We start from the raw sequence: 115,343 nt of genomic DNA, 5'->3' as shown, positions 1-115,343 counted from the left end.
AGCGGTATTTTTATCAATTTCCGTAATCATAATTTTTTGCTTTAAATGGCTGAGGCCGATAATGTTGATAATGATGATTTACCATTTTCCTGTTGCAGCCAATTTTTTCAACAATATTTCAAAAATTGGCTCTCATCTAATTCCTTATTTTTCTACCATTTTTATGCCATTTATTATGATGAAGCAATAATTTAACATTCGTTATTGCGGGGAAATAAGGTTTTTATCGATGATGTTTCAATTTTAGGTATCTGTGAAGCTATGTTATAAAATGCCCATTTAGCTTGAACGTATATTCGTGCCGATGTAATCAGAAAAAAACTGCTTGTAGAATTTAATGTCTTTCGATTAATCTATTTCTGACTACCTGGTGATGATGAATTTTAAATAACAACCAGAAATACAAATTATTATTAATGATAATATTTGATCCAACATATTTATATCGTAGGATAAATTGTGCAAATAAAATGCTTAATTTGTAAAATTAATTCTATTCACAATTAGGTATTTCAGCTGAAAAGTTAAATCTTGCCAACCTGACATCAAATAGAAAAATTAGTCCAGGAGTTATTTAATTGCCGTATTTTCTTTCAAAAATTCTTGTAGTATAACCTGGATTGATAAAACTTTTTAAATTGAGAATTATTAAATTTTCAATTTACTGATCACGACTCAACGTTATAAATAGTGACTATTTGATTATTCATGAAACAACTTCTCCTCCTAGCAATTATTGGGTTTTTTGTCATCAATAAACCTTGTTTTTCCCAAGCCCCAATGCCCAGGTTCCGGCGTTTAACAACAAATCAGGGACTTTCACAAAGCCATATCAGCACAATACTGAAAGACAAAAAAGGGTTTATGTGGCTTGGCAGCGAAGATGGCCTCAACAAATTTGACGGCTTCAAATTTACCCATTTCAAACATGATGCTAATAATAAAAACAGTATAACGGACAGTTATATTCAGGATCTTCTGGAAGATAAAGCAGGCAATTTATGGGTCGCAACATCAGGTGGTCTTGACAGATATGACCGTGAGAAAAACATTTTTGTTCATTACAGAAACGGAGATGCCAGTTATGACATCAACGATATTTTTCAGGATAGCAAGGGCAGAATCTGGCTTGGGACCAGCCAGGGATTATTTTTATTCAACGCTGCTACCGGCGTTTTTAAAACCTGGCATCTGGGCGAGCAAAAATTAAAAAGCGGCGGGAGCGCGTTTGTAACGCAGGTCATTGAAGATAATGACGGAAGCCTTTGGCTGGGAACAGAGCACGGTCTTTTCAGGTTTAATCCGGAATCAGGAATTTCCAGGGGATATTTTAAGAACTCTGATCCAAAAAACGGACTGGTTTCTGACTGGATCATGGCTTTGTGTAAAGACCTGAAAGGTGATATCTGGGTGGGTACGCGTGGTGGCGGTTTGTCGCTGTATAACGAGAACAACGATACTTTCAGAACATTCCTGCACGACAAAACAAAAAACAGTATTGCCCACAATGATATTCTTTCCCTCATGGAAGCGAACGATGGAAAAATGTGGATTGGTACTGAAAATGGTGGAATCAGCGTGTATGATATTTTCAGGAATAAATTTGTCACCTACCAATATGATGCTGCTGATTATACAACACTAAGCAACAATTCCGTCTACTGCATTTATCGCGACGATGCAGAAAATATCTGGATCGGTACTTATGCCGGCGGTGTCAATTTTATATCAAAATATGAAGACAAATTTTTCAGTTACAGGCAGATCGTAACGAATAAAAACAGTCTGAGCAATAATAATGTCTTATCCATTTGTGTGGATAGCAGCGGAAATAAAATCTGGCTTGGTACAGATGGCGGCGGTCTGGATTTGCTGGATCGAAACACCAATTCCTTTAAACACTTCCGGCACACAAATAGTAAAAATTCTATTAGTACAGATTATGTGATATCCGTTATTCAGGTTTCCAAAGATGTGCTGGGATTAGGTTATCACAACGGAGGTTTCGACCTGTATAATACCAAAACCGGTATCTTCATACACCACGTGCCGATTCCGGGTAATCCAAATAGTTTGTCAATTTTGGATGTGAACAATTTGCTTCGGGATGCGAGCGGAAATCTATGGATAGGCACATGGAAAGGCGGACTGGATTTCTACGATATTGCCAACAAGAAATTCACACATTACCGGAATGATCCTGCGGATGACAAAAGTTTGAGCGGTGACATTGTTACCACCGTTTTTCAGGATAGAAAAGGAGGAATCTGGGTAGGAACGCAAACGGGTTTGAATTATCTGGATGCGGATCGGAAACATTTCAAAAGATATCAGCACAAGGCAAATGACAAGTTCAGCTTATCAAACAATAAGGTCCAGACAATTTTTGAAGTTGCAAATGGTGATTTATGGATCGGTACAAGGGGTGGTGGCCTGAATTATTTTGATAGAAAAAAGCAAACTTTTAAATCTTATACAGAAAAGGATGGATTGGCAAGTAATGTGGTATTTGCTATTTTGAAAGACAGAAAAAATAATCTGTGGTTAAGCACGAATAAAGGAATTTCCTGTTTCAATCTGCAAAAAGAAAAATTCAGGAATTATGATATTTCTGACGGTCTGCAGGGAAATGAATTCAGATATAACTCACGTTTTCAAACTTCCGACGGGCAAATGTTTTTCGGTGGGGTAAATGGCTTTAGCAGTTTTTATCCGGAACAGTTGAGAGACAACAAGTTTGTTCCGCCCGTATATATTACGGATCTGTTGATTTTTAACAAGGAAATAATTCCCGGAGATAGCAACGACATCCTTCCAAAACACATTAGCGAAACCAAAGTTATCACGCTGTCGCATAAACATTCAGTCTTTACACTGGAATTTGCAGCGCTCAATTATACTTTGGCCAGGAAAAATCAATATGCCTATAAACTTGAAGGTTTTGATACGGATTGGAATTATGTGGGTACAAAACGGACGGCCACTTACACCAATCTGGATCCGGGTACTTATGTTTTTCGGGTACGTGCATCAAATAACGACGGTGTCTGGAATAACAAAGGTACGTCTCTGAAAATTATTATTGAACCGCCTTTCTGGCTTACATGGTGGTTTAAAGCCGCAAGTATTCTGCTATTTATCGGACTGGCAATTGCCTTTTACCGGGTCAGGACTTACCGCATTTTAAAAAGACAAAAAACACTGGAACGCCAGATTAAAGAGCGTACAATCCAGCTCGAACATTCGATTGAAGAAGAAAGAAAAGCGGTACAAAAAGCGGAAATGGCCAGTCGGGCAAAAAGTTCTTTTCTGGCAACGATGAGCCATGAAATTAGAACTCCTATGAATGGCGTACTTGGCCTGGCTTCTCTGCTTGCGGAAACTCCTTTAAATGAAGAGCAACGAAATTTCACAAAATCGATACAGGCCTGCGGAGAAAACCTGCTTACGGTTATCAACGATATTCTTGATTTTTCAAAAATCGAGTCGGGGAATATGGAGCTGGAAGAAGGAGATTTCAGCCTTCGAACCTGCATTGAAGAGGTCATGGATTTGTTTTCGCCAAAAGCCGCCGAGATGCATCTCGACCTGATATACCAGATCGATCCTGATGTGCCTTCCCAAATTATAGGAGACAGCCTGAGACTGCGGCAGATCCTGATCAATCTGGTAAACAACGCGATAAAATTTACCAGGGAGGGAGAAATTTTTTTAAGAGTCAGTGTGATTAATATCTTCGATGACGATTCTGTGGAATTGGGTTTTGATGTCAAAGACACCGGAATTGGTATAGCAGAAGACAAAATGGATCGTCTGTTTAAATCTTTTTCACAGGTTGACTCATCAACCACGCGCCGGTATGGAGGAACAGGTCTTGGACTTGTGATCTGTGAAAAACTGGTTGCGCTGATGGGTGGATCCATTTCTGTGAAAAGCGTGGTTGGAGAAGGAAGTACTTTTCATTTTTCAATAAAAACCAAAAGAAGCAGACAATCCCTTCAGACCTATGTTACCTATAACATGGATGGCCTGGAAAATAGTAAAATCCTGATTGTGGACGACAACGAAACAAACTGGGAAATTTTGAAAGGCCAGCTGGAAGATTGGAAATTGATCCCATATGTCGCCAGTTCGGGCAAGCAGGCATTGGAGATATTGGAACAAAAGATAAATTTCAGTCTGGTAATTACAGATATGGAAATGCCGTTGATGGATGGTATACAACTCGCTTCGTTGATCAAAGAACGTTATCCGATTTTACCGGTCATGCTTTTAAGTTCAAAAGGGAATGAAATACAAAAGCACAACCCGGGACTTTTTTGTTCGATTTTGACAAAACCAGTGAAACAGCACGTGCTGTCAAGACATATTTTTACAGAATTAAGCAAGTTTAAAAAAGCTGCAATCAACCAAGTTCAGGAGCCGGATATTCCAAAGAAAAAATTAAGATCTGATTTTTCAATCAAATATCCTTTGAATATTCTTGTTGCCGAGGATAACAAGATCAACCAGATCGTCATTATGAATATCCTCAAAAAACTCGGATATACTGCGGATTTAGCCACCGATGGATTTGAAGCCCTGAAAATGGCTACCCAGAAAAAATTTGATGTCATTCTGATGGATATTCAAATGCCGCTGATGGATGGCCTGGAAGCAACACAGCTCATAAAAAAACGATATCCTGTTCAGCCATTCATCATTGCAATGACAGCCAATGCTTTGCCGGAAGACAGAGAAATGTGTATGAGATCCGGAATGGATGATTACATCAGCAAACCGGTAAACCTGGACGAGCTAATGCTGATGCTTGAAAAATGGGCAGCTCAATCACAAGCTACGCTGGCTTCCTGATCTGATGGTTTGCGCTTTTTTCTTCATAATTGTTTGTGTGTCTTTCTGTGGAAACCGGTGACATTCTGTTGTGGTCAATTTCCCGTTTTGAGATCAAAAAATTCATTCTGAGCAATTATTGAATGTGGTATGATTATTTATCTGATTTGGCAGAATTAGATTTATCAAGAGTAATCATTTTATTAACAAACTTATTATGAAAAAGATATTGATTTTTATGGCCATGGTTGCCGCTTCAACTATGGCATATGCTCAGGATTCAACTAAAACGAAGGTTGGAAGAGCAGCAGATAAAACAAAAACAGAAGTAAAAAAGGATGCGAAAGCAGTAGGGAACGGTGTTAAAAAAGGGGCTAATGCAGTAGGTGAAACCGCTGAAAAAGGTTACGATGCTACGAAAAAAGGTGTTAAAAAAGGTGCTGACGCAGTAGGAGAAACCGCTGAAAAAGGCTATGATGCTACTAAAAAAGGCGTAAAAAAAGCTGAAAAGAAAATTAAAGACGATAAGTAGTTCAAACGATAAGCAAAGAGAGCCTGCCGAAAAGCAGGCTTTTTTATGCTTTTATTTTTCATTAATCATATCTTGATAAACTTTTGCGGCGGCATCATAGGCTGCTTCCGCATCTTTTTTTTCTTCCTTACGAATATTCGGTTCCTTCATTTTCCAGCATTGCTTTAAAGCAGCTAAACACCATTCTGCACTTTTCTTTTCTAAAACCGGCTTTTTGTCAATATAAATGAAAACCGGATTTGAATGTGAACTTGGATAAATACGCGTAGCTACCCAGCTGGACTTTTGTATAGGTAATGAAAACTCAACATCATTAATATCGCCATTCGCAGGAATTTCCTTGGCATCCACGGCTTCCCCATTCACAATCAATTCCACCTTCACTTTTCTTGACTGTCCGATTCGAGCCCTTTCAATATCCCAGTAAGGCATTTTGTATATCGGTGTAGCGGCGGTTTTCTTTCCCGTTTCATCCTGTTCCAAAGGAACATAAGCAGCGACTTTGGCTGTAATTTTTACGGTTTGTTTTCCGGAAAATGACAATTCACTTTCATTACTACCCGCTTGCTGCCCATTAACGGCAAAATCCATAATGTGTGATTTTCCGTCGGAAACGTAACTTTTCCCTTTTTTCAGCGCTTCTGCATATTGATCGTAACTAAGCACACCGTCAGTTTTGAAATAACTTCTTGCCTGACCAACACGTGCATCCGTGATACATGGAAAATCTGTTTCGCCGCTTAGTCTTATTTTAAACCCACAATTTAGCGTGTGGTAATACATGTTCAGCTCCCAGGGCGCTGGCGTATCACCCAAACTGTAAAAATCAACCAGGTTATTCGTAACGGTAACAACGTATTCATTAGCTCCGATACCATCCATTTTTGGGATTACATAATTTGGCAATTTCGTTACCATTTCCTGAGGTTCCAGTCCCCAGCCCGAATGCGCGTAACCGACCACGCCACCCTGATTTTTGGCCCAGGAAAGTACCGGGGCGGTCCAGCTTGGCCATTGCTCAATCAGTGTTGTTCCCGGATAATCATCTTCCTTAATTCTTAAAAGGACAATATGACCGGCATGTGAAGATGGAAAACCTGAAACCTCCACATCATTTCGCATAATATTTTTCTTGTTGGAATAGGGCTCATCCTTACCTGTAAAAAATGTTTTTTGATGATACCAGCTTGGTCCCCAGGCAAGGTTGGCGGCCATATTAAGATCTTCACCAAGTACCTGCCGCCACATATCTTTTGGATCTACACCTTCGGTGGGACTATCATAATGACTGCATCCGGCGGCATGAATATGATGGTCGGCGCTGAACCAGCCAAGTTTCGACATTTTTATCCATCGTTTGAGCTGAAAAGACAGATCCAACTCTTTCACATTTTCGGGAATGATCACCTGTCTGGTTTCCTTTATATATTCGGGGCCTCTGGTAAAAGTTATCGAATATTTTCCCGGCGGCAGCTGCACGTCTTCTCCATCGCTTCGGTATATCTGAGGCTGAAAGAAAAAATCAGGATATTTGTCTGTGGAAGCTACACGTCTGGATGGGAGCGGATATATTCCGGTGAATTTTCCACCTGCATGCTCCTGCGAATCCGTGATTAAAAACGAGGCCATTACAGGTGATCCGTCATCATCCCTGACATGAAATTTCACTTTGACCGAAGGTTTAACCTTAAACAAAATGGGTGTAGTATTTCTATAACCAATATCTTGTGAACCGTGCCCGATACTATATCCTATTTCAATTTCCCGCGAACCTGCATCTTTCGAATAAATCTGAACAACCGCATATTCCAGTTTTAAACCACTCAGATTTGGTTGTAAAGGACGATTGGTATACATCTGAATTTCAGCAAAACGATTTGCAACCTGGCCTGGAGTCACCACATTTTCCTTTTTAACATTTGGTTCAAAAGATGGTGAATGGTAAGGTTTAGCTGCGTTCGGGCTCTCGGCTTCCAGTTTGGCAGTTATGCCGGCGTCATTATTTATTTTGACTAAAAAGCTTGTCCAGCCGCCTTGTATTAACACTGCTTTTGCTAATCCGCGGTCAACCTTAACGCGGCCTTCCGGATTGATACCGATGATATTCAGACAATACGGATCCAGAATTTCCTGAATCGCTCTGACAGATTCCGGGCCGGTAGAATTGTTATTTAAAGCTTTCAAACGTTTAAGGTCCGGAGCAGACAATGCATTTCCTGAAAAATTGAGTGCCTCACTTAGCCGAAGAGCCTGAGCAAGCAAAGGTTGCGGTTCAACAGTTTGATTTATGCCGGATGAAGTTTGATGATGTTCATGCTGGGCGGAAAGCAAAAATGGTGTCAGAAGATAAATGAACAGCAAAAGGAGTTTTTTCTTCATATCAGGATTATACTATAATTCGCTGCAAAACCGCACCGCTTTTTTTAAATCTTCCTCATTGTTGTAATCAATATTTTGTTTGTCAAGATATTTTTCAATGACGTTTTTATTTTTTGAAAATATCTTCAACAGACTGGTTTTGTTAGCCTTGCTAAACCGGTGATTGATATCCATCAAAAGATAGGTAGTCGCTGGTTTTAATAAAATTGTATTGCTGGCCGGCAGAATTGTCGTTCTTCCATTTATATCTGTAAAAGTCGATGCATTGTAAACAGATCCTATTTCGCTGCTATTTTGATAAGCTCCTTTTTTCTCAATCCCATCTCTTTGATACTGAACCTTTTTTGTTAGAAGCATCAAGCCGCAATCTTCAATAACTTCCACAAAACCATTTTCAGGAAAAGGATAAAAACGGCTATTGCCAATATCAGCATAGCCGACTTGGTTGTTGTCGGCAATGGCCAGCGTATCTCCCTTGGCATTTATAAACATTACTTCACCCAAAAGATAGCAGTAATTCAGCTTGCTTACCGCATAATTTCCATTGGTATAATTTAAGCGGCCAAACTGGAAATCGGGATATTCAAACCTGTCTTTTGCCGGAATAAATTTAGTGGCATCCTGTCCGTTTTTCACCCTGAGTACTTTGGTTGGCTGAGCAAAAATTTTGGAAAGAGGGAAAAAAATAAAAGCAGCGACTCCGCAAGTTTTTATTAAATTTTTTAACAAATTCATATTTTTGTTAAGCTAAAAAGTTAAAGGGAACTGCAAAAATCAAGTATCTTCATTAAGTCCGGTTGTTTGGAAAAGTCGATGTTTTCTTCTTTTATATAGGTGATAATTTCTTTGTTATTATCCCGATATAATTTCAGCAGAATTGCCTTGGTAGGAATATAAAATCGTTGGTTTTTATCGATAAAAAAATAATCAGATTTTCTTTTGAAAACGACTTTATCAGTAGGTTTCATCCACTGATATCCGTTTTGATTACTAAATGTCTTGTAATTGGAAATCGCAGAAGTAGCAGAATAGTGATTGAAAGCGGATTCTCTTTCGTTATCCAGAACGGTCAATACCAGTTTTTCTCCAAGCCTTATTTTGCCATAATTTTTTATTTCCTGAACATGTCCTTGTTTTGGTAAAAAATAAAAGATTTCTGAGCCAACGGCTATGCTATCCATAAAATTTTGGTCAGTCAGTAATAGCGTATCTTTTTGTGGACCAATAAATTCTATTTCTCCGTAAAACAGATTGTAATTAAGCAAGGCATTTGCAATACGGCCATTTCGGAAATAAACCTTCCCAGGTTTAAATTGGTCGAACTGGTATTGTTCCTGATAAGGAATGTTTTTTGAGATATTGGAACCGTTTTTTGCCCTATATACCTTTGGCGTGTTCTGCGCAAAAGTAAATGCAGCACAATGCAGGAAAAGTATTGTTAGTAAACAGCTTTTCATTACCGGTTTCTCAGGAAAGAAATTTTCATTAATTAACAAAAAATCAACGTTAATTACAATTATTTAAGAGGTAAATAATATTTGAATTCACTAAGCAAGTCAGGATTAATTTATTTAAAACCTGGTGCAGATTTTATGATAAGTAAGTAGCGCATTTAAAATATGGAAAATTTGTATTTTCTGGCAATTACGCCGCCGGAAGAAATCAGCAAAGAGATTATCGAAATACAAGAAGATATTGCGGCTCGTTTTGATAGCAGGGCTTCGCTTAAAGTGATGCCGCATATCACTTTAAAAGCTCCGTTCAAATTTCCCATGGCGGCGCATATTATTGTTTTGGAATGGTTTGAAAATCTCCAAATTAATCAATCCGCATTCAATTTGGAATTGAAAGATTACGGAGCTTTTCACAATAAAAACAAACCTGTAATTTTTATAAAACCCGAGAAAAATGCTTCGCTAGCGACATTGCAAAAACAGATTTTATCTGAATTTGAAAATGCATTTCCCGGGGTGGCGATAATGGATCTCGAATTAGATTTTCACCCGCACTTAACGATTGCATACCGGGATTTGAAAGTAAATTTATTTCAGGAAGCGTGGCGGGAGTTTCAGGCCAGGGAATTTCTCAAAATATTCGAAGTCAATGATTTTCACTTGTTACAACATGACGGTAAGAAGTGGAACATCATCCGTACTTTTCCATTAAAATTTTTTCAAAATAATTAGGGTCAACTTATTGGTCTCCTGGGATTTTCGGGGAGATATTTTTGTAGATTTTTTGGGACAAATTGAGATAACTTATTATGAATCAGTATATATATTAGATTTTGTAAATCTAATTATTTCTAATAATTCAAGAAACTAATCAGGTAAATGTAATAGAATGGGCTCACCGGACTTTTCTGGTATCATTTTCCCTTGCAGGTTATTACCAATCAGAAAAGTTCTTTGCTTGAATTTAAAAAGTTTGACTTTGGGAATACGTTTTGTATGACTGTTTTATAATTGAATATGAAATAATTCATACAAACTTAAAGTCAATAAAATGAAAACGATAAAACTCGCAATCGTAGCAATACTTACAATGGCATCTGCTGTAAGTTACGCTCAAAATCCATCTTCACAGCCTGTACCTTTGCAAGATTCGTCCAGAATGGATCAGGGCAAAAAACTGAACTCAACTCCGACACCGATGCCGCGGACAGGAGCACCTTCGGATGATACATTGATCAGGGATCAGAGAACATCAAACATGAATATGGATACCACTAAATGGAATGGTAAAAAAATGGATGGGATGAAAAAGGGTAGAAGAAAAGGCGGATCCGGAGAGCTTGATACCACCGGAACAAGAAGAAAAAATAACTAGAATTTTTTTACTTAGTAACATTAAAATGCCTCCGGTATAAGTTTACCGGAGGCATTTTTTGTGATTAATCCTTGTCGCCCAAATATGCTTTATTTTTCAATATTCGCATCGCCAGAGAGCCTAATCTTATTTTTTGACTTAATAACGAAAACATATTTTTACCAACTTTCAATGCATTGATATTTTCGCCATTATAACTTTGTTTTACTTTTTCTCCTGTCCTCATATTTACGAGTTCATCCCTCAGATACAGTTGTTTAGTAACCATATTGGAAAGCATCGGAGTGTAGTAATAACAGTCTTTGAAGAAGTAATGCGTCACTTGCGACCAGCGTGTTGAACCTTGTTTGGTAACTGGTGAACCGCCATGAATAATATTGGAAGACCAAATCAGCAAATCACCTTTTTTTGCAAGGAATTTCTTCTTTTCAAACTGGTGCGCGTCTACAATTTTTTCTATAAAATCTTCATACTGAATGTAGTCTTTGTATGACGGTGTTTGTGCGTCGGTCCGGATGTATGAAAAGTCGTATTCCAAAAGTTTTTGTGAGCCTGGATAGTAAAAAACGGGTCCGTTTTCTTCGGTAATATCTTCCAGTGCCACCCATACGCCGCACATAAATTTGGAAGGCAGCGAACTGAAATGGATTGTATCCGAATGTGCTCTCTGCTGCGAACCGAATTTGAAATTGAGTGTTTGAAACGGAATCGGTTCTCGGCCGTAAAAAATTTCGAGAATTTCGAGCAGGGCAGGATAGCAGGCCAGTTCTTTTGAAGCTTCGGAAACCATCCATAAGTCCTGGATTCTTCGTTCATCGCGTTGGGTTTTAATGGGAAAATCAGGATTAAATCCTTTGTTTTCAGCATCCTCCTTCGTTTTGTCGATCAGTGAATGCGGCAAAAGTCCGGGAATTACAACGAAACCATTTTTTTGATAATCCAGCACATATTTGAGCTGCTGGTCAGTTAGTTTCTTAGTTTTTAAAATCTCTTCAAAAAAAGGCGATTCGATCCAGGGTAAATTAGCAGTAGGCATATGTGAGGTTTTACTATATGATCAGAATTTTTATGGCGTTTTGACTTAATATTTGCTCTAAAATCATGACTCTTACTTCCCCGGAATAGTTGGAACAGGTTTCAGCAAAAGGTAAAAGTAGACTTAAATCAAACCCAAATAATTGTTCCAAGACGTTGAGAACGCGTTTGATGCAAGTGCTATCTATAATAAAGGATTAACTGCACAATTTATTGCTTTACGCTTCCAAGTTTTAAAGTATTCCTCAAAAGTGTTTGATTATCAGATATTTAGTTTTGGGTTGGTATGGTTATTATGTAGCCTATCGCCAAACCAAACTGTTAAGTTATACTTCATCAACATTTAATTTTTATGAAACACAAATCCAGCAACCTGATTAGCCTGACTAAAAAACTGACTTACTTTATTTCGGCGAGTGTCTTTTTCAGTCTGATTGCCTGCACCGACCACAATACCGAACCGATTGTGAGTGTAAAACCAAAAACGGCAAAACCGGCATGGGCTCCGGAAATTAAGGATGAAATGTGGGCGGTAATAGAAAAATTACTAAGCTACGGCGACAAACCTATTCCCACTGAAACGCCAGAGGAGGCTCGTAAAAACCATACGGTAAAAGATGCTGTAATGGATCTTTTGAAAGAAAATAACGTGACAGTACCGGCGCCAATGGTTGATACAATGGGCAAAGAAATCCCGGTTGCGGGAGGTACTATTCATGCCCGGGTATATACTCCGAAAACAGGCACAAAACCATTTCCAGTTATTGTTTATTTTCATGGCGGTGGCTGGGTAATTGCTACCATCGATGTTTATGATGCTTCGGCACAGGGACTTGCGGAAAAATCGGGAGCCATCGTGATTTCTGTTGAATACCGAAAAGGACCGGAATTCAGATTCCCAACGGCCCATAATGATGCTTATGCTTCCTATTTGTGGGCGATTGATAATGCAGCATCTATGAACGGAGATTCGAAAAAAATCGCAGTTGCAGGAGAAAGTGCCGGTGGAAATCTGGCAGCAAACGTAAGTATTATGGCTCGTGACAACGGGAAACAAATGCCTGTGCATCAGCTTTTGGTTTATCCGGTTGCAGGTTCGGATATGACGACGCCTTCCTACGTTAAATTTGCCGACGCCAAACCGCTTGACAAACCTTCAGTTGTCTGGTTTTTGGATCATTTCCTTAATGACGTTCCTACGGAATCTAAGGATACACGAATTGATCTGGTACACGCAAATCTGGCCGGACTTCCTTCAACGACGATTATTTCAGCTGAAATTGATCCTTTGGAATCTGAGGGCGGGATTTTGCAAACCAAACTTTCGGATGCAGGCGTTGCAGTGACGCGTAAATTGTATGTGGGCACAACGCACGAATTTTTCGGAACGGCAATATTGGTTCCGGATGCTAAAGATGCGCAGGATTATGCCGCATCGGAATTAAAGAAGGCTTTTGGGATGTAATCTTTGATTGATAAGATATATGATCAATATGCTAAACAGAAAAACCGCTCTCGAAATGAGGCGGTTTTTCTGTTTAGATTCACATTAGAGTATTAATTAAGTTTGCAGCGCTTTTATAATCATCAGGAAAACAGTTAGAAAACCGGTGCTACTTTAAAGAGCGGCTGAAATTATGAAAAGAAAATATACTGATTTAGTGCCACAAAGAAGCACTGTTAATTTTAGCTGTGTTCTGAAAAATGTATCATTTAAGACCGTGTTGAAAATATCTTTTCTAGTTATATTATCTGTTATTTCAATCAAAACAAACGCGCAAAAAGCAAAAGGAACAGCAAATATTTACAGTCGGGATAATTTGATTGCCTGGTGTATTGTACCTTTTGATTCAAAAAACCGTGGCCCGGTTGAACGTTCGGAAATGCTGAACAAATTGGGAATTAACAAACTCGCATATGATTGGCGGGAAAAACATATTCCCACTTTTGATGCCGAAATTGAGGCATTAAAAACACATCATATTACATTACAGGCATTTTGGCTCCATTCCGGACCTGAGCCTGAAAAAGATAAAAATCTGGCGACGATTCTGGAAGTGCTAAAACGAAATAATGTGAGGACACAGCTTTGGCTGATGGTTACCGGAATCAAAGACCTGGATACTATGACGCAGGAAGAAAAGATAAAAGCTTACGCAAAACCTATTGCTTACATTGCCAAAAAAGCTGCCGAAATTGGTTGTACCGTCGGGCTCTATAATCACGGCGGCTGGTATGGTGAACCGGAAAATCAGCTTGAAATTATTAATTATTTTAAGAAACCAAACATCGGTATTGTTTACAATTTTCATCACGCCGAAGAGCAGCTTGACAGTTTTCCAAAGTTTTTTCCAAAAATACTTCCATATTTACTAGCTGTTAATTTATCAGGATTGAAAAAAGGAAATCCGGTTAAGGTGGTACCGATAGGACAGGGTGATGCGGAAAAAGAAATGATTCGTTTGGTAAAAAACAGTAAATACAGCGGTCCAATCGGGATTATTAATGAAGAAACTGCGCCGGATGCGGAGGTTGGATTAACCATGAATATTGATGGCTTAAAGAAAATCCTGAAAGAGCTGGGCGACTCCGCTGCCTTGAAAACCTATAACTAAAAGCGTACACCATGATCGATCAGATCCTGTAAAGCGATTTTTTCATGTTGAATAAGTAAATTTAAAGTTTCAGGATCAACATTTTCAGAGGAAGCCAGTGAAAATGAAAAATCCATAAAAGGTGCGTAAACGGCGTCAAATACCATTTTTGCTCTTTCAAAATGGTAATCCGACGTAATAATGATAATTTCCTCAGGCTGGTATTTTGTAATAATCCATTTGGAAAGTGTAGCGTCCTCCACCGAATGACGGGATTCTACTAGTGCAAGAATATCTTCCTCTTTTACATTTTGGGAAATTAGAGCTTGTTGTAAATAGTAAGCATGTGGCTTGTCCGTCGTATTGAAATGTGGACCATAACCGCCCGTTAAAACAATTTTATACGTTCCTGATCTATACAAGTTTTGGCAAAATTTTAACCTGCTTTTTGCCATTTCACTAAGCGTACCATCAGGCTCGTTGGGCGAACCGAGAACAAGGATAATTTTCATTTAGGTTTGCGAAGTCTGCCATCAGATCTGTTTACCGACAAGATATTGAAAAAGGAATTTTTAAACCAGCTTATCAATTTCTTCTGGACCATACTTTGCTTCGCATCAGTATTTTCCTTTTGGTTTTTTGCGGGTTTGAGTCTGTGGTTTTACGCGTTTCTTGGTGTAAGTTTTTTATCTGGCTTAGTGCCATCCCGATTTTTCAGGCTAAGTAATAATCCTCAATTTTATGAAAAACTGGGAGCCCGGTGGATCAGGAAATTTGTTCAAAATGGCGATCTGGTTAATCTTTTAACTAAAAACCAGGAAGTATCTACAAGATCTATCACTGATAAAAATGATGTAGCGAAGTACCTGAAAACAATTTCAATGTATGAAAAGTATCATTTCATCTGTTTCATATTTTTCTCTCTTTCCGGGATTTTTGCGGTGTTTCAGCAGTCATTTTTTTATTTCATTTTGATCCTGGCGAGTAATATTCTTTATAATGTTGGTCCTGTTATTTTGCAGCAATACAACAGAGCCAGAATTTTTAAATTGAAAAGATAATGTTCTAAGCTTTTTCAACGAGAATACAAATCTCTGTAACCCATTTTTCCGGATCGGGCTCTGCTTCCGGATCCGAAACATAAAACTCAACCCGGCAGCCAACCAATTCTCCACTATCTACGATGCCCCGGTCCTTATAACCATTATCTTTTTTCCATTCATCCAGTGTAGTATGAGCCTGACGCAGGTTTTTATAATCGCCGGTATAAGTCAGGGCGGCGTAATCTCCTTCTGGGAATATTCTGGAAATAATTTTTCCGCTGCCTTCCGCCTTGATTTTTGTCGGTATACCCACATCTACGGTCATATTTCCCTGCTCATCCATGGATAGATATCTGAAAAATGGGGCACCGTTTCCTTCAACTTTATTCTGTCCCATCCAAATAAAAACCTCTGAAATAAGCGGAGGAAGTACTGTCGGGATTTCGACCATACCTACTTTTTGCCTGATCGCCACATAAGGTTCAGCTTCAAAAAATTCGATTTTTGGTTCAGTTGTCATGGTATTTTGGTTTGAGAAGTAAGATTGATTTGGGCAATTTTACAATAGCTAAATTACAACATCAGCGGGATTTTTAGACATGTAAAATGTGACAATCTCAGGGGTAATCCGCGACAGTTTTTGTAAAGACAATCCGTTATTTTTTCAACATTTCTTTGCTGATTTTTTTGAAATCATCTTCTTCAATTTCAAAAAATCCAGTACGAAAGGGGAAACCCCAGGATTTTTTATTTTTAATAAAATCCAGACTTTCAATAAGCGGTAAGATCGAAACTTGATGAGATTTTAGAAAATTCACATTGCGCCGGTAAGGAGCAAAATCCTCAGACATTTTAAACTGATAAATTTCTTCATCCAGTGCCTGTCCGATCGCCGTAAAGGACTGACATTTCTGATCGCCATCCATGGTTTCTTTTGGGGAATAAAATATTACCCAGTCGTCTGGTTTTATGCGTTTTAACGGAGCAAGTTTTCCATGTCCAGCCTGCATGAAACCGCCTTTTACACCACGCAAGATATGGTCTCTGGACGCGACCGTGATCCAGTATCTGGGTTTATCTGCCATATTTGGAAAGAATTGATAGTTGATAAAATTACAGTAATATATAGAATAAAACTGTTTGGAATTATGAGAGGCTCAGGACTTCCTTCTATAATTTTAGGGGAATCTAAATCATTTAAACCCTGGTTAAAGTGGCGCAGTTTGTTGTAGTTTCAAAAAGGGTGAATTTGTATTTTTGTAAAGTAATAAAAGCAATTATGTACGAAAATCTTATCCGGCATATACAAAGATTTGTTTCTTTAAATGAAGAAGAACAGATCATTCTTAAATCTTATCTCAAATTTGAAACGGTAAAAAAGAAACAATTTCTTTTGGAAGAAGGACAGGTTTGTCATGCCAACTGGTTTATTGTAAAGGGTTGTCTGAGATCTTACACACTTAAAGAAAACGGGAATAAGCAGATGGTCCAGTTTGCGATTGAGAATTGGTGGCTTACCGATTATTTTAGTTTTGAACAAAAAAAGGCGTCAAATCTTTTTATCCAAACTGTCGAGGATTGCGAACTTATAAGTATCGATGACCGGATTCAGGATGAAGTATTTGCAAAGATTCCACAGCTGGAACGTTATTTCAGGTTGATTCTCCAAAAGTCATTTGCTGCTTCGCTGATGCGTTTACAGTACATGTTCAATCTTTCACCGGAAGAACGCTTTCATCATTTCAATAACAATTTCCCTTCTTTTATCCAGCGCGTTCCGCAATATATGCTGGCGTCCTACCTTGGATTTACACCGGAATTTTTAAGTAAAATCAGAGCAAAAATTGCAGATTCCTGATTTTCTTGATCACGGTTAAGTTTTTAAAGATGATGAAGTCAGAAATTTGTGACATCATAAATCTAAAAAAAAGTAATCATGGAAAAGAGAATCACAATCCCCGTCACAGAACCAGCAGGATACAAAGCAATTTTGGGTCTTGAAAAATATATTGAAAGTACCAGCCTAACGCCAGTTCATAAAAATCTGATCAAAATCCGGGCTTCCCAAATCAATGGATGTGCATTTTGTATTGATATGCATACCAAAGAAGCACGTGCAATCGGGGAGACGGAACAGAGAATTTATGCGCTAAATGCATGGAGAGAAACTCCGTTTTTTACAGATGAAGAACGTGCTGTTTTGGCCATTGCGGAGGAAGTTACTTTAATTCAGAATCACGTTTCTGATAAGACTTATAATAACGCAATTACACTTTTGGGTGATCAATATGTGGCTCAGGTTATTATGGCTGCGATTACGATAAATGCCTGGAACAGAATCGGAATTGCTACAAATTTGTCGCCTGCTTTGGGTTGAATATGAATTTTGCCGAAAGGGGATTTTTGTTTTTTGGGATTTGGCTTAGGGATAGTTTTTATTACCCGTCCGACGGCAGAAAAAGCCGTCGGACGGGTGGCGGAGAAAAACCTTTTACTCTCCGGGATGCTACCCGTCGGATGGCTTTTTCTGCCATCCGACGGGTATTAAAACTTTGAATTATTCAAATATTGAAAACCGGCTAAATCAGACGGTATTAAAACTTTGAACGATCTAAAATCTTAAAGATCAAGAATCAATGAACAATCCCAACCCTCAAAGCCTTCAACCCTGAAATTCCCTGCAAATCTTCAACCTCCATTTTTTCAATGGTTTTGTCCAGAATATTTTCCTGTTGCAGAATTTGTAAGTACCCGACGTACTCTTTTTCTTCCGTTTCGTTCAGGTAAACGATGGTAATAAATCCGGTTTTCGTGATCCGTTCCGTTGTTCCCTGAATATATGCTTTATCAATCCGTTTTTTCACGATTTCATAACGGGCGTTATAACTTCCGTCAATATCAAACCGCTTTTCATCCATCCGGAAACGAATATCAATTGTTGCGTGATATACCAAAACCAAAGTTGTAACTTCCAATTGGTAAGGCAATTCCGGCTTTAAATAATAATGCGCCGCTTCCATTTTACACAAAGTCCTGAGCTGCCAAAGTCGGAGCTGATACAATTTCAACAGATCAAATTCCAGTTTTGGTACAATAGAAGAGCCGACATATAAATTATGTTCGATGCCGTCCGTTTTAAATCTTTCATAATAATGCGGAAAAATTGCTTGCGCCTTGATCTGGCTTTCATCCAGTACGCTCGCAATTTTCTCATTGATCATCTGAATCGTAGTCTCATATTTCTTACGATACTTATGAAATTCTCCCGTGTTTTTATCAGTTTGTAAAAAATAATCCTGAATCTCCTTAACCAGATCCGGATCTTTAATTTTTCTTAACTGCACATGAATTGTATTGTCGAGATATTGGCTGATATAATGTTCCGTCCCGGCTTTTAACGGCTTGTAAATATCAATCAGATACTGGCTGATCTGCTGCTCTTCTTTTTCGAGAGAATTCTGGGTTTCCTTGTTAACATCTTCCAAAATGGGCAAAAGCCATTTTAGCTGTTTTTTCAGATCTTTCTGTACACTTTCATTTCTTGCGTCGGATGATCCTTTGATATCAATTTGTCCATACAGCGGATGAACCGTTGGAAATACAATTTCCTGCAAATTATATTCTTCTCCAATCTGGTGCGCCAGAATCAGTTTCTGAGCCTCTGCATAAAATTTCCAATATACACTTTTGTGAATCGTAGTGAATTGATTTTGAATTACAGCCTGTATCTGGTTTTCAAATTCGCCTTCAATTCTTTCAATCGTATCGATCAAAAATGGCATAACAATATCCAGCAGATTGGCATTGATACTGTTAAGTACTCTGGTTCTTGGTGAAACAATTTCCAGAATACCATATATACGCTTGTTTTTAATAAGCGGTGCCAGAATAAAACTACCGATATTTTTATTTGTAAAATGATTGGCCAGATAACTTTCCGGATTTGAAACCAGATATTCTGCCGTATTATTTATGGAAAAACTCGTGTTTACTTCGATCAGGTTAAAGTAGGATTTAGCACAAAGCAGATTTCTTGCAGCTTCACTTTTACCCTCTGGCAATATATAGCTGGGCAGTTGCTGTCCATATCTGTCCAGACTAAACGTGTCATCCTCTTGATCAAATGAAGTAAAACCAACACCAAGATCTGCAACCCGGAAAATGGATCGAAAAATGGATTCGATACTATCCCGGAATCCAAAAGAATGATAACTGAGTAGTTTTTCTTTGAGTATGGATACTACATTTTCAACCGTTGCATCGTACAAGGAAATGATGGCAAAACCTTTTAGCAGAAATGTTCCCGGTGGAATTTTCTGTTTCCATAAATCCAGATTTTCATAATTGTTGACGAGATTGTCGACTTCCTCCTGTGTCAGATCCGGTGATTTTTCAGTTCGAAGAATTTCCATGAAATCTGCATTGTACAATATGCGGTAGTACTTTTTGATACCGCTGGCGGTCGGGATTTCATAAAATAACGGCTGACTGAAATCCAGCGCCGTTCCATAAAATTCATTCAATATTAAACAGCAGCTGAAAATGTAAAATTGCTGTTGGTTAAAATCGCGGATATTCAAATTCAGACTAATTCCGGCTGCCTTGATTATGTTTTTAAACCTCTCGGAGTGATTAAAAAAGACGCTGGAATAGGGGAATGTAACTGCTTTTATTTCATTCAGAGTAAGATTTTCCGGGAAATAATCTGCGAGCAAACGTTTTAGCAATTCCTTATTTTTTTCAATCTGGGAAATATCTGTGATGCCATTTCTCAGTTCGGGAAAAGGACGGGCATCGTGAAGTAAGGTAGTAGCCCGTGCTGCATTTTCATTCTCAGGATCGGCAGCAACTTTTTCCAGATTCTCAAAAATGTGGTAAAAAGAAAGTTGTACCTCAAAAGGGCTAATAAATGACGAAAGCAAATCCATAATTGTATTTTATCTTACAATTATAAAAGTAGCGATTTAAGAGATAAGTAATAAGCTAAACTGCCTTTTCCCATTAAAAACGGTCGGTTGACAGGCATTTACATGGGATTTGCTGTGTAATATATTCGCATAAATGCGCAACAGCTTATCTTCCAAAACATAATAAAGCCTGGGAACAGTTTTTTACTAATTGAGCGTCAACGTAGCCAGGCTGCTTTTAGCCTTCAATCTGAAATTCATCAGATCATATCCATCGTTCATTATGGTGGTTTTTCATTTTGTCAACAAAAACGATATTAATTAACCTATGAAAAATGAAACAGCAGTATTGGAGCAAAACGGCGAAATCGCTTCGTGGATGCCTGGTGTTACAGAAGTCAGTTTACAAATAAACGGCCAGTCGCATCAATTGAAATTGCAGCCCTGGGTAACTCTTCTGGATGCCTTAAGAGAAAATGCAGATTTGACCGGAACCAAAAAAGGTTGCGATCACGGACAATGTGGTGCCTGTACCGTTTTATGTGACGGCGACCGGATTTTAAGTTGTCTGACCCTCGCAGTAATGAAGGATGGTTCTGAAATCACAACCATTGAAGGTATCGCGAAGGATGGAGAGTTACATCCGCTACAAAAGGCATTTATTGAGCATGATGCATTTCAATGCGGTTATTGCACACCGGGACAGATTTGCAGCGCAATTGGTATGTTGAATGAAAATAAAGCAAAATCAAGAGATGAGGTAAAAGAGCTTATGAGCGGAAATCTTTGCCGCTGCGGAGCAAATACCAATATTATTGACGCGATCATGGAAGTTAAGGAAGGAGGAAATCATGAATAATTTCAGTTATACAAGAGCCAGCAATATCAGTGAAGCCATTCAGAAAGTAAGCGCTGACGCGGATACAAAATTTGTGGCGGGCGGTACCAATCTGATTGATTTATGGAAATACAACCTGACGAATTTTAATGCGCTGGTTGATATAAATTCTATACAAGACCATCACAATATTGAAGAAAAAGCGGATGGGGGCGTTCGGCTTGGCGCTTTTGCCAAAAATGCACAGACTGCATACCATCCTATTATAGAAGAGCGGTATCCATTACTATCAAGAGCAATCCTGGCCGGGGCTTCAGGACAAATCCGGAATATGGCAACCAACGGTGGCAATCTTTTGCAAAGAACGCGGTGTTATTATTTTTACGATCCGGCTGTTCCCTGCAATAAACGTGAGCCTGGCAGCGGGTGTTCTGCAATTAAGGGTTATAATCGTATTATGGCCATTTTCGGTACAAGTGAAAACTGTATCGCCGTTTTTCCGTCAGACATGTGTATTGCTTTGGCAGCGCTGGATGCGGTTGTAAATGTGAGCGGCCCGGGAGGCGAGCGCAGCTTACCATTTGCCGATTTTCACCGTCTGCCTGGCGATACACCACATTTGGACAACAATCTGAATCCGGATGAAATAATCACCAGCATTGATCTTCCCGAAAAAGGTTTTTCAAAGAATTACTCTTATCTAAAACTGCGCGACAGAAATTCCTACGCTTTTGCACTGGTTTCAGTAGCAACTGCTTTTGAGTTGGAAGGCGATAAAATAAAAGACGCGCGGATTGCATTAGGTGGTGTGGCACATAAGCCATGGCGTGTAAAACAGGCAGAAGAATTTCTCCAAAATAATACTGCATCCCGGGAAAATTTTGTGGCCGCTGCGGACATTATTGTAAAAGATGCAGTGGCTTACGAGTACAACAGTTTTAAAATTGAATTGACAAAAAGAGCGATTATTCGTAATTGTATGATGGCTCTCAATCCCGAAACGCAATTGCCGGGAGCTCAGCCATCAGCCTAACTAACCAGGAAATTTATGTCAAACAGACCATCGATAGGACAACCAATCAGCCGGTTGGAAGGCCAAATGAAAGTAACAGGTTCGGCAAAATATTCAGGGGAATATAATACGCCCGGATTGCTTTACGGATATGTTGTCAACAGTACCATTGTCAGAGGAGAAATAGTTAGTATCAATACAGTAGACGCCAGGGCTTTACCTGGCGTAATTGAAATATTTACACACGACAACCGTCCTTCACTGGCCTGGTTTAATATGCAGTACGCCGATATGGATGCGCCTCCTGGTTCACCTTTTCGCCCGTTGCATGATAATGAGATCAAATATTATGGTCAGCCCATCGCCTTAGTGGTTGCCGAGACTTTTGAACTTGCCCGTTTTGCGGCTTCCCTAGTCACCGTGGAATATGAAGAAGAGACATTTTCTACTGATATTCATGTCAATCTTGGTAAGGCGCGGGCTCCAAAAGCAGGTTTAGCAACAGCATTAAAACCGCCACCACCAAAGCCAAAAGGTGATTTTGAAGAGGCTTATGCCAATTCCCCGGTACAGGCTTCCGGAGAATTTTTCCACGGGACAGAACATCATAATCCTTTGGAATTGTTTACAACAACCACAATTTATGAAGGTGAAGGGAAACTGACGATTTACGATAAAACGCAGGGGACGGTGAATTGCCAGTTATATGTAGGAAACGTTTTCGGACTTCATTTTAAGGATGTCAGAGTGATTTCGCCTTATGTGGGTGGTGCGTTTGGAGCTGGTTTGCGGCCGCAGTATCAGCTATTTATGTCTGTAATGGCCGCTTTGGAATTGAAAAGAAATGTGCGGGTAACGCTGGACAGAAGCCAGATGTTCACGTTTGGATATCGACCGCCAACAATACAAACAACGCAATTTGGAGCAAATACTGATGGAACCGTAACAGCGCTTAACCATGAGGCATTTGGGCAAACTTCGCATTTTGAAGATTATACGGAAGTTGTCGTGAACTGGGCAAATATGCTTTATCCGGCTCAGAACACACTTTTCAAATATAACATGGTTCCGCTGGATGTTTTCAGTCCGTTGGATATGCGTGCGCCGGGTGGAAGTACGGGTGTGCATGCCATTGAAAGTACAATGGATGATTTGTCCTACAAACTTAAAATTGATCCGCTGCAACTTCGTCTGATAAATTATTCTGTTGACGATGTCAGTATGGATCGCCCGTATTCCAGTAAGGAATTGAGGCAATGTTATTTGCAGGGTGCGGAAAAGTTCGGTTGGTCAAACCGTAATCCTGAACCCCGGAGTATGCGCAAAGGGAATAAACTTGTGGGATATGGTATGGCCACAGGAATCTGGGAAGCGATGACCGTTCCCGCGCGTGCGGAAGCGATTATTACAAAAGAAGGCAAGTTGCTAGTGAGCAGTGCGGTTACGGATATTGGAACCGGTACCTTGACGGTCATGACGCAAATTGCTGCGGATGAACTTGGACTGAAAATGGATGATGTAACATTTTCCTATGGAGATAGTAAAATGCCCTTTGCACCAATTCAGGGAGGATCTTTTACGGTATCAACCATTGGTTCCGCGATCAAAGCAGCCGGGAAAGCGTTAAGGAAAAAGTTGTTTAAAAAAGCAGCTGATATTGATAATTCTCCCTTCAAAAATGTTGCAATAGAGGATGTGGATTTTGATAATGGAAATATTATTCTAAAACAAAATCCGTCTGTTTCTCTTTCTTTTCAGGAGATAGTTGCAGCCAATAAAGGGAAGCAAATCCGGACCATTAATTTCTCCGTTCCTAATGTTCTCAAACTGAAAAAATATTCCCGAGCTGCGCATAGCGCTGCTTTTGTGGAAGTTGAGGTTGATGAAGAATTAGGAATTGTAAACGTAACAAGAGCTGTAACCGCCGTGGCTGCCGGAAACATCATTAATCCTAAAACGGCAAGAAGTCAGATTTTAGGCGGAATGATTTGGGGGATCAGCAAGGCGCTTCGCGAAGAAACCATCACAGATCATCATTTTGGAAAATATATGAATACCAATCTCGGTGAATATCACATTCCTGTTCACGCCGATATTCATGAGCTGGATGTGATTTTTGTTGATGAAAAAGATGAGATTGTTAACGAGCTTGGTAGTAAAGGAATCGGTGAAATTGGTCTGGTAGCCATGCCTCCCGCCATTGCCAATGCTATTTTTCATGCAACCGGAAAAAGAATCAACCAGTTTCCCATTCACTTTGATTCTTTGCTTTAACTGATAACGAGTACTATACTGAGTTTAATTCTGACAGCCAGCAGTGATGCTGGCTGTTTTTTGTTTTAAAAAGGCCTGCATGTTGAAGAAGATAGGATTTAGGGAATTTGTTATAAATAGAAGATTCTATATAATGACAGCCGGGAACGTAACCGTTATTTAAAACTTCATTTGGTTAAGAAGGCATTATGTGTTAAACTCGTCCCGCCATTTGTGATAAAGGCAAAAACAATGACCTGTGAAAAATTTAAATACGAAATATTATACTTTATTTTCGTTATAGATTTACAAATCATTGCCAACTGTCCGAATTTAAGCTCAAAACACCTATAAATTAATTTAGTAATTCGCCAAAATTCCTAAAAAACTTATTTATTTCAAATGAATCGCAGAGACGCAATTAAAGATCTATCCATGATTCCGCTGGCCGGAAGTATAATGCTTCCCAAAACTTCTGCTCCTGAAAAGGCGGTAAGTCAGGCGCAGGTGGCAGCCAGCAAAGAAATCTATCAGGCAATCGGTGTTGAGCCGATTATCAATTGCCGCGGAACTTTCACCATTATCGGTGGTTCCATCGAAAGACCCGAAGTAAGAACTGCAATGGACGCAGCAGCGCAGGTTTTTGTACAGTATGATGAACTGGCTTTCGGAGCCGGAAAACGTCTTGCAGAACTGACTGGTGCGGAGTGGGGTATGGTATCGGCCGGTTGTGCGGCGGGTATGAAACATGTCACAGTGGCCTGTGTTACAGGAGGTAATCCTGAGAAATTGATTCGTGTTCCAAATCTAGCAGGATTTGATAAAACAGAAGTGATCATTCCAAGATATTCCCGTAACGTATACGATCACGCACTAAGAAATGTCGGCGTTACTTTAATAACTGTTGATTCTATCGAGGAATTGACTAACGCCATCAGCTCTCGTACTGCGATGATCTACCTGATGGCTGGCGATGAATCCATGAAAGGGCCGATGTCTTTGGAAGCAATTTCTAAAATTGCAAAACCGAAAAATATACCGGTTATGGTGGATGCTGCTGCTGAGGATCTTACTATCCCTAACGTGCATTTGAAAATGGGTGCAACGGTTGTGATTTATAGTGGAGGAAAAGCACTTTGTGGACCACAATGCGCGGGACTTGTTTTAGGTCAAAAAGATTTATTGATGTCGGCATGGCAGGCGAGTGCGCCGCACCATGGTCCTGGACGTGATAATAAAGTAGGTCGCGAGGAAACCATGGGTATGATTGCCGCGGTGGAAGCCTGGACAAAACGTGATCATGCGGGTGAGTGGAAAAGATGGCTTTCATGGCTTGACAATATTTCCAAGACTGTAACATCAATTGACGGTGTAAAAACCACAGTAATTGAGCCAAAAGACCAGCTTTCCAACAGAACTCCGCAGTTAAGGATTTCGTGGGATCCCGCTAAATTTAATATAACAGGTGAGGAAATCGCTGAACTTTTTGGCAGAACAAAACCACGGATAGCACTAGGCGGCGGAAGCAGAGAAGGTTCAACTTTTATTTCAATCACAACAGGACAAATGCAGCCTGGCGACGACAAAGTGGTTGCAGACCGTTTTGTTTCAGTTTTGTCTGAAAAACGTACGCCGCAGAAAACGGATTTGAAACCGGCGACAGTAACTCTTAAAGGTCACTGGGATCTGGATGTTCAGTTTTTCTCTTCGGTCAGCAAACAGTCACTAATCATTGAACAGGACGGAAACTGGCTTGAAGGTTCGCATAAAGGCGAATTCTCGGTTAGGGAATTGCAGGGAACGGTAGAAGGAAATGAAGTAAAAATGAGAAGTTCAGATCGTCAGATTGCAGATAACATTACTTTTTCATTTTCCGGTACAGCAAAAGATGATACGATGACTGGCTCAATTTACATGGGAGAATACATGACGGCCACTTTCACGGCAAAACGTCATAAGTTCAAAGCAAAACGAGAAAAAATATTCATTCCTTCCGGACCACCTTTGGCAACCTAGGATTTTAAAATATATATTTTTCATATGAAAGTGAGATACCTCGTATCTCACTTTTTTTGTTTTAGAACCTCAACTTTACAAAAACTTTCAAGGAATAAATATCTGATTTACAGATATTTTGCGCTCTGGTATGCGATTTGCATTGTATTGATTTTCAAATGGTATAGAAATTTATTAGCGTGTGTTTAGACGGTTACAATCACTTAAAATGCTAAATAAATTAAATCATGGAAGAGTTAAAGGTGGTCAATATTTTCCGTTTTAAATCACACGAAGAAGTCAATAATTCCGCCATAAAAATGCGGGATAATGAGATCAAGGAAACCATCAAACAGATGGAAAAACTGGCTTCTACTTACAACTTTTACCAGAAACCAGTTACGCTGCATTTTTTTGGAGATACAAAATCCGACGTTCGTTTCAGGGTAGAATGTAATGATGCCGATACTAGAATACGAATTGAGAATGCACTTAAACTTTATCAGAAAAACCAGTAAGTTATTTTTTTTACTTGAAAAATAATTTACTGTGTGTAGCAAAGTCACCATAATACTATAATAAAACAGGCTGTTAATCAGCCTGTTTTATTATAGCGTCAGTCAGGCTTTTCCACTGTATTCTTGAAAAACTGATAATGCCACTCATACCTACAATTGCATTTCTAAGCTGGTCAGAAAGTTGATTGGTATCCTGGTTTGTTTTGGTATTCCGGTCGTAAACTGCGGCTGTTATTTTTGTCAATTCTCTTGTCACAGTGAAAGTGCTCGTAGCCTCCTGGGAATAAAAATGAGCAACGTTTTCGTTCGATGATGATGGGTTCGCAGCTGGTCTCACTCTTATGCCTATACTCTCAATATTCTCCGAACGGTAAAAATCAATTTTTTCAACTTTTACCCAGTCATAACCGTCACCAGCTTTTGAGCCGGGACCGGGAATATCAATTCTGAAATACATTCCTTCCTGAACTGGAGAGTCTGTTGGATTTCCAGACGAATCTGTTAATTGAAAAGCCGCCAGAAATTTTCCGGCCAGATTTTGCCAGTTATTTACATCAATCAAACGGCTTTTAGCTATATCAAAAATTGATTTAGCCAATTCCACATCTTTCAAATCAATATTACTTTCAACGTTGATTTTACTCCCATCTTCCTGATCAGGTATAGTGCCTGAATAATTTTTCTCGCCCATCATTTATTCAATTTATTGTGAAGAGTATAATTCAATGATCATGGTTCCAGTACTTTGTCATATTCAGCAGCGGAAGATTCTTTGCCAAATTCAGTGGTGTATATTTTTAGCAGTAATAAAAAATAACTGATCAGCAACGGACCGAATATAAAACCCAGGAAACCAAAAAGTTTCAATCCCACGATCAGTCCCAGGATAGTAATCACAGGATGTACGTCGCCAACTTTTTTCAGAAAAGAAATTCTGGCCAGATAATCTATATTCCCAGTTACCACAGCACTGTAAATGGCAAGTCCGATCGCTTTTCCATTTTCACCAGAAGAAAAGAGAAAAATGGCAGAAGGTATCCAAATTGCAGCCGTGCCGATTACGGGGAAAAAGGCGAAGATTCCAGTTAAAAATCCTAACAATACGAAATCCTTCATACCAAAAATCCAGTAGCCGATCATGGCGACAAGTCCTTGAACGATAGAAATAATTGGAATTCCCAAAGCGTTTGCTTTTACCATCATTTTGGTTTCCTGGGCCAGCATATCAATGTTTTCATTTCTTAAAGGCAGAAATTTGGAAACTGCTCTTTCGAGTTGCGGTCCGTTGGTAAACATGAAAAATGACAGGAAAAGAATCATTAGCAAATTGCCGATAAGTGTAGCGGAACTGTTCAATAACATAGGTACAAATCCTGCCACCCGTTTTGGAAGTTCTTTGACAAAATCGCTTTGTGAAATATCCTGTCCGGTCCAGTCCTTTATCTGGTTTGAAACAGCGTTTAGTGCAGAATAAATTTGATCCGGATTTTTTAGAAAATGCTCAATTTTGGAATAAACTAACTGTACAGAAAAGTAGATTGGAACTACTATACAAGTGACAAAGGCGAACATAAAAAGAAGCGCGGTAGCACTCTTATTCCATTTTTTGCTGAATGTTAATTTGAAATACCATTTCCGGCTGAGAATGTATAAGGTCAGAGCTCCCAGGAAACCTGGAAAAAAGGTATAAAGCTGAGAAAAAAGCAATGCTCCAAGTGCAAGAATAAGCACGAAAAAAAAGACTTGTCTTAATTTATTATTAAAACCTGACATAGAATATAATTATGGATAGGTGAGTTTATCGTCTTGTAGTCAGTGAAATAGGAATTTTACTCCTATAAGCTCTAATGTAGAATGTATAAAATCATGCCTATGAAAGCACTGGTTATTTAGTTAACCAGATTGTACAGAAATTAGCCAGAAAACAGGCAATTTCTGTTGAAAAGGCCTGGTACAATATTTATATATTATATAGCAGAATCAATTAATGAATATCATGAAACAATCACAAAGTTCCAATGGTATGCATCAAAGCCAAAGCAAGACGCATACGGAAAATAAAGATAACCTTGATAGCAGACATAAAGAAGAGGAAACAGTTAAGGGAAATCACCTGACTAATAACCAAAAGCAACATGCGAGCTTAGGTAAGAAGAATGATTAATTAATTTGATATGAGGCGCCTGGATTTCTACACGGAAATCCAGGCGCATTTTTTTATATTTAATTTAAAAAATGAATAAAATGACGCAATCAGATATACCGGAAAACGGAGCTTTGGTGAGATTTCTCAGAACGGATGAAGAGGAGTGGAGAGAAGGTGAATTTGATGGGGAAAACCATTTATTTATTGAAATATATTCGCTGGAACCGTCAACACACAACATTGAGGATATCCGGGAATGGGAGTATCTTCCTGAGGTTGGATGATATTAAAAAAGAGAAGCATTGTTTGGTTTGCCAAACAATGCTTCTCTTTTTATATTAAATAAATTCTATTCGTGATCAACCGGTTTTTGTTGCTCATAAACCTGGTGCGCAGTCATACTATCTGGCGCCAGAGCGCTTACTACTACCTGTACCTTGTTTTTAAATCCAGAGATTATTTTGTCCGTACCGGCCATTAGTGCATCGTAACCATCTTTGGCTACATCCGCCGGATCGGAAAGTTTGTCTTTATCTTCAACCGCTTTGCTGTCCAGCATATCTGCTTTGTTGAAGAAATCTGTGTCTGTAGGCCCCGGCATCAAAGCTGTTATCGTCACGCCGGAATCTTTAAGTTCTTCGCGGATTGCCTCACTGAAAGAAAGTACGAAAGCTTTTGTTCCATGATAAACAGCCTGCCATGGACCAGGTAATTTACTTGCTACGGATGCCAGATTAAGTATTTTTCCTGATCCGTTTGCCGCCATATCTTTTACAAAACATTTGGTAAGAATTACCAGTGACGAAATATTCAGGTTAATAATGTCAAGCTCTTTTTCAATATCTGTGTCCTTGAAAAGTCCATAAATTCCCTGACCGGCATCGTTCACAAGCACATCAATCTGAATTCCTTTTTGCTTCACTTCTTCATATAAAGAAAACGCTTCATCACGGTTAAAAAGATCTTTGGCAATTGTAATCACTTCGCCACCATGTTGCCTTAATTCCGTAGCAGTAGATTCGAGTTCATCATGATTTCGCGCTACGATAATCAGGTTGTATTGATCTGCTGCAAAGAGTTTGGCAAGTTCCCGGCCTATACCACTGGTAGCACCGGTTATCAGCGCATATTTTTCTGAATTGTTCATAGAAATGATAAGTTTGTTGATGAAGTTTTCCTTAGCTGCGCAAAAAATACATGCCTTGTTTTTTATGTGGAATTACTGACCGGAATGTTAATTATGTTCTACGATTTTTTTGAAATATGAAATATTGAAAAAATAAAACACTGGCCATTTCTTTTGAATTATTAATTTACGGCTGATGATGAGTGATTTATATGTAGAAAGGCATAGTTATTTATAAAATTTTGCAAACCTAATCATCAAAACTATGGCTACTACAAAAGTTAAATCTGAAACAAAGGCACCAGCTGCAAAACCTGCAAAATCAAGGGCAGCCGCTGCTCGTCCGGCGAAAAAGGCCGCAACCACAAAGTCGCTGAGTACAACAAATCACGATGAGATTCGTGCCTGGGTTGAAAAACGAAAAGGAACACCGTCAACCGTTAAAGGCACGGGAAATAAAAATGATAATAGTGGAATTTTAAGAATTGATTTCCCGGGTTACTCTGGAAAAGACACACTCGAAGCAATAAGCTGGGATGATTTCTTTAAAAAATTCGATGAAAGTAATCTTGAATTTTTATACCAAAACGAAACTGCTGGCGGAAAGGAGAGTCGCTTCAATAAATTCGTTTCAAAGAAATAGAAAGGGAAAACTTAATAGTGAATCAATAAAAATGGCTGGCAAACTTTCGTTGCCAGCCATTTTTACTAATCAGTAAATGCGAATTAAAAGAAATTTAATTCAGTGATGCAGAGTATTCCTCCTGAGCCGACTGCATCTTTGGAACAGGCTGGGTTTTATAATTAGATATCGCCGAAAGCGGGTTAATGCTCATCGGTTCTTTTTTCTCATTGATAGCGACAATGATAGAAGAAGGCCTGACAGAATATTTCGCAGTCTTCGTTAATTCTATTTCAGAAACAGCATTCATTGAAATAGTAAAATGTTGACCGCGTTCTCTGATTTTTGCCTTCGCCATTTTGTTTGGCATTTTATAATTGTGCTGGGAAAGTCCCGGATCTGTTAATGTTTGAGCTTTTAAGCCGGAAGCCGCAGTTAAGAGAACAAATGTTGATGTAAGCGTGATTAAAATACTTGCCTTAGACATGGTTAAGTTGGTTTGGAATTTTCTTCGTTTGAGTTATACAAAATTACTCATAGCTCAGCTACCAATGTCTATGGTATTCAAATAATAAATTATAAAATTCAAATAAAATTTTCTTCTCAAAATCTATTTATAATTCCTCCCTGATTCGTTTTTCATATTTGAAGAGAGATCGGAAAGTGATCTTTTATTAAATCATTTGAAATAATAAATTAATTAAAATACTGTTTATGATTAAATTGACTATTATTTGTATTTTTAAATTTATTTAATAATTGGTCATTTCTAATACGGTATGAAATATTATTTTACTGACTTATCAAAATGTAAATATTTTCATTTTTTATGCAATTCAAATATTTATTACCTTGTTTATGTAAGTTAAGATCGTATAGTATTTTCCTATTTTGATACAATTAACAATAAAAAACAGGGTAAGTATTTACCCTGTTTTTTATTAATACTTAAAGAGAATCCTGCAACATTTGAGCGTGCTGCAAGTGGGTTTTAAAAGTAGGTAACCAGGTTGAAGAAAAAGATTTAACATCAGTGTCGCTCCCACTGTCCGATTCTTTTTGAAACATGTCCACAGTCTCCTGATGTGAGCTTACCATCATTTTAATGTATGCGCGGTTGAATGCGCTACCGCTCATCGCATTCAGGCTATCCAGTTTTTGCTGTTTTGCCGTGGTAAGTGTCGTTGGCAGAGTTACAGATTTTTTTGCAGCCAGCGTTTTTAATTCGTTGTTGGCTTTTGTATGGTCAGTTACCATCATACTGGCGAAAGAGCGGATGCCGGCAGAATCAAGTCCTGATGTGGTGCCAGTTCCCATTCCCATTGAATCCATCGCCATAGAATCTGTTCCCATAGAGTCCACCATCATGGAATCCATTTTTAGTGCAAGTTGGCCAGCCATTACTTCAAACATACCGCCATCGGCCGCGTTCAACACAAAAGTCCTGTCCGAATCTGTCAATTGATCGGTTACAGAATCATTGTCGTCGTCATCATCTTTACAAGACACTGCTGCAAACATGGTTACAGCCAAAATAAACATTAGATTAAACTTTTTCATTTTCTTTTAGTTTTGATGAATATATTAGGTGAACTTTCGCGCCATCTTATAAATAATCGTACCAAAAATTACTGATTAGCAGTGAGTTGTGTCCATTGTAGGCTTAGAGTATACTACCGTTCATTTAGATTAAAATATTGAAGCAAATTTTAATTTGTTGGGGAAAATTAGAAAACTATGCAGGGTAGAACACTGGTAATTGGGGATATTCATGGGGCGTACCAAGCGTTGATACAGGTACTTGAAAGAACGGAACTGACAAGTTCGGATAAACTAATTTTCGTTGGGGATTATGTTGATGGCTGGCCCGAAACTGCTTTGGTAATTGAGCATCTGATAAAGCTGTCTGAAAAACATTTTTGTATTTTTATAAAAGGAAATCATGACGTTTGGTGTCAATCATGGTTGGCAGGTGATGAGCCCGACAAAGCATGGCTGGAAAACCGGGGAAATTCTACAATTCTAAGTTATCGGGATTTTGATCAAAAGAGCAGATCGCGGCATCTTGATTTTTTTTCAAATCTGAAAGACTATTATTTAGATGAAAAAAACCGACTGTTTATCCATGCAGGTTTCACTTCGGTCAAAGGGTTACTTGAAGAAACGTTTTCATATAATTTCAACAACGACCGGACACTTTTAGAAACGGCAATGGCTATGGACAAAAATCTGACAACCGACTCTGTTTTCTATCCAAAGCGGCTGGCACTTTTTTCTGAAATTTTTATCGGTCATACTCCGACTATAAAGTACAATATTGATGTACCGATGAACGGTGGAAATCTTTGGGATGTGGATACGGGAGCCGCAAAAGATGGGAAGATATCTGTCATGGATATTGATACCAAAGAATTCTGGCAAAGTGATAAGGTTAAGGATTTGTATCAGATTTGAAAAAGTTATTACAAAAAAATGCCGTCCGGGAATCCAGGCGGCATTTTTTGTAATAACAATAGGATCAGGTTACAGGACACTTTAATACCATCACTGATCTGGCCTGGACCTTAATTGAACTTCCGTCGCCAAAAGTTTCTTCTTCCTCACCTATAAAACCGTTGCTTGTATCAATTATTTTTTTCCATCCATCTCCATTTTTTTCAGTGGGAAGAATGTAATCCAATGCTTCGGAATGGGCATTGAAAATAATGTAAAAGCTGTCATCTTTAATTCTGTTTCCATCATAATCCACACAGCGAATACCATTTCCGTTGAAATAAACACCGAGCGATTTGGCAAAATCGTGATTCCAGCTTTCCTCAGGCATTTCTATGCCTTCTGGTAAATACCACATCACATCGTCCATACCAGAACCTTTAATAGGTAATCCCTGAAACCAGCGTCTTCTTCTAAACGTTGGGTGATCTTTACAAACGTGGATTACTTTTCTGGTAAATTCCCTGAGCTCATGATCTGCATTTTCCCAATGAAGCCAGGAAACTTCGTTATCCTGACAATAAGCATTATTATTTCCGGACTGCGTTCTGCCAAATTCATCACCGGCAACAAGCATGGGAACGCCTTGTGATAAAAATAAAGTTGTTATAAAATTCCGCTTTTGACGCAATCTGAGCGCATTTATCTCTGCATTTTCCGTGGGACCTTCTTCACCGCAATTCCAGGAATTATTGTCATTTTCGCCATCAGAATTGTTGTCGCCGTTGCCTTCATTATGTTTTTCGTTGTAAGAAACCAGATCGTGAAGCGTAAAACCATCGTGCGCCGTAATGAAATTAATACTGGCAGTCGGGCGGCGATAACCGCCTTTGTAAAGATCCGGACTACCTGTAAAACGCAGTGCAAATTCAGCTATTTTACTTTCTGCTCCACGCCAGTAATCGCGGATGCAATCCCTGTATTTATCATTCCACTCTGCCCATCCTGGAGGAAATTTTCCAACCAGATAACCTTCCTCACCAATATCCCAAGGTTCTGCAATTAGCTTGACTTGCGAAATAACCGGATCCTGGTGGATGATCGAAAAGAATGAACTCAAATTATCGGTATCATGCAAAGTCCTTGCAAGTGTTGACGCCAGATCAAAGCGGAATCCATCCACGTGCATTTCCGTTACCCAATAACGAAGACTATCCATAATCAGCCCCAAAACAAAAGGCAGCGGAACATTTAAGGTATTTCCTGTTCCTGTATAATCTTTATAAAAACGCTGATCTTCCGGTGTCAGGCGATAATAAGAACAGTTGTCAATTCCTTTAAAAGAAAATGTTGGTCCCAGATGATTTCCTTCTGCCGTATGGTTATAAACGACATCAAGAATAACTTCAATACCGGCTTTATGAAGTTCCTTAACCATATTTTTAAATTCATTCACCTGTTCTCCCAAAATGCCGGAACTGCAATAGCGGGAATCTGGTGCGAAATAGCCCAAGGTATTATATCCCCAGTAGTTGGAAAGTCCCCGTTCAATTAAGTGCCTGTCTGAAACGAAATGATGAACCGGCATTAATTCTAGCGCGGTAATGCCAAGCTCTTTCAAATAGTTTATGGTAACCGGATGTGCCATTGCTGCATAAGTACCTCTTATTTCCTCCGGAATTTCCGGATTTAACTGGGTAAAACCTTTAACATGCGCTTCGTAAATAATGGTATCATGATAAGGGATTTTGGGCTGTTTGTCGCCTTCCCAATCAAATTGGCCATCTATTACAATAGATTTTGGTAAAAAGGCAGCGCTATTGGTATCACTTAAACTGATATCTTCTTCCGGATTTCCGATTTCATAGCCAAACAAAGCATCATCCCACTTGATATCTCCAGCAATGGCTTTGGCGTAAGGATCGGATAATAGTTTGGCAGGATTAAACCGGTGACCGTTATGCGGTTCATAAGGACCATAAATTCTGTATCCATACAACTGGCCTGGTTTCAGACCAGGAATATGCACATGCCATACGTTATGTGTTACTTCTTCAATCTTTATTTTTACATTTTCAATTTCGTCTTCAACGGAGTCAAAAAGACAAAGTTCTACGCCGGTAGCATTTTCAGAGAAAATTGAAAAATTAATTCCCTTACCATCGAAAGTGGCACCTAATGGAAATGGACTTCCCGGACAAACCTTGATTTCTGACTCCTCAGGAGACTTTAAAAGTTCATTTTCCAAATGTTGATCCATGATTAGTATATTTTAATACCGACAGAAAAGACGATGTTGTGCGGAATAAATATTTGTGCCAGAGATGTATTGTAAAGATTTTTAGCTGAAAATAAACATCAGTATAGCAAATTTTCCAACTTATCAGTTAGCAAATTTTATATAGTCTATACACAAAGTAGGTATGCCAACTGGCACAGTATTTATCAACTCGGTAATTAGCTGGTAAATCACTCAAATTCCGGTTTGAAGCATATGAATACAGTAAATACTAGAATACGAACATTAGGTGTGAATTTCAGCGATAAAGGATTGGCAAATGTTGTCCTGTGGGCACCAGAGGCAAATCGTGTGGAAATTCTTCTACTTTCAAGAAATATAAAAATTCCTTTGATCAGTGAAGAATATGGATATTGGACGCTTGAAACTGATCTAATAGCGCCAGGTGAGCTATACGAATTTATATTGGACAATGATAAGCAGCTTCCGGATCCGGCTTCCTTATCACAGCCCAAAGGAGTTCACGGACCGTCGCAAGCTATTGATATCCGGAATTTTTCATGGACTGACACGAACTGGAAAAACATACCGCTAAAAGATTATATCACTTACGAATTACATACAGGCACATTCACACCTGATGGTACGTTTGCTTCTTTGGAAGAAAAACTGGATTATCTGGTTGATCTTGGAGTAACGGCCATTGAGATTATGCCGGTAGCACAGTTTTCTGGTGAGCGAAATTGGGGTTATGATGGTGTTTTTCCTTATTGCGTCCAAAATTCTTATGGCGGAGCGAAGGATTTGCAGCATTTGGTTGACGTTTGCCACCAAAAAGGATTAGCTGTGATTCTAGACGTTGTCTATAATCATATCGGTCCGGAAGGAAATCATCTGGAAGATTTTGCACCATATTTTACAGACAAATATCACACACCCTGGGGAAATGCGATCAATTTCGATGACGCCTGGTGTGATGGAGTCAGACTTTTCTTTATTGAAAACGCACTCATGTGGTTCCGTGATTTTCATATAGACGGACTAAGAATGGATGCTGTTCATGCAATAAAAGATTTCAGTCCTGTCCATATTTTGCAGGAAATTAAAGAGCAGCTGGATTTTCTGGAACAGCAAACCGGTGGCTGTCATTATCTTATTGTCGAGCTGGATTTGAATGATACACGTTTTATCAACCGTGTTGACAAGGGTGGCTACGGAATGAGTGCACAATGGATTGATGAATTTCATCATTCCCTGCGCGTGAGTTCAGGACAGGAAAAGTCAGGTTATTATTCTGATTTTAATGGAATTAAGTCTTTGGCAAAGGCATATCAGGATGCATACGTATATGACGGAACGTATTCTGATCACCGAAAGAAAAAATTTGGTATAAAGGCGACTGAAAATCCCGGACAGCAATTCGTGGTTTTTTCTCAAAATCATGATCATGTCGGCAATCGTATGCTTGGCGAGCGCACCAGTGAGCTTGTCAGTTTTGATATGCAGAAACTGATGGCCGGAGCAGTACTTGCGAGTCCATATCTTCCCATGTTGTTTATGGGGGAAGAGTATAGTGAATCCGGAAGGTTTCAGTATTTCGTAAGCCATACGGATCCTGAACTTGCAGAAGCGGTTCGAAAAGGCAGAAAAAAGGAATTTCAGGCATTTCACATGTCCGGGGAAGCACCGGATCCGATGAGTGTTGAGGCTTTTGAAGGATCTAAATTGCACTGGGATCTGATTGAAAAAGCTCCGCATAAAACCATGCTTGCCTATTACAAAAAGCTGATCGGGATCCGTAAACAACAATCTGCTTTAAATGTGCTGAACCGCAAAGATGTGCATGTTGAATGTCTTGAAGACAAGGAGGTTATCATTTTACAGCGTCAGCATAAGATTCAGGATGTTATTTGTCTGATGAACTTTTCGGATAAGCCACAGGAAATTCATGTGGCGGTTTATGCACCGGTATGGCAAAAATTAATTGCTTCTTCCGATACTTTGTGGGACGGATCTCAGGATTTGCCTGAAAAAATTTCCGGAGAAATTACGCTGGTTTTGCCGCCACAATCTTTTACACTTTACACCAATCAGTATGAATAATCCGATCGCTACTTACCGTCTGCAATTCCAGAAAGAATTCAATTTTAAAGATTTTGAAGAGATTATTCCATATCTTCAAAAAATGGGTGTAAGTACCATTTATGCTTCACCAATTTTCAAATCAACGCCTGGAAGTACGCATGGTTATGACGGGGTAAATCCCAATGAAATTGATCCGGAAATTGGCAGTGAAGCGGATTTGAAAATGCTTACTACAAAATTAAAAGAAACGGATATTACCTGGTTGCAGGACATTGTTCCAAATCATATGGCTTTTCATTCGGAGAATCCATGGCTGATGGATGTTCTGGAAAAAGGCAAACAATCGGTGTATGCAACGTTTTTTGATATTGCCTGGAACAGCCGTCTTTTTCATGGAAAACTGATGGTGCCTTTTCTGGAATCTGATCTTGATGAAGTTTTGGAAGATGGAAAAGTCACGATAGAATTTGTTTCCGGTCGTTTTGTTCTTCAATATTCGGACAATATTTACCCGCTTAATCCTGATTCCTACTTAACAATTTTAAGTGGAGCTGAAGACGCGCTTAATCAATCGGTGCAGCAAATTTTATCGCAGATCAAAGAAATAACAGACCTGGAAGATTCCCGGATTTTTTCAGAAAGATGGAACGAACTGGTACTGCAATTGACCTCACTGGCAGAAAATGAACAGGTGAAAAGTTTTATCGAAAAATCATTGAAATCGATCAATGAAAATAAGGAAAAACTGAAAGAAATCATCGACAGACAGACATATGCTTTATGCAACTGGCAGAAAACAGATGAACAGATTAATTTCCGCAGGTTTTTTACGGTTAATGGTTTGATCTGTCTGAATATCCAGGACGAAAATGTATTTAACGAATATCACAAACTAATAAAATCTCTTCTCGAAGAAGGCGTTTTTCAGGGAATCAGGGTTGATCATATTGATGGGCTATATAATCCGGCCGGCTATTTGGATCAGCTTAGGGGACTGGCCGGAGATGATACTTATGTCGTTGTTGAAAAGATTTTGGAAGAAGGTGAAAATATGCCAAAATCCTGGCCTATTGAAGGTACCACGGGTTATGAATTTTTATCATTTGTCAACAACCTGCTGACTAACAAATCGAGCGAAAAGGATTTCACAGATTTTTATCAGGATCTTGCCCAAAGCACAGTTCCGCCTTTAAATCAGTTGCGTCAAAAGAAATCACATATTCTTTACGATTCCATGGCCGGGGAGCTGGAAAATCTTTACCAGCTTTTTATCGAGTTAAACTTGACGGAACCTGAAAAAATTAGCGAAACCGGCAAGGACAATATAAAAAATGCAATCGGTGAATTCTTGATTCATTGTCCGGTTTACCGTTTTTATGGAAATGTTTTTCCGCTTGAAGAAAAGGAATTAACGGCAGTTAAAAGTATTTTCGATGAGGTGAAATCCGTTCATCCGCAGTTGGCATCAGCCACTTCTTTATTAGAAGAAATTTTACTGGAAAAACCGAAAAATGCAGATGAAGATTATAAAATCCGGGCGTTGGAATTTTATCAGCGCTGCATGCAATTTACAGGACCACTTATGGCAAAAGGTGGTGAGGATACTTTAATGTATACTTTCAACCGGTTTATAGGCCATAATGATGTGGGCGATTCTCCTGAAAACTTCGGATTGCCTATTGAAGATTTTCATAAAAAAATGAAGCAGCGCCGCCAGGATTGGCCGCTTTCATTAAATACAACTTCCACACACGATACTAAAAGGGGAGAAGATGTGCGGGCCAGATTAAATGTTTTGACCGATCTTCCCGGTCCCTGGTTTGAACACGTTAAAGAATGGCAGGAATTAAATGCACCGCTTCGTGAAAAGTTTTCTGCTCCGGATATCAATGATGAATATTTAATTTACCAGACATTGCTTGGCGCATTTCCTATGCCGGGCGAAGATGAGGATGATTTTTCGGAACGTCTGGGAGAATATCTTCAAAAAGCATTGCGAGAAGCAAAAACGCACACAACATATGCAGAACCCAATGAAGCCTATGAAGAAGGTGCCAAAAATTTCGCCCTTGAATTGTTGAAGAAAGATGGGCCTTTCTGGGAAAAATTTGAATTGTTTCATAGCAAAACTGCCAGCGCCGGAATCGTAAATTCTTTGGCGCAGGTGCTGCTGAAATTTACCTGTCCGGGAATTCCGGATGTTTATCAGGGTTGTGAATTGTGGGATTTTAGTTTGGTAGATCCTGACAACAGAAGACCGATTGATTTCCAAAAAAGACAAGAATTCCTGGCTGATTTTGAAAACTATGATGATCAGGAACGTTTGCTGGAAAAGTTGTGGGAAAACAGAAATAACGCGCAGATCAAACTCTGGCTGACGCATCAATTATATAATTTAAGAAAAGAAAATCCGGCACTTTTTGCAGAAGGAGATTATGTCAATCTGGAAGTAGAAGGTACTTACAAAAATAATGTGCTGGCTTTTGCAAGGGTTTACAAACAAACTGTTTTGATAACGGCTGTCCCGCTTCATACTGCGATTATGTGTGAGGAGCAGAAAAAAGAATTATTTGACCTGCATTGGAAGGATACCACCATCACACTTCCATCCGGTATGAATGCTGAATGGGAATCTTTATTTGCTGAAAAACAATCAGAATATCAGGATAGTGTGCCCGTTTCGGATTTATTTAAAAGTTTCCCTGCTGCTGTTTTAAAAGGACAAAAAGTCAAAAATGAACGAGCGGCAGGCGTTTTGATGCATATCAGCTCACTTGCTTCGCCGTTTGGAATTGGGGATTTAGGCAAGGAAGCTTTTGCTTTCGCAGATTTTTTAAATCGCAGTAATCAAAAATACTGGCAGTTGCTTCCATTAAATCCCACGGAAGCTGCTCAGGGAAATTCGCCTTATAGCGCACTTTCCAGCCGGGCCGGAAATCCAACCTTAATCAGTCCTGAAATCTTAAAAGCCGAAGGTCTTCTGGAAGAAATTAATCTTTCTGATTATGAACTTCCGCAGGATGGAAAAACGGATTATGAAAAAGCAGAGCAGATAAAACAGGAAATTCTGGAAAAAGCCTACGCTGGTTTTGATGCTAAAAAAGAAACATTTCCGGCTGAGGATTTCGATAAGTTTTGCGATGAAAATTCAGAATGGCTGAATGATTTCGCATTATACATGGTGCTCCGGAAACAGCACGAGGGAAAACCCTGGGTTGAGTGGGAAGAGCCTTTCAAATTGCGTGATCCTGAATCGCTCAAAAAAATTCAGGACACGGAAGCAGACCAGATCAGGTTTGTAAAATGGGTTCAGTATGTTTTTGACAAACAATGGAAATCACTTCGTTTGTATTGTAATGAACGTGACATTAGTTTTTTAGGTGATTTGCCCTTTTATGTAAGCTATAATTCCTCAGATGTCTGGGCACATCGTGATCTTTTTCTTTTGGATGAAAAGGGTAAGATAACAGGAATCGCCGGCGTTCCGCCGGATTCATTTTCGAACGATGGGCAACTTTGGGGAATGCCAATTTTTAACTGGGAAGCTTTAAAAGAACAAAAGTATCAATGGTGGGTTGATCGTCTTCGGAAAAATACGGAGCTTTTTGACTTGGTTCGTCTGGATCACTTCCGCGCTTTTGCAGATTATTGGGAAGTTCCGGGCGGCGAAAAAACTGCCGTAAATGGTACCTGGAAACTCGGTCCTGATGCAGAATTTTTCAAAACCATTGAAGCTGCTTTGGGAAGTTTGCCTTTCGTGGCGGAAGATCTTGGAAAAAGCAGTCCGGCAGTTTACCGGTTACGTGATGAATTTAAACTTCCCGGAATGAAAGTTTTGCATTTTGCTTTTGATGAAAGCATGGCCGGTTCGGATTTCATTCCTCATAACTACATGCAGAATTTCATTGTATATACAGGAACGCACGACAATAATACGACACGCGGCTGGTTCCGAAAAGATATTGATGAAGGAACACGTGCACGGTTGGAAGATTATGTCGGACATGTTTTGAATGAAGAAAATATTTCCGAAGCACTGGCCAGACTGGCATTCGGATCGGTTGCGAAAACTGCCATTTTACCTATTCAGGATGTTTTGAATCTGAATGAAAATTCTAAAATGAATAGTCCCGGATCTGGTGACAACAACTGGGAATGGCGTTTGGTGCCCGGACAACTAACCAGACAAGCAGAAAAAAAATTAAAACACTGGACAAATCTGTATAATCGAAATTAAAGTTGGTTCCCACATGGGGAATCGATAGTAAGGGGAACACTTTTTTTGTAAGGCCGGTGTTGAAAAATGATTCAATACCGGCCTTTCTGTATCCGGTATAGGATCTAAGATTACTAAATATTTCTCACCACTTTTGAATAGTAAAATTTATGGAAAAGGTTGACTTGAATCTGCTGGCCATAATAAATCGTATTATTTCGGATTTTTCTGATCCATCCCAGCACTATATGGTCGTTGCGAATTACTCCTTTTACTACGATGAGCTTACCAATTTTGCCCCGGTATATTTTAATAATGAATCTATCGACGAAATTTCGCTGACAGACGACGGGCTGAAATGTAAATTTGCATTCCAAAGCGACGATGTTGATGATCGTTTTACAATCAAAATTCCTTATGACCAGATTGGGCGAATCACTAAATGTGAACATCCTGACTTCATCGATGAGCATGTGCTATTTGTAAATGAAGCAGTTATGCTTAAACATTACCATACACCCGGAACGGTCAATTTTTTTAATAATTGAGAGGAGATTGATTCAGGAATAACTCTATGGTACGGTTTTTTGAATTGGCTAGGAACAAAAAAGTTTTAACCTATCCTTTACAAACCGTTACGACATAATAGATGGAAGTTAAACGATCCCACCACAGAAAGAAAAAAGCAGCCTGGTTTTTTGCCGGTTTTATTATTTTGATTATCGTCGCCAGACTGATTCTTCCTTATGTCGTTCTTCATCTGGTTAATAAAAACCTGGCAACGATGAAAGGCTACTATGGTCATGTAAAGGACATAGATCTGGCAATTATCAGGGGAGCATATAAAGTTGACAGCCTTTATCTTAATAAAAAAGACACGGTAACGTCAAAACAAACTCCGTTTTTCGCTGCATCCGCCATTGATCTTTCGGTAGAATGGAAGTCACTTTTTCACGGTTCAATTGTTGGCGAGGTCGTAATGAACAGACCAATGCTGCGTTTTACAAAAGATAAGGTAGAACCAAAAGACGTAGCCCGTGATTCGTCAGCGCTGAAAAAATTGCTTGATGACTTTATGCCCTTACAAATTAACCGATGCGAGGTGAACCAGGGAAGGATTCTTTACATTGATCAGGAATCAAAACCGCCTGTTGATCTGCAAATGACGAATGTGCATATTCTGGCTGAAAACCTGCGTAATAGTTATGATTCAACTGTTGTGTTGCCAGCCAGCGTTGATGCACAGGCCAACATTTATGACGGAACGCTTACATTTAATGCCAAAGCAAATCCCTTAGCCAATGCGCTTACGTTTGACATGAGCGCTGAGCTTAAAAACACCAATCTGGTAAAGCTTAACGACTTTTTTCAGGCATATGCTAAAATTGACGTGAATAAAGGGACTTTTGGATTATACACAGAGGTAGCCGCAAAGGATAAAAAATTTGCAGGTTACGTAAAACCTTTCCTTAAAGATCTTGACGTTTTAGGTAAAGAAGACCGTCACGATAATATTCTTCAAAAACTTTGGGAAGGTGTTGTAGGAACTGCCGGAGTAATTTTGAAAAACCAGCGAAAAGACCAGATTGCCACAAAAATTCCTTTCCAGGGAAATCTGGATGATCCAAAGACAAATGTATGGTATGCCCTGGCAAATATTTTGCAGAATGCTTTTATCCACGCTCTTCAACCTGCCATTGATAATGATATCAGTATAGGTTCTGTGAAGCTGAAATCGGATGACAAGAAAACATTCTTGCAGAAGATTTTCTCAAAAGACGACGACAAAAAAGGAAATAAAGACAAAGAGAACACGGATAAAAAGAAAGAAAAGGAGAAAAAAGAAAAGAAAAAGCAAGAAGATGATAAAAAAGGAAAAAGATAAAAAGAAGTAAAACCTAAAACCGTATAATTATGAGCAGTCCAAAATTTAATGAAGGTGCATGGGTTAAGAAAAAAGACGGCACCAAAGGTATGACGGTTGTCAGAAATGTAACAGGCGACGGTGATTCTGAATTTTCAGGTAAGGTAATATGCAAATATGCCGATGAAGAAGGCCATGATGTTGAGAGCGAATTTGCCGAAACAGATCTGGTACCACTTTAAATTGTAATAAAATTGAAAACTGACGCTTTCAGTTAACTGAAAAATACTGAGCGTATTATCCTGCATGGTGCAGAAACAAAATAATGGTTTAATTGCAGGAACGCTTTTTGTGCTTTTTAAATGTAAATTTGGTTTCTTTTGTTTCAGGTGATCCTGACAAGCGTTACGAAATACGTTTGGTTCTAATTCATTTTTGTCGTAATCAAAAATTCACATGACTGATAGAAAAGAATTGTATATCGTTGATGATTCCGCAGACCATCGGTTCGTTTTGGAAAATATTTTCACCAAGTTTTTACCCCAGTATCCAGTCCGTTTTTTTGAAGGTGCCCAGGATTTATATCATTTCTTAATTTTGCAATCGGCTCCTGATTATAAAGGAATTTTGCCGGGCCTGATCATTCTGGATCTCAAAATGCCGTCCATTAATGGCTATGAATTACTGAAATTGTTGCGTAAGACGCCTGATAATGAGAAAACCCAATGGAGAAGTTTGCCCGTTGTAATGATGAGCAGCGAATATGCTCCTCAGGAAATCATACAGTGTTATCAGGCGGGAGCCAACTCCTATCTGACAAAACCATTAATATTTGAAGAGTTACGGGATGTCCTTTTTACAACCTGTCAATACTGGCTGGACTTTAACAGGTCGCCTTCGTTGAATTAGTTGTGCTGGTGTAACTGTTTGAAAATTTGAGAGTTGTTCTTTTTGGGTATGATTTTTTAAAGTGTGTTGATGTAATTAATTCACAAATAAAATCACAAACAATGAAAACGATCCTTAAATCAATCTCGATTGGCGGTTTATGTCTGCTTTTAAGCATGACGGCCTGCAACAGCAAGAAAAGTGAAACGACGAGCAGCGACACTGCTTCAATGGGTACAACGCCAGACGGCAACATGGGCGAAGCTCCTGCTGATTCAACAATGATGATGGATTCGACAAAATCGGATTCAACTAAAATGTAAATTTAATACTAAACCGGAAGCTGTACCGAGACTGAGTCTTGATAGAGAAATCAGAATTTCCGATATATATATTTTTATTTCATGACTAATTCTGGTATTTCTTACAATTTGCCCGGTACCGTTTCCGGTGTTTTTTTTACAAAAAAGGATGCAGATATGGCCTATCATGCCCTTTTGAAACTTGGCCATACGCACGACGACATTTCTGTTTTGATGTCGGATGAAACTCTGAATAAATATGAAAGGCCTCATCCGGAGGATGCAGAAGAATTTGTGACTTCTGAAGAAGAAATCGAAAAAGAAGCGTCAATAGAAAAACCCAAAGGGACTATCATTAATGCGATAATTTCGATTACCTCCATGATCTCAATTCCCGGTTTGGGCATTGCAATATCCAATACGCTACTAAAAAAAATCTATAATCTGACTGCCGAAGATTCCTCTGAAAAAACAATTGGAGGTATTTTGAGTTCGAGCGTTCCGGAAGAGCATACAGATTCGTATGGAGACAGTATGAAAGAAGGCGGAATAATCATTAGTGTGGATCCAAGAAATTCGCAGGAGAAAAAAGCGATTGTTAAAAATTTCAGGGAAAATAACGGTCAGGATATTTTGGGAGATGACGGTTATACGGAATTTTGAAAATAACGGGAAGTGGTAAAACCTCCCGTTTTGAATTTATACAACTGCACTATGGTCACCGGAGAATATCCGCTGGCCGTTATTTTTTTCAAAAGCTTCGATAATTTCAATTTTGTCCAAGGCATTTTTGGGACTTACGCTGATCATCACGCCACCTTCCTAAATTGATGTTTCATAATATTCCTTGTGTTCGTCAGGATAACCCGCTCCAATGATCGCTCCGATTGTTCCACCTGCAATACTTCCTGCCGCTGCGCCGGTAAGTCCTGCTAATAACGGTCCCATTAATACGAGGCCAAATCCAGGTAGGGCCAGATTGGAACCTATCGCTGCAATGACACTTACCACAGCTCCTGCCGTACCGCCTAGCAAAGCTCCGCGACCGGCATCTTCCAAAGTATGCGAAGTTTCTACACTTTCATCGTCAATTTTGAGAAAATGTCCTTTATGTGTCGTTTCAGACATAACCACCGAGATGTTTTCTCGCGTATAACCTTTGTTTAATAGTGCTTCATAAGCACCATCAGCGTCAGCCATTGTTAGGAAAATCCCTGTTATTTTACTGTTTATTGCTGTATTAGAGTCCATAATATCGATTTTTATTTCTGATAATACAGCTAACAGCACAACTTCTATGCCAAAGTTTTTTATTACTAATTAAATATAAACGTTATCAAATCAAGCCTCATAGCAGCAGAATTAAATGATTTTATACATGATCAAGCAATTCTTTTAATGAAGAAGTTATTTCCAGCGGTGCAGGGTAGGGGATGAAATCGTTGTATAATTTTTCACTCACAAATTTTATAATGGTATTGCTGCTTTTAAGATTTTTGTCAACCGAAAAGGGTAATACTTTGTGAGGAGATTTCCAGGGTGTATGCTGTGGATTTGTACAGGCGTACAGCACAACCTGCGGTTTTTTCATAGCAGCAGCAATATGTATGGTGCTTGTGTTTACAGAAATTACGGCTTTTGAAATTGAAATCAAACCGATAAATTCTCCAATAGTTAATTTTCCTGCGAGTGAAAATGCTTTTAACCCGATTTCGTTTTGTATTGATTCTGCCAGCGCTGCTTCTGATTCGGAACCGGTAATCAGCAAATTAAAGGGATATTTTTCACGTAACAATTTCCCGGTTTCTATCCATAAATGAGTTGGATATTTTCTTTTCTCTTCAGATACACCCGGGTGTAAAATCAGAAATGGTTTCTGCGGATCGATTCCAAGCGAACTGAGTTTTACTCTTAATTCCGGAATGATGTTATCGTTTAATTTCAAAGAAAGTGAATCCTCCGATAAACTTGCACCTAAACTTTTTACCAGATTTAAATCACGTTCAACCTGATGTAAAATGTAATCATAAGGTTCTAAATCCGGTATCCAGTCGGTTAAAAGACCATATGGATTTTCGCGGCTGTATGCCAGTCTTTCAGGAATATCAGCCATCATCATAAGCATGGCAGCTGGCAGTGCGCTTTGGCTGTAAACCGTAAAAATTATTGCCGCATCAAAATGATAAGTTTTGAGTTTTTCTGCGAGATCCGATAAGTCTTTTCCGGAGTTTTTTGAAGTGCTTTTTACCCATGGCAAATCAAAAGTTAACACCTCATCAATAGCCGGAAGATGATCACCAATAATATTTCCGCTTTTTGATGTAAGCAGGGTAATCTTACAATCAAAAGTTTCTTTTAAAGCACGAATAGCGGGATAACTCATAATAACGTCACCCATGTTATCGGCCCTGACGCACAAAATATTTTTGAAATTTCCCGGATTTTGCATACCTACTAATTTGGCGAATCAAGTATAAAGGCAGAGGCATCCAGAAAATTGGAAGCCATATAATCAGGCGTACGTGCCCGCCCGACAATCCATTCCGTTTCGTTGCCGTTATTGATCAAAACTGTTTTACAACCTGCCTGTGAGCCTGCTTCAACATCGTTCAAAATATCACCAATCATCCAGGAAGAGGAAAGATCTATATCGTAGTCAGAGGCGGCTTTTAATATTAATCCCGGTTTTGGTTTTCTGCATCTACAAGCAGTTTGCGAAGAATCACCTTCAGGCATATGAGGACAAAAATAGAAACCTGCCAGTTCAATACCTTCTTGATTTAGCAGATCCATAAAATAAACAACCAGATTTTCCAACTCTTCTACTGAAAATAAACCCATTGCCAACCCCGGCTGGTTTGAAATGACAATGAGCTGATAACCTTGCGCCTGTAATTTTAGCAAACCTTCAACCACACCACTTTCAAGTTTCACTAGCTGCGGATCTACGTTATAAGGCGAATCTTCAATGAGCGTTCCGTCCTTATCCAAAAAAACTGCTTTATTCGCCATGGTATAAGTTTCTTATTCCTTCTAAACAAAATGTCTTAATCCTTTTATCTGAGTATTTCTTTGGAAATAACTCTTCATCAGGTATGCAGATTTTCTTTTTGCCGCCGGTTTATAAGTGAGTGCCTGATACAGTTCGTCAGCTTTTTTAGCAACACATTCCCAGGTGAACATGTCGTTAACTCGCTTCAATGCCTTTTTACAAAGATTTTGGTACAAAACCGGATCAGATAATCCTTTTTCGATTGCTTCTGCAAGAGCGGTAGGATCATGAGGAGGAACCAGAAAACCGGTATGATTATGTTTCACGCTATATTTGATACCACCAACATTTGCTCCGATTACAGGTGTTCCACAAGCCATAGCTTCCAATGGTGTAATGCCAAAGGGTTCGTACCACGGCGTTGAAATAAAGAAATCGGCAGCACAGTAGTAATATTTTAGTTCGTCGCGATTTTTTCTTCCTGTAAAAGTAACCGAATCCAGAACTAGTTCTTCCCGGGCAATTTTCTTCAATCTTTTGAATTCGGCATCGTTATCAAAATCAGGAATTTCATCAGCACCGCCCACAACCAGTAATCTGATTTTAGGAATATGTTTCAGTTTTCCAAGTGCACGGATGACATTATCGACGCCTTTTCTGGGTACGATCCGTCCAAGCTGTAAAAGGATAATATCGTCCTGATCAAGATTAAGGATTTTCCGGGCTTTCTGTTTGTCCAGAAACTGGAATTCTCTTGCACTGAATCCGCAGGGAATAATGGTAATTCTTGATGGATCCGCACCGTAATGTTCAACCAGATCCTGTTGATCCTGCGGACATTCCGCAATGACCTGATCCGCATCATGAACGATCATTTGTTCAATATCAATTCTTTCAACGGGAAAAGCATCTTTCTCTTTTTGATGCAGCATTCTGATTTTTCCCAGCGCATGGAAAGTAATTACATATGGTATTTTAAGTTCTCCTTTAATATTAAATGCCACAAGGCCGGACATGAAAAAATTGGCGTGAACAAGATCATATTGCAGATCATTACTTTGAATAAAATGAATCATATTCGTCGTAAATTCACCCATAAATCCAAGTAATTTTTCCTTGGCAACTTCCTCTTCCGGGCCTGCTACAATATGAACAACCCTGATACCCGGAAGCCATAAAACCGTTTCCAAAAGATCCGCAGAATCTTTTCTGGTAAAGATGTCGATGGTATAACCAAGTCTTGCCAGTTGTTTACAAATCTCGGCCACGTATACATTTTGTCCGCCACTGTCAACGCCACCCAATACAGCAAGCGGAGACGCGTGTTCGCTAATAAAGGCTAGTTTTTTCTTCATAACTATGTTTGTTTTGTTGAAGTGCCTGATGGAATGTTTCATTCCAATCATTTGTGAAGCGGTTTATATCAAATTTGGCTTGGGCAATTTCTTTGGCTTCTGATCCCATCTGGTGAGCCAGCGCAGGATTATCAATAAGCGATTTCATACCGGCGATCAGGTTTTCGATGTTAGTATCAATAAATCCGGTTTTGCCATTTTTCAAAACGTTAACGTATTCGGTAGTGGCCAGCGCAACAACGGGCATTCCCGTCATCATGGCTTCGCATACGGCCAGTCCAAAACTGGTATAACGAATCGGATTAAAGAAAAACCGGTACTGACTAATGAATTCGGGAAGTACAGGATTCAGAACTTCACCTAATCCTCCTGACTCTTTTGTTCCCATACCAACCAGATCCAGCGGAACGTGTTTTCTGACTTCATCAAAAATGTCCCAGCCGGTTATTCTTCCCCGCTGTTCGATGTGGTTGATGACAACAATACCTTTCGGAATGCTGCCCTGATATTTTACTTCGGGTACGCAGACTCCGTGTTCAATTACTTTGATGTTCGGTATGTTTCCGTTATCCCACATCAGTTTATTAAAATGGGTTACGTGCACCATTAGCACAGAAGGATCATTCAAGACATGCCGGGTGTTGGTTGGATGCTTTTCAGGCGTATTGTGTTCGACATAAACCTTTGGCAATTGTTTCTGATAATCAGACAGTACTTCATGCTGATCAATCAAAAAGTTTTTCTCAGACTGAAATAAAATGCAGTCAAATTCCAGATTCTTCAATTCCTCAACCGGCACTTCAATGACATTGGCTCCGAAAGGAAATGTTTCACCTCGGCCATAATAACCTTCTGTTTTCTCGGGTTTGGTAGGAATGTAAATATCATATGGCCCCTGTGAAAGATAAAATAGATAGCTTCCGTGAATGTGCCATGTGAAAATTTTCAGTCTTGTTTGATGCTGGATGATCTTCATTTTTTTCGGTTTGAGGTGAAGGCAGTTTTTAAAATCAAACCGAGGCTTATAAAAAAGAATGCCACGAAACAGATGCCCAAACCGGGAACAGCACTGATTGTAGCAGGAACCGCTTCTCTGGTAATAAGCAAGTTAGGAATGGGAAAAGTTGTGGTTAAAGCGCTTCATATGTGTCTGTGTAACATGGCGTTATATCCACAAGTATATTTGTGGGAATTAATTAAGTACACAATTTTTTATGTTTTGGATTTAAAATTTTTTAAGGATGCATATAAGGAAAAGAACCTTCGCTGCGGCATCAAAATTGCGTGAGGTCAAAACGAAGGATTAATAAACTTTGGCACGAAACTTTATCAGGTCAGGCACGAATAATAAAACTGATAAAGTTATGTATGTACTCGGTATCAACGCAGCCTTTCATGACTCGGCAGCTGCCCTTGTCAAAGACGGAAAAATTATAGCGGCAGCGGAAGAAGAACGTTTCACACACATCAAGCACGGGAAACGTCCACTTCCTTTTTCTACCTATGAACTTCCTTTTCATGCTATCGATTACTGCCTGAAAACGGCTGGCATACACCTGAAAGATGTTGATCGTTTTGCTTATTCTTTCGATCCGCAGGGAATGGAAGAAAACCTTTTGGATAATGAGAATTTAAGACCTTATACCAACAATAATCTGGATGATGTGTTAACGGAACCAGAAATAAATGTTTATAAAGATTGGGATGAACTTTTTCTTAATTATATCAAAAATGCCCCGGAACAGCTGAGAGACGGCTATCCACATCATTTACAAAAACGTTTTGCAGGAGCTGGTTCGTTACGGGAGAAATGGCATTTTGTCAATCATCATATTGCCCATGCGGCCAGTGCTTTTTATCCGTCGCCTTACGAAAAAGCGGCGGTTATAACATTGGACGGCAGAGGCGAAAAGGCAACGACAGGTTATTTTCTTGGAGAAGGAAATGTTATGACGCAGCTGGCAACGGTTGATATGCCGCATTCGCTGGGTATGTTATATGAGAAAATTACTACCTATCTTGGTTTTCTGCATTCTTCCGATGAATATAAAGTTATGGCTTTGGCCTCTTATGGCAAGCCGAAATATGTTGATGAATTTCGCTCGGTTATTCATGTGGGAGACAATGGGAATTATACAATTGATGAATTTGAGCCTGAAAAATGGTGGGGTATTGGCCGGATGAAAGATGATTCATTTGACGAAATTCATTTTGATATAGCACATTCTCTTCAAAAAGTTCTGGAAGAAACTGTTTTACAGCTTGTGAACTGGCTTTATTCGAAAACGGATAGTGAAAATTTGTGCATGGCTGGCGGCGTTGCACTGAATTGTGTGATGAATGCGGTAATCAGGGATAAAAGTCCGTTTAAAAATATTTGGGTACAGCCTGCTGCCGGCGATGCTGGTACTGCGCTCGGCGCGGCACTTTGGGTTGATGTAAATCTGAATACCAAGAGAAGCACAGGTAGGTATGCGGCAATAATGGATCATGTCTATTGGGGACCATCTTACTCTGATGAAGAAATTGAAAAATTCATGATCTGGGCGAAAACGCCTTATAGAAAACTAACAGATGTAGCTAAGGAAACGGCGGCTATTTTGGCCGATAACAAAATAATTGCCTGGTATCAGGGAAGAATGGAATTTGGACCAAGGTCGCTCGGCAGCCGTTCTATTCTGGCATCACCAATTCCACAAGAAATGCAGGCCAGATTAAATGACATCAAAGATCGTGAAGACTTTCGTCCCGTAGCGCCAGTGGTGTTGGAGGAGGATGTAGCGGAATGGTTTGTGGGCGGAAGTTTTTCACCTTTTATGCTTTTTGTTTATCCGGTTCAGGCGGATAAGGCCGACAAAATACCGGCCGTACGCCACACGGATGGAACTGCACGGGTACAAACGATTAATCGCGATCAGCATCCGGAATATTATGACCTGATCAGGGAATTTAAAAAACTTACAGGTGTACCGGTCTTAGTAAATACTTCTTTCAATACCAGGGGAGAACCTATTGTTTGTTCGCCAAGAGATGCGATTGAATGTTTTTGGACATCGCCTTTCGATGCCTTGATTATCAACTCATTCATATTAGAGAAATAAATTATGTCTGTTTGTATTTCTGTGGTTATACCTACTTACCGGCGTCCGCATCTTTTAAAAAAATGCCTCATTGCGCTGGCTAAGCAGAACTTTCCATTCAGTCAGTTTGAAATTCTTGTTGTTTCGGATGGACCGGATGAACCAACGATGAATATGATAAATCAGTTTAAAGAATTAGTGGAAGGTCTGGATCTTCACTTTTTCTTTACACCTGAAAAGAAAGGTCCGGCTGCTGCCAGGAATTTCGGCTGGAAAAAAGCAAAAGGAGAACTGATTGCTTTTACTGACGATGATTGCATGCCCTCTGCCGACTGGCTTGCTGGCTATCTGGAAGCCTATTCCAGTCAACTCAATGAACAACTTGTAGCGTTTACAGGAAATGTAGTAGTGCCGGTTCCTGATCTTCCAACAGATTATGAAAAGAATGTTGCAAACCTTGAAACCGCAGATTTTATTACCGCAAATTGTGCATGCAGCAGAGCATCATTAGAAGAGATTAAAGGTTTTGATGAAGAATTTCCCATAGCCTGGAGAGAAGATTCTGCCCTGGAATTTGCACTCATGGAACATGGAATTCCGATTCTAAGAATTGATACCGCGGAAGTAGTTCATCCGGTCCGAGAAGCGCCTTGGGGAATAAGTTTGAAGGAGCAGAAGAAAAGTATGTTCAATGCCTTATTATTTAAAAAATTTCCTGATTTATATAAAAGTAAAATTTCAGCGGAGCCGGTCTGGAGTTACTATGCAATCATATTATTAAGTTTGATTTCAGTCATCTTTTTGATTGCAAAACAGCCTTTGCCGGCGTTGATTACATTCATTATCTGGTTTTATTTTGTTGTGAATTTTATCCATAAAAGATTAAAACATACAAATCTGTCTGTTTCACACAGAATGGAAATGATACTTACTTCTCTGCTGATTCCATATCTGTCTGTTTACTGGACTTTACGGGGAGCAATTCGTTATAAAGTGTTTTTTCTATGAAATTTAAACCCGAAAATGTAAAGAAGATTGCTGTTTTCAGAGCGTTGCAATTGGGTGATATGCTTTGCGCTGTACCTGCATTCCGGGCTTTGAGACAAGCTTATCCCACGGCTCAAATTACCTTGCTTGGGTTACCCTGGGCCTCCTCTTTTGTGTCCAGGTTTTCAAAATATTTTGATTCTTTTATTTGGTTTCCCGGTTACCCCGGATTGCCTGAACAAACCTTTGATCTGGATGATTGGGATATTTTTGTGCAAAAAATTGAAGAAGAAAACTTTGATTTAATTCTTCAAATGCAGGGAAATGGCTCCATTGTGAATGAAATGCTTGAACAAGTTACCAGGAGTACATTGGCAGGTTTCCATAGTCCGGGTAATTTTTTAGGAGCAGAATATTTCCTGCAATACCCTGTCGGAATATCAGAAATTGACAGGCACCTGGCATTAATGCACCACCTGGAAATTCCTTCGCAGGGTAAATACCTTGAATTCCCCGTTTCATCAACAGAAGAACAAAATCTGGCTCGCTTAAAAATGGATATTGAACCTCATAAATACATCTGTGTTCATCCGGGTTCCCGTGGTGCCTGGAGGCAGTGGCCACCTGCTTTTTTTGCAGCTCTTGCTGATGAATGTAGCAGAAAAGGCTATCAAATTGTGGTTACCGGTACAAAAGATGAAGCAGAAATCACCAGGGAAGTTATCGCTCATATGCAAACAAAAGCCATCGATCTCACCGGAAAAACGGGTTTGGGTGAGGTTGCGGTATTGATCAGAGACGCTTATATGCTGATCAGCAATTGTACAGGAGTTTCACATATTGCTTCTGCCATGGAAACGCCCAGTATTGTAATCAGCATGGATGGAGAACCGGAACGCTGGGCACCATTAAACCGGCATTTGCACCGGACAATCGACTGGACAAAAGAAGAAAATTTCGGAATTGTAAAACAGGAAATGGAAAATCTGCAAGAAATGCTTTTGTCCAATCGTTGAGTTGATAAAACAGAAAGGCCGGGAGAAATTATTTCTTCCGGCCTTTCTGTTTGTATTATTTTTCAATGCCAAGGTCCAGTACTTGGATTTCTTTAATCCTGGTTGAATCGGAAATTGTATTTTCCGATTTTTCCTTCTCAGGCGGACAAATAAAATCACAGGAAAAAAGGCTGGAAAATAGAATAAAAATCAAGATTTTATTTTTCATGTCTTTTAAATTTACTGTGAATTAACCGGCACTATTGAATTTATTTTTTGAGCGTATCAAGATCGTGCTTCCTGCTGGTAGAATCGCTGTTAAGATTGGACTGGTTGCTGGGATATCCGGCTTCCTTTTTTTGATTGTCTTCGTTCGTTCCTATCGCAGAGCGGCTGTCAGCACCGCTGCTATCGTTTTTCGTGGTCTGTGTTTCACTTCCGGAAGTACCTCCCTGAGATTGCTCCGTTCCGTTGTTACAAGCAGACAAAAACAACATGGTGGAAAATGTTAGTACTGCAATTGATTTTAAATTTTTCATGTCAACTAAATTAAGTTAGATTAAATTTTTCCTTTATGATCCCAATGGTCCTTTATCGTGTTTCCATTTGAATCTTTGATCAATACTCTCGTAAATCTGTTTCCTTTAATTATGCCGTCTTCATCCGCTTTGCCAATAAAGAGTAAGATTGCATAACCTTCGTCATTTGTTTTTACAACCATATCATAACGACCGAATTTCAAAGGAATCGTAGTTGAAGGCGTATACTTCTTATTTATTTCTTTTAATAATTTGTCTCCCGGCTTCATTGGAACGCGCTAGTTTTATTAAAAAAACATACCAGACAAAACATTGACATTTAGGGATATAATTCAGGTTGTCGCCAGTTCTCCCATGACTAACTTAGCCGTGCGATCAATTGTTTGTAAAATGATTTCTTCCGGCGAACCTTCAAAAGTATCATGAAATGCAATTGATTTTTCTTTTAAATAGGCATGCACAAACATGGTTCCTACTGGTTTTTCAGGTGTTTCGCTGCCACCTTCCGTTGTCAATCCCGTGACAGCCACGTGAATATCGGCCTTCATAAATTTTCTCAGGCGTGCAGCAAGTTCTTTTGTTACCTGCTCAGATTCCGGGGTATATTTTTCAATGACATCCGCCGGAACGCCGAGAATATCCTCTTTCATACAAGCGTCATAGCAAACAAGGCCTCCGATCAAAGTTTTCCCCGCATTGGGAACCAGGGAAAACTCCGAAGCCATTCTTCCGCCGGTTGCACTTTCAACAAATGCAATTGTCAAATTACGCTCAGCCATTACGTGGCTGCAATTAATAACATGTTGTGAAGGCATATTTTTGATATTTAGTGAAAACAAAACCTGCGTTCAAAAACTTTGCCAAATACTTTTATATCTTAAAATTATTATATAGAAGTATTTGGTTCGTATTTGATCGTATTTAAGTCGTTGTAGAAATCTCTCCACGAGTAACCATGGGAAACATTTATTAAACTGAAAGAGAAAAACTCATGGCGGAAGATGGAAATTTGTGAGAATTTTTATCTGAAAAGAGAGTCTGTTTTTTTCAAATAGATGATAAATTTTAGTATTCTGAGATTAAAAAAATTTAATCTGAAAACGGCGACAAATGGTATGGAATTTTAATAAGATGTTGACATACAGCAACTATTATGCAAGAACTGCTATTATCAATTATTTGGTATTTGCAAAAAAATCAAGATTAATAAAGTAACCATTTGTAGCATGTAGAAGACGTTTCGCCTGATATTTCTGGCGAAGGTTATCATCTACGTATATACATTATGGTTGAGTATTTCTGATTGATGATGCAGTGAAGTCAAGAAGCGAAAATCAGAATTCATTTAATTTTTCCAGCACCAATGAAAAAAGAGGACATACATCTTTGGGATGTAAAGAGGATACTTTTTGGGGAAGCACCTGAAATTTTTTTAGCAGAGGTATTTATCCGGACAGTTTTAATTTATGCTTTATTGTTACTTGCGGTCAGGTTGATGGGCAAGCGTATGAGCGGGCAGCTGACGATCTCGGAGGTAGCCGTTATGCTTACTCTGGGAGCCATTGTTTCTCCTGCAATGCAGTCGCCCGGTGTTGGACTTTTACAAGGAGCAATGATTTTATTTCTGGCATTTTCTTTCCAGCGCGGGCTTAATTTTTTCGAATTCAAGAGCCAGAAACTGGAAAAACTAAGTCATGGAGAAATGGTTATGATTGTAAAAGACGGCACGATGATGCTTAAAGAGATGATGCATGCAAAACTTTCCCGGCAACAATTATTTGCAGTTTTGCGCAGCGAAGGAATCCACAATCTGGGCGAAGTTGATCGTGTTTATCTTGAATCTTTTGGTATGTTCAGTATCTATAAAGCCAAAGAACCCAAAGCAGGGCTTGATATTTTCCCTCCTGATGATGAGGAAATTAAAACATTTTCAGGTGCTGACAACGATCATCAGCTCGTTTGTACCAGCTGCGGGCATTTGGATAAAGAGGACATTAAAGAAAAACTTTGTCCGGTTTGTAATTCAAATAAATGGCTTGACGCCAGAGTGTCTTCTGCATCCAATTAATCAAATTCTAAGTCGATAAATATGAAACCCGAAGATATCCATTTTGGAGATTGGCACCGCATTTTGTTTGGAGACGTTCCAGGCAGTTTTTTTGTAGAAGTAATCTTCCGGACTGCAATTATTTATGCTATACTCATGATTTCCATGCGTTTGATGGGAAAACGCATGGAGGCATCACTCGGAAGAAATGAGATGATTTCCATGATATCACTGGCAGCCGCCATTGGTATCCCGCTTCAATCGCCGGATCGTGGTTTATTGCCGGCTGTGATCATCGCTTGTGTTGTAGTTTTTACGCAGCAGTTTATTGCAAAAAAAGCTACCCAAAATGAAAAGTTTGAAGCTATTACACAGGATAATGTTGGCGTGCTGGTTGAGGACGGAAAGTTAAATCTGGATGTTATGAAGAAAACCAGAATTACCCGGGAGCGTGTTTTCGGTCAACTTCGATATAAGGAAATCAGCCAGCTTGGTGAAGTAAAGAGGCTTTATCTGGAAGCAAACGGCACTTTTACCTTTATAGAAAGTACTAAACCAGTTTGTGGTCTATCAATTCTACCGTCGTGGGATACAGAGTTTAAAAAGCGGGTAAGCAAGGAAACCAATGATATGGTTTGTAATCATTGCGGCAATATTCCAAAAGAATTTTTAAAAGAAGAAGCCTGTGACCGTTGTGGATTTACAGATTGGGTGAAGGCAGTGGAATCTATTTCGAAGGACTAGAATTAAAAAATCCCCGGGAGATTAAAACCGGGGATCTTTTTGATTATGCAACTGCCTGTATCATGACCGGCAATTTCACCTGACTTTTAGAAACTTCCCTTTTAAGAAATAAATAAATGTCGTTTAGCTTTTCAAGATGTTCTATTAAAATCAATTTAGCATCGTAAGTAATATCTCTTTCCGAAAGCAGGGATTTGTACAATTTAATTGTTTTGTCTTCCTGCTCCAATAACATTTTGGTAACCAACATTTGATTATCTGATGAGATAACCAGGTTTGGCAAATTATAATTGGCAATTCCTTTACTGATATCTCCCTCGCTCAAAGTACACTTGATCTGATCGTAAATCCAGTTAATTTCTTTTTTAAACAAAAGAGAAACCATATAACCCTGGCTGCAAAGTTTTCTTAGCGGTCCCAGATCATCCAAAGTCATTGTTTGTTTGTACAAATTTTCGCGCTGCTGATGCGTGTTCCAGAGTTTGGCAATGTTGGAGGATAAAGATAAATTTTCCATGATTTCACTAAATTCGTTGATGCTACTATTGTAAGCAGAATTCTACAAATCCCATGCCATAAACATCACTTTGAAACCAGATTTTTAGTCGAATTTTGACTATTCGAGTTTGATCAAAATTCCTTCATCACCGCTAAGTGTAATAATTCCCTCCACATGATTACCCTGACGTTCCGTTTCAGTACTGATTATTACCTCGCCTTTGTACACAGTTTGTTTAGGTTTGAAGTAACACGGACGGTGGCTGAAATTTAAAAGAATCAAAAAAGTGCTGTCATCTTTTTTTCGGGTATAAGCAATGATCTGATTATCAGAATATACAGGATTGTAGTCACCAACTTGTAACGCAGGTTCCTGTTTCCGGATTTGCAGCAGTCTGTGATAGAAGCTCAGCATGGTGTAAGGATTGTCTTTTTGGGATTCGACGTTATGTCTGCGAAAATTGTCCGGTAACCTGAGCCAGGGTTTATGATTTGAAAAGCCTGCAAAAATTTCGTCCGTCCACTGCATGGGCGTACGGGAAGGGTCGCGGCTCACATTCAATTCGGGCATATTTAACCCCTGTGGATCAATTACCTCATCCATGGGAATCGGGACATCCCGCATCCCGATTTCGTCTCCATAATAAATTGTAGGCGTTCCTCTTAAAGTTAAAAGCAGCATGGCAGCAACCCTTGCCTGCGAACGGCCGACCCGGCTCGAAATCCGGGGCTGGTCATGATTTCCCAAAACCCAGTTCGGCCAGCCTTCGGAAGGCAATGCACCTTCATATTCATCAATGGCACCAGAAATCTGGGATGAATTCCAGGGCAGTGTCAATAATTGAAAATTAAATGGCAAATGCGCTCCTTTATTATCATGGCCATAATAAGTTACCAGTTTATGAATCGGCAGATAAATTTCACCGATCAGTACGCGCTCCTTGTATTCATCCGTTACCGCGCGCATCATTCGTACGATGTCATGAACCTCCGGCTGGTCGGTGGAATAAACCGGATTGTAGTGATTGTAAATCAAATCGTTGGCATTATAAACAGAATCATGGGCAACAGGATTATTCCTTAGCTGCGAATCTTTGATCATATGCCACATCACATCAACCCTGAAACCGTCAATGCCTTTGTCAAGCCAAAATCGCATAACGTCCATCATGGCATCCTGCACTTCCGGATTTCTCCAGTTAAGATCAGGCTGTTCTTTTAAAAATGCGTGGTAGTAATATTGTTTTGTATTTTCATCCCATTCCCATGCATGGCCTCCGAAAACACTAAGCCAGTTATTTGGCAGATCATTATTTTCTTTTGCATCCTGCCAGATATACCAGTCTCGTTTTGGATTATCCCTGGATGACTTGGATTCTAAAAACCAGGGATGTTGGTCCGAAGTGTGATTAGGGACCAGGTCAAGAATTAATTTCATGCCTCGCCCGTGCACTTCGGCTAGCAGCTGATCAAAATCCTGCATCGTCCCAAACAAGGGATGGATTCCGCGGTAGTCTGAAATATCGTAACCGAAATCTGCCATGGGCGAGGAGAATATTGGCGATAACCATAGACAGTCAATCCCAAGCCATTGCAGATAATCAAGTCTTTCAATAATTCCTTTCAAATCACCAACACCATCGTTGTCTGTATCCTGAAAAGAGCGTGGATAAATCTGGTAAATGACCCCTTGTTCCCACCACAAATATTGTTTAGAAGTCTGATTGGCTGTTTTTAGATCGTTCATATCTCATCTCGTTGTTTTATTTTGGACACGAAAAAATTAGGCCAGCCTCAAAACTGTATTTTGAAATAATTCGAAAGATCTGTCCGTCCATGTTTGAGCTTCGAAAACCGAAAGCTGAAAGGCGATCGGCCACAGCGGTGGTTATGGCATAATTTTTAAAGCTGCTTCATAAAGAGTTTCTTCGGGTTTCCCGGTAGGGCAATATAAAATCCTGTGATTTCAATATGAGAAAACTTGGTGCTAATTATTCAGGAGACCAATGCGTTTTTACCGTTTGGGCTCCGAAAAAGGAGACTATGCAGCTTCAGCTAATTTCTTCAGAAACTGAATTGCTGGAAATGCAAAAAAACGATGAGGGTTATTTCCATTTAACAGTGGATAATGTTTTACCTGGCGCTCAATATTTTTTTAAACCGGAAGGAACAGAAAAAGGGATTCCGGATCCTGCATCCCAATTTCAGCCGGATGGTGTTCACGGACCTTCCGCAGTTGTTGATCAGCATGCCTATCAATGGAAAACCAACTGGAGCGGTTTACCACTTAAAGATCTTATATTTTACGAGTTGCATGTAGGCACATTTACAAAAGAGGGTACTTTCGAAGCGATTATACCACTTCTTGACGACCTGGCCGAAACAGGAATCAATGCCATTGAGTTAATGCCGGTTTCACAGTTTCCGGGAAACCGCAATTGGGGATATGATGGCGTTTTCCCCTATGCAGTACAAAATAGTTATGGTGGACCAGAAAAGTTGAAACTACTGGTTGATGCGGCGCACGAAAGAGGAATTGCGGTTTTTCTGGATGTCGTTTTTAACCATTTGGGACCGGAAGGAAACTATGCAGGCGAATTCGGGCCTTATTTTACAGATACTTATTGCACACCCTGGGGCAACGCTATCAACTTTGATGGTGCCTGGTCTGATGGTGTAAGAGAATATTTTGCAGGGGTAATTTCTCACTTTTATGAACATTATCATCTGGATGGCCTTCGGGTAGATGCAGTTCATATGATGTTTGATAATGGGGCCGTTAATTTTTGGGAAATGGTCTCAGTTGAGCTGGACCAGCTTCGTGAAAAACTTGGACGGAGTTTTTACCTGATTGCAGAAAGTGACCTGAACAGTCCGAAAACGGTAAAATTACCAGAAAACGGTGGCCTTGGTTTTAATGTGCAATGGCTTGATGATTTTCACCATGCACTTTACGTTCTGCTCGATAAAGAGGGCCAAAGCCGCTATGAGGATTTTGGAAAAATGGAACAGCTTGCAAAAGCTTATACGGATGGATTTGTACACAGCGGCGAGTATGTGAAATTCAGAAACCGAAAACATGGGGCATCATCAGCCGGATTACCAGGTGAAACATTTTTGGTTTTTAATCAAAATCATGATCAGATTGGAAACCGAGTAGGAGGTGAGCGGCTGAGTATGCTTGTTAATTTTGACAGGCAAAAACTTGCAGCCGCAGCGATGCTTCTTGCGCCTTATCTGCCAATGTTTTTTATGGGAGAGGAGTATGGAGCCGATACGCCGTTTTTCTATTTCGTCAGTCATTCAGAGGAAGATCTGATTAAAATGGTAGTGGAAGGAAGGCGCAAGGAATTTGAGAATTATAAATGGGAAACTGATCCGCCAAATCCACAGGAAGAACAAACGTTTAATAATTCAAAACTGGATTGGGAAAAAAGAAAAACCGGTAGATATCTGGTTATGCTCAACTGGAACAAGGAGTTGATCAAACTGAGAAAAACACATCCGGCACTTAAAAATTTCAACAAAAATGATGTCCGCGTGACCTTGTTCGGGCCAATAGGATTTGCGCTGCATCGCAAAAGCAGCGACCAAAAGCAGGAACTTCTGTGTATTTTTAATTTATCAGAAAAAGAGAGCTCGTTCAACATACCCGAGCGGGATGGCAACTGGAATAAGATTATAGACTCGACTGAAAAGATCTGGCTTGAAACTGAAAGTGAAGAAGCCTATTCTTACCCGCAATTTTTAAACAGCGGTGACTTGCTCGTTGTAAAGGGTTTAAGCATTGTCGTATACGATTTAACAGTAACCTAAAATAAAACTGTTTTCAAACAAAAAATTATGGACGAGCCACCCGTCCGACGGCTTTTTCCGCCGTCGGACGGGTAATAAAAACGTCAAACGATCCATGTCTTTCTGATATCGAAATGAAAAAATCCGATCACCAAAAATAATCGTCTTCAAACATCACTCATCAACTTACTATAAAATGAAAAACTTCAACTTCTCCCTTATCCTGTTTATCCTTCTGATTCCCTTTTTTTCAAATGCGCAAACGAAAGTGGCGCCGGTCAAGGTAAAGGAAAATTTCTGGTATAAAAACAGCGTGATTTACAATCTGGAAGTTGGTGCATTTAAAGATAGCGATGGTGATGGCAGGGGAGATTTTAACGGACTTATCCAAAAACTGGATTATCTCAAAGCGATTGGAATTGATGCCATTTGGCTGGCTCCGTTTCAACCGTCACCCGGACAGGATGACGGATATGATGTAGCTGATTTTTATGGTGTTGATGAAAAACTGGGAACCATCGGCGATTTTACAGAATTTCTTTATCAGGCTCAAAAAAAAGGAATCCGTGTGATCATGGATCTGGTTATAAACCATACATCTGACCAGCATCCCTGGTTTCAGAAATCGCGTCAAAGTAAAGATTCCAAATACCGCGACTGGTATGTATGGTCAAAAGAAAGGCCGAAAGACTGGGACAAAGGCATGGTATTTCCCGGTGTGCAGAAAGAAGTGTGGAGTCTGGATGAAAAAACCGGGGAATACTATTATCACCGGTTTTACAAATTTCAGCCGGATCTGAATTATTCCAACCCGGAGGTTATGCAGGAAAGTCAGCGGATCATTGGTTACTGGCTAAATCAGGGCATCGCAGGTTTCAGGCTAGACGCGGTTCCTTTCATCATTGAAGTGCCAAAAACGGGAAGTGAAAAACCCAAGCTGGATTTTGATTTTTTAACTAATATGCGCCAGTTCGCCCAGTCCAGAAAATCGGATGCAGCGATTCTTGGCGAAGCGAATGTAGTACCGGAGGAAAACCAGAATTATTTTGGTAAAAATGGCGAAGGAATACAAATGATGTTTAATTTCTTTGCCAATCAGCATTTATTTTATGCGCTGGCAACGGGCGATCTGAAACCTTTCAGCCAGGCCATAGAGCAAACCAAAAAGATTCCTGAGGCTTCTCAATGGGCACATTTTCTAAGAAACCACGATGAAATCGATCTTGGCAGGCTAACAGATAAGCAGCGCCAGGAAGTTTATGCCAAATTCGGTCCGGATACTACCATGCAGCTTTATCAGCGTGGAATTCGAAGAAGGCTTGCACCGATGCTAGGTAACAACAGAAAACATATTGAACTTGCTTATAGTCTGCTTTTTTCACTGCCAGGTGCGCCGGTAATTCGTTATGGAGAAGAACTTGGAATGGGTGATGATCTGAGTTTAAAAGAACGTCTGTCAGTGCGTACACCAATGCAATGGACCAATGAAAAAAATGGGGGTTTTACATCCGCAGATACCGCTTTTCGTCCCGTGATCAATAAAGGTGATTATGGATATCAGCAGCTGAATGTTGCAAAACAATTCCGTGATCCGAATTCACTTTTGAGCTGGACTTCGCGGATCATAAAACTTAGGAAATCCTGCCCGGAAATTGGTCTTGGAGATTACACTTTAATCGATTCCGGATCTCCTGATATTCTTGCTATTCGCTACGATTACAACAGGAAATCCCTGATCATTTTACACAACTTCAATCCGCAATCCAGACAAGCTTCTATAAAATCAGAAAAGATGAAAGTTCTTTACGATCTGATGGCTGAAAATCTGGACAAAAAAGCGGAAAGTGGCAAGTTTTCAGTTTCCCTGGATGGATATGGTTACAAGTGGTACCGTGTTGACAGTATGATTCCATAACAAACAGTAAATCAGTTTGTAACTTATTGGGAGAGACTTTGCGGAAATGTTTTCGCAAATGTGCAGTCTGTTCCACAGCATATCATTTGTTAAAAATGAAACAGATTTCAGGATACTTCTGGTATGATTTTGAAACCAGGCGCGGTAAGGTTTCTATTATTCCCAATAAATAAAACGATATGGAAAATTCATATAAAAGACGTCAGTTTCTTTACCATGTCAGCCGTGTTGCCATCGCTTTGCCAGGTTTCAGTTTGATGTCTCTGGATGCGGCCGCCGGCAATTATTTTTCGTCGTTAGAAGAATCTGAAAACACTCAGGCAGACAAGGAAAAAAAACTGGGCATTGCGCTGGTAGGACTTGGAAACTATAGTGAAGGCCAGCTTGCACCGGCTTTGCAGGAAACCAAACGCTGCAAGTTAACCGCCATTGTAACCGGAACTCCCGAAAAAGCAGAAAAGTGGAAAAAGAAGTATTCAATTCCCGATAAGAATATCTACAATTATAAAAATTTTGATTCTATCAAAGATAATCCGGATGTAGACATTGTTTACGTTGTTTTACCAAATGCTTTGCATGCTGAATACGTAGTGCGTGCCGCCAAAGCAGGGAAACATGTGATTTGTGAAAAACCAATGGCTATTTCCGTGAAAGAATGTGAACAAATGATTAAAGCCTGCAAAGATGCAAACAAGCTTTTGTCAATCGGTTATCGACTGCATTTCGAACCACACAATATGACCATGGCTGAATTCGGGACAAAAAAAGTTTATGGAAACGTTAAGAAAGTAACTGCGCTGGATAGTCAGGAAATGGAAGCCGGGGTTTGGCGTCTTGACAAAAAACTGGCTGGCGGCGGACCGCTGATGGATCTTGGGATTTATTGCGTTCAGGGTTGTTTGTATACGCTTGGAGAACTTCCAAATGCTGTAACTGCCAAATTTGGTAAAAAGGACGATCCTGAAAAATTTAAATCCGTTGAACAATCGATTTCTTTTACACTGCATTTTCCTTCCGGTGCAATTGCCGAATGCAACGCAAGTTATGCCGACAAACAAAATCTGCTGCGGGCAGATGCCCAAAAGGGATGGTTTGAATTGTCGCCTGCCTTCGGATATGACGGATTGAAAGGAAAAACGGTGAGGGGACCGCTTGATATTGTCAACCTGAATCAGCAGGCATTTCAAATGGACGATTTTGCAAATTGTGTTTTGAAAAACAGAAAAAGCCGGGTTCCCGGTGAAATGGGTTTAAGAGACGTGAAAATCCTGACAGCAATTTATGAAGCCGCTGAATCGGGCAAAAAAGTAACATTGAAAGGACTGAGCTAGTCAGCCAATCCCGATTGATAATTATAATTTAATAGAACAGGTTTCTGATGGTGATAATTTTATCTTCATCAGAAACCTGTTTTTTTAATGAGCGATTTTAATTGTTAATTGTAACCACAGGGTTAGTTATTCTTTCTATGTAATTAATGAACAAAGCAATGCTGGGTATTTCTGATGCATTATATGTTTATTATGATTAACTAAAATCACCACTTGAAAGTAATATATTTGAAATAGATTGTACCGCTCTTCTCTTTACATAGGTTTTCGCCTCGTATATTTTTAATATTGTGCTGGTTGCTGCGTTCTGCATTAAGTCCTGTTAGCGGAATCAGCAACCGGAACGCTGATTTTACTATTGCCCGGTATATTGAGAAGCATATGTCAGAAAAGTTACCATCCCAAAAAAAGACCAAAAACGAAGAAAGACCTGTACCTATCGTAGCGATTGGCGCCTCGGCAGGTGGATTAGACGCTATTTCACAAATCCTTGAAAATCTGTCACCAACGACAGGAATGGCTTACGTTTATATACAACATTTGTCGCCGGCCTATGAAAGCCATTTAAAAGATATTCTTTCCAGGCTGACAAAAATGTCGGTGCACGAGGCAAGTCATCAGATGAAAATCCAGGCCAACCATGTCTATATAATTCCTCCGGATAATGATATGGAAATTATGGATGGTGCATTGACTTTAATTCAGCGAAAACCCCGGCCTTTTGTGCATCTTCCTGTTGACAAATTTTTTATTTCCCTGGCTGAAAAACAAAGAGACGGGGCAATCGGTATTATTTTGTCCGGGATGGCAAATGATGGAACACTAGGTCTGAAAGCTATAAAAGTTGCTGGTGGGATCACACTGGCTCAGGATGAAAGTGCCAAATATCAGAGTATGCCAAAATCTGCTATCGAAGAAGGTGTTGTGGATCTGGTACTTTCGCCCCTGGAAATAGCCAGGGAATTAGAAAGGCTGAGCGGACAGACTACTGTTTTTAAGCTAACAGCGACTCAGGAAGAGGATCTTGAAGAAGAATCTAATGATGAAGATTTAAAAAAGATACTTCAATACGTAAAACGTGCGGTTGGTGTCGACTTTGATCATTATAAAATGTCGACAATCCGGAGAAGGATTGTGAGAAGGATGCTTCTTTACAAACTTGAAACGCTGAATGATTATGCTGTTTATTTGAAACAACATCCTAATGAAGCCAGCACGCTTTACAACGACTTGCTGATTAACGTAACCAATTTTTTCAGGGATACCGAGACAATGGATTATCTCAAAAAGAAATTATTTCCGCAGATCATTAAAAATAAATCGACCGGCGATACGATACGAATCTGGATTCCCGCCTGTTCAACAGGTCAGGAAGCGTATTCGCTTGCGATGATATTGCTGGAATTGCTGGGAGAAAGCACCGGCATATCCATACAAATATTTGCGAGTGATTTGAGTGAGCCTGCCATCACGCGGGCAAGGCATGGATTATATTCCACAAGTGAAGTCATCGATGTTTCTGCAACGAGGCTCTCACGGTTTTTTATCAAAAAAGATGATCAGTATCTGGTAAAAAAATCCATCCGGGATTTATGTGTTTTTGCTCCTCATAATGTTTTAAGAGATCCGCCATTTTCCCGTCTGGATTTGATCAGCTGCCGGAATCTGCTGATTTATCTGGACACCGTTTTTCAGCAAAAAGTGATGGGAACCTTTCATTACGCCCTGAATCCCGAAGGTTTTTTACTTTTAGGAAATTCGGAAGCGGTAGGAAGCGCAGTTTCCCTTTTTTCACAAATTGATAAAAAGCAGAAAGTATTTATTCGTAAAAGCAGAGATGCCAGTAAGGCCACTTTCGATATGAATTTGCGGTGGCGTGTTGCAGCGCGCCTGGGACATACGGGAAGTACAAATATTCAGTCAAAAATAAATGAAATACCTGCACCAGTCCGTGATTTGGATAAGGAGGTGGATGCCTTGTTGCTGAAAAAATATGTTCCTGCCAGCATAGTGGTAGATCAGGACTTGGAAATCCTGCAATTCCGAGGATCTACCGGACTTTTTCTTGAACATTCCCCGGGTAAGGCCAGCTTCAATTTGCTAAAAATGGCACGTCCGTCATTAGTTTTTGAATTAAGGAATACAATTCATAAGAGTAAGAAATCAGGAGAGATATCCCGGAAAACCGGATTGGAAATGACTGTAAACGACAGGATTTATTATGTCGAAATTGAAGTTGTTCCCATCAGAAATACCTCTGATCAGTCGCTGTTTCTTGTGTTATTTGAAGAAGTAATGCCTGGTGTATTGTTAGAAGACAGGGTCGCTAATTTCAGGGATGATCGTATCAAACAGCTGGAAATGGAATTATCGTCACTGCGTAAGGATATGCATTCGATTATCGAAGAGCAGGAAAAAAGCAATGAAGAACTGCAATCTGCAAATGAAGAGATCGTCAGCAGCAATGAAGAATTGCAAAGTATCAATGAAGAACTGGAAACCAGCAAGGAAGAAATCGAGTCGACCAACGAAGAATTACTGACCATAAATCAGGAACTGTTAACGCGCAACGACCAGCTAACCGAAGCTTATGGATATGCAGAGGCTATATTCAGCACGATTGGAGAAGCAACTTTGGTATTGGACAAAGAGCTTAGAGTCAGGAGCGCGAACAAAGCTTTTTACAAAATTTTCCATGTTCAGGAAGAACATATTGAAGGGCGCATGTTTTATGAACTTGATAAGCGCCAGTGGGATATTGCCCAATTACGCCAGCTTTTGGAAGAAGTTATCACAAATAATGCCCATATAAAATCATACGAAGTTTGCCTTCATTTCCAGGGAATCGGCGAAAAAACGATGTTGCTTCATGCGCGAAAAGTGGTTCAGCATGAAAGGAAAGAAGCGATTTTACTTGTCATTGAAGATATTACTGAGCACCGCCGTGTGCAGCGCATGCTTGAAGAACGCCAGGCATGGTTTCACAATATGATTGATCATGCACCGGCTTTGGTTTGGGTAACCGGGCAGGATAGCCGTATCAATTTTTTAAATAAAGCTTTACTGGAATTTACAGGTCATGACGCCGGTAATTCAGATTATGATTTTACAAGTTATATTCATGAAGACGATCGTGAGCAATATTTGTCGGCGTGTACCAAAAATTTTCTTGACAAACAAATATTTAGTATTGAATATCGTCTGAGGCGCAATGACGGAGAATACCGGTGGGTTATTGAAACCGCGAAACCTATGTTTGCCCCGGATGGAAAGTTCACTGGCTATATTGGGAACGGAACAGAGATTCACCTTCAGAAAACACTTTCAGAACAATTAAATCTTCATGTGCAGCAGCGCACACAGGAATTAAGAGAAGCCAATGCTGAACTTGAAACCTCCAATACAGAACTCAAAAAGACGGCTGACAGGCTGCTAAGTGTTTTGAACGGTGTACCGGCCGCTATTACTTTAATGGAAGTGATTAAGGACGAAAAAACGGGAGAGGCGGTCGATTTTACCATTTCTGTATACAATCATCATGTATTGGAACTTACCGGTTACAACGAAGGCAATATTCATGAAAACTCGTTAATTGAGAAAAAACCAAAATTAAAGGGCCCGGAGCTTCTGGATTTATATTTTAAGGTATTAAAAACAGGTGAAGCGATATATAAAGAAATTCCGGATTTATTCCCCGGCGATAACAGCTGCCACGCATTTTTTATAACCCGTCAAATTGATAAAAATGGTGTTGTTGTAACAATTCTAGATATCTCTGAACGCAAAAATGCGGACAAGAAATTAATGAAAAGCCTGGAAAGTTTACAGGCAGTACTAGACTGTTCCCCGGGATCTATTAGCTATTTGAAACCTGTTTATGACAAAAATAACGAGGTTGAGGATTTTATACTTGTTGTAAGCAATCAGAAATTCGCGATTGAAATTCACAAACCGCTTAGCGATCTGGTGGATACCCGTGCGACAGAATTGTATCCCACAGATGCTATTGAAAAGATGAAACAGGTGCTTGCCACCGGTGAGCATTTGTATGAAGAAATTTATTTCCCCGAGGAGAAAAAATGGTCAGGTATATCCATCATCCGGCACGACCGCGGTGTCGTTATTGCCGGGCTGAATATTACCTCATTAAAAGAAGCAGAACAGCAGCAAATCAAATGGGTGCAGGAGCTGGACGAGTCAAATGAAATGATCCAGTCTCTTGAGAAAATGCGGCAGTATGTTAGCCACCGGGGTGAATTTTTACGCGCCACTTCCCATGATTTACGTGCCAGCTTTGGTATTATCATGGGTGCAACAGCGCTTTTAAATTTGATGGATACCGAAGAGCAGCGTGCCCGGTCGCTTGAAATGATACAGCGAAATCTCCGGCAGGTTACCTATATGATGAATCAGCTTCTTGATTATTCCCGTCTGGAAGCGGGGCAGGAAAGACTTGAAATTTCTACTTTTGATGTTTCGGATGTACTGAACGAGCTTTGTGAGAGCATGATTCCGATGGCAAAGGACAAAAACTTGTGGTTAAAAATTAATGGCAATGATCAGTTGGTTATAGACGGAGATTTGGTTAAAATCAGAAGAATTGTCCAAAACCTGGTTTTAAATGCAATAAAATATACCAAAAATGGTGGTGTTACTGTCAAATGGGGAAAATTGGAGCACATTGAAAATTTAGGTGTTTTTTCTGAAATTAAGTGGTTTATAGATGTTGAAGACACCGGCTCAGGTATGCCCACTTCACTTTTAAACAAGCTGACAGAAACTTCGGAAGAGATAAAACAGGTGATGGGTCAAAGTTCCGCTTCAACGACTGGTGAAGGAATCGGGCTGTTCATCGTAAAACGTTTGTGTGAATTATTAGGTGCTAAATTCTCCATTGAAAGTCACGAGGGCGAAGGAACTTTGTTCAGGATTCTTCTGCCGGCCATATACAGAAATGAAAAGAATTAAAATATTTTTGATTGCCAACTGTCATTTTTTTTGTTGAAATATACCGTACTGCAAAATTTTTAAAAACCTGACTAATGATAAGGAAGTGACCATATAGAAATGGAATGGTTTTTGTCATACAAGGCTTGATTAATTGATTTTCAATTTTATTATGCCTTTTGTTATGAAAAATAATGATGGAAAAGAATCCATAATCTCTGCAAAAACTGCTTTGTTGGTAACACTTGGTGCAGGATTATTTGCATTGGCAAAAACGATTTATAAAGAAATAAATAAGTTTGATCTTAAAGATAAGGTCGTGATCATTACCGGCGGATCCCGTGGTTTAGGACTCGCAATCGCAAGGGAACTTGCTTCAAAAGGAGCCAAGCTGGCACTTTGTGCACGTACAGCCAGTCAGCTTGAAAATGCACGACTTGAACTCGAAGAATTAGGAGCCGAAGTAATCACCATTCGCATGGATGTGAGTAATCAGACCGAGGTGCAGAGAATGATCAAGGCAGTATATGAACATTACGGACAGCTGGATGTTTTGATCAATAATGCTGGCATTATCATGGTTGGCCCTGAAAATGTGATGGAAATTCAGGATTATAAAAAAGTGATGGATACCAATTTGTGGTCGGCATTGTACACAATCAAGGCGTCACTACCGATTTTTTTACAAAAAGGAGAAGGCCGGATTGTTAACATTGCGTCCATTGGCGGAAAAGTAGCGGTGCCGCATTTATTGCCATATAGTGTCAGCAAATTTGCATTGGTTGGCCTTTCTGAGGGACTTAATGCAGAATTGAAAAAGGACAATATTCATGTAACCACGGTCATTCCTAATTTGATGCAAACAGGAAGTCCTAGAAATGTAACTGTCAAAGGTGATCATGAATCTGAGTATGCCTGGTTCAAACTTGCCGATTCATCTTCACTGCTTTCCCAGAAGGCAGAAAGTGCTGCAAAGGAAATTGTAAAAGCTTTGGAGCAAGGCGAAAATGAGCTGATTTTGACCCAAATGGGAAAAGTGGCTGTTGCACTTCAAGGGATTTTGCCGGGCAGTATCAATGCATTGTCTCAGGTTGCCAATCATTTTCTGCCCAAAGGAAATAATCGTCAGGAGAAAAAAGGATTTGAAAGTGAATCTGAATTATCCAACGGAGCTGCGGCCGCAAATACAGATAAAGCTGCGGTTGAATTCAATGAAATTTAATAATATTTTGGCTTTTCAAAGATATGGAAACCTGGAAATCCTATTTTTGAAAAGCCATTTTGTGCCCTTTATAAATCATGGACGCTTATAAAACTCTGATATGCATCTTCGGCTGGGTAATAGTAAAAACCAATCAGGAATCGGCTGTTTTCCTGGATTGTATTCAAAGCAATATTTCTGTTATTTGCCTTCCAGACTGATTTTTCGATTATTTCTTTTAGGTTCAAATCTACTTTTTCATTGAATCCACTGATTACGTTTACAGATTTTATTTTTATATCACTTGTATAAATAAGCTCATAGAGTGCAAAATTTTTATTCAGACTTGCGCCTCTGAATTTTTCTAATTCGTTAGAAAAATTTTTGATTTCTGTTTGGTAAGCAATATCTCCTGAATATTTTACTTTTCTTGTTTTCAAAATATTCAGCATCGCTAATTCTCTGATTTCTGCTGCTAACCTCCTTTTATCCTGATTTAAATAAACTAATCCTGGGCAGTAACCGATTGTATATGTTCCTTGATATGTATCTTTTGCGTAAATGATCAGATCCGTATTTTCAGAAATGAGAATAGCACAGGAACTTCCTCTTTTACCATCACTCCGGCCCTGCACATATAGTGATTTTACTTTCATCCCCTTATAAAGATCGTAAATCAGAATATCAGCTTTGTAGAGTTCCTCTTCACTTTTATTCTTGTAAACTTTTACAATTCTAGCTTTGGCTACAAAGTCGGACTGTGTATACTTTTCAGTAAATTTCTGCGGCATACAAACGCAGGCCAAAGAATCAGTAATGGAAAGCAAAATGAGGAAAACACTTATTACAAGTTTCATTGCTGGTAGAGAGTTGGAATAACAATTCTTTTTGTAAATATATAATTTAATTATATATTGAAACGAAAACTTGCGAAAATAATTTCCTGATTTTCTCATTTAAATTTACTGGCACGATAATTGCGTTTGTCAATGTTGTAATTCTCTTTAAGTAAAAAATAAGAATATGAAAATGCAATGGATTGTTAACACACTGGGTATAATGCTTATATCCTTATCGTTGTCCGCACAGGTGGTTTCAAAAGATTCCCTTAATACGTTACAACAACAAAAGGAATCGCTTGAAATAAGTAAAAAATTGAATGATAGGAAAATTGAATTAGCCAAACTTGAAAATCAATTGGCTGATAAAACCAACGAAGTAGCGAAAACAGCTGAACAAGCTCAGAAATCCGCGGATGAAAACGGCAAGCAGGCTGCGAACCTTGCCAATAATGCACAAGATAGAAAGCTGGCAAAAAGAGCACGTCAGAGCGCTAATTCAGCTGAAAAAGATGCTAAGCGTGCCCGGAAGGCAGCTGATAATCTTGAAAGTCTGAAAAAAGATATTGAATCTTTAAGAAGTAAGATTGCTGACGATGAAGCCAAATTGTCATCCAGCAATTAATTAAGTGCTTGCATAACATTTAATGATTTAAATATTGAAACGGTCCGGAGAAATCCGGACTTTTTTTGTGTAAATTTTGGAAAGAATAAACCTTCAAAGTTATGATTTCTTACCATGATCGCATAAAAGACGAGAAGTTTCGCGTGGCTCTGGCAATGGTTGATGCAGGAGAAGTGGAAAAATTGGAAAAGTTTTTACTGCAAAATCCAGCCATTATAAATCAGCGTATTGATTTTGAAGAGACAGGCTATTTCAGTAATCCAGGACTTCTGGAATTTACAGCGGAAAATCCGATTCGTCATGGAAAATTGCCGGGAAACATTATTGAGATCGTGAAAGTAATTCTGGAAGCCGGAGCAAAAGAAAATCCAGCGCAGATCAGTTATACGCTTGGTCTGGTGAGTTCCGGAAATGTGGCCCGTGAGTGCGGCGTTCAGGTTCCGCTTATTGATTTGCTGTGTGAATATGGAGCAAATCCTGATCAGGCAATGCTATCGGCATTGGCCCATGCTGAATTTGATGCAGTGGAAGCTTTGCTTAAAAACGGAGCGAAAGTAAATCTGGCCGTTGCAGCGGCGACCAACAAGATGGGTGACTTTGAAAAGTTGTTACCGGAATCCAATCCGTTGGAACGACATCAGGCTGTTGCGCTGGCCGCACAGCACGGAAGATTTGAAATTTTAGAGATTTTACTTGAAAAAGGTGAAAGGCCTGATCGTTTTAATCCGGCAGGTGTTCACAGCCATTCCACCCCCTTGCATCAGGCGGTATTAACCGGAAATCTGGAAATTGTAAAATTACTGGTAGGCGCAGGAGCAAGGCTGGATTTGAAGGATAAAATTTATCAAGGTACTCCGCTTGACTGGGCGGTCTATGCAAAACTTGATGATATCGAAAATTATCTTCGCTTGGAAGAAAATATTTGATGTCATCGGCCGGGTATAAATTTTACTCCCTGATCTTACATTAATAGAATCCGGATTTCCGGTTTTAAAAAAATGTATCAACCAAAACCGTCGGCCTCAAATATGAAAATCGTAAATTATACTTTTCTGCTTCTGTTGCTTTCCACGTTCACTTTTGCTCAATCAGGAAAGGTGCTGGACAATTTATCGGTGCCCAGCAAACTCCTGAAATCAGAAAGAAAATTTGCCATTTACCTGCCTCCGGACTACGCCACTTCCGAAAGAAGTTATCCGGTACTATATCTGCTTCATGGCGCCGGTGACAATCATACCGGCTGGGTGCAGTTTGGTGAGGTTTTGAATATTACCGACAAAGCAATTCGTGATGGTCTGGCAACGCCCATGATCATTGTTATGCCGGATGCGGATACCGGAAGACGGGGATATTTCAACGACATAAAAGGCGACTGGGCTTATGAGGATTTTTTCTTTCAGGAACTGATGCCTTTCGTTGAAAAGAAATATAGGATAAAAACTGAAAAGCGTTTCCGTGCTGTTGCAGGTTTGTCAATGGGCGGCGGAGGCAGTTTTATGTACGCACTTCATCATCCGGAATTATTTTCATCTGCGTGCCCGCTAAGTGCTTATACTGGTCCGCTTACGCTGGAAGATGCCAGGAAAAACATCCAGAAAACTAACCCGAATATTCAGGATTCTACCATTCAAAATTATTACAACCGTCATAACGCGCTGGCTTTAATAGACAAAATCCCGGATGCTCAAAAGAAAGCCGTACGCTGGTATATTGATTGCGGTGACGATGATTTCTTGTTTGAAGGTAACAGTCTTGCACATATCGCTTTAAGAAAAAAGGAAATTCCTCATGAATTTCGTATCCGCGATGGAGCGCACAACTGGACCTACTGGCGCGACTCACTCCCAAGCGTACTGGAATTTGTCTCCCAGGGTTTTCATCAATATTAAACATCACCCTGAAATTACTTATTTCATGAGTCAAGATATTCTGCCGGGCATCAAACAATTTGACCTGACTGGTAAAAGTGCTATTATCACCGGCGGTTCACGTGGACTTGGTTTTGCTATGGCGGCCGGACTTGCCTCTGCCGGAGCTGACCTGATGCTTGTCAACAGAAATACGGAAGAAGGAAAAAACGCCGCAAAACAATTGGAAGCAGACTTTGGAACAAAAGTAATTTCTTTCACCGCCGATATTACCGTTGAGGCAGAAGCGCAAGAGATGGCCGAAGCGGCATTTAATACTTTTGGAAAAATTGATATTCTGATCAATAGCGCCGGGATAAATATTCGCGGCGCCATTGATGAATTATCTTATGAAGATTTTACCAAAGTGATGAACGTCAATGTAAACGGAACCTGGCTAAGTTCCCGCGCGGTGACGCCGTTTATGAAAAAAAATAAAAGTGGACGGATCATCAATCTGGCCAGCACCTTAGGATTAATAGGTTTAGCAAACAGAACGCCATATACCGCCAGCAAAGGTGCTGTTGTAAACATGACCAGAGCCCTGGCCATTGAACTTGCACCTTTTAATATTATGGTTAATGCCATTTGTCCCGGCCCGTTTCTCACTGCGATGAACATTCCCATCAGAGACAGTGAAGATGCCCGGAATATTGTTCTGGGTGCCACGGCATTAGGCCGCTGGGCAGAACTGCGTGAAATACAAGGTGCTGCAATTTTCCTTGCCAGTGAGGCTTCCAGTTATATGGTGGGTTCCATATTAACTGTGGATGGCGGCTGGACTGCGAAATAATTTTATCAGGAATTTAGGTCCTTACTTTTACCCTAATAATTTCTTTCTTCAATTTTACCTTCCTATTGCCACAAACAAAACAAAGAAAACGTATTGATTTCTGAGGGTTGTTACCATGCAATTATTTGATTTCTTCTGAATCGGGAATAATTCTTTTATCATACTAAATTTTGAATAATAAATTCAAATAATACTTATTTGATACAATTGCCGTTCTAAAACTTTCTTTATTTGGTAAATGTATAGTTTGTCCAAATTTTAAAAGTTTAATTCTGTATCGCAGTTTTTTATTTTTGTGTGAATTGTATATTTAAATGTAGTGCCTGACATTAATCATCGGCTTTTTTACGAAGATCTTGCAGGATTACTGGTTGCATCTTTAATAACGTTATGGAAAATATAGAAAAAGACGACGTCTTTCGGGAACAGATTTCCGAAGTTTCCGACTTTAAGTTTGGGAGTAAAGTGGTGAAAGTTTTCGATGATATGGTGAACCGCTCGGTGCCGCATTATGGGGAAATTCAAAGAATGATCGCCGAACTTGCCGCAGATCATGCTCAAAAAGGAACATTGGTTTATGATCTGGGCTGCTCTACCGGCACCACAATGATCGGGCTGAATACACTTGTTCCCGAAGATATTTCTTTTGTGGGAATTGATGAGTCCGACGAGATGCTTGTAAAATGTGATGCCAAACTCCGTGAATCCGATTTTACGCGTTCATACGAATTACGCGCCGCAGATCTGCATGGTGAACTATTTATTGAAAATGCCTCGGTAGTAATTCTTTGCCTTACGCTGCAATTTCTGCGTCCAATTCACAGAAAACGTTGTCTGGAAAACATTTATAAAGGTTTAAACCCCGGCGGAACGTTGATTCTGGTCGAAAAAATCCTGGCAGAAGACAGTTTGTTCAATCGTGATTTTATCAAATACTATTACGATTACAAACGTCGCAACAATTATAGTGATCTTGAAATTTCACAGAAAAGGGAAGCGCTGGAAAATGTTTTAATTCCTTACAAGCTTTCAGAAAACACTTTTTTGCTGGAAGATGTGGGTTTTGCGCATTGCGAAACATTTTTCAAATGGTACAATTTTGCCGGAATCATAGCTCATAAAAAATGATCACAATAGGAAACTTCTTTTTCAGGTTCAGAAACGTTTTGTTTATTTTTCTTTATCTGCTGCTGTTTTTGCCATCGCCGGATATTTTTACAAAAGCCCGTTTTGGAGAAAATTATTACATTTGGCCCATCGTTATCGGGCTATTAATTACTGTTTTAGGAGAAGCGATCCGTGGCGCGACAATCGGTCTGGCCTATATTATTCGTGGGGGAAAAGATAAAAAAGTCCATGCGGAAAATTTGGTTACCGAGGGTATTTTCAAACATTGCCGTAATCCGCTATACGTTGGAAATATTTTAATGCTTCTTGGCGTTGGTATTCTTTCCAATTCCTGGATTTATCTGGGTATTGTATTTCCAATATTTCTCTTCATTTATCAATCCATTGTGATGGCTGAGGAAAATTTCCTGCAAAATAAATTCGGTTTTGATTTTGCAAATTATTGCCAGCGCGTAAACCGTTGGGTTATCAATTTTAAAGGTATTGAATCCACATTTTCTGAAATGAAATTCAATTACAAACGTTGGCTTTTGAAAGAATATAATACGCTGTTTATCTGGCTTGTCGGTATTGCCGCGATTATATTATTTGAATATGAACATCTCGTTCCTGATCCTGACATTCGGATTGGTGTGTTTTTATCCATTCTCGTTGCGTTAGGAATCGTATATGGTTATGTTCGGTATTTGAAAAAATCCGGAAAAATGACGGATCAGATAAATTAAGAAAACGCACTTTTAGTCAGAAGGCCCGGACCTCATTTAGCGGTCGGGCCTTTTCCATTGTTAGGGAAATGAAAGTTGGCCGGCTCTGCTTTTTAACAATTTTACAAGCTTCCTAAAATTTCAAAAATATTGTTTATCCCAAAAACAGGTTATTTTTGCCAGAATCAACTAACAAAAAGCAAAACATACATGAAGCTTTTGCTCATTGAAGATGAACCCAGCGTAATATCACTGATCCAAAGAAGTTTGTCCACCGCGGGCCATGAAATAACCATAGCCATGGATGGGAAATCTGGTTTGGAAATGGCACTTCAACACCAGTTCGATCTGATTATCCTTGACCTGATGCTTCCGGTAATGAACGGAATGGAAGTTTGCAGAAACCTGAGAAATTCAGGTTCCGCTACACCGGTTTTGATGCTGACCGCCTTAGGAACAACAGAAAATATCGTTTCCGGATTGGACGCCGGAGCAGATGATTACATGACCAAACCCTTCAAACTGGCAGAACTGGAAGCCCGTATCCGAACTTTGACAAGACGGGGAAAGGAGCCCGAAAAAGAAAAAAGTACCGATCTCCTTAAAATGGGCGATCTGGTTTTGGATAAAATCACAAAAACAATTACCCGAAATAATCAACCCATCACAGTCACTGCAACGGAATTCCGTCTGCTCGAATTTCTTCTATCCAACCAGAACAGGGTTCTGAACCGCATGGAAATTCTGGAAAATGTTTGGGATATAAATTTTAATCTCGGTACGAATGTCGTTGACGTTTACATCAATTATCTGCGTAAAAAAATTGATAAAAACAGCTCTGTAAAACTGATTCATACCGTTTTTGGAATGGGATATGTGATGCGCCAGACTTATGAAGATCCAAAATAGAATTGTACTTATTTTCACAGTGCTGACGGCAGGAATCATTTTGTCGCTGAGCATTTTTCTGTACATTTTCACGTCAGGAAGTATAGCAGCAAGTTTTTATCATCGGCTGGAAGTCCGGGCAAAAATTGTGGGACACGCAGCGCTTCAAAAGGATAAATCCCAGACTTCAATTTATTACGATATCAAGGAAAAACATTTGGGTGATTTGCCTGATGAACAGCATTGGATAATCTGGAAAAACGACACAAAAAAGGCTGATAGTTTAAAAAAGAAACTCCCGTTACCCCAGACTTTTTACGACGAAATAATCAGGAAACAACCCGCCCGGTTTTCCAAAAATGATACTTCCTATGTTGGAATGAATATTATTGAGTCGGGTGAAAATATTATTGTTCTTTCTTCCGCTGTGGACCTTTATGGACTGGAAGAAATGGAAAATCTGAAAAGTCTTCTGGTCACCGGTTTTCTGATTTCATTATTGTTTGTCATCACTTTTGGTAAATTATTTTCAATCCAGATTTTTAGCCCGATCCGTCGGATTATCCGGAATGTGAAGGGAATCAGCGCGCACAATCTTAATCAACGGCTTTCTGTGGATTCCAATAAGGATGAAATTTCGGATCTGGCGACTACATTCAACGATATGCTCGATAGGCTGGAAATCACTTTTGATATCCAGAATAATTTTGTCAGCAACGCTTCCCATGAGTTTAAAACGCCTCTGACCATTATCAGTGGAGAGTCTCAAATAAATCTTTCCGATTCCGGCCTTTCAGAACAAGTCAGAGAATCTTTCCGGACTATTTTTCGTGAAGCTGAAAAAATGGAGCATCTGACCAACAGTATGTTAAGTCTGGCCCAGACTGGTTTTGATGGAAAAAAAGAGAAATGGGAAGCGCTTCGTATTGATGAGCTCATGTTTTCAGTTAAAGAAACTTCTGACAAGATTATGCCCGGAAATGCTGTTGAAATTAATTTTGACGAGTTGCCTGAAAACGAGCAAAAACTGGTAATTAACGGAAATGAAACTTTGCTAAAAGCCGCATTTTCCAATATTGTATTGAATAGCTGCAAATATTCTGATAATAAGCCTGTGCTTATTAAAATTAAAGCAGATGAAAACCATGTAATTGTTGAAATTACGGATCAGGGAATCGGTATTCCTGACAGGGAAATGAGTCAGATTTTTGTTCCTTTTTTTAGAGCTTCTAACACAGGAAAGTACAAGGGATATGGCATTGGGCTTCCTCTGGCCAATAACATTATAAAACTGCATCAGGGTAATATTGTAGTTGATAGTAAAGTGGGAGTCGGAACACGATTTATCATTTATCTACCCACGGAAGTATAGATTTCCTCATCCCGTTTTAATATTCTTACCAAATTTTAATAATTCTCACACCGGATTATAATCTCGTTTTTAACCCGTGCTAATCCGCCGGTTGTAACATTGTATCATCCAATGAATGATCAAATACCTTGTGTTACAAAACGATAGGATTATGAAAACGATAATTATTGTGAGTGATTTCAGTTTGGAATCTTTTCAGGTTGCTGAAAAAATTGTAAACAATTCCTCAGAACCTGTCAGCATTCTTTTTACCCATCTTTTCCATATAGCAGATGATATTCAGGATCTGCTTTTTTCAAATTATCGTAAAAAGGAACATGAGTTTGTTTCGGAAGCGTTTCAGCGGGATTGTGAGTTGCTGAAATCTGATTTTCCCGATATCCTTAAAAGTGTTAAGGTAGAATTTTTTTACGGTAGCAGGCTTGCCCTTTTCAAAAATTTCCTGGATTACAATCAGGCAGATTACATTGCCTATTCTGAAAGCTACGGCACACCGAAATTGGGAAAAAGCAGTATTGATGCCCTGCCTGTTATCCGAAAAGCCGGCATTCCACTCATCAATACGGATGAAATCCTTTCGCCAGTATTTACTGATGTTGAAAATGTCAGATAGTCAGTTGATTAGCATTATTGTAAATATTATTAATTCTGAAAATTATGCTACTTAAAAAGAATATTCCAATTCGATATGTTTTCGGGAAAATAAAATATGAAATCCTGTTCGTGACGATTTACGGACTTACAATAGAGGTCATCTATCAAAATTTTCATATTACCAACATCAGTATTCCAATGACCGTTCCTACGGTTTTGGGTACAATTATTTCGCTGCTGCTCGCATTTCGTTCCAATCAGGCTTATGATAGATGGTGGGAGGCGCGAATCATCTGGGGAGCTATTGTGAACGATTCCCGGACGCTGGCCCGGCAGGTGCTCTTTCTGATGGATGATCCTTATCAGCCAGAAAATATTGAAGCTTTTAAGCATCGTTTTATCAACAGGCAAATAGCATGGTGTTATGCGCTCGGCCACGGTCTTCGCAAAGACGATCCGATGCCAGCGGTTCAGAATTTTATTTCAAAAGATGAGTCCGACGATCTTGATGGTTACGATAACAAACATGTCGGATTGATGCAATTACATGCCAGGGATCTTAATAATGCGTTGAAGCAGGGCTGGGTAAATCCATATCAGCAAATTCAAATTGATAGTACTATTACGCGTTTATGCGATGCAATGGGGAAATGTGAAAGAATAAAAAATACCGTGTTCCCGGCTACATACAGCTTGTACATACACATAGCGCTGCATTTTTTCATTATTCTTCTTCCTTTTGGACTGGTCGATTTATTTGGATTTTTGATGGTACCGGTACTGATCGTACTCACCGCCTGTTTTTTCCTGATTGAGAAAATGGCCATTCATTTACAGGATCCGTTTGAAAACAAGCCGACCGATACACCTGTATTATCTATTTCAAGAAATATCGAGCGCGACCTGAAACAAATGATGCACGACAAGCAGGTTCCATTGGCCTACGCACCGGAAAGGTTTTATATTTTGTAGTGATGTAAAGTGGTTTTGGAATTAAAAAGTGAGCTTTTAGCTCACTTTTTTTGGTTTTATAAAATCATGAATTTTTTCGTGACCGTTCGATTGCCAATCACGGCTTTTAGAAAATAAACACCTTTGGAAATCCCTTTTGGTAAGAAATGACTGAGGTCTTTGGTGAGTGATATAGTCCGGCTCATCATAACTTTTCCTGAAATATCAATAACAGAAATCATAGCAGAAGCCTTTTCCAGCCCTGTCAATCTGATCTGGATATCCTCCTGAACGGAAGGATTAGGAACAATTTCTATATCTACTGGAACATCCGGCTCGGTTCCTAAAATGATTTCTTTCAATTTTACGGAGACGATTCTGGAATATTCAAATTTCCCGGCAAGATCAATCATTTTAAGTCTGTAATAAAACGTACCATCGCTGGAAATCGTCCTGGCCGTTGAATCCGCATATTCGTAGGATTTGGTTTGGGTGGAATTTTCACTGCCCTTCACATGTGCTATGTCTGTATAATCTGTCCCGTTTGCGGATCTTTCAACCTGAAAATAATTGAATTGATTTTCAAATTCTGTTGACCATTTTAATTGAACAATATTAACCGGATTCGCGGATGCAGACAAGGAGAAAAGTTTTACAGATGGCGGAGTTATCTTGATTTTGAAAACATCATTGATGCAATTTTCTGCGTCCTTGACACTATATTCAGTATCAACAGTGGGCGAAACTGTGATTGATCTGGAAGTTTCTCCGGTATTCCAGATATATTTTCCTATAAACGAAGCATCCAGTTTCACACTTTTACCAGGATCGAGATTAACCGTTTTAACCTGATTTACATCTTTTTCCATTGTAAACTGGTCACGAATCAACCCGTCAATACCAATCCATTTTGCATCCAAACGATTTCCCTCTACTTCGAGCACCATAGAACCGCCGTGGTCGGCATTGGAATAATACATGGCTTTGTGCGGAAAACCGGCAGCGGGCGATCCCAGCTGCCCGCCTGAGCCAGCAACAACATAAACAGTTCCTTTATTCTCGGAAGATTTTTTGATGTAAGGGCATGAATTATCAGAAAGATCATACTTCCCGGATGACTGGCTCACATTGTGAACCGCTCCATTAAATTTGTCGGAATAATCGTAAAACCCATTGATAAGTCTCGTTCTCTCATAAACATGACTGTGCCCGCAAAGTATTAAGTCAACACCGTTTCTTTCCAGAATCCGGATAAAATTTTCCCGGATTTTGATCATATCCAATTCCGTTTCCGAATTTCTTGAACCCTGGGAAAATGGCGGATGGTGCCAGTAAGCAACAACCCAGCCTTTATTTTTATTGGCAGCCAAATCCGCCTTTATCCATTGTACTTGTTTGCCAAGTGTGTCGTACAATCTCGTTTCCTGGTCTTCACGGCCATAGGAATCGAGTGAAAGAAAGTGCACATTCCCGTAGTCGTAAGAGTAAAAAGCTTTCGTACCCGATGGAAAACCTCCTGCCTCTCCGTTGGTTGGAGGAGAAAAAATATCATAGTAGGGTACTTTGTGATCTTTTTGTCTGTCCGGATTATCGTTGTTATAATCATGATTTCCAGGCGTTGGAAAAACCGGAATTTTTTTCAGAAATGCATCTTTATAATGATTGAAAAAATTGGACTGGTATTCCGGATCTGTTCCCAGAGAATACGCATTATCGCCCAGCAGGATCAGCGCATTCATGTAATTATTTCCAAGATATGCAGCCAGTTGATCACGCACATTGCCTTGAAAAGCAGAGTTGGTTCCACAGTCGCCCAGAACGCCGAAGCGATATTTTTTTATAGTGCCAGGAGCAGGTGCGGTTTCAAAAAATGTACTTTCATCACCCAGATAGGTCGTTGAAGTGGATCCGATGGAGTAAAAATATTTGCTCTCGGGATTCAGTCCCATGATTTTGATTTCATGATCGGTAACCAGTTTCTCATCCTCAATTTTCTGGCCTAGTGCAGCAGACGAATTGCCAAATTGCACACGCGAATTGGTCGCAACTTCCGTCCGCCACCTTATGACCACACTTGTCGACGTCATCGCTTGCAGATAGGGGCCGCGTATCACCTGAGCATGCACTGTGAAAGCGAGAAATAAAAGAAGTGTAAAAAGTATATTTTTCTTCATATATTGTTTAATGTCAGGGAATTATCTATTTTATTAATTTGTTTTTTATCGTTACAGATTGGTTAAATCATCCGTCAGTGCATTTAAAAAAGCGATGATGTCCTTTTTCTCCTGATCTGTCAGATTCAATTTTACTGTTGAAAGTGTCTGTGAAGGAACTGATAATCCCATGCCAGCACCTCCGCCCTGATTGTAGAATTCCATTAAAGTTTCCAGTGACTGAAAAGCGCCGTTGTGCATATAGGGGGCTGTTTTCGCCGAATTTCGAACCGTTGGTGTTTTGAACGCGCCTTTATAGAATTTTATAGGTCGAAAGGTAAAACGTCCGTCATCCGGATCATTTTCAGGTTTTTCCAGATTATCGGTTTTTGTTGTACCCAATACTTCAAACTCGGTAAGTTTGTAAAGCGGAGGAATCAATCCATTAAACAGAGGTGCAAAATGGCAAGTTGCGCACTGTGCTTTTCCCATAAAAAGATTAAATCCCGCAATCTGGTTTTCTGTCAAAGCGTTTTTTTTTCCTGCCATGTACTGGTCAAAAGGAGAATTGTAAGGATTCAGTGTTTCAACGTAGGAAGCGATGGCGCGATAGATTTCCTTGTCGGTTATTTTATCTGTCGATTTTTTTGAAAATGCTTTTTGAAACGATTTTTGGTAGTATTTTTCAGCATTCAGCTTTGTTAAAATGTCACTGATTTTTCCATTCATTTCCAAAGGATCCTGAATTACATTTTCAATTTGGTCTTCCAGCGTTTTTGCTCTTCCATCCCAAAACTGGCTATGCTGGTATTTTGAATAAAGCAGCGTCGGTGTGTTTCTTTTAACAAAAGTTTTTTGATCAAATCCAACAGCTTTGGCCAAACCATCCATGAAATAATTATCCGAATTGTGGCAAGACATACAGCTTTTCTGGCCATTACCTGAAAGCAATGGTTCTGAAAACAGCTTTTTCCCAAGGATGATTTCTTCCCGGGAATTTTTCCCTTTTGCACCAGAAAAAGCTCTATCATTCAGGGCATTTTTACTGAAAATATTTTTAGCGTTGTAATTCAAAACGACGCTTTTGTTATCTCCGAGTCCGGAAGTTTTTACCCACTTTTCAAAATGATTCTGTAAAGGGAAAATGCAGGTTGTGAGAAATTCCAGACGGTTAAATGTTTCAAAATCAGGATTTTCTTTGAGATACGAAATGGATTGGTTCAGGAAGAAATCTACATCGGCAGCATTTCCTTTATTTTTTTGCAGATAAGGGTTTAAAACTACTTTTAAGGTTTCCAAAGCAGTTAAAGATTCTTCTATTCCGGATTTTAACAGCGGAGCGTCAAAGCCGGTAATACCAAGAGCTATAATCCTGACAAATTCAATTCTTACAGCTTCGAGAATATGCTTATCAGTTCCTCCGAATTTGTATAGCAATGAACTTAAATCATTGGCAGACAAGCCTAAAAGTTTGGTTTGTTCCCTAAAAACAGCTTTGTGCGTCTCAGGAATGCTATCAAAAAGCATCGTTTCAATATATTGAAGTCCTGCCAGTTCCTGATACTCCAAGTAAGGTTCCTCTATTTCATTTTTAGGCGCACGATTATAAATCCGCGATGACGTGTAGAAAAAATATTCAAGAAAATATTCTATCCGTTTGTAGGAAAGGCGACTGCTTACCAACGCTTTTTTTGCATCAGTAATCGTTTGAGGCTGAGCCGAATTTATTCTCTGTAAAGCAGAATCCAGTGTTGAAATACTGGCAGCAAATATTTTTGAATCTTCGCGAAATTGCTTTAAGGTTTGAGGAATGCAGGTATCATTTTTCTCCCGAAAAGAAGCAACCGTAAAGATACAGGCCAGGCAGCCGAAGATTAAAAATATTTTAAATGCCCTGGCCATACATCCGTCGTCCTAAAAATATTGGGTTATCACCTGCAAAGTAAACAGGAAAAAAAGAAGAATGAATATTTAATTATCGATTGGTAATGAAATAGTTGCAAACTAAAACAAAGTGTGACTACGCTATACTGAATTAATACAATTTACATCGATTCACTAAATGTTTTGACGACTTTGCAAGAAAATATATCTTACGATATTATCACCTTTCAAAATTTAAAAAAAAAGTATAGGACCACAATCCTATGAGGAATTTCTCCTTTATACTGTTTTTCTGTTTTTTAGTAAAAAATGTTACCGTTTGGGCACAAAATAAATTCGAGCCTGGTTACGTCGTTAATGCTCAAAATGATACCTTAAAGGGGTTAATTGAATACAGCGAGTGGTCGCACAACCCGGTAGAAATTTCATTTAAAAAGTTGAAGGTCCATTTTTAGGCAAAGGCTACGTTACCAATACAACCTATATGGACCAGGTTTTAAATTATCTTGATCATTGTTACGCAATAAATAGAAGGGTTAAGATTCTTTCTTATAACAAAAGGTCGCTTACGAACATCTTCTGGCGGTACTATCAAAAGTGCAACTGTCGGAGGTGATATCACAATCAACAAGTTCGGAAATAAAGCTGATATTCATTATTTATAAAATGTCGCAGTCAGCCCCTGAGATTGTCCTTTTTTGCCACTACTTCTGAAATTCAGTTAAATATCTTTGTATCAGTCATTCGGTAAAGGTCTGATATTGATAATTAAAATTGATAATCCTGCCTTAAACTGTTTTGAAAGTACATTTAATTTATCATCAATAAAACATAAATACCATGTTTAGAGACACAAAAGCATTTAGCGGTTTTTCGGTGGATAACCTCGAAAAAGCCAAAGAATTTTACGGAAACGCTTTGAAGCTGGAAATGACAGAGGCCAGCGAAATGGCGATTTTGCAACTTCATATTTCAGGGGGACATGATATTATCGTGTATGAAAAGCCAAATCATGAACCGGCGACATTTACGATTTTGAATTTTCCGGTTCAGGATGTGGCCAAAGCTGTGAGAGAATTAAAAGCATTGGGAATCGTATTTGAAAGTTACGATATGCCTGATTTCAAAACGGATGCCGATAATGTCTTCCGTGGAGGCGGTCCGGAAATCGCATGGTTCAAAGACCCGGCAGGAAATATTTTATCCGTTATTAAGGAAGATGAGTAAATGCCATTTATCCCTAACGAGTCAAAGTTTGAAATACAAACCACAATTTCTTCCGCAGAAGTTGTGGTTTTTTATCCTGATTGAAAAACTAGTTAGAACTAAGTATAGGAGAAAAACTTTTTATCAGCGAATTTACGATCAATGCGCACCGAAGGAATATTTGCCGGAAACTTAATATTTATACTTCCGTTGGGCTACTGAATTTTGTCAGGAAAAATGGGTTGATTTGATATTTGAAATATTCAATATTTGAATAAGAAAAATTCAAAATGGATTATTATCATTCATAATTTTGCTTTATGCGAAAGAAGAATGATATTTTATTAAAAAGTGCTTTTGAAGAGTTTTTTCCAGATCTGTTGCATTTCTTTTTTAGAAATGCGAATGACATTTTTAATTTCGATTTAGGATTTGAATTTTTGGACAAAGAATTATCCGAACTTTTTCCGGTTCTCAAAAAGAAGGGAGGGAGTCGTTTTGTTGATATGCTTGTTAAAGCACATTTGCAAAATGGAGAGGAGGAGTGGATACTTGTACATATTGAGATTCAGGGAGAGGGTAGCAAAGATTTTCCAAAACGCATGCATCAGTATTGGTACAGGATATATGATCGCTACGAAGTTGATATTGTAGCACTTGCCGTTTTTACTGGAAATCATAATCAAAAACGTTCCAATCGTTTTCACAAAGAATTTCTTGGCACGAGAATTACTTATGAATATAACGTATATCATATTCTCGATCATTCTGAACATGAGTTATTGGCCATGATTAACCCATTTGCACTGATTGTACTTGCGGCGCAAAAAACTTTGGCAATAAATAAAATACCCGAGGTTGAACTTGGTTTTCAGCGGCTCGCAATTGCCAAGGCAATGATTCAAATGGAAAAATATGACAACTTAAAAATCAAACGCTTTTTATTCTTTTTAAAGACGTTTGTGCACATTGAAAATTCCTCAATAAATTTTAACTTTGAAAAGGAAATTGCATCATTAACAGGCCAAGATACTGCTATGGGAATTATTGAAACTATTACCATGCTTACACGTGAGGAAGCATTGGAAGAAGGTGAGAAGAGAAAAAGCCTGGAATTTGTTACTAATCTTTTGCTGGCTAAAAGATTTTCAACTTCTGAAATTGCTAATTTCGCCGGAGTATCGAAAAGTTATGTTAAAAAGGTTGAAGCAAAATTGAATTCCTAAGTAGTTTTTTACAGGAAAATCTCTTTTCACTGTAAAAAACTACTTAAAGTATAGCTTCACAATGCTCAAAAAACTTCTGATTATTACCATTGTTTTACAATGCTTTGTCGTAAAAGCCCAGCTTATTTCGGATTCCCTGCTGATCGACAATCACTACCGCGTTTTTTTGTATAACAAACCAAAGTCCACACAAACAGGTGCAAGCCTAGTTTTTGCCATGCACGGCTCTGGCGGAAAACCCCAGGATATGGTGGAGAAAGGTGAAAAACTGGAAACAAAATCGGTTGCCGACAATTTTATCATAGCTTATCCTGCTGGTTATAAACACTACTGGAACGAATGCCGGAAAGCTTCTACGGCGGCCGCAAATGTTGAAAATATCAGTGAAGTTGCTTTCTTCACAGGAATGATCAAGTACTTCAAAGACAAATTCCAGATCAATGAAAAACATGTTTTCGCAACCGGTTTTTCTGGCGGAGGGCATATGTCTTATTCTCTGGGATTAACGATGACGAGTAAAATAAAAGCGATTTCTGCCATTGTTGCCAATCTTCCTACACCTGAAAATATGGATTGTGTTGAATCTAAAATGCCGCTGGCAGTTATGATCACAAACGGTACCGCCGATCAGACAAATCCTTACAATGGCGGGGAAGTAAAGATTCCTGGAGTTTCTTTGGGCACCGTCAGAGCAACGGAGCAATCATTTCAATACTGGGCAAATCTTGACGGGTACAAAGGAAATCCTGTAAAATCAATTGTTCCGGATGCGGATACGAGCAATGATATCACCATTGAAAAATACACTTACAAAAAGAAAGGGCAGCCGGAAGTTACGTTATTAAAAGTTATTAATGGAAAACATCAATGGCTTACTGATATGGATGTTTTGGAAGAATCCTGGAAGTTTTTTAAGAGACAAATTGAGTGAAACTTCGGCAGAATTATTACGATTAGAAATATTAAAAAGCGTATCAAACAAATTCTGTTTTGATACGCTTTTTGGTTGTTAAACTTTACTCAAATTTTTTCCCTTCGGTAGTTCCCGGCCAGGTATCTGTGCGGAATGGATTTGCAGGAAAACCTTCCGAATTGTATAAATTCGCTTCCACCGGAGCATCCGACCAGGCATAGCGCACTGAAACCGGTTTTACTCCCTTTGGGTGGTAAACGATGACGGAATTTCCTAAAATTTCGGCCTTGGCATAGTAGAAAACTTTGTCTTCACCCGCAATTTCAAATCCTCTTAAATAGCCATATTTATCTTTTATCATCAGTCCGCTTCCCGCAAATTTAAAACTCACAGTAGCTTTTCCTTCGCTGAAAGTTACGGTATCATACATTGGGGAACTGTATTCAATATTCTGGCCATAGTCAAGTTTTAAAGCATTTGTTGCCAATCGGTGGCCAACATCCTGTTTGTTTGTAGGGTGAATGTCTTTTGCGTTTCCGACATCAATCGTAACGGCCATACCGGTTTTGGGCAGTTTCAAAGTCATGGTTTGTGCTTCACGAAGCTCCGCCCAGTTACTTCCTTTATTGCTGCTTTGGTCGCTTCCGAAACTGGAAAGTTCTACAAAGTAAAAAGACTCGTCGCCAGGTTTGCCATTAACCGACCATTTTTTCCGCCAGTCATTAATCAGTAAAGGAAAACTCTTACGATACTGATAAGCTCTTCCGGCATTTGATTCTCCCTGATACCACAAAGTTCCCCGTGTTGCAAAAGGAATCAGCGGAGCGATCATGCCATTATAAATGGTCGTCCCAACATTGTTGCTTGAATGCACGTAGCTGTGCGCATCGGCGAAGGAAGCCATTAAAAACCAGTCTTTTGCGATGCTGATTTTTTGTTTGTCTGTTCCGACATAAAGATCATCCGCCGAACCCTGCAAGCCTAGTCCATACCATGGCGAAGATATCAAATTACCGAATTTTATCACCAGACTATTATCTCCGGCTTTCCAGGTATTTTCCGGAATTTCAATTTTTCTTACACCTTTTACAATTCCGCTGCTAACCTGCTTTCCATTGATATAAATAGAATTTTGACTATCATTTTCAGCCAAAGCAAGAATTGTTTTTTGTGAAGCCAAGTCTGCCGGAATAGTAATAATTCTAGCCATATATCCATTACCCCGGAAAGCCCAGATACCTTTCCAGTCCCACTGACCAATTGGATTGTCTGTTTTATGCCATTTGGAAAAATCGTAACCGGCTTGTGTATATTTCGCTTCGTCGGCAGCGGAAGGATTAATTTGCGGATCTTTGAATAATTGTGTTCTTAGTTTTGCATCAATTTGTTTATCAGCTTCTTCCCAGGTTGTCGGCATATGTTGCGCATAATCTTTCAGCACATCACTGCCCAGCATTCCTTCTTTGCTGATCCAGCCTTCCACCTGTGAACCGCCCCAGGAAGAATGTAAAAGTCCAATCGGAATGTTAAGTTTTTGATATAATTCCCTGGCAAAGAAAAAGCCAACAGCTGTGAAATTCCCGACTGTTTCAGCAGAGGCGATCTCCCAGGACCCATTTTTTAAATCTTTCTGTGGAACCATGGTAACTTCATGATCTACAAAAAAATGTCGGATTTTTGGGAAGTCGGCATTCTTTTTTTCTTCGGCATAATTATCCGCTTGCTGGACCCTGAATTCCATATTCGACTGTCCGGAGCATAACCATACTTCGCCAATCAAAATATCCTGAACAGTAATTTTTCCAGATTTTGCGGATGCCGTCATTTGAAACGGTCCGCCTGCTTCCAAAGGCTTAAACCTCACCATCCATTTTCCGGAAGTATCTGCTTTTGCAGTGACTGTTTGTCCAGCCAATGTTACTGTTACGCTTTCTTTTGGTTTTGCCCAACCCCAAACCGGAATTGGTTTTTGCCGTTGAAGTACGACGTGGTCAGAAAAAAGACGTGCTAATTTTATTTGTGCAAAACTGCTGGTTCCTGAAAAAAGAAAAAGGAAAAAGAGGATTTTTTTCATTGGTTTATAAAAATCTGATTGTTTAGTAGAAAGCAAATCTTAGATGCAACTTACCTAAGTTTCAAGTGCCTGAAATTAAAAATCAGTTTAAATTTATAAGCCAGTACTGAAATCTATCTCTGTTCACGAATCAGTTTTTCGTATTCGATTTCTGTTGATCTCAATTGATTTGTATTTCCATATGCTGCAAAATAATGAGAAACCAGACCTATTCCCCAGCCAAACATGGGCCAAATCGGCCAAGGGAAAGTTAAATGATGTAAATGGTGACCCATTGGCTGAAAGAAGCTAATTGCATATATCGCCCAAAATCCTGCATTTACAATCAGATAATTTTGCAGATGTCTTTTGAAACTGGCTCTTTTTCTGGCTTTCCTCCAAAGGAATTCGTTACGTGAAGTTTCCATTTTTCTATGAGTTTTGTCGTTTTATACTGATTGATCTGATTTTGTTTTTTTTTGATATAAAAGTAATGGGGGTTAAAATTTCAATTTCTGCAATTCTGATGAAGTTCATAATTTCCTGGACAGATTGTCAGAAAGGGAGAATGAGGCGTTTTTTGAATTTTCTGATTTTACTGACCATAAAAAATTCATTTCGTAAAATGTCTCACTTTTGAGAAATAAGTCATAGTTTTGTAATAATTATACTGATATGAAAAATACACGCCAAAAAATTACGGACGCTGCTATTGAGATTTTCAATGAAGATTTATCAGCTCCACTGGAAGCGGTTGCGGAAAAGGCAGAAGTAACCAGAAGAACCCTGCATCGCTATTTTACAGACAGACAAGATTTACTTTTGGCTTGCCAGAGCGAAATGCAGGAAAGCTGTAAGAAAGCAATTGGGGCAGTTTATGGCCACTTTTCAGATCCTTTGGAGCGATTTGAAAATATGTTTTATGCAGCAATTGATTGCGGTGTAAAATTCTCTTTTTTACACAGAATGCATAATAATGATCATCATACACATACCGCTAAGGATGAAAATTGCACTCAGTATGATATAACCTTCAATAAGTTTAAAAGTACATTGGAAGAACTTCAAAGAAAAAACCTAATCACAAAGGATTTATCGGTTGAATGGATTGAAATGCTTAGTGCAGGCATAGTTACAGCGGCGGTTAATTCAGAAAAATCCGGAAATGTGGCGAAAGTTAACATCAAGAAATTCGCCTGGCTTTCTTTGAGCAAAGGAATTTTGGTTTAAAAAATTTGATTTTACATGTCTCAAATATGGGACATATTGTTCTTTTAACAGACAAAATAAAGGAAACGGAGTTATGAAAAATAAAGATTTTGATGTGGTCATAGTTGGTGGAAGTTTCGCCGGATTGTCTGCGGCCATGGCTTTGGGCCGTGCTATCAGAGATGTTTTAATTATTGATGCTGGCAAACCGTGTAACAGACAAACGCCGCATTCTCATAATTTCCTGACCCAAGACGGATCCACACCGGATGAAATTTCTGCACTTGCAAAAAGCCAGGTTCTAGCTTATCCAACCGTCCAGTTTGAAAGCGATACTGTTATTGATGTAACAGGAATGAACAATGATTTCATTGTTAAAACTGCCGAGGGAAAAATCTATACGACGCGTAAAATTCTCTTCTCAACAGGTGTTAAAGATATCCTGCCGGAAATTGCAGGGTTTGCTGAGAGTTGGGGGATTTCAGTAATTCATTGTCCGTATTGTCATGGTTATGAATATAAAGGACAAAATACCGGCATTTTGGCTAATGATGATATGGCTATTGATTTTGTAAAACTGATCGGTAACTGGACTCAAAAGCTGACATTATTTACAAATGGAAAAGCGATTTTTGACAAAAAAATATTTGATAAAATTTCAATTCCGGGATTTCAGATTGTTGAAAAAGAAGTGGCCGAACTGATTCATGAAAGTGGTCATTTGAAAGTAATCGTTTTTAAAGACGGATCAGTTCAGGAAATTGATGCTTTGTATGCACGTGTTCCTTTTATTCAACATACTGATGTTCCGGTGAAAATGGGGTGTGAATTAACTGGAATGGGTCATATAAAAGTGGATGAATTTGGTAAAACCAGTATTTCCGGAATCTATGCTGCGGGAGACAATACTTCCCGGATGAGATCCGTGTCGTCCGCAGTAGCGGCGGGTACTGCGGCTGGTGCGTTTTTAAATCATGAGATGATTGCTGAATAATAATAGTTTTTGGTGTGTGGATTTTAGGAATTGGAGAGGAGAATGGGAATTCGGAACTAAGTACCGTTGCAGTATCCTGAAATTGTCACTGCATCATTTAAGGAATATTTGGCTTCCCAGGGCTTTGAAATAAAGTCGGATATCTGACAATATTGTAAAATCATTATTAGCCTTGATAGTATTATTGCTGTTTATGTTCAAATTTTGATTTGAATGATGCAGGAATAATATAATACTTCATCGAGGCTGTATTTTCTAACGTCAAAAGGAAATTTTCAGCAAACCTCTGATCTGTTGATTTATAATCCCGCTTTATTCTTCTACTCAAAGAAATTCATCGTCTGGCTATTAGCAGCACTTACTTAAAAAAATCCATTTTACTAACATACCGATCAGTTTGAGCAGGTTAGTACAGGATAGTACGACCAATTATTTTAGGAATTTTTGGATATTAATTTCCTCTTTTTTAAGAGTATGATCAATAAAATATGTCTTGTTAAAAGAATTATAAGAGTAATTAATTATTCAAAAGTCTAAAAACGTACAAAATGCTTTTCAAAATGAGATCTAAATTAAGATTCGCCGCCGTTGGGGCGACACTTGTGGTCGCCCAATTCCTTACCATTCAAAACCAGGCAATCGCGCAAAAAAAGGAAAAAGGATTCGTTCAGATTTTTGATGGCAAAAGTTTAAAAGGCTGGGAAGGTGATACAAAATACTGGCGCGTTGAAAATGGAAATCTTGTTGGTGAAATCACACCTGAAACACTTTTGAAAACAAACTCTTTTATTATCTGGAAAGGTGGAGAGCCGGGCGATTTTGAATTAAAAGGGTCTTTCAAAATTACTGAAAAAGGTAATTCTGGAATAAACTACCGTAGCGATAAGGTTGCCGATGTGCCTAATGCACTAAGAGGTTATCAGGCTGATATTGACGGAGCAAACCGTTATACAGGACAAAATTACGAGGAAAGAAAACGTACTACATTGGCTTACAGAGGAGAAATTGTTACTGTAAACGAGCCAACTGATAAATCTGAGGAGGCTTTTAAAGCAAATCTTAAAAATAACGCATGGCTTGGCAGAACTGTGACCGGGTCATTAGGAACATCAGATGACTTAAAAACCAAAATAAATAGCGAAGAGTGGAACGAATTTCATCTGGTTGTGAAAGGAAATCGCTTGCAGCATTACATCAATGGCGTTTTAATGAGCGATGTTACGGATAAAGACACAGTAAACGGGAAATCAAAAGGCCTTTTAGGTGTACAGGTTCATGTTGGACCGCCGATGAAAGTTGAATACAAGGATATCCGTATTAAACAGTAACGGTTTTGATCTAAAAATGGCGTGGCAGCTTAATTGCTAACCGCTAATTGCCAATAGCTTTTTGATTATGAATAAAATAGGATTTAATGTGCTTGCCTGGACGGCAGCTGTGTCGGATGATTTATTCCCAATAATTGACAGATTAAAAAATATCGGTTATGACGGTGTGGAATTTTATCTTGGCTCACAGGATACTGCCGCATACAAAAGAATGGGAGATTATACCCGCGATCTTGGTCTGGAAACAACCACGGTAATGACCATGGGCAAGGACGATAATCCGATCAGTGATTCTGTTGAAATTCGTCAAAAAGCGTTGGATAAAATTAAGTGGGGTGTCGACCGGGCACATGAATTAAATGCAAAAATTATTTGCGGTCCTTTTCATTCTGCGCATACTGTTTTTGTCAACCGTCCGCCGTTGGATCAGGAATATGCATTGGCAGGAGAAGTATTGAATGCTGCTGCTGAATACGCCGCTCAGGCGAATATTGTTTTTGCACTTGAAGCCTTAAATCGCTTTGAATGTTATCTGTGCAATACCATGGAGCAATTGCTAAAACTGGTAAAAGCGGCCGATCATCCGAATGTCAGAGCGATGTTTGATACGCATCATTCCAATATTGAAGAGAAAAGTTACGATGCAGCACTTGATACCATAGCGCCGGTTTTAGCTCATGTCCACATCAGCGAAAACGACCGGGGGACGCCGGGCGAAGGACAGGTTTTATGGGATAACGCATTTTCTTCACTAGCCAAAATTAAATACCAGGGCTGGCTTACAATCGAAGCTTTTTCCAGAAATGACCCTGATTTTGCCAACGCTATTGGAGTATGGCGGGAATTTTCAGATCCATGGGACATAGCCGAAAAAGGATACAGTTTCATCAGAGAAATGAGCCTCAAACATAACTTATAATCCAGAAACAAAGTCCATAGGACTTATTTTGGCCCGGGGTATCGCTCCGGGATTTCGTGAATTATCCAGAATCCAACAGCTAAAAATAAATGTCACAAAAACTTCCATTTCGTTTCGGTTCCGAAGTTTATACCTGGTTTATGAGCAATAACGGCCAAACGCATCAGGGCCGCCTGGGGCATATGATTGAGGTAATAGCAAAAGCAGGTTTTACTGGCATTCAGCCGATTTTTACCTGGATGGGGGATCTGATCGATCCGTCACTTTTAGAGGCAAAATTAAAAGAGCAGGGAATAGAATTAGCAGCACTCGCGCTGGCTCTCGACTGGAATGAAGCCGAAGAAACGGAACGCGAAAGAGAAGTAGCTGATCATGCGATCAGCGTTTTACAGAAATTTCCAGGTGCTGTTTTAAATACAGTTCAAATACCAACCGGACGCCATAATTTGGCCGAACGCCAGAAAAGTCTGGTCAACATTGTAAACCGGGTTTCTGCCAGAGCAGCGGAAAAAGGCGTTCCGTGTAGCTATCATCCCAATTCACCGCATTCATCCATTATCCGTACGGCAGAAGATTACAAAATTGTTCTGGAATCTTTGGATTCATCGGTAACAGGCTGGACGCCGGATGTTGGTCATATCATCAACGGTGGAATGGATCCCTTGGAAAAAATGAAAGAATATCAGTCATTGATCAACCACGTTCATTTCAAAGACTGGGACGGAAATCCTGAATTTGCGTTGATGGGAAAAGGAAAAGTCGATCTGTTGAGCGTAACACAATGGCTGAAAGATATAAATTATAAAGGCTGGATTATCTGTGAAGACGAAGGTTCAGAAGCACTTGAAGATCCTGATTTTGTGACTTTGCATGACGGGAAATGGATTCAGGAAGATTTAATTCCTTCCTTGATTAAAAGTTAAAAGCGGGAATAACAGATAGAGGTCAAGTCCTCTGCCCTAATTGTAACTTTTAACTCTCCACTTTCAACCGCGCGGCGGCCGCTTTCAACTAAAAAAAGATGCCTTTAATAAAAACCAACGGAATACAGCTTCACTATGAAGAGCGCGGTTCGGGAATTTCTTCCGAGGAAACGCCTTTGTTGCTGATCATGGGTATTACGGCGCCCGGTTCAGTCTGGAATGTGCATTTGGCGGATTGGCAGCATCATTTTAGATGTATTATTGGTGATAATCGTGGCGTAGGACTTTCTGATAAACCTTTGGGGCCTTATTCATCCGAGCAGATGGCAGATGATTATGCCGGTTTGCTGGATGCGATTCAGGTTGAAAAAGTAAGAGTTGTTGGCTGTTCGATGGGAAGTACAATTGCACAGCAGTTGGCTATTCGTCATCCTGATAAAGTGCAGTCGCTGGTGTTGATGTGTCCCTGGGCGCGTTGTGACAATTATGCGAAATCATTGTTTCAGCATATTATGAATTGCAAGGCACGTTTCCGGCCAGAGGAATTCAGTTTGTATATCCAGTTGCTTATTTTTTCAAAATCAACATGGGACAATACTGAAAAACATGAAGAACTGGGAATAGGGCGAAAACAGGATAGTGCCAATCCATTTCCGCAGCCACTTCACGGTTTGGAAGGACAAGCAGCAGCTTGTATCAATCATAACGCTTTGGCTGACCTGGGAAAAATTGATAAACCAACATTAGTGATAGGAGGGCGACAGGATATTTTTACACCTGTCTGGATGGCGCGGGAAGTTGCAAACGGAATTCCTGAATCGGAACTTTTTCTATACGAAAATCTTGGTCACGCGTTTCATTTTGAAAATACTTCGGACTTTAATCCAAGGGTCAGAAACTGGCTTTTGGATAACTAAGTTTATTTAAATAGCAAAAAATCAGGTTAAATAAGGCATTTTACGGTCTTTTTCGATTAGGATAATATTTTTAATTTATAAAAGTAAATGAAGGATACCTTTGAAGTAAATCAGGACTGGAAAGATAAGATATCCAATCATGCACAGATAGGCGGGATTGAAACTTCTGTAATTGATAATGGCGCCGGGCGTGGAACAAGAATCGCCTGGATCAACACAGGAACGGGTTTGCGTTTTAAAGTGGTAATTGACCGTGCCATGGATATTGCTGATGCTTTTTACAATCAACATAGTCTTGCCTGGCTAAGTCACGGAGGTATCACTTCTCCGCAGCCTTTTTCCGATCATGGTATCAATTGGTTGAAAACTTTTGGTGGTGGCCTGATGACAACCTGCGGATTAACCCATTTTGGCGGTCCGGAATCAGATGAATTTGGAGAAAGAGGTTTGCACGGACAAATCAGCAATACGCCGGCAGAAATCATTTCAATAGTACAACCAGACCCAAGAACAGGAAATCTGGAAATGAGTATTTCCGGAATTATCAGGGAAACAAAACCATTTGGCCCCAGCCTAGAATTGAAAAGAACGATTTCGGCGACACTTGGAAAATCGGTAATACGTATTCATGATGAGGTAATTAACAAAGCAAATATGCCTGCTCCGCACATGCTTCTTTATCATTTCAATTTCGGCTGGCCTCTCGCAGATGAAGGAACCGATATTCTCTGGAAAGGGAAATGGTATCCCAACAGCGGAGAAAATGCTAAAATTTTTAAAGAAGGAAATGATTTTAAAAGATGCCAGGCTCCGCTTGATGATCATTTAGGCGGCGGAGAAGAAGTCGTTTTGGTAGATATTGAAGCAGATGACCAGGGGCAAAGCGTTTGCGGATTGTCAAATCCAAAAATTGGAATTGCAGCTGTATTGAAATTTCAAAAAGAACAATTACCATGGTTTGCAAACTGGCAGCATTGGGGCAAAGGTGAATATGTAACGGGTCTGGAACCTGCTACCAATCAATTAATTGGACAGGCGAAAGCAAGAGAAAATGGTTCTCTGATTTTTATTAAACCGGGTGAAAGCAGGTACTACGACCTGGAACTTAAAGTATTAAATAACGAACAAAAGATACAGGAATATTTAAAAGATTATAACTAAACCAAATTTTCAAAATCTAACAATGGGACTTTCAAGTATAGCTGAAAAGGCATTAGAACAGGGAAAAGGAATATTGCGTTTGGCTCCGACATGGGTGCCGAGATCGTTTTGTGTGCCTGGCAGGAGAATAAAATTGCATCCGGACGATTATTACATATTGGGCGGAGAACGCGGCGGTATTGATGAACGCTGGTTTTCATCCACAACACCTGCTGAGAATGGTCCGCTTACCGGCGAAAACGAGGGTTTGAGCCAGATCGTTTTTGAAGATGAGTCAGGTGTTCAAAAAGTAACATTGAAGGACGCGGTAGATGAGCTGAAAGGCGCAATTATAGGTGATCGTCTTTGGGACGAATATCAAAGCTGGCCGATGTATTCCAAGTTTTTTGATAACATGGGTCCATTACCTCACCATATTCACCACAGAGATGAGCACGCTGCGATGGTTGGTCAGAACGGAAAGCCCGAGGCATATTATTTCCCTCCGCAACTAAATAACCATGGCGGCGATTTTCCATATACATTCATTGGTATAGCACCGGGCACGACAAAAGAACAGATTAAGGAGTGTCTGATGAACTTCACCAAGGGTGATAATAAGATAACCAATTACTCGCAGGCGTTCCGTCTGGAACCTGGAACAGGATGGGATGTTCCTCCTGGCATGTTACATGCTCCTGGAAGCTTATGTACATATGAACCTCAAAAAGCATCCGATATTTTTGCCATGTACCAATCGCTTGTGAATGAGGCGATTATCCCGGAAGAACTGCTTTGGAAAGGAACGCCGAAAGACAGAATCGGAGATTACGACCTGTTAATGGAAGTGATCGACTGGGATTTGAACGTAAATCCTAATTTGATGGAAAAGCACTTCATGCGCCCCAAACCGGTAAAAGATGTAGAGGAGATGGCAGCAGAAGGATATAGTGAAAACTGGATTTGTTATAAAAGCGAGGCTTACAGTGCCAAGGAACTTACAGTTTTTCCAGGACAGACAGTTACCATTACCGATGCCGCTGCTTACGGATTAATCGTCATGCAGGGACATGGTAAGTTTGGTGTTTGGGATATTGAAACGCCGGCACTAATTCGCTATGGTCAGCTTACAAATGATGAGTTTTTTGTAACTGAAAAAGCTGCGAAGGAAGGTGTCGTGATCAGCAACCCTTCGGCTAATGATCCAATTGTTATACTGAAACATTTTGGTCCTTCAAATCCTGATTTAATTATTGAATAAGCTATCGGCTTTCTGCGATCAGCAATCGGTTTTTAGATTGGGCGATTGCTAACCCTGAACCAGCTTTGTTTTCTAAACTTATAATTCTTAAACCATGCCAGAAAATAATTATCCCAAGCTACACAATGCCACATGGCCTGGTATTGTAGGAAAAGGATCCGATTCGGAGCCTGTTATTTCTTTTGATACGATGCTTGAAAAAACTGCCGCCGCTGAGGTGAACGGTGTGAAATTTGACGGTATCGATATCGGTCTTTTTGATCCTCATATTGATCTGGATATGAGTGACGACGGTATCAAAAAACTGGTTGACAAAGTAGGCGGACTAAACCTTGAAATTGGCAGTCTGGTAGCTCCGATCTGGAGCGGTTCTGCAATGGGCAGCAAGGAGGCACGTGATGAATTTGTAAATCAGGTGAAAAAAGCTTCCATTTTTGGTCAAAAACTGAGAAAACTGGGAATTCGTCCAAATGGTATTGTTCGTATTGACTCGTCAAGCAAACCGGAAGACTGGGCGCTGGATCCTGTTAATAATACAAAACTAATCGCAGAAACTTTCAGAAGAGCTTGTGACGTCGCTGCTGAATATGACGAAAAACTTGCCGCAGAAGGTGAAATCTGCTGGGGTGGCATGCAAAGCTGGAAAACGATGATTGATACAATGGAACAGGTTGATCGTCCGAATATCGGTTTCCAGGCAGATATGTCGCACACATTCCTTTATCTTTTAGGATATAACCGTCCTGAAGATCGTATTCTTCCTGTTGATTTTGAGTGGAGCGACCGTGCTGCACTGGAAGAAGGTTTGAAAAAAATGACTGCTGCTTTGCGTCCCTGGACACTGGATTTCCACGTAGCACAAAATGACGGAACGGTTCATGGAACTGGTTCTCATGATAAAACAGGACGTCACTGTCTGGCTACCGATCCTAACGGAAAACTTGATATCACACGTGATTCAGGATATTGGCTTCGTGATGAAAACGGCGAAATTACAAAAGCTTTCCGTCACATTTGCTGGGATGGCTGTATGTTCCCGAATGAGGTGATGACCAATCAGAAAACATGGAATGATATCCTTGCGGCTATGATTAATGTTCGCACGGCACATGGCTGGTATGAGGCTTAATGATAACATTGAAAAAATAACGCATTTTACATTATGTCAAATAAGAAAGAACTCAGAATTGGATTGATCGGTACCGGTTTAATGGGCCGTACGCATTCCAATGGATATAACAGAATTGATAACTTTTTTTCTGAGCTGGAATATACGCCGGTTTTGAAAGTGGCTTGTTCGCGTAATGCTGAAAAAGCGAAAGCTTTTGCAGAACAGTGGGGTTACGAATCATTTGAAACCGACTGGAAAAAAGTGATTGCAAGAGATGACGTTGACGCGGTTGATATTTGTACAGCCAATGATACGCATGCAGAAATTGCCATTGCTGCTGCTGCGGCAGGCAAAATGATTTTGTGCGAAAAACCTTTGGCAAGAACTTTGGCAGAGGCACAAACAATGGTGGATGCTATTGAAAAAGCAGGTGTAAAAAATACGGTTTGGTATAACTACCGCCGCGTGCCTGCTGTGACTTTGGCCAAGCAAATTGTTGATTCCGGAAAGTTGGGACGTATTTTTCATTACCGTGCCAATTTCCTTCAGGACTGGACGATCAATCCGGATGTTCCACAAGGTGGAACAGCTACATGGCGTCTGGATGCTGAGGCTGCTGGTAGCGGTGTAACCGGTGATTTGCTGGCGCATTGCATTGATACAGCGATGTGGATCAATGGTGGAATTAAGGATGTTTCTGCTGTCACTGAGACTTTTATCAAAGAACGTGTGCATTCCGAAAGTGGACAGGTTCAGAAAGTTGGAATCGATGATGCCTGTATTTTTCACTGTCATTTTGATAATGGATCACTAGGTCTTTTTGAATCAACGCGTTATGCACGTGGTCATAAGGCGCTTTATACTTTTGAAATTAATGGTGAACATGCTTCGATCCGCTGGGATCTGCATGACTTGAACCGTCTTGAATATTTTGATCATTCGGATGATTCTATTGTTCGCGGTTGGAGATCAATTCTGGTGACTGACAGCGATCAGCCATACATGAAAAGATGGTGGATTCCTGGGACTAGCATTGGTTATGAGCATTCGTTCATTCACCAGGCAGCTGATTTCTTTGAAAGCTTGCAAACTGGAAAAGATTGCAGTCCTACGTTTAAGGATGCTTTGGAAACTCAAAAGGTTTGTGAGGCGGTTCTGGATTCTGCGGCTTCGAAGAGCTGGAAGGATACCGGGGTTGAATGGGAGGGGTAATGAATTTTGGGCATTGCCATGGAGCCATGGCCATAAAGTCATAGGGCGGTGCCCTATGCGAAATTAATAACCCTTTCAGGGTTTTCGCGATTTGCGACGCTCTGAAAGGGCAATATGTCTTAGGATGGGGCAACGCCCTATCTTTTGAGCAATACACACACCAAAATACACATACACACAAATGTCACAATCGTTAGCAAAAGTCTGTACACATATTGTGTTCAGTACAAAATATCGTCAGCCATTAATTGATGAGAAAATTGAAAATGAGCTTCACAGATATCTGGGAGGTCTTTGTAACAAATTTGAATGTATACCGATCAAAGTCGGAGGTTATGTAGACCACATTCATATTTTATGTGTCATGTCAAGAAAGATATCCATCATGAAACTTTTGGAAGAAATAAAAAAGAATTCTTCCAGATGGATTAAGACCAAAGGAAAGGAGTACGAAGGTTTTTATTGGCAGGATGGATATGGAATATTTTCGGTTAATCCTTCTGACTTAGAGATCGTGGTAAAATACATTTCCAATCAAAAACTATATCACGAAAACAAGAATTTCCAGGATGAGTACCGGGGCTTTTTGAGAAAATATAATGTTGAATATGATGAACGGTATGTTTGGGATTGATATGGGCATTTGAAATGAAATCGATCGGGGCCGGTTGAACCGTCGATAGGGCGATGCCCCATCCTAAAATATAACGCCCTTTCAGGGCTACGAAATTATTTAGCCCTGAAAGGGCGTCATACCTTAGACCGGGGCATCGCCCTGGGATATTGGGATACCGGGAACCCGGGAACAGAAATTATTAAAATAATCCATGGCCGAAACCATCCTGCAAATCAAAAACCTCTCCAAATCCTTCGCCGGGATTAAGGCGTTGGATGATGTGCATCTTACAATAAAAAAAGGAGAGGTTCATGCGTTGATGGGAGAAAACGGAGCGGGGAAATCAACCTTCATGAAAATCCTTATCGGACTGTTAAATCCGGATTCAGGAGAAATAATTTTTGAAGGAAATTTAATTAAAAACAACACAGTAAGCGAAATTTCAAAAAAAGGCATTTCGATGATTCATCAGGAGATTTTGATAATTCCTGAACTTACCGTAGCGCAAAATATTTTCCTTGGCCGGGAAAAAGAGATTTCCGGAAATAAAAGTGGATGGCTTAATGACAAGAACATTAGCACAAAAGCAACCGAACTTTTGAATGTTCTGGGAGTTGATATTGATGCGAATGTCAAGATGAAATATCTCAGCGTCGCGCAGATGCAAATGGTAGAAATTGCGAAAGCGGTTTCAAATAATGCCAGCGTTATCATCATGGATGAACCTACGTCGGCCATATCAGACAAAGAGGTTGCGACACTTTTTAAAATAATTAGAGATCTTAAAAATAAAGGCGTTGCCATTATCTATATCTCGCACAAAATGGATGAGATATTTGAAATTTGTGATACCATTACTGTTTTGCGTGACGGTAAATATATCGTAACAAAAAGTACTTCGGAACTTGATATTAACAGTCTGATTGGCATGATGGTAGGGAGGGAAATCAATAACATGTTTCCTGAACCAGTTTTTGAAAAAGGTAAAATCGCCCTTTCTGTAAGAAATCTTATAAAAAAGGGAAAGTTTGACGAAATTAATTTTGACGTGCAAGCGGGAGAGATATTTGGAATTTCCGGGCTGATGGGCGCAGGAAGAACTGAAATTGCACTAGCCATTTTCGGATTATCGCCGGCAGATGGCGGTACAATATCCGTCAACGGACAAGAAGTTAAAATAAAATCCCCGCAGGACGCAGTGGCCAATGGGATTGGTTATGTCAGCGAAGATAGGAAAGGTCTGGGTTTTATCCCTCAATTATCAGTAAAGCAAAACCTGACGCTAGCTAGCTTATCCGAACATCGACAGGGTATTTTTATCAATAATCAAAAAGAAAATGTTTCGGCAGATCAGATGATAGTTGATCTGAAAATAAAAGCTTCCGGTCGGAATCAGAAAGTCACACATTTGAGTGGAGGGAATCAACAGAAAGTAGTTATTGGTAAAGTACTAGCCGCTTCTCCTAAGGTTATCATTCTGGATGAACCAACACGCGGAGTAGATGTCGGAGCAAAATTTGAAATATATAAACTCATAAATAATCTGGCAGCGCAAGGAATGGCAGTCATAATGATCTCTTCCGAATTACCGGAAATATTAGGAATGAGTGACCGGATTATGGTTTTGTCAAAAGGAGTTCAAACGGCAACTTTGTCAAGAAAAGAAGCGACTCAGGAATTAATAATGAAATACGCAGTGCAGTGAAATGACGAAGTCTAACAACTGAATTGTAACTGTCAACTTTTCAATTTCCAAATAAGAAAGTATTTAAATATTATAAATTGGAAAATAAAATTACTTCAAGATTTCGTGATATTGGCCAATACGGTATTTTCCTGGCATTTGTAATAATCTGCCTGGTTCTTGCTTTAAGTACGCCCAAATTTTTCACAGTATCCAATTTAATGAATATTGGAACGCAGGTTTCGATCAATGCTTTACTTGCTTTTGGAGTAACTTTTGTCATCATAACTGGTGGCATTGACCTTTCGCTTGGATCGATGGTCGCGGTTACCGGTGTTTTAGCAGCAACTTTCGCGCATCCGCATACCTATCCTGTAATTGTCCCGGTTTTTATCGGACTTACAGGTGGCCTTGCCATCGGTGCTTTCAATGGATTGGTTATTACGAAAAGTAAAGTTCCGCCTTTCATTGTGACATTAGGAACAATGACCATTGGCCGAGGTTTAGCCTTGATTCTTAGTAAAGGAAGACCAATTTCTAACCTATCAGATTCCTTCAATTTCATTGGTGGGGGAAATTTATTTGGTATACCCTTGCCAATCGTCATTCTCGTTGTGGCTTTTATTATTTGTTCTGCCATTTTAAACAAAACCATTTTAGGTCGCTACATGTACGCTGTGGGTGGGAACGAGCCCGCTGCAAGAGCCTCAGGAATCCGGGTTAATCAGGTCAAAATGTGGGTTTATACTATCTGCGGAATGCTTTCAGCGGTGGGTGGGATTTTATTAACATCCAGAATTACAACAGGTCAACCCAACGCAGGTGCTGGTTTTGAGCTTGATGCAATTGCCGCAGCGATTATCGGTGGTACGAGCACTTCTGGTGGAACGGGTACCATGACAGGAACTTTAATCGGCGCCTTATTAATTGGTGTCATCAGCAATAGTCTTGATTTACTGAATGTTACTTCTTATTACCAGCAGGTTGTCATGGGCGCTATCATCATCGGTGCAGTGGTTTTAGATAGTATGGGAAAAGACAAAAACTAGACCTCAGTTTAAAAAATCATTTTTGGAAATGCCTTTTTAATTCTAAATAATTGAATGAAAAATATATGAAACTGAATTCCATTTACGCATTTGCACTCATCGCTTCCTTTTTTGTAGGTTGTAATAATTCAGGTAATTCCGAATCCGGGAAAAAGGATGGCGACAAAAAGCTTGTTATCGGAAGTACAATGTTAAGTATGCAAAACGAGTTTGTCGTCAATGTGAGTGATGAAATGGAGGCGAAAGCGAAAGAGCTTGACGTTGAGCTAATTACTGTTGACGCCGAACGTTCGGCTTTAAAGCAGGTTGAGCAGGTAGAAAGTTTTATAGCGCAGGGAGTTGATGCAATTGTGATGAATCCGTGTGAGGTGGAAGCGAGCTCACCAGCTGTAAAACTTGCTCTTGATGCTAAAATTCCAATCATCAATGTTAATTCAGAAACCACCGCAAAACCAACTTCTTTTGTTGGCTCTGATGATGTTGAATCTGCCAGAATTGCAATGAATTATATCGTTAAAAAGCTGGGTGGTAAAGGAAACGTGATTATGATGCACGGGTATATGGGACAAGCCGCTCAAATTAAAAGAGATAAGGGAGCCAAAGAAATACTGAAAACAAATCCCGGTCTAAAACTTCTTGCAGAACAGTCGGGTGAGTGGGACCGAGCCAAAGCGATGTCGTTAACCGAAAACTGGATTCAATCTTATGGTACTAAAATCAATGCCATTTTCGCTCAAAATGATGAAATGGGATTGGGTGTTGTAAAAGCTTTGGAAGCAGCCGGATTGAAAAATAAAATAATCGTGGTAAGTATTGATGCAATTCCTGACGCGTTGCAAGCGGTAAAAAAAGGAACGCTTGACGCGACAGTTTATCAAAATGCAAAACAACAAGGCAGCACGGCGATCGAAAATGCAGTAAAAGCAGCCAAAGGTGAAAAGTTTGAAAAGGAAGTTTTGATTCCGTTTCAGCTTGTTACCAAAGAAAACCTTGCTGAGTTTTTGAAATAATTTTATTAGCCGAAAGTATAAGAAACCAATCCTGAACCATGAAAATTAAAACCGGAGAAATGAAAGTCGCTTTATCTGGAATCCTTTTGGGGATCGGCTTTTTCACATCAGCATATGCCCAGCAGAATGAAAAAAGAGCAACGCCTGTCCGGTTTGAAAAAAAGCAGATTGCATCGGAAAGTGTTGAGTCTGTTGCGGTTTTTGATGTAAATAATGACGGGAAACCGGATCTTGTTTCAGGTGAATTCTGGTATAAAGGCCCTGAGTTTTTTGACCGGTTTTATATTGGCGAGGTTAAGCGTGTTGGAGAATACTGGGACGATTTTCTTACCATTCCAATGGATGTTAACGGCGATGGAAATATGGATTTTATCACGGGTGGATGGTTTAACAAAAGTCTGATCTGGCGTGAAAATCCTGGAAATAACGGTCCGTGGAAAGATCATCTGATTGATGAAACAGGCAATGTTGAAACCGCAAGGGCCTGGGATGTAGACAATGATGGTTTTCCTGAAATAGTCCCTAACAATCCAAACTCGCCGTTCAAATTTTACAAATTGGAAAGAGACAAAGCAGGAAAAGGAACCGGAACTTTTACCAAAATACAAGTTGCCGATAACCAGGATCATGGTGTTGGATTCGGTGATGTGAATGGTGACGGAAGAGGCGATTTTATTATCAGTACGGGTTGGCTGGAAGCGCCAAAAAGTGTCTTGAAAGACAAATGGATTGCGCACAATGATTTTAAATTCGGTACTGCGAGCGTCCCTATTTTAGTGGTTGATGTGAATGGTGACAAGAAAAATGATATCATTGTCGGGCAGGCGCATAGCTACGGGCTTGACTGGTACGAGCAGACGACAAAATCAGGGAAAATCGATTGGATCAAGCATGTGATCGATCCTTTTAATTCGCAGTTTCACTCGATGGAATGGATCGATCTGGATAATGACGGCAAGTTTGAATTGCTGACCGGGAAAAGATACAGGGCACATAATGGGAACGATCCGGGAGAAAAAGATCTTGTAGGCATTTATTATTATCAGTGGAATGGCGAAACCTTTGTTAAACAGGTAATTTCGCATGGTCCATATGGTATTGGAAAGGGAATCGGAGTTTATTTTTCAACAGCGGATTTGCACGGCAGTGGCCGAAAGGACATTATTGTTGCGGGAAAAGATGGGCTATTTGTCTTTTTTAATCAAGGCAACAATTAAGTTTAATATTTACTAAGTTTTTCATCGACAACATTGAACAGAAAACATCAGTGTTGCAATTTTGACATCATTACTAAACCCCAAATGCATGAGAAAGGTATCGGTCACACTTGGCCATATTCTATTATTGTTACTTACTATTTTCTACAAGCCGGTAGAAATCCGGGCCCAGTCAAAAGCTTCCGGTTTTGATTTAAAAGATGGAGACCGTGTCGTTTTTCTTGGGAATTCCCTTTTTGAAAATGATTTCCAATACGGATATCTGGAACTGGCGCTCACAACCCGTTTTCCTGACAAAAACGTTACCTTTCGTAATCTGGGATGGTCGGGCGATAATGTGTGGGGAGATGGGCGCAGCACTTTTACCAATCCGCCAACTGCCTATCAGCATTTAATTCAAAATATAACCAAAACGCAGCCAACCGTAGTTTTTCTTGGTTATGGCGGTGTTGAAGCGCAGGAAGGCGAAGCAGGTTTGGCGCATTTTAAAGACGGATTGAATAATCTGCTCAATAAAATTGATTCCTTAGGTGCGAAATCTATTTTGCTTTCGACAATTCCTGTTGTATCGAGTGATACTTCGATCAACCTTTCCAAACGTAATGCGGATCTTGAATTATATTCTTCTGCAATCGCCAAAATAGCAGCGGATCGCGGGAAGCAGTTCATTGATATTTACAAGCCAATTCTGGAAGCCAGCAAAAAGACAACCATTATTGAAAATGGAGTTCACCTGAACGAAACCGGATACTATTATCTGGCGAATGTTCTGGAAAATGGTTTGGGTTTAAAAAACGAAAAACAGACAACTACTATTTCTATTTCCAAGACAGGCGCAGAAGCGTCTGCCAATGCTAAAATTTTGGAATCAGGTAAGGATTTAGCTAACCTTCAATTTGTAATCCCTGAAAAATTCCTGCCTATACCGGCAACTCCCGAAACTGAAAAGCTGGTGGATGTTGCACCCATACTTAAAGTGACGGGATTGAAAAAAGGCTTTTACACACTTTCTGCAAATGACGATCAGATTGTAACAGCTTCCGCCAAGGATTGGGAAAAGGGTGTAGAAATCAAACAGGGTCCATCTTATTTTCAATCGGCAGAAATCAGGGATATGATTTTGAAAAAAAATGAACTGCACTTTTTTCAATACAGACCGATCAACGAAACGTACATTATCGGTTTCCGTGCTTACGAGCAAGGAAAACATGTAAAAGATCTGGAAGACCAGGATATTCTGATCAAATTTCTGGAAGGACAAATTGGTTTAGAAAGAATGCCGAAAGAGGTAGTTTATAAGCTGTCAGCTCTTAGCAACTAGCAGCATCAAAATAAAGTCAAATTAAGAACAGAGTTTCAGGCGCAACAGAGCTAAAAGCTAACTGCGGTCCGCCGCGGGGCTAATAGCCAACAGCTAAATAAATATGAAAGCAATAAAACTACTTATCGGGATTCTGGTATTACCGCTGATCCTGCTTATGACTTCGTCCGTAAATCAAAAAAATGTATACGAAGATCCGGATCCGAAAAAGGAACTGGCGTCGTTCAAGGTTGCTGATGGCTTCGAAGTAACACTTTGGGCGGCAGAACCTTTGGTCGCAAAACCTATTCAAATGAACTGGGATGCTGATGGACGTTTATGGGTTGTGAGCAGTACTGCTTATCCGCATTTAAAAACGGGTGAAGTCGCTAACGACAAAATCTTCGTCATTGAAGATACGGATGGTGATGGAAAGGCCGATAAAACGACAATTTTCGCAGAAGGTTTAACAACACCAACAGGAATTTTGCCTGGCGATGGTGGGGTTTACGTAGCCAACTCGACTGAAATTCTACATTTTTCGGATACGGATGGTGATGGAAAAGCGGATAAAAAACGCAGAATCCTGAACGGTTTTGGAACAGGAGATGCGCATCACTTGATTCACACTTTTCGCTGGGGACCGGAAGGTAAATTATATTTCAACCAGTCCATCTACATTTTTAGCCATGTTGAAACACCTTTTGGTACAAAACGTCTAGAAGCCGGCGGAGTATGGCAATTGAATCCAAAAACTTTGGAAATCGATGTGTATGCGCGTGGAGGTATCAATTTCTGGGGATTGCAGTTTGATCGCTGGGGACAATCATTCCTGACGGATGGTGCTGGTGGAGAAGGTATTAATTACGCTTTTCCGGGTGCCGCATTTGCTGCTGCGCAGGGGGCTGAAAGAATTATTCGTGGCTTAAATCCTGGTCAGCCAAAACATAGCGGACTTGATGTAATCTCAGGAAGACATTTGCCTGATGCATGGCAGGGAAGAATGATTGCGAACGATTTCCGCGCAAATCGGATCAACAGTTTCAAACTGGAAGAACAGGGGAGCGGTTATGCTTCCAAACAAATGGAAGATTTGATGTGGACGGATGATATTGCTTTCCGTCCTGTTGATATTAACGTTGGTCCGGATGGAGCGATTTACGTTGCAGACTGGTACAATCCGATTATTCAACACGGAGAAGTAGACTTTTTCGATCCTCGCCGTGACCAGGAACATGGACGTATCTGGAAAATTACTGCTAAAAATCGTCCGTTGGTAAAAGTACCAAAGTTAAATAAAGCGCCCGTTGCCGAACTTTTGGAAGCGCTGAAAGTACCGGAAGAACTTACCCGCACAAATGCAAAACAAGTTTTAAAAGAACGCGGAGCAAAAGAAGTAATTCCTGCCTTACGCGCCTGGGTAACTGCATTAGACAAAAAGGACAAAGATTACGAACATAATTTATTGGAGGCATTATGGGTTTTTCAGGCGTTGGATACGGTGAATGAACCGCTTTTGCTAAGTCTGATTAATGCTGAAAGTCACAATGCGCGTGCCGCAGGATTGCGGGCGCTGACATTCTGGTATACCAAAATTAATAATGTACCGGGAATTCTGGCCAAAGCGGTTACGGATAAACATGCGCAGGTTCGTATGGAAGCCGTGATTGCGCTTCGCAAAACAAAAACACCGGAAGCTGCCCGTGCTGCACTTTCTGTTCTCGAATTGCAAATGGATGAGTTTATCGATTATGCACTTTGGCAAACAATCCGTGAACTGGAACCGGTTTGGATGGCGAAACTGAAAACAGACCCGAATTATTTTGGTGATGCCAAGAAAACGGTTTATGCTTTGAAATCTTTGAGTTCACAGGAAGCGGTTGCCCAATTGATCAGCTTATATGGAAAAGGCCAGGTGCCGCAGGAATATCAGAAAGACGTGCTGAATGCAATTGCAAAATCCGGACAAACTGCGGATCTGAATATGCTGCTTGATTTAACGGTTCAAAATAAAGATAAAAATATAACTCCGCAGCTGGCAACTCTGGAAGATGCGGCCCGTCAGCGGAAAGTAAAACCGGATAAAAGTCCTGAACGTGTTGCTGATTTTATTGGAAATGAAGATGAGGCAGTAAGTCTGAGTGCGATCCGACTTGCCGGACTATGGAAACTCGATCAGTTAAATGACCGTCTTACCAAGCTAATTCAAACAGGCACCCCAAATACTAAAAAAGCTGCACTTGGAGCTTTGGCGTCCATTGATAAGGAAAAAGCGATGAAGCTGATGGTCGAAATGACGGGTCCGAAAAATACACCGGAAGTTCGTATTATCTCTGCCGGGGAGCTTGCTGCTTTAAATCCTGTTGAAGGTGCAAAAATTGCTTCGGAGCTCATGCGGACGCTGCCAGCTGATACGGATGTGACAGATCTTTTCATGGCATTTATTCCAAATAACAACGGAGCAGCGGCACTTGCGGACGCAATTGCAGCCAAAAAAATTCAGGAAGCGACAGCGAAAAAAGGAAGAATTCTGGTGCAGGCCCGTGCAGGGTGGAATCGTCAGCGAATTGATCAGATTACAGCATTGAACAAAGCCTTAGAAGCTTCGGGCGGAACTTTACCTGTTCAAAATATGAAACAGGATTTGAATGATAAGGAAATTGCGAGTCTGGCAAAAGTGGTAACCGACCAGGCTGACCCAGCAAAAGGAGAGCTTATTTTCAGAAGAACCAGTACAAGTTGTACCACTTGTCACGCCATTGGTGGTGCTGGTGGGCGTATCGGTCCGGATTTGAGCAGCCTGGGTACCAGTTCTCCGGTTGAAACAATAATTCGCTCCGTGCTTTATCCGAGTTTGTCGATTAAGGAAGGATATGATTTAAAGCGTGTTGTGAAAAAGGATGGCAGCGAATTGCTGGGTTATCTGGCGAGTGATGGAGCTTCTGAAATTGTGATACGTGATGTGACGGGGAAGGAAGTTTCCATTGCCAAAAGTCAGGTTCAATTGATGGAAAAAGTACCGGGATCGTTAATGCCTCCGGGATTGACAGCCAGTCTTGACAAACAGGAGTTCGTTGACCTGATCGGTTTCCTTTCCAAAATGGGTGAATCCGGTAAATTCCGCGTACCGACTACGAGGTTTGTTCGCAGATGGAATACGGTGGAAGCAAATAAGGAAACAGCGAAAAGAATTCTTGCAGAAGGGCCTGGATATGTGGTAAAAGATAAATCAAAAATTTCTTTCCAACCTGTTTACAGTAAGGTTGCGGGTGATCTACCATTGGATGATTTACCAGTTATTGACGGTGCTGCTGGTAAAAAATACAGTTTTGCAAGATTTGAAATTGAAGTGCTGACAAAAGGAAATGTTGATCTGGCATTTAGTTCAACAGCTGGAATTACAGCCTGGTCGGATGGAAAACCTTTGAAACTTGCTGAAAGTGGAGCGGTAACGGATTTTTCACAAGGTGTACATTCCATAACACTTGCTGTTGACAGAAGCTTATTCAAAGACAATTCTTTAAATATCCAGTTGCAGGATGCGCAGAATGGCGGTGCTCAAACGCGCCTTGTAATGGGAAAATAAGCTGTATTTTTGTAAAGGAGAGAAAGAGGTTAGCTCATCAGAGCTGACCTCTTTTTTTTGTCAAACAGATAAATATGAATCATTTTGAAACAATAGTAAAATCTTGCAATTCATATCTTATATGACCTTAATCTTAAAAGAAAAACAAAATCAGCCTGAATATTTTTTCGTAAAGTTTACTTTTAACTTCCCATGATTCGAACGGACTATTTTTGGAGTAAAATTTTAAAGAAAAATTTCGTCCCGTTACTATTCAGTTTTGCGTTCGCAGGTTTAGTAGCCTATCAAACCAGAACCGAAGATGACCGGACATGGAGCATTTACAAAGCTGATAACGAAAGTACCAGTTATTCAAAACTCAGCCAGATCAATACAGAAAACGTGACCCAGCTGCAACCCGCCTGGACGTTCGCTTTAAAAGATATGAAAGAAGGTGCGCGTTCAGGAAGCAGCGAATGTAATCCGATTATTGTGGATGGTGTGATGTATGCGACTTCTGCCAAACATTGGGTTTATGCTGTAAATGCAGAAACGGGTGAAAAAATATGGTCTTTCGATCCGTTTGATGGAGCCGAGGGAGGCGGTGTAAGTCGCGGCGTAACCTATTATGAAGAAGGAAATGTCAAGAGAATTCTGGTAACGGGTGGTGATAAACTTTTTGCACTTGATACCAAAACCGGAAAGCCGATTTCAAGTTTTGGAAAAAGTGGATTTGTTAATTTGAATGTTGGATTAAGAGATAATCCTGAAACTATATCTGTGATTCCTACTTCTCCGGGAATTGTATTTAAAAATCTGCTGATCATGGGCGCAGAAGTTTCAGAATTGTATGGTGCGCAGCCCGGTTATATTCGCGCTTACAACTGCATCACCGGAAAGCTTGAATGGACATTTCACACAATTCCGCTTCCTGGTGAGCCTGGTTATGAAACCTGGCCGAAAGATGCCTACAAATATGCAGGTGGGGTAAATGACTGGTCGGGGATGAGTCTGGATCTAAAACGCGGTATCGTTTTTCTCGCTTTGGGATCTCCGTCTTATGATTATTACGGAGCCGACAGAACCGGGAAAAATCTATATGGAAACAGCGTTGTTGCCCTGGATGCGGCAACGGGGAAATACATCTGGCATTACCAGACCATTCACCATGATCTGTGGGATTATGATTTGCCTGCCCCGCCAAATCTGGTTACCGTAAAACGAGATGGCAGAGATCTGGATGCCGTTGCACAAATTACCAAACATGGATTTGTATTCGTTTTTAACCGTGAAACCGGTGAGCCTTTATTTCCAATTGAAGAAAGAAAAGTACCAGTTTCGCACATTCCGGGCGAACAATTCTGGCCGACACAGCCCTTTCCTTTAAAACCAAAACCTTTTGCCCGTCAGCTTTTCAGAGAACAGGATCTAACTCATTATTCACAAGTTGGACATGATTCTCTCGTGAAAAAATATCGTTCGATGCGTTATGAAGGACTTTTCACACCTCCGGATTTGAAAGGAACATTGATGTTACCCGGTTCCCGCGGTGGTGCGGAGTGGGGCGGGGCGGCTTACGATCCTGCAACCAGCGTACTTTTCGTTAAATCAAACGATTCCCCGGAAATTGAATCCATGCAAAAAATGGATGAGGAAAAAGAGGCCCAAAACCAGACGGTTTTCGAGCAGGGAAAGTCTGTTTACATGACTTATTGTGCGACTTGTCACGGAAAAGATAAAAATGGAGACGAGCCGAATTATCCTTCACTGGTTTCTTTAAAATCCAGAATGACCAAAGAAGCGGCTTTGGATAAAATTAAAAAAGGAGGAGGAAAAATGCCTGCTTTCGCAAGTATTATCAAAGGGGAAGAAAAGGGTATTATAGCCTTCTTATACGAAAAGGAACAAAATTCTTTAAAAGCTACGAAACTGGAAACAATGCAGACCAAAGCCGGTGCAGACAAATATTTAAATCTGACTGCTTATGGCCATTTCAGGGATATTGATGGAAATCCTGCATTAACACCACCTTGGGGAACACTGAGCGCAATTAATTTAAGCACTGGCGATTATGAATGGCAGGTACCGTTGGGAAATAATGAAAAACTACAAGAAAAGGGTGGCCCGGAAACTGGTCAGGAAGGTTCTGCCGGACCGATTGTTACTGCTGGCGGGTTGATTTTTATCAGCGGAACAAATGATAAAAAACTTCGTGCTTTTGACAAATCAACAGGGAAATTGCTTTGGCAAACTATCCTTCCCGGCGTGGCCAACGCAACAGCGTGTACTTACATGGCGGGCGGAAAGCAGTATGTTGCACTTTCCGTGGGAGGAAATAAGGAGAATCCTTCTGGATTTATCATGGCTTTTAAATTGCCATAATTTATAAAATGGTTTGATCAGTCCAAGCATTTAGTCTAAAATGTCCGGACTGATTGTTTTTCCTTGCAGATTCGTTTTTTTTTGATAAAATGTAATCAGCAATGTTATGAGAATCAGATATTTCAGTTTCATATGAATTTCTGTTAGTTTCAGTGAAACAATAAGTTATAGCGTTAAATTTGAAATTCAAACTACTTTGTTATCCGTTGTGCGTAGTGTTCTTCGAACACTGCGTACTAGCAATAAATAACCGTTTGTAACGGTTTTCATTAGAAATAAATGCGAGGAGGAATTGTCATAGTCTACCGTTACAAACGGTAAATTATGACAATTCGTAGTTTAAACTACGAATAACAGAGCGAGGAGGAGTTGTCATAGCCTACCGTTACGAACGGTAAACTATTTAAAATTCGTAGTTTAAACTACGAATAGCGGTAACGGGTGTTCATATTGTCACCACATATTAGATTCAACCGAACGTTATTAAATTGTTATAATCATTGAAAATTATTTAAAAAAACAGGTTGTTTATTTTTAACATCGTTGCAACGGTTTGTGGGGAAAAGGTGTCCTAATAAAAACTCATCCATCAATTTTATGAAAATCAATACGGCTCTTCTCTTTTTATTCTGCTCCGTTTTTCTTGCATCCTGCAATGACAATAAATGTGACTGTATAGCACCACCTTTTGAAACCAATTTGCAGGGACAATGGAAATGGGTCAAAACTACTACACCAACAAAGACTATTACAGCCGAGGCAGCAGGGATCAACAGAACGATTAATTTTTTCAATGACGGACGAAGTGATTTGGTTACTTTCTATCAGAGCGACAGTCTGAAATCGACATTGGTAAGAAGCAGAGAAGGGGCAAGTGCTGACAAGAAAAATCTTATTTATCTTATGAAATTTAATCCGGATGGCTATATAAAATTTTACATGAAGGATTATTCATTATTGGAAACCAGTGAGTTAATGAAAGATTATACAGAAAAGGCAGATACAATCAGGCATTTTTATCAATATATTGGCCAAGCCAGAAGGTAGCAGCTAGTATCTCATGGATAAAAATACTCATCGTATTATTGCGATAGATAAATTTTCTTGTACCTTTGAATCATGGGCGTCACAAAAACACAAGTTTTTTCAGAACAA

The 115,343-nt window shown here is 39.8% G+C and carries 101 protein-coding genes (2 of these 101 only partly in view); 71 read left to right on the top strand and 30 right to left on the bottom strand.

Annotated elements, in window-relative coordinates:
- Positions 1-30: the 5' end (the start) of an isochorismatase family protein gene (locus IEE83_RS20430; RefSeq protein WP_228101898.1), read on the bottom strand. The gene continues 570 nt to the left of window position 1, outside the view; only the first 30 of its 600 coding nucleotides appear in the window; the start codon lies at positions 28-30; its stop codon lies beyond the left edge, outside the window.
- Positions 31-780: 750 nt separating this feature from the next.
- Between IEE83_RS20430 and IEE83_RS20425 the strand changes: the two genes are divergently transcribed.
- Complete coding sequence (locus IEE83_RS20425) at positions 781-4,854, top strand: hybrid sensor histidine kinase/response regulator (RefSeq protein WP_194122355.1); 4,074 nt, start codon at positions 781-783, stop codon at positions 4,852-4,854.
- Between the two features lie 196 nt (positions 4,855-5,050).
- Positions 5,051-5,365, top strand: a complete 315-nt coding sequence (locus IEE83_RS20420; protein ID WP_194122354.1) for a hypothetical protein — start codon at positions 5,051-5,053, stop codon at positions 5,363-5,365.
- 51 nt (positions 5,366-5,416) lie between these two features.
- On the opposite strand, the gene IEE83_RS20415 is transcribed toward IEE83_RS20420, so the two are convergent.
- From IEE83_RS20415 to IEE83_RS20405, 3 genes are read right to left on the bottom strand one after another with little or no spacing between them, the layout of a single operon-like run.
- Complete coding sequence (locus tag IEE83_RS20415; RefSeq protein ID WP_194122353.1) at positions 5,417-7,744, bottom strand: CehA/McbA family metallohydrolase; 2,328 nt, start codon at positions 7,742-7,744, stop codon at positions 5,417-5,419.
- Positions 7,745-7,756: 12 nt separating this feature from the next.
- Entirely contained in the window at positions 7,757-8,479 is a 723-nt protein-coding gene (locus IEE83_RS20410; protein ID WP_194122352.1) for a hypothetical protein, read from the bottom strand.
- A gap of 20 nt (positions 8,480-8,499) precedes the next feature.
- Positions 8,500-9,201 carry a hypothetical protein gene (locus tag IEE83_RS20405; protein WP_194122351.1) on the bottom strand — a complete coding sequence of 234 codons (702 nt, stop codon included), beginning with the start codon at positions 9,199-9,201 and terminating at the stop codon, positions 8,500-8,502.
- Between the two features lie 162 nt (positions 9,202-9,363).
- On the opposite strand from IEE83_RS20405, the gene IEE83_RS20400 reads away from it, so the two are divergent.
- Together IEE83_RS20400 and IEE83_RS20395 are read left to right on the top strand one after the other, a co-directional pair.
- The gene (locus tag IEE83_RS20400; RefSeq protein WP_194122350.1) at positions 9,364-9,930 is read left to right on the top strand and encodes a 2'-5' RNA ligase family protein; all 567 of its coding nucleotides are present in this window, start codon (positions 9,364-9,366) and stop codon (positions 9,928-9,930) included.
- A 319-nt stretch (positions 9,931-10,249) separates the two neighbouring features.
- Positions 10,250-10,573 carry a hypothetical protein gene (locus IEE83_RS20395; protein WP_194122349.1) on the top strand — a complete coding sequence of 108 codons (324 nt, stop codon included), beginning with the start codon at positions 10,250-10,252 and terminating at the stop codon, positions 10,571-10,573.
- Between the two features lie 64 nt (positions 10,574-10,637).
- On the opposite strand, the gene IEE83_RS20390 is transcribed toward IEE83_RS20395, so the two are convergent.
- The gene (locus tag IEE83_RS20390) at positions 10,638-11,609 is read right to left on the bottom strand and encodes a phytanoyl-CoA dioxygenase family protein (protein WP_194122348.1); all 972 of its coding nucleotides are present in this window, start codon (positions 11,607-11,609) and stop codon (positions 10,638-10,640) included.
- Between the two features lie 351 nt (positions 11,610-11,960).
- Between IEE83_RS20390 and IEE83_RS20385 the strand changes: the two genes are divergently transcribed.
- Positions 11,961-13,073 (top strand): alpha/beta hydrolase, encoded by a 1,113-nt coding sequence (locus IEE83_RS20385; RefSeq protein ID WP_194122347.1) that lies wholly within the window; start codon positions 11,961-11,963, stop codon positions 13,071-13,073.
- 172 nt (positions 13,074-13,245) lie between these two features.
- A complete protein-coding gene (locus tag IEE83_RS20380; RefSeq protein WP_228101897.1) occupies positions 13,246-14,223 on the top strand; it encodes a sugar phosphate isomerase/epimerase family protein in 978 nt (325 codons plus the stop codon).
- On the opposite strand, the gene IEE83_RS20375 is transcribed toward IEE83_RS20380, so the two are convergent.
- Positions 14,220-14,714 carry a YdcF family protein gene (locus IEE83_RS20375; RefSeq protein WP_194122346.1) on the bottom strand — a complete coding sequence of 165 codons (495 nt, stop codon included), beginning with the start codon at positions 14,712-14,714 and terminating at the stop codon, positions 14,220-14,222. The genes IEE83_RS20380 and IEE83_RS20375 overlap by 4 nt on opposite strands.
- A gap of 45 nt (positions 14,715-14,759) precedes the next feature.
- Here IEE83_RS20375 and IEE83_RS20370 point away from each other — a divergent pair, with 45 nt between their 5' ends.
- Entirely contained in the window at positions 14,760-15,263 is a 504-nt protein-coding gene (locus IEE83_RS20370; protein WP_194122345.1) for a glycosyl-4,4'-diaponeurosporenoate acyltransferase CrtO family protein, read from the top strand.
- A gap of 4 nt (positions 15,264-15,267) precedes the next feature.
- On the opposite strand, the gene IEE83_RS20365 is transcribed toward IEE83_RS20370, so the two are convergent.
- Both IEE83_RS20365 and IEE83_RS20360 read right to left on the bottom strand, forming a co-directional pair.
- Positions 15,268-15,765: a GyrI-like domain-containing protein gene (locus IEE83_RS20365; protein ID WP_194122344.1), complete on the bottom strand. Its 498-nt coding sequence runs from the start codon at positions 15,763-15,765 to the stop codon at positions 15,268-15,270.
- Positions 15,766-15,901: 136 nt separating this feature from the next.
- Entirely contained in the window at positions 15,902-16,330 is a 429-nt protein-coding gene (locus IEE83_RS20360; protein WP_194122343.1) for an EVE domain-containing protein, read from the bottom strand.
- Positions 16,331-16,524: 194 nt separating this feature from the next.
- On the opposite strand from IEE83_RS20360, the gene IEE83_RS20355 reads away from it, so the two are divergent.
- Positions 16,525-17,103 (top strand): Crp/Fnr family transcriptional regulator, encoded by a 579-nt coding sequence (locus tag IEE83_RS20355; RefSeq protein WP_194122342.1) that lies wholly within the window; start codon positions 16,525-16,527, stop codon positions 17,101-17,103.
- A 78-nt stretch (positions 17,104-17,181) separates the two neighbouring features.
- Positions 17,182-17,622: a carboxymuconolactone decarboxylase family protein gene (locus IEE83_RS20350; protein WP_194122341.1), complete on the top strand. Its 441-nt coding sequence runs from the start codon at positions 17,182-17,184 to the stop codon at positions 17,620-17,622.
- 256 nt (positions 17,623-17,878) lie between these two features.
- Here the strand turns inward: IEE83_RS20350 and IEE83_RS20345 are convergent, their stop codons facing one another.
- The gene (locus IEE83_RS20345; RefSeq protein ID WP_194122340.1) at positions 17,879-20,173 is read right to left on the bottom strand and encodes a GAF domain-containing protein; all 2,295 of its coding nucleotides are present in this window, start codon (positions 20,171-20,173) and stop codon (positions 17,879-17,881) included.
- A 358-nt stretch (positions 20,174-20,531) separates the two neighbouring features.
- Between IEE83_RS20345 and IEE83_RS20340 the strand changes: the two genes are divergently transcribed.
- From IEE83_RS20340 to IEE83_RS20320, 5 genes are all read left to right on the top strand, one after another.
- A complete protein-coding gene (locus tag IEE83_RS20340) occupies positions 20,532-21,011 on the top strand; it encodes a (2Fe-2S)-binding protein (protein ID WP_194123484.1) in 480 nt (159 codons plus the stop codon).
- Entirely contained in the window at positions 21,004-22,023 is a 1,020-nt protein-coding gene (locus IEE83_RS20335) for an FAD binding domain-containing protein (protein WP_194122339.1), read from the top strand. Before IEE83_RS20340 ends, IEE83_RS20335 begins: the two co-directional genes overlap by 8 nt.
- Before the next feature lie 15 nt (positions 22,024-22,038).
- Entirely contained in the window at positions 22,039-24,276 is a 2,238-nt protein-coding gene (locus tag IEE83_RS20330) for a xanthine dehydrogenase family protein molybdopterin-binding subunit (RefSeq protein ID WP_194122338.1), read from the top strand.
- A 381-nt stretch (positions 24,277-24,657) separates the two neighbouring features.
- Entirely contained in the window at positions 24,658-26,271 is a 1,614-nt protein-coding gene (locus tag IEE83_RS20325) for an aminotransferase class V-fold PLP-dependent enzyme (protein WP_194122337.1), read from the top strand.
- Between the two features lie 227 nt (positions 26,272-26,498).
- Positions 26,499-26,768, top strand: a complete 270-nt coding sequence (locus IEE83_RS20320; protein ID WP_194122336.1) for a hypothetical protein — start codon at positions 26,499-26,501, stop codon at positions 26,766-26,768.
- Between the two features lie 73 nt (positions 26,769-26,841).
- Here the strand turns inward: IEE83_RS20320 and IEE83_RS20315 are convergent, their stop codons facing one another.
- Complete coding sequence (locus IEE83_RS20315) at positions 26,842-27,462, bottom strand: hypothetical protein (RefSeq protein WP_194122335.1); 621 nt, start codon at positions 27,460-27,462, stop codon at positions 26,842-26,844.
- 35 nt (positions 27,463-27,497) lie between these two features.
- Positions 27,498-28,541 carry an AI-2E family transporter gene (locus IEE83_RS20310; RefSeq protein ID WP_194122334.1) on the bottom strand — a complete coding sequence of 348 codons (1,044 nt, stop codon included), beginning with the start codon at positions 28,539-28,541 and terminating at the stop codon, positions 27,498-27,500.
- Between the two features lie 223 nt (positions 28,542-28,764).
- Here IEE83_RS20310 and IEE83_RS20305 point away from each other — a divergent pair, with 223 nt between their 5' ends.
- Positions 28,765-28,932: a hypothetical protein gene (locus IEE83_RS20305; protein WP_194123563.1), complete on the top strand. Its 168-nt coding sequence runs from the start codon at positions 28,765-28,767 to the stop codon at positions 28,930-28,932.
- Between the two features lie 80 nt (positions 28,933-29,012).
- On the top strand, positions 29,013-29,198 hold the full coding sequence (locus IEE83_RS20300; protein ID WP_194122333.1) for a hypothetical protein: 186 nt from the start codon (positions 29,013-29,015) through the stop codon (positions 29,196-29,198).
- A gap of 65 nt (positions 29,199-29,263) precedes the next feature.
- Here the strand turns inward: IEE83_RS20300 and IEE83_RS20295 are convergent, their stop codons facing one another.
- Positions 29,264-30,061 carry an SDR family NAD(P)-dependent oxidoreductase gene (locus tag IEE83_RS20295; RefSeq protein WP_194122332.1) on the bottom strand — a complete coding sequence of 266 codons (798 nt, stop codon included), beginning with the start codon at positions 30,059-30,061 and terminating at the stop codon, positions 29,264-29,266.
- 244 nt (positions 30,062-30,305) lie between these two features.
- On the opposite strand from IEE83_RS20295, the gene IEE83_RS20290 reads away from it, so the two are divergent.
- Positions 30,306-30,683 carry a hypothetical protein gene (locus IEE83_RS20290; protein WP_228101896.1) on the top strand — a complete coding sequence of 126 codons (378 nt, stop codon included), beginning with the start codon at positions 30,306-30,308 and terminating at the stop codon, positions 30,681-30,683.
- Between the two features lie 94 nt (positions 30,684-30,777).
- Here IEE83_RS20290 and IEE83_RS20285 read toward each other — a convergent pair whose 3' ends face one another.
- Positions 30,778-31,149, bottom strand: coding sequence for a hypothetical protein (locus tag IEE83_RS20285; RefSeq protein WP_194122331.1), 372 nt, complete (start codon positions 31,147-31,149; stop codon positions 30,778-30,780).
- A gap of 461 nt (positions 31,150-31,610) precedes the next feature.
- Positions 31,611-32,222: a DUF4142 domain-containing protein gene (locus tag IEE83_RS20280; RefSeq protein ID WP_194122330.1), complete on the bottom strand. Its 612-nt coding sequence runs from the start codon at positions 32,220-32,222 to the stop codon at positions 31,611-31,613.
- Between the two features lie 177 nt (positions 32,223-32,399).
- On the opposite strand from IEE83_RS20280, the gene IEE83_RS20275 reads away from it, so the two are divergent.
- Positions 32,400-33,116 carry a metallophosphoesterase family protein gene (locus tag IEE83_RS20275; RefSeq protein WP_194122329.1) on the top strand — a complete coding sequence of 239 codons (717 nt, stop codon included), beginning with the start codon at positions 32,400-32,402 and terminating at the stop codon, positions 33,114-33,116.
- Between the two features lie 64 nt (positions 33,117-33,180).
- Here IEE83_RS20275 and glgX read toward each other — a convergent pair whose 3' ends face one another.
- The gene (gene glgX, locus IEE83_RS20270) at positions 33,181-35,355 is read right to left on the bottom strand and encodes a glycogen debranching protein GlgX (protein WP_194122328.1); all 2,175 of its coding nucleotides are present in this window, start codon (positions 35,353-35,355) and stop codon (positions 33,181-33,183) included.
- A 234-nt stretch (positions 35,356-35,589) separates the two neighbouring features.
- Between glgX and treZ (IEE83_RS20265) the strand changes: the two genes are divergently transcribed.
- From treZ (IEE83_RS20265) to IEE83_RS20230, 8 genes are all read left to right on the top strand, one after another.
- Entirely contained in the window at positions 35,590-37,437 is a 1,848-nt protein-coding gene (gene treZ, locus IEE83_RS20265; RefSeq protein ID WP_194122327.1) for a malto-oligosyltrehalose trehalohydrolase, read from the top strand.
- Complete coding sequence (gene treY, locus IEE83_RS20260; protein WP_194122326.1) at positions 37,430-41,656, top strand: malto-oligosyltrehalose synthase; 4,227 nt, start codon at positions 37,430-37,432, stop codon at positions 41,654-41,656. Before treZ (IEE83_RS20265) ends, treY begins: the two co-directional genes overlap by 8 nt.
- Positions 41,657-41,805: 149 nt before the next feature.
- Positions 41,806-42,183, top strand: a complete 378-nt coding sequence (locus tag IEE83_RS20255; protein WP_194122325.1) for a hypothetical protein — start codon at positions 41,806-41,808, stop codon at positions 42,181-42,183.
- A gap of 101 nt (positions 42,184-42,284) precedes the next feature.
- The gene (locus tag IEE83_RS20250; RefSeq protein ID WP_194122324.1) at positions 42,285-43,520 is read left to right on the top strand and encodes a DUF748 domain-containing protein; all 1,236 of its coding nucleotides are present in this window, start codon (positions 42,285-42,287) and stop codon (positions 43,518-43,520) included.
- Positions 43,521-43,549: 29 nt separating this feature from the next.
- Positions 43,550-43,741, top strand: coding sequence for a hypothetical protein (locus tag IEE83_RS20245; protein ID WP_194122323.1), 192 nt, complete (start codon positions 43,550-43,552; stop codon positions 43,739-43,741).
- A 214-nt stretch (positions 43,742-43,955) separates the two neighbouring features.
- A complete protein-coding gene (locus tag IEE83_RS20240; protein WP_194122322.1) occupies positions 43,956-44,408 on the top strand; it encodes a response regulator in 453 nt (150 codons plus the stop codon).
- A gap of 101 nt (positions 44,409-44,509) precedes the next feature.
- Positions 44,510-44,710 carry a hypothetical protein gene (locus IEE83_RS20235; RefSeq protein WP_194122321.1) on the top strand — a complete coding sequence of 67 codons (201 nt, stop codon included), beginning with the start codon at positions 44,510-44,512 and terminating at the stop codon, positions 44,708-44,710.
- Positions 44,711-44,791: 81 nt separating this feature from the next.
- Positions 44,792-45,352 (top strand): hypothetical protein, encoded by a 561-nt coding sequence (locus tag IEE83_RS20230; protein ID WP_194122320.1) that lies wholly within the window; start codon positions 44,792-44,794, stop codon positions 45,350-45,352.
- A 159-nt stretch (positions 45,353-45,511) separates the two neighbouring features.
- Here the strand turns inward: IEE83_RS20230 and IEE83_RS20225 are convergent, their stop codons facing one another.
- From IEE83_RS20225 to IEE83_RS20205, 5 genes are all read right to left on the bottom strand, one after another.
- On the bottom strand, positions 45,512-45,940 hold the full coding sequence (locus IEE83_RS20225) for a hypothetical protein (protein ID WP_194122319.1): 429 nt from the start codon (positions 45,938-45,940) through the stop codon (positions 45,512-45,514).
- A gap of 121 nt (positions 45,941-46,061) precedes the next feature.
- Positions 46,062-47,138, bottom strand: coding sequence for a glycosyltransferase family 9 protein (locus IEE83_RS20220; RefSeq protein ID WP_194122318.1), 1,077 nt, complete (start codon positions 47,136-47,138; stop codon positions 46,062-46,064).
- 5 nt (positions 47,139-47,143) lie between these two features.
- Entirely contained in the window at positions 47,144-47,701 is a 558-nt protein-coding gene (locus IEE83_RS20215) for a D-glycero-alpha-D-manno-heptose-1,7-bisphosphate 7-phosphatase (protein ID WP_194122317.1), read from the bottom strand.
- 21 nt (positions 47,702-47,722) lie between these two features.
- Positions 47,723-49,036, bottom strand: coding sequence for a glycosyltransferase family 4 protein (locus tag IEE83_RS20210; protein WP_194122316.1), 1,314 nt, complete (start codon positions 49,034-49,036; stop codon positions 47,723-47,725).
- Positions 49,011-50,012: a glycosyltransferase gene (locus IEE83_RS20205; RefSeq protein ID WP_194122315.1), complete on the bottom strand. Its 1,002-nt coding sequence runs from the start codon at positions 50,010-50,012 to the stop codon at positions 49,011-49,013. Before IEE83_RS20205 ends, IEE83_RS20210 begins: the two co-directional genes overlap by 26 nt.
- 72 nt (positions 50,013-50,084) lie before the next feature.
- Between IEE83_RS20205 and IEE83_RS33030 the strand changes: the two genes are divergently transcribed.
- The 4 genes from IEE83_RS33030 to IEE83_RS20190 all read left to right on the top strand — a co-directional run bounded on the left by IEE83_RS33030 (position 50,085) and on the right by IEE83_RS20190 (position 54,119).
- Entirely contained in the window at positions 50,085-50,324 is a 240-nt protein-coding gene (locus tag IEE83_RS33030; RefSeq protein WP_228101895.1) for a hypothetical protein, read from the top strand.
- Between the two features lie 76 nt (positions 50,325-50,400).
- Positions 50,401-52,137, top strand: coding sequence for a carbamoyltransferase family protein (locus IEE83_RS20200; RefSeq protein ID WP_194122314.1), 1,737 nt, complete (start codon positions 50,401-50,403; stop codon positions 52,135-52,137).
- 3 nt (positions 52,138-52,140) lie between these two features.
- Positions 52,141-53,124 carry a glycosyltransferase family 2 protein gene (locus IEE83_RS20195; RefSeq protein ID WP_194122313.1) on the top strand — a complete coding sequence of 328 codons (984 nt, stop codon included), beginning with the start codon at positions 52,141-52,143 and terminating at the stop codon, positions 53,122-53,124.
- Positions 53,121-54,119, top strand: coding sequence for a glycosyltransferase family 9 protein (locus IEE83_RS20190; protein WP_194122312.1), 999 nt, complete (start codon positions 53,121-53,123; stop codon positions 54,117-54,119). Before IEE83_RS20195 ends, IEE83_RS20190 begins: the two co-directional genes overlap by 4 nt.
- A gap of 248 nt (positions 54,120-54,367) precedes the next feature.
- On the opposite strand, the gene IEE83_RS20185 is transcribed toward IEE83_RS20190, so the two are convergent.
- The 3 genes from IEE83_RS20185 to IEE83_RS20175 form a co-directional block, all read right to left on the bottom strand.
- The gene (locus IEE83_RS20185; protein ID WP_194122311.1) at positions 54,368-54,637 is read right to left on the bottom strand and encodes a hypothetical protein; all 270 of its coding nucleotides are present in this window, start codon (positions 54,635-54,637) and stop codon (positions 54,368-54,370) included.
- Positions 54,638-54,657: 20 nt separating this feature from the next.
- On the bottom strand, positions 54,658-54,906 hold the full coding sequence (locus IEE83_RS20180; RefSeq protein ID WP_194122310.1) for a hypothetical protein: 249 nt from the start codon (positions 54,904-54,906) through the stop codon (positions 54,658-54,660).
- A 63-nt stretch (positions 54,907-54,969) separates the two neighbouring features.
- Complete coding sequence (locus tag IEE83_RS20175) at positions 54,970-55,452, bottom strand: CinA family protein (protein WP_194122309.1); 483 nt, start codon at positions 55,450-55,452, stop codon at positions 54,970-54,972.
- A 548-nt stretch (positions 55,453-56,000) separates the two neighbouring features.
- On the opposite strand from IEE83_RS20175, the gene IEE83_RS20170 reads away from it, so the two are divergent.
- Together IEE83_RS20170 and IEE83_RS20165 are read left to right on the top strand one after the other, a co-directional pair.
- Entirely contained in the window at positions 56,001-56,705 is a 705-nt protein-coding gene (locus IEE83_RS20170) for a DUF421 domain-containing protein (RefSeq protein WP_194122308.1), read from the top strand.
- A gap of 21 nt (positions 56,706-56,726) precedes the next feature.
- A complete protein-coding gene (locus IEE83_RS20165; protein ID WP_194122307.1) occupies positions 56,727-57,428 on the top strand; it encodes a DUF421 domain-containing protein in 702 nt (233 codons plus the stop codon).
- 43 nt (positions 57,429-57,471) lie between these two features.
- Here the strand turns inward: IEE83_RS20165 and IEE83_RS20160 are convergent, their stop codons facing one another.
- Together IEE83_RS20160 and IEE83_RS20155 are read right to left on the bottom strand one after the other, a co-directional pair.
- The gene (locus IEE83_RS20160; RefSeq protein WP_194122306.1) at positions 57,472-57,945 is read right to left on the bottom strand and encodes a hypothetical protein; all 474 of its coding nucleotides are present in this window, start codon (positions 57,943-57,945) and stop codon (positions 57,472-57,474) included.
- 99 nt (positions 57,946-58,044) lie between these two features.
- Positions 58,045-59,673, bottom strand: coding sequence for an alpha-amylase family glycosyl hydrolase (locus tag IEE83_RS20155; RefSeq protein ID WP_194122305.1), 1,629 nt, complete (start codon positions 59,671-59,673; stop codon positions 58,045-58,047).
- A gap of 224 nt (positions 59,674-59,897) precedes the next feature.
- Here IEE83_RS20155 and treZ (IEE83_RS20150) point away from each other — a divergent pair, with 224 nt between their 5' ends.
- The 5 genes from treZ (IEE83_RS20150) (at position 59,898) to IEE83_RS20130 (ending at position 71,136) form a co-directional block, all read left to right on the top strand.
- Entirely contained in the window at positions 59,898-61,742 is a 1,845-nt protein-coding gene (gene treZ, locus IEE83_RS20150) for a malto-oligosyltrehalose trehalohydrolase (protein WP_194122304.1), read from the top strand.
- A gap of 175 nt (positions 61,743-61,917) precedes the next feature.
- Positions 61,918-63,636, top strand: coding sequence for an alpha-amylase family protein (locus tag IEE83_RS20145; protein ID WP_194122303.1), 1,719 nt, complete (start codon positions 61,918-61,920; stop codon positions 63,634-63,636).
- Between the two features lie 179 nt (positions 63,637-63,815).
- Entirely contained in the window at positions 63,816-64,967 is a 1,152-nt protein-coding gene (locus tag IEE83_RS20140; protein ID WP_194122302.1) for a Gfo/Idh/MocA family protein, read from the top strand.
- A 381-nt stretch (positions 64,968-65,348) separates the two neighbouring features.
- Positions 65,349-69,935 (top strand): chemotaxis protein CheB, encoded by a 4,587-nt coding sequence (locus IEE83_RS20135; protein WP_194122301.1) that lies wholly within the window; start codon positions 65,349-65,351, stop codon positions 69,933-69,935.
- 163 nt (positions 69,936-70,098) lie between these two features.
- Positions 70,099-71,136 carry an SDR family NAD(P)-dependent oxidoreductase gene (locus IEE83_RS20130; RefSeq protein ID WP_194122300.1) on the top strand — a complete coding sequence of 346 codons (1,038 nt, stop codon included), beginning with the start codon at positions 70,099-70,101 and terminating at the stop codon, positions 71,134-71,136.
- Between the two features lie 68 nt (positions 71,137-71,204).
- Here the strand turns inward: IEE83_RS20130 and IEE83_RS20125 are convergent, their stop codons facing one another.
- Positions 71,205-71,972 carry a hypothetical protein gene (locus tag IEE83_RS20125; RefSeq protein ID WP_194122299.1) on the bottom strand — a complete coding sequence of 256 codons (768 nt, stop codon included), beginning with the start codon at positions 71,970-71,972 and terminating at the stop codon, positions 71,205-71,207.
- 166 nt (positions 71,973-72,138) lie between these two features.
- On the opposite strand from IEE83_RS20125, the gene IEE83_RS20120 reads away from it, so the two are divergent.
- From IEE83_RS20120 to IEE83_RS20075, 10 genes are all read left to right on the top strand, one after another.
- Positions 72,139-72,579 carry a hypothetical protein gene (locus tag IEE83_RS20120; RefSeq protein ID WP_194122298.1) on the top strand — a complete coding sequence of 147 codons (441 nt, stop codon included), beginning with the start codon at positions 72,139-72,141 and terminating at the stop codon, positions 72,577-72,579.
- Positions 72,580-72,680: 101 nt separating this feature from the next.
- Complete coding sequence (locus IEE83_RS20115; RefSeq protein ID WP_194122297.1) at positions 72,681-73,505, top strand: ankyrin repeat domain-containing protein; 825 nt, start codon at positions 72,681-72,683, stop codon at positions 73,503-73,505.
- Between the two features lie 102 nt (positions 73,506-73,607).
- A complete protein-coding gene (locus IEE83_RS20110; protein ID WP_194122296.1) occupies positions 73,608-74,468 on the top strand; it encodes an alpha/beta hydrolase in 861 nt (286 codons plus the stop codon).
- A gap of 25 nt (positions 74,469-74,493) precedes the next feature.
- The gene (locus tag IEE83_RS20105; protein WP_194122295.1) at positions 74,494-75,279 is read left to right on the top strand and encodes an SDR family NAD(P)-dependent oxidoreductase; all 786 of its coding nucleotides are present in this window, start codon (positions 74,494-74,496) and stop codon (positions 75,277-75,279) included.
- A 390-nt stretch (positions 75,280-75,669) separates the two neighbouring features.
- Positions 75,670-76,407 carry a carboxy-S-adenosyl-L-methionine synthase CmoA gene (gene cmoA / locus IEE83_RS20100; RefSeq protein WP_194122294.1) on the top strand — a complete coding sequence of 246 codons (738 nt, stop codon included), beginning with the start codon at positions 75,670-75,672 and terminating at the stop codon, positions 76,405-76,407.
- A complete protein-coding gene (locus IEE83_RS20095) occupies positions 76,404-77,132 on the top strand; it encodes a methyltransferase family protein (RefSeq protein ID WP_194122293.1) in 729 nt (242 codons plus the stop codon). Before cmoA ends, IEE83_RS20095 begins: the two co-directional genes overlap by 4 nt.
- Before the next feature lie 189 nt (positions 77,133-77,321).
- On the top strand, positions 77,322-78,020 hold the full coding sequence (locus tag IEE83_RS20090; protein WP_194122292.1) for a response regulator transcription factor: 699 nt from the start codon (positions 77,322-77,324) through the stop codon (positions 78,018-78,020).
- Positions 78,004-79,371, top strand: a complete 1,368-nt coding sequence (locus tag IEE83_RS20085) for a sensor histidine kinase (protein ID WP_194122291.1) — start codon at positions 78,004-78,006, stop codon at positions 79,369-79,371. Before IEE83_RS20090 ends, IEE83_RS20085 begins: the two co-directional genes overlap by 17 nt.
- Before the next feature lie 151 nt (positions 79,372-79,522).
- Positions 79,523-79,984 carry a hypothetical protein gene (locus IEE83_RS20080; RefSeq protein WP_194122290.1) on the top strand — a complete coding sequence of 154 codons (462 nt, stop codon included), beginning with the start codon at positions 79,523-79,525 and terminating at the stop codon, positions 79,982-79,984.
- Between the two features lie 44 nt (positions 79,985-80,028).
- Complete coding sequence (locus IEE83_RS20075; RefSeq protein WP_194122289.1) at positions 80,029-80,937, top strand: bestrophin family protein; 909 nt, start codon at positions 80,029-80,031, stop codon at positions 80,935-80,937.
- 56 nt (positions 80,938-80,993) lie between these two features.
- Here the strand turns inward: IEE83_RS20075 and IEE83_RS20070 are convergent, their stop codons facing one another.
- Entirely contained in the window at positions 80,994-83,090 is a 2,097-nt protein-coding gene (locus IEE83_RS20070) for a metallophosphoesterase (RefSeq protein ID WP_194122288.1), read from the bottom strand.
- Between the two features lie 51 nt (positions 83,091-83,141).
- Positions 83,142-84,971, bottom strand: a complete 1,830-nt coding sequence (locus tag IEE83_RS20065; RefSeq protein WP_228101894.1) for a cytochrome-c peroxidase — start codon at positions 84,969-84,971, stop codon at positions 83,142-83,144.
- Positions 84,972-85,793: 822 nt separating this feature from the next.
- On the opposite strand from IEE83_RS20065, the gene IEE83_RS20060 reads away from it, so the two are divergent.
- The 4 genes from IEE83_RS20060 (at position 85,794) to IEE83_RS20045 (ending at position 88,316) form a co-directional block, all read left to right on the top strand.
- Complete coding sequence (locus IEE83_RS20060) at positions 85,794-86,180, top strand: VOC family protein (RefSeq protein WP_194122287.1); 387 nt, start codon at positions 85,794-85,796, stop codon at positions 86,178-86,180.
- Positions 86,181-86,284: 104 nt separating this feature from the next.
- Positions 86,285-86,410 (top strand): LuxR C-terminal-related transcriptional regulator, encoded by a 126-nt coding sequence (locus IEE83_RS33620; RefSeq protein WP_194123481.1) that lies wholly within the window; start codon positions 86,285-86,287, stop codon positions 86,408-86,410.
- 69 nt (positions 86,411-86,479) lie between these two features.
- Positions 86,480-87,385, top strand: coding sequence for an RpnC/YadD family protein (locus IEE83_RS20050; protein ID WP_194122286.1), 906 nt, complete (start codon positions 86,480-86,482; stop codon positions 87,383-87,385).
- Between the two features lie 61 nt (positions 87,386-87,446).
- Positions 87,447-88,316, top strand: coding sequence for a CE1 family esterase (locus IEE83_RS20045; protein WP_194122285.1), 870 nt, complete (start codon positions 87,447-87,449; stop codon positions 88,314-88,316).
- An 85-nt stretch (positions 88,317-88,401) separates the two neighbouring features.
- Here the strand turns inward: IEE83_RS20045 and IEE83_RS20040 are convergent, their stop codons facing one another.
- Positions 88,402-90,372, bottom strand: a complete 1,971-nt coding sequence (locus tag IEE83_RS20040; protein ID WP_194122284.1) for a sialate O-acetylesterase — start codon at positions 90,370-90,372, stop codon at positions 88,402-88,404.
- A gap of 113 nt (positions 90,373-90,485) precedes the next feature.
- A complete protein-coding gene (locus tag IEE83_RS20035; protein WP_194122283.1) occupies positions 90,486-90,779 on the bottom strand; it encodes a 2TM domain-containing protein in 294 nt (97 codons plus the stop codon).
- Between the two features lie 247 nt (positions 90,780-91,026).
- Between IEE83_RS20035 and IEE83_RS20030 the strand changes: the two genes are divergently transcribed.
- The 20 genes from IEE83_RS20030 to IEE83_RS19935 all read left to right on the top strand — a co-directional run.
- Positions 91,027-91,581 (top strand): TetR/AcrR family transcriptional regulator, encoded by a 555-nt coding sequence (locus IEE83_RS20030; protein WP_194122282.1) that lies wholly within the window; start codon positions 91,027-91,029, stop codon positions 91,579-91,581.
- A gap of 73 nt (positions 91,582-91,654) precedes the next feature.
- Positions 91,655-92,554 (top strand): NAD(P)/FAD-dependent oxidoreductase, encoded by a 900-nt coding sequence (locus IEE83_RS20025; RefSeq protein WP_194122281.1) that lies wholly within the window; start codon positions 91,655-91,657, stop codon positions 92,552-92,554.
- A 560-nt stretch (positions 92,555-93,114) separates the two neighbouring features.
- On the top strand, positions 93,115-93,882 hold the full coding sequence (locus tag IEE83_RS20020) for a 3-keto-disaccharide hydrolase (RefSeq protein WP_194122280.1): 768 nt from the start codon (positions 93,115-93,117) through the stop codon (positions 93,880-93,882).
- Positions 93,883-93,949: 67 nt separating this feature from the next.
- Entirely contained in the window at positions 93,950-94,801 is an 852-nt protein-coding gene (locus IEE83_RS20015) for a sugar phosphate isomerase/epimerase family protein (protein ID WP_194122279.1), read from the top strand.
- Positions 94,802-94,890: 89 nt separating this feature from the next.
- Positions 94,891-95,724 carry a sugar phosphate isomerase/epimerase family protein gene (locus tag IEE83_RS20010; protein WP_194122278.1) on the top strand — a complete coding sequence of 278 codons (834 nt, stop codon included), beginning with the start codon at positions 94,891-94,893 and terminating at the stop codon, positions 95,722-95,724.
- Positions 95,725-95,822: 98 nt separating this feature from the next.
- On the top strand, positions 95,823-96,641 hold the full coding sequence (locus IEE83_RS20005; RefSeq protein ID WP_194122277.1) for an alpha/beta fold hydrolase: 819 nt from the start codon (positions 95,823-95,825) through the stop codon (positions 96,639-96,641).
- An 87-nt stretch (positions 96,642-96,728) separates the two neighbouring features.
- The gene (locus IEE83_RS20000; protein WP_194122276.1) at positions 96,729-97,802 is read left to right on the top strand and encodes an aldose 1-epimerase family protein; all 1,074 of its coding nucleotides are present in this window, start codon (positions 96,729-96,731) and stop codon (positions 97,800-97,802) included.
- 22 nt (positions 97,803-97,824) lie between these two features.
- On the top strand, positions 97,825-99,042 hold the full coding sequence (locus IEE83_RS19995) for a hypothetical protein (RefSeq protein WP_194122275.1): 1,218 nt from the start codon (positions 97,825-97,827) through the stop codon (positions 99,040-99,042).
- 94 nt (positions 99,043-99,136) lie between these two features.
- Complete coding sequence (locus IEE83_RS19990; protein WP_194122274.1) at positions 99,137-100,171, top strand: sugar phosphate isomerase/epimerase family protein; 1,035 nt, start codon at positions 99,137-99,139, stop codon at positions 100,169-100,171.
- 33 nt (positions 100,172-100,204) lie between these two features.
- On the top strand, positions 100,205-101,365 hold the full coding sequence (locus IEE83_RS19985) for a Gfo/Idh/MocA family protein (RefSeq protein ID WP_194122273.1): 1,161 nt from the start codon (positions 100,205-100,207) through the stop codon (positions 101,363-101,365).
- Positions 101,366-101,546: 181 nt separating this feature from the next.
- Positions 101,547-101,999 (top strand): IS200/IS605 family transposase, encoded by a 453-nt coding sequence (gene tnpA / locus IEE83_RS19980; protein WP_194122272.1) that lies wholly within the window; start codon positions 101,547-101,549, stop codon positions 101,997-101,999.
- Between the two features lie 193 nt (positions 102,000-102,192).
- Complete coding sequence (locus tag IEE83_RS19975; RefSeq protein ID WP_194122271.1) at positions 102,193-103,686, top strand: sugar ABC transporter ATP-binding protein; 1,494 nt, start codon at positions 102,193-102,195, stop codon at positions 103,684-103,686.
- A gap of 77 nt (positions 103,687-103,763) precedes the next feature.
- Positions 103,764-104,714, top strand: a complete 951-nt coding sequence (locus tag IEE83_RS19970) for an ABC transporter permease (RefSeq protein ID WP_194122270.1) — start codon at positions 103,764-103,766, stop codon at positions 104,712-104,714.
- A gap of 65 nt (positions 104,715-104,779) precedes the next feature.
- Positions 104,780-105,724: a sugar ABC transporter substrate-binding protein gene (locus IEE83_RS19965; RefSeq protein WP_194122269.1), complete on the top strand. Its 945-nt coding sequence runs from the start codon at positions 104,780-104,782 to the stop codon at positions 105,722-105,724.
- Positions 105,725-105,762: 38 nt separating this feature from the next.
- Entirely contained in the window at positions 105,763-106,941 is a 1,179-nt protein-coding gene (locus tag IEE83_RS19960) for an FG-GAP repeat domain-containing protein (RefSeq protein WP_228101893.1), read from the top strand.
- A gap of 88 nt (positions 106,942-107,029) precedes the next feature.
- Complete coding sequence (locus tag IEE83_RS19955) at positions 107,030-108,262, top strand: GDSL-type esterase/lipase family protein (RefSeq protein WP_194122268.1); 1,233 nt, start codon at positions 107,030-107,032, stop codon at positions 108,260-108,262.
- Positions 108,263-108,365: 103 nt separating this feature from the next.
- Positions 108,366-111,827, top strand: a complete 3,462-nt coding sequence (locus IEE83_RS19950) for a PVC-type heme-binding CxxCH protein (RefSeq protein ID WP_194122267.1) — start codon at positions 108,366-108,368, stop codon at positions 111,825-111,827.
- Positions 111,828-112,019: 192 nt separating this feature from the next.
- Entirely contained in the window at positions 112,020-114,188 is a 2,169-nt protein-coding gene (locus tag IEE83_RS19945) for a pyrroloquinoline quinone-dependent dehydrogenase (protein ID WP_194122266.1), read from the top strand.
- Positions 114,189-114,785: 597 nt separating this feature from the next.
- Complete coding sequence (locus tag IEE83_RS19940; RefSeq protein ID WP_194122265.1) at positions 114,786-115,235, top strand: hypothetical protein; 450 nt, start codon at positions 114,786-114,788, stop codon at positions 115,233-115,235.
- Positions 115,236-115,307: 72 nt separating this feature from the next.
- Positions 115,308-115,343, top strand: the 5' end (the start) of a protein-coding gene (locus IEE83_RS19935) for an ArsR/SmtB family transcription factor (RefSeq protein WP_194122264.1). Its footprint extends 294 nt past the window's final position; only the first 36 of its 330 coding nucleotides appear in the window; its start codon is at positions 115,308-115,310; its stop codon lies off the right edge, out of view.

The sequence above is a fragment of the Dyadobacter subterraneus genome (assembly GCF_015221875.1).
In the GTDB taxonomy this organism is placed as follows: domain Bacteria; phylum Bacteroidota; class Bacteroidia; order Cytophagales; family Spirosomataceae; genus Dyadobacter; species Dyadobacter subterraneus.
Note: the sequence above shows the minus strand (reverse complement) of the source record. Positions and strands in the feature narration are given on the sequence as shown.

Coding starts and splice junctions, on each gene's coding strand:
- IEE83_RS20425 (WP_194122355.1), top strand. CDS start 781: ATGCCCAGGTTCCGGCGTTTAACAACAAATCAGGGACTTTCACAAAGC.
- IEE83_RS20420 (WP_194122354.1), top strand. CDS start 5,051: ATGAAAAAGATATTGATTTTTATGGCCATGGTTGCCGCTTCAACTATG.
- IEE83_RS20415 (WP_194122353.1), bottom strand. CDS start 7,744: ATGAAGAAAAAACTCCTTTTGCTGTTCATTTATCTTCTGACACCATTT.
- IEE83_RS20410 (WP_194122352.1), bottom strand. CDS start 8,479: ATGAATTTGTTAAAAAATTTAATAAAAACTTGCGGAGTCGCTGCTTTT.
- IEE83_RS20405 (WP_194122351.1), bottom strand. CDS start 9,201: ATGAAAAGCTGTTTACTAACAATACTTTTCCTGCATTGTGCTGCATTT.
- IEE83_RS20400 (WP_194122350.1), top strand. CDS start 9,364: ATGGAAAATTTGTATTTTCTGGCAATTACGCCGCCGGAAGAAATCAGC.
- IEE83_RS20395 (WP_194122349.1), top strand. CDS start 10,250: ATGAAAACGATAAAACTCGCAATCGTAGCAATACTTACAATGGCATCT.
- IEE83_RS20390 (WP_194122348.1), bottom strand. CDS start 11,609: ATGCCTACTGCTAATTTACCCTGGATCGAATCGCCTTTTTTTGAAGAG.
- IEE83_RS20385 (WP_194122347.1), top strand. CDS start 11,961: ATGAAACACAAATCCAGCAACCTGATTAGCCTGACTAAAAAACTGACT.
- IEE83_RS20380 (WP_228101897.1), top strand. CDS start 13,246: ATGAAAAGAAAATATACTGATTTAGTGCCACAAAGAAGCACTGTTAAT.
- IEE83_RS20375 (WP_194122346.1), bottom strand. CDS start 14,714: ATGAAAATTATCCTTGTTCTCGGTTCGCCCAACGAGCCTGATGGTACG.
- IEE83_RS20365 (WP_194122344.1), bottom strand. CDS start 15,765: ATGACAACTGAACCAAAAATCGAATTTTTTGAAGCTGAACCTTATGTG.
- IEE83_RS20360 (WP_194122343.1), bottom strand. CDS start 16,330: ATGGCAGATAAACCCAGATACTGGATCACGGTCGCGTCCAGAGACCAT.
- IEE83_RS20355 (WP_194122342.1), top strand. CDS start 16,525: ATGTACGAAAATCTTATCCGGCATATACAAAGATTTGTTTCTTTAAAT.
- IEE83_RS20350 (WP_194122341.1), top strand. CDS start 17,182: ATGGAAAAGAGAATCACAATCCCCGTCACAGAACCAGCAGGATACAAA.
- IEE83_RS20345 (WP_194122340.1), bottom strand. CDS start 20,173: ATGGATTTGCTTTCGTCATTTATTAGCCCTTTTGAGGTACAACTTTCT.
- IEE83_RS20340 (WP_194123484.1), top strand. CDS start 20,532: ATGCCTGGTGTTACAGAAGTCAGTTTACAAATAAACGGCCAGTCGCAT.
- IEE83_RS20335 (WP_194122339.1), top strand. CDS start 21,004: ATGAATAATTTCAGTTATACAAGAGCCAGCAATATCAGTGAAGCCATT.
- IEE83_RS20330 (WP_194122338.1), top strand. CDS start 22,039: ATGTCAAACAGACCATCGATAGGACAACCAATCAGCCGGTTGGAAGGC.
- IEE83_RS20325 (WP_194122337.1), top strand. CDS start 24,658: ATGAATCGCAGAGACGCAATTAAAGATCTATCCATGATTCCGCTGGCC.
- IEE83_RS20320 (WP_194122336.1), top strand. CDS start 26,499: ATGGAAGAGTTAAAGGTGGTCAATATTTTCCGTTTTAAATCACACGAA.
- IEE83_RS20315 (WP_194122335.1), bottom strand. CDS start 27,462: ATGATGGGCGAGAAAAATTATTCAGGCACTATACCTGATCAGGAAGAT.
- IEE83_RS20310 (WP_194122334.1), bottom strand. CDS start 28,541: ATGTCAGGTTTTAATAATAAATTAAGACAAGTCTTTTTTTTCGTGCTT.
- IEE83_RS20305 (WP_194123563.1), top strand. CDS start 28,765: ATGAAACAATCACAAAGTTCCAATGGTATGCATCAAAGCCAAAGCAAG.
- IEE83_RS20300 (WP_194122333.1), top strand. CDS start 29,013: ATGACGCAATCAGATATACCGGAAAACGGAGCTTTGGTGAGATTTCTC.
- IEE83_RS20295 (WP_194122332.1), bottom strand. CDS start 30,061: ATGAACAATTCAGAAAAATATGCGCTGATAACCGGTGCTACCAGTGGT.
- IEE83_RS20290 (WP_228101896.1), top strand. CDS start 30,306: ATGGCTACTACAAAAGTTAAATCTGAAACAAAGGCACCAGCTGCAAAA.
- IEE83_RS20285 (WP_194122331.1), bottom strand. CDS start 31,149: ATGTCTAAGGCAAGTATTTTAATCACGCTTACATCAACATTTGTTCTC.
- IEE83_RS20280 (WP_194122330.1), bottom strand. CDS start 32,222: ATGAAAAAGTTTAATCTAATGTTTATTTTGGCTGTAACCATGTTTGCA.
- IEE83_RS20275 (WP_194122329.1), top strand. CDS start 32,400: ATGCAGGGTAGAACACTGGTAATTGGGGATATTCATGGGGCGTACCAA.
- glgX (WP_194122328.1), bottom strand. CDS start 35,355: ATGGATCAACATTTGGAAAATGAACTTTTAAAGTCTCCTGAGGAGTCA.
- treZ (WP_194122327.1), top strand. CDS start 35,590: ATGAATACAGTAAATACTAGAATACGAACATTAGGTGTGAATTTCAGC.
- treY (WP_194122326.1), top strand. CDS start 37,430: ATGAATAATCCGATCGCTACTTACCGTCTGCAATTCCAGAAAGAATTC.
- IEE83_RS20255 (WP_194122325.1), top strand. CDS start 41,806: ATGGAAAAGGTTGACTTGAATCTGCTGGCCATAATAAATCGTATTATT.
- IEE83_RS20250 (WP_194122324.1), top strand. CDS start 42,285: ATGGAAGTTAAACGATCCCACCACAGAAAGAAAAAAGCAGCCTGGTTT.
- IEE83_RS20245 (WP_194122323.1), top strand. CDS start 43,550: ATGAGCAGTCCAAAATTTAATGAAGGTGCATGGGTTAAGAAAAAAGAC.
- IEE83_RS20240 (WP_194122322.1), top strand. CDS start 43,956: ATGACTGATAGAAAAGAATTGTATATCGTTGATGATTCCGCAGACCAT.
- IEE83_RS20235 (WP_194122321.1), top strand. CDS start 44,510: ATGAAAACGATCCTTAAATCAATCTCGATTGGCGGTTTATGTCTGCTT.
- IEE83_RS20230 (WP_194122320.1), top strand. CDS start 44,792: ATGACTAATTCTGGTATTTCTTACAATTTGCCCGGTACCGTTTCCGGT.
- IEE83_RS20225 (WP_194122319.1), bottom strand. CDS start 45,940: ATGGACTCTAATACAGCAATAAACAGTAAAATAACAGGGATTTTCCTA.
- IEE83_RS20220 (WP_194122318.1), bottom strand. CDS start 47,138: ATGCAAAATCCGGGAAATTTCAAAAATATTTTGTGCGTCAGGGCCGAT.
- IEE83_RS20215 (WP_194122317.1), bottom strand. CDS start 47,701: ATGGCGAATAAAGCAGTTTTTTTGGATAAGGACGGAACGCTCATTGAA.
- IEE83_RS20210 (WP_194122316.1), bottom strand. CDS start 49,036: ATGAAGAAAAAACTAGCCTTTATTAGCGAACACGCGTCTCCGCTTGCT.
- IEE83_RS20205 (WP_194122315.1), bottom strand. CDS start 50,012: ATGAAGATCATCCAGCATCAAACAAGACTGAAAATTTTCACATGGCAC.
- IEE83_RS33030 (WP_228101895.1), top strand. CDS start 50,085: ATGCCCAAACCGGGAACAGCACTGATTGTAGCAGGAACCGCTTCTCTG.
- IEE83_RS20200 (WP_194122314.1), top strand. CDS start 50,401: ATGTATGTACTCGGTATCAACGCAGCCTTTCATGACTCGGCAGCTGCC.
- IEE83_RS20195 (WP_194122313.1), top strand. CDS start 52,141: ATGTCTGTTTGTATTTCTGTGGTTATACCTACTTACCGGCGTCCGCAT.
- IEE83_RS20190 (WP_194122312.1), top strand. CDS start 53,121: ATGAAATTTAAACCCGAAAATGTAAAGAAGATTGCTGTTTTCAGAGCG.
- IEE83_RS20185 (WP_194122311.1), bottom strand. CDS start 54,637: ATGAAAAATTTAAAATCAATTGCAGTACTAACATTTTCCACCATGTTG.
- IEE83_RS20180 (WP_194122310.1), bottom strand. CDS start 54,906: ATGAAGCCGGGAGACAAATTATTAAAAGAAATAAATAAGAAGTATACG.
- IEE83_RS20175 (WP_194122309.1), bottom strand. CDS start 55,452: ATGCCTTCACAACATGTTATTAATTGCAGCCACGTAATGGCTGAGCGT.
- IEE83_RS20170 (WP_194122308.1), top strand. CDS start 56,001: ATGAAAAAAGAGGACATACATCTTTGGGATGTAAAGAGGATACTTTTT.
- IEE83_RS20165 (WP_194122307.1), top strand. CDS start 56,727: ATGAAACCCGAAGATATCCATTTTGGAGATTGGCACCGCATTTTGTTT.
- IEE83_RS20160 (WP_194122306.1), bottom strand. CDS start 57,945: ATGGAAAATTTATCTTTATCCTCCAACATTGCCAAACTCTGGAACACG.
- IEE83_RS20155 (WP_194122305.1), bottom strand. CDS start 59,673: ATGAACGATCTAAAAACAGCCAATCAGACTTCTAAACAATATTTGTGG.
- treZ (WP_194122304.1), top strand. CDS start 59,898: ATGAGAAAACTTGGTGCTAATTATTCAGGAGACCAATGCGTTTTTACC.
- IEE83_RS20145 (WP_194122303.1), top strand. CDS start 61,918: ATGAAAAACTTCAACTTCTCCCTTATCCTGTTTATCCTTCTGATTCCC.
- IEE83_RS20140 (WP_194122302.1), top strand. CDS start 63,816: ATGGAAAATTCATATAAAAGACGTCAGTTTCTTTACCATGTCAGCCGT.
- IEE83_RS20135 (WP_194122301.1), top strand. CDS start 65,349: ATGTCAGAAAAGTTACCATCCCAAAAAAAGACCAAAAACGAAGAAAGA.
- IEE83_RS20130 (WP_194122300.1), top strand. CDS start 70,099: ATGAAAAATAATGATGGAAAAGAATCCATAATCTCTGCAAAAACTGCT.
- IEE83_RS20125 (WP_194122299.1), bottom strand. CDS start 71,972: ATGAAACTTGTAATAAGTGTTTTCCTCATTTTGCTTTCCATTACTGAT.
- IEE83_RS20120 (WP_194122298.1), top strand. CDS start 72,139: ATGAAAATGCAATGGATTGTTAACACACTGGGTATAATGCTTATATCC.
- IEE83_RS20115 (WP_194122297.1), top strand. CDS start 72,681: ATGATTTCTTACCATGATCGCATAAAAGACGAGAAGTTTCGCGTGGCT.
- IEE83_RS20110 (WP_194122296.1), top strand. CDS start 73,608: ATGAAAATCGTAAATTATACTTTTCTGCTTCTGTTGCTTTCCACGTTC.
- IEE83_RS20105 (WP_194122295.1), top strand. CDS start 74,494: ATGAGTCAAGATATTCTGCCGGGCATCAAACAATTTGACCTGACTGGT.
- cmoA (WP_194122294.1), top strand. CDS start 75,670: ATGGAAAATATAGAAAAAGACGACGTCTTTCGGGAACAGATTTCCGAA.
- IEE83_RS20095 (WP_194122293.1), top strand. CDS start 76,404: ATGATCACAATAGGAAACTTCTTTTTCAGGTTCAGAAACGTTTTGTTT.
- IEE83_RS20090 (WP_194122292.1), top strand. CDS start 77,322: ATGAAGCTTTTGCTCATTGAAGATGAACCCAGCGTAATATCACTGATC.
- IEE83_RS20085 (WP_194122291.1), top strand. CDS start 78,004: ATGAAGATCCAAAATAGAATTGTACTTATTTTCACAGTGCTGACGGCA.
- IEE83_RS20080 (WP_194122290.1), top strand. CDS start 79,523: ATGAAAACGATAATTATTGTGAGTGATTTCAGTTTGGAATCTTTTCAG.
- IEE83_RS20075 (WP_194122289.1), top strand. CDS start 80,029: ATGCTACTTAAAAAGAATATTCCAATTCGATATGTTTTCGGGAAAATA.
- IEE83_RS20070 (WP_194122288.1), bottom strand. CDS start 83,090: ATGAAGAAAAATATACTTTTTACACTTCTTTTATTTCTCGCTTTCACA.
- IEE83_RS20065 (WP_228101894.1), bottom strand. CDS start 84,971: ATGGCCAGGGCATTTAAAATATTTTTAATCTTCGGCTGCCTGGCCTGT.
- IEE83_RS20060 (WP_194122287.1), top strand. CDS start 85,794: ATGTTTAGAGACACAAAAGCATTTAGCGGTTTTTCGGTGGATAACCTC.
- IEE83_RS20050 (WP_194122286.1), top strand. CDS start 86,480: ATGCGAAAGAAGAATGATATTTTATTAAAAAGTGCTTTTGAAGAGTTT.
- IEE83_RS20045 (WP_194122285.1), top strand. CDS start 87,447: ATGCTCAAAAAACTTCTGATTATTACCATTGTTTTACAATGCTTTGTC.
- IEE83_RS20040 (WP_194122284.1), bottom strand. CDS start 90,372: ATGAAAAAAATCCTCTTTTTCCTTTTTCTTTTTTCAGGAACCAGCAGT.
- IEE83_RS20035 (WP_194122283.1), bottom strand. CDS start 90,779: ATGGAAACTTCACGTAACGAATTCCTTTGGAGGAAAGCCAGAAAAAGA.
- IEE83_RS20030 (WP_194122282.1), top strand. CDS start 91,027: ATGAAAAATACACGCCAAAAAATTACGGACGCTGCTATTGAGATTTTC.
- IEE83_RS20025 (WP_194122281.1), top strand. CDS start 91,655: ATGAAAAATAAAGATTTTGATGTGGTCATAGTTGGTGGAAGTTTCGCC.
- IEE83_RS20020 (WP_194122280.1), top strand. CDS start 93,115: ATGAGATCTAAATTAAGATTCGCCGCCGTTGGGGCGACACTTGTGGTC.
- IEE83_RS20015 (WP_194122279.1), top strand. CDS start 93,950: ATGAATAAAATAGGATTTAATGTGCTTGCCTGGACGGCAGCTGTGTCG.
- IEE83_RS20010 (WP_194122278.1), top strand. CDS start 94,891: ATGTCACAAAAACTTCCATTTCGTTTCGGTTCCGAAGTTTATACCTGG.
- IEE83_RS20005 (WP_194122277.1), top strand. CDS start 95,823: ATGCCTTTAATAAAAACCAACGGAATACAGCTTCACTATGAAGAGCGC.
- IEE83_RS20000 (WP_194122276.1), top strand. CDS start 96,729: ATGAAGGATACCTTTGAAGTAAATCAGGACTGGAAAGATAAGATATCC.
- IEE83_RS19995 (WP_194122275.1), top strand. CDS start 97,825: ATGGGACTTTCAAGTATAGCTGAAAAGGCATTAGAACAGGGAAAAGGA.
- IEE83_RS19990 (WP_194122274.1), top strand. CDS start 99,137: ATGCCAGAAAATAATTATCCCAAGCTACACAATGCCACATGGCCTGGT.
- IEE83_RS19985 (WP_194122273.1), top strand. CDS start 100,205: ATGTCAAATAAGAAAGAACTCAGAATTGGATTGATCGGTACCGGTTTA.
- tnpA (WP_194122272.1), top strand. CDS start 101,547: ATGTCACAATCGTTAGCAAAAGTCTGTACACATATTGTGTTCAGTACA.
- IEE83_RS19975 (WP_194122271.1), top strand. CDS start 102,193: ATGGCCGAAACCATCCTGCAAATCAAAAACCTCTCCAAATCCTTCGCC.
- IEE83_RS19965 (WP_194122269.1), top strand. CDS start 104,780: ATGAAACTGAATTCCATTTACGCATTTGCACTCATCGCTTCCTTTTTT.
- IEE83_RS19960 (WP_228101893.1), top strand. CDS start 105,763: ATGAAAATTAAAACCGGAGAAATGAAAGTCGCTTTATCTGGAATCCTT.
- IEE83_RS19955 (WP_194122268.1), top strand. CDS start 107,030: ATGAGAAAGGTATCGGTCACACTTGGCCATATTCTATTATTGTTACTT.
- IEE83_RS19950 (WP_194122267.1), top strand. CDS start 108,366: ATGAAAGCAATAAAACTACTTATCGGGATTCTGGTATTACCGCTGATC.
- IEE83_RS19945 (WP_194122266.1), top strand. CDS start 112,020: ATGATTCGAACGGACTATTTTTGGAGTAAAATTTTAAAGAAAAATTTC.
- IEE83_RS19940 (WP_194122265.1), top strand. CDS start 114,786: ATGAAAATCAATACGGCTCTTCTCTTTTTATTCTGCTCCGTTTTTCTT.